Consider the following 115,343-nt stretch of genomic DNA (forward strand, 5'->3'; position numbering starts at 1 on the left):
GTATTAATTGCCATTCGGGACGGCGAAAACCGCCTTCGGTTTTTAGGATTTGATCCGGCTGTTTTTAAAGTGTTTATTTACAGTTTATCGGCTTCGTTTGCCGGAATAGCTGGCGCGTTGTTTGTTTTGCAGGTCGGTCTCATTTCTCCTTCGATGATGGATATTATCCCTTCAATTGAAATGGTTTTATGGGTAGCCATCGGCGGTCGTCATTCGTTATTCGGCGCCATAATCGGAGCAATTTTAACAAACGGAGCCAAAAGCTTTTTCAGTGAAACATATCCGGATGTTTGGCTTTTCTGCTTAGGCATTCTATTCATTTTGATCGTTGTTTTTTTCCCGAAAGGAATTGCCGGGTTGTTCGAAGCTTTTCCAAAGCGTATTGCGAAATTTTTTGAAAAAGGTGTGAAAAAAGGTGAATCCGATTCTGTCATGTCATGATATTATTGTTGATTTTGACGGCTTTAAAGCGCTTCAAGGTGTCAATTTAGATGTTCATCACGGAGAAATTCGTTTTTTAATTGGTCCGAATGGTGCGGGCAAAACGACTCTTCTTGATGTCATCTGCGGCAAAACAAAAGCAGCAGATGGAAAAGTGATGTTTCAAGGAGTAGATTTGACAAAGCGGAGAGAGCACGAAATCGTTCGGCATGGAATCGCTAGAAAATTTCAAAATCCGTCCGTTTTTACTGAATTAACCGTATTTGAAAACATGGAGTTATCGATCAAACAAAATAGAAATCTTTTTTCCGTTATGAAGGCGAAATTAACCGCGGATGAAAAAGACGAAATTACGGCAATGCTTGAGAGAACCGATCTTTTAGATCGAGCTTATGACCCAGCAGGCTTGCTGTCCCACGGCCAGAAACAATGGCTTGAAATCGGCATGCAGCTGCTGCAAAAACCGGAAGTTTTACTTCTTGATGAACCGATTGCCGGCATGACTGGGGCGGAAAGGGAAAAAACCGGCTTGTTTATTCAAGAAATAGCTGAGAAATGCGCAGTGCTGATTGTTGAACATGATATGGATTTTGTTCGGAATTTTGCTGAACAGGTAACAGTTATGCATGAAGGGAAAATTTTGTGTGAAGGTTCCATGGAGGAAGTGCAGCAAAATGAGCTTGTTGCAGAGGTTTATTTAGGAAGGGAGGCAAAGGTGTGCTAAAAATATCTAGTTTGAAAGCAGGATATGATGAAACGATGGTGTTGAATAATGTTCATCTTGAAGTTGAAAAAGGAAAGGTCGTTTCCATTCTGGGAAGAAACGGGGCGGGAAAAACAACATTGATCAAAACGATTGTTGGATTGTTAAAGCCGATGGACGGGACTATTTATTGGAATGATCAGGAAATTACACATGAGCTTCCGGAAAGGAGGGCAAAAAAAGGAATCGGATATGTTCCCCAAGGCAGGGAGATTTTCTCTTCGCTGACTGTGGAAGAAAATCTCATTTTAGGCTTTGAAGCTGTTTCGAAAAAGATAGAAAAAACGCTTGTTTTAGAGGAAATTTTCGAGCTTTTTCCTGTTTTAAAGGAAATGTTGAAGAGAAAAGGAGGAGATTTAAGCGGCGGGCAGCAGCAGCAATTGGCCATAGCGAGGGCTCTTGCCGGGCAGCCCGAGCTATTATTGCTGGACGAACCGATGGAAGGGATTCAACCATCTATAGTAGAGCAAATACAGGAGGTCATTGTAAAAATTGCGTCCAAAAAAGGAATTGGCGTCGTTTTAGTTGAGCACAGCATAGATTCAGCATTTGCCTGTTCTGATGAATACTATATTTTGGACAAAAGAACTGTTGTATCAAAGGGTGTAGTAAAAAACACAAATATTGAAGACATTCAACAATATTTAGTAGTTTAATTTAAAACTTCCTCCTCCCCCTAGAAAAATTTTTTTAAATTTTCCATGTTAAAAAATATAACATAACACTTGGTGTTTCACATAGTGTGAATTATATTTGTAATAAAAAATAACATAAAAACACCTTTTATCTTCAACCCATTGAGGGAAATGGAATGTAAGAAAATCGTGTTATTTTTGATTGTCTGTTAGAAAGGAAGGGTGTTATGAAGCTGACAGCCCGAGAGCAGGAAAAATTGATGGTCGTTGTTGCTGCAGATTTAGCGCGCAGAAGGCAGAGAAAAGGCTTGAAGCTGAACTATGCGGAAGCAGTGGCCATCATCACATATGAGATTATGGAGGGCGCAAGGGAAGGACGGACGGTTTCGGAGTTGATGCAATATGGCACAAAAATTTTAACTAGAGATGATGTGATGGAAGGCGTTCCGGAAATGATCGAAAATATCCAGGTGGAGGCAACATTTCCAGACGGAACGAAGCTTGTAACCGTCCATGATCCGATCCGGTAAAAGAGGTGAAAAAATGATTCCAGGGGAATATCGATTAAAATCAGCTCCGATTGTTTGCAATAAAGGGAAAGAGGCGATCAAGCTCAATGTTGTCAATAGAGGGGACCGTCCAGTACAAGTCGGTTCGCATTTTCATTTTTTTGAAGTAAACAGGGCGCTCGAATTTGACCGGCAGCTGGCGTTCGGCAGGCATTTAAACATTCCGTCCGGAACGGCGGTAAGGTTTGAGCCGGGCGATGCGAAAATCGTAGAGCTCGTTGAATTTTCGGGAAAAAAAGAAGTGTACGGTTTAAATAATTTGACGAACGGACCGTTGACAAAGGAGGCGGACAAATGAGTTTTCAAATGCCGCGCAAACAATATGCCGATATGTTCGGCCCGACAACTGGAGACAGCATTAGATTGGCTGATACGGAACTCTTCATTCAAATCGAAAAAGATTTTACCGTATACGGAGATGAAGTAAAATTCGGCGGTGGGAAAGTGATTCGCGACGGAATGGGACAGCATCCATTTGCCGAAAGGAAAGACGTGATGGATCTTGTTCTCACAAACGCCATTATTATTGATTATACAGGTATTTATAAAGCGGATATCGGCATAAAGGATGGGAAAATTGCCGCGATCGGAAAGGCGGGAAATCCATTATTAATGGATGGCGTCACAATGGTAATCGGAGCTTCAACCGAAATCGTTGCGGCAGAAGGAATGATTGTTACGGCAGGCGGAATCGATACCCATATTCATTTTATATGCCCTCAGCAAATTGAAACAGCTTTGACATCTGGAATTACAACAATGATAGGAGGAGGAACGGGGCCTGCAACAGGGACAAATGCAACGACTTGTACACCGGGTGAATGGAATATTTATAGAATGCTGGAGTCAGTTGAACATTTTCCTATGAATTTCGGCTTTTTAGGGAAAGGAAATTCATCCGGAAAAAAAGCGTTAGAGGAGCAAATCAAAGCAGGTGCAGTTGGTTTAAAACTGCATGAGGACTGGGGTTCAACACCGGCGGCGATCGATCAGTGTTTATCCGTAGCTGACGAGTATGATGTGCAAGTTGCCATCCATACAGATACGTTAAATGAAGCCGGTTTTGTAGAAGACACCATTGCAGCGATTAAAGACCGGGTCATTCATACATACCATACAGAAGGCGCAGGCGGGGGACACGCCCCGGACATTATGAAAATGGCCAGCCTGCCAAACGTTTTGCCTTCTTCGACAAATCCGACAAGACCGTTTACAGTCAACACGCTCGAGGAACATTTAGATATGCTGATGGTTTGCCATCATTTGGATCCGGCTATTCCTGAAGATATCGCCTTCGCCGATTCCCGCATTCGCAAAGAAACGATTGCGGCGGAAGATATTCTTCATGACCTTGGCGTATTCAGCATGATCAGTTCCGACTCGCAAGCGATGGGAAGGGTCGGCGAAGTGATTACGCGGACATGGCAAACCGCAGATAAAATGAAAAAGCAGCGGGGCTCCTTAAAGGGAGACGGCCAAGATCATGACAATTTCAGAGTGAAAAGATATGTGGCAAAATATACGATCAATCCTGCGATTGCCCACGGAATATCTGAATATGTCGGCTCTGTAGAAGTCGGCAAATTGGCGGATTTAGTTGTTTGGAATCCGGCCTTTTTTGGGGTGAAGCCGGAAATGATCATCAAGGGCGGAATGATTGCCTATAGTTTGATGGGAGACCCAAATGCATCCATTCCAACTCCGCAGCCTGTTTATTACCGTCCGATGTTCGGATCATTTGGCAAAGCTGTCTCACAAACATCGATCACATTTTTGTCAAAAGCAGCAATAAAAGCCGGCATTCCCGAAAAGTTAAAGTTGCAAAAAATCGTGAAACCCGTCAAAGGAGTTCGTACATTGACGAAAAAGGACATGGTTTTTAATGGTGAAACTCCTTCTATCGAAGTCGATCCACAAACGTATGAGGTAAAGGTGGACGGTGAATTGATCAATTGTGAGCCGGTTGAAGTTGTTCCGATGGCGCAAAGATATTTTCTGTTTTGAGGTGAAGACGGATGATTATTAAAGAAACACTTGGAAATATTTATGCAAAAGCAGTAAAGGAAAAACATGTGGAGCGCGTCTATTTAAGAAGCGATGATCTGCTCAAAAGAATTCAACGAGTGAAAACAGACCACGGGAACGAAATAGGGATTCGTTTAAAGGAGGAAAAGAAGCTGGCAGATGGTGACATTTTATATGAAGATGAAAACAATATGATCATTATTTCTGTCCTGCCTGAAGATGTCCTTGTCATTTGTCCGGCTACGCTGAAAGAGATGGGAGAAATTGCACATCAAATCGGCAACAGACATTTGCCGGCTCAGTTTGAAGGAAATGAAATGATCGTGCAATACGATCATCTTGTAGAACAACTTGCAAACGAGCTGAACATTCCTTGCAAACGGGAGAAACGAAAAATAAAACAACCCTTTCGATATGTCGGACATCATCACCATGATTGATTGGCTGCCTTTATTGCAGATAAGCGATTCAAACTTTCCTTCCGGAGCCTTCTCCCACTCGTTCGGATTCGAAACATATATTGTTGAGCAGAAAATAAAAGATGCAAGTACATTTAAAAGTTTTTTAAAAACGTACATTGACAAGCAGCTCGTCTATACGGACGGACTGGCTTGCCGGCTTGCATATCAATTTGAAAAAGAAGGGAAACAAGAGGAGCTTTGGAAGCTGGATGAGATTCTTTACGCCAGCTCAATGGCTAAAGAAACGAAAGAAGGGAACCGAAGAATTGGCGAGCAAATGCTGAAGCTTTGTTTAAATATTTACCCTCATCCAACACTGCAACAATATGCTCAAAAAATAAAAGCGAAGGAGCTTTACGGACATGCGGCTCTCGTTTTTGCCATTGTCGGGATAAAAATAGGAGCGGATGAAAAAACAACGCTTGTAACGTATTTGTATTCCACTATTCAAACGCTTGTACAAAACGGAGTCCGCGGCATTCCGATCGGTCAAAAAGAAGGGCAGCTGCTATTAAAAGATTTGCAGGAGGATGTGAGGAGAGCTGTTTTAAAAATTGGCAAACTATCGATCGACGATTTAGGTGCGCAATCACCTGGCCTTGAAATTGCACAAATGAGGCATGAGCAATTGCATGTAAGACTTTTTATGTCTTAACAGACTGTTTTCAGAGTTTCATTATTTTTACAAACTCTCTGCTTGCTTGGCTGAAGCGAAAAGGCTGGAAAGCGAAAGAAGCGATCTGCTTCTTTTCAAAAAAAACTGCAAAGCTTGATCAAAAGATAAGGGGGGAAAGATTTGGGGCTAATCCCGAATCAGTCATAATGGAACCTATACGAATCGGAATTGGAGGGCCGGTAGGAGCCGGCAAAACGCTGCTAGTGGAAAAATTGACTCGCTATTTGTCAAAGGAATTCAGTGTTGCCGTTGTCACTAATGATATTTATACAAAAGAGGATGCCTTATTTTTAATAAAAAACAGCGTTCTTCCGGAGGATCGGATTATCGGCGTCGAAACAGGCGGCTGTCCCCATACGGCCATTCGTGAGGATGCATCGATGAATTTTGCGGCAATTGATGAGTTAAAAGAAAGACACGAGGATTTAGATATGATTTTTGTTGAAAGCGGCGGAGATAACTTAGCGGCAACCTTCAGCCCGGAATTAGTCGATTTCTCCATTTATATCATTGATGTTGCCCAAGGGGAAAAAATCCCAAGAAAAGGGGGACAAGGGATGATTAAGTCTGATTTGTTTATCATCAATAAAATCGACCTCGCTCCTTATGTCGGTGCAAGTCTTGAAATCATGGAACAAGATACGAAAATGATGCGGGGGGAGCGACCGTTCTTTTTTACTAATTTAAAGGAAGAAATTGGTTTAGATAATGTGATCAATTGGATTAAACGAAATGCGCTGCTGGCAGGGTTGTAGAAATGGAAGGAATTTTGCAGATTCGCGCGGAGCAAAAAGGGGAGCGGACCGTAATTACGGATCACTTTTTTCAGGGAGCTTTGAAAATGACAAAGCCGGTCTATACGGAATCGTCGATACCGATCGTTTATGTGATTCATGTCGGCGGCGGATGTGTAGACGGGGATGAATACGCACAAGAAATTTCCTTAGGTGAAAAGGCAAGGCTTGCGGTGACGTCACAATCTTCAACGAAAATTTATAAAACACCGAAAAAACCTGTCAAGCAGAAATTCTTGTTTACATTGCAAAAAGACAGCGTGCTGGAATGTTTGTCAGATCCGTTGATCGTTTATGAACAGGCTCGCTTTGAGCAGGAAACCATCGTCCATATGGAAAAGGGTGCAGCCTTTTTGTACAAAGAAATTATTACGCCGGGCTGGTCTGAAACCGGGCAGCCGTTCTGTTTCGATGCAATTCGGCTAAAATTAAAAGTTTATAAGGAAAATCGATTGATTTTGTTCGATCATTTTTATCAACAAGGGGATCGGGGAATTGATCAATTATTGAATATGGAAGGCTATACACATTACGGTTCGTTCCTCGTTATTTCTGACGAAGTGGATGATAAATTAATGGAAAAGATTTCATGCCATTTGCAGGGAGGACCGTTTGATGGACGGATCGGCATTTCAAGATTTTTGCCATCTGCCTTTATGATTAGAATTTTAGGAAACCATACCGATCACATTGAGGGGCTGTTTTTGGAAGTTCACCGATTGGCGAGAGCTTATCTATTAAAAGAACCTCCAATCCTATTACGAAAATATTAAAGAGATAAATAGAAGAGGTGAAAAATGTGTCAGTCAATTTTTTATCCGTGCTTTTTTTCGGATTGATTCTCGGGATGAAACATGCAACTGAACCGGATCATGTGATTGCTGTGTCCACAATTGCCAGCAGGACAAAAACTTTAAAGAAATCCAGTTTAACAGGAGTATATTGGGGAATTGGACACACCGCTACCCTTTTGTTGATCGGGATGATCGTGATCGGATTAAAAACAGCTATTCCGGAGAAGGTTTCATTGACATTGGAATTATTCGTCGGGATTATGTTAGTGATTTTAGGAATTTTAAGTCTTCGCGATGGCAGGCACAAACTGGCGCGAAACGATGAAACGGAATTTACAAATATTAAATCATTGATCATCGGTTTTATTCACGGTTTGGCAGGAAGCGCGGCAATGGTGCTGTTAACGATGACAACTGTTGAAAGCTATTTTCAAGCGTTTTTATACATCTGCATTTTCGGAGTCGGGACGATCATCGGCATGTTTTGTTTTACAACCATTCTCGGCCTGCCGTTTATTCTCGGAAGCAAAGTGAAAAAATATGTTCCGTTCATTTGCTCGCTTGCCGGAGCAATTAGTATATTATACGGCATCTTTTATATTTATGAAATCGGCTTTAAAGACGGATTGTTTATATAAATCGATTAATTGCTTAAAACCTCGTTTGGATCACTCCATCCAAATGGGGTTTTTTCATGTGTATTGGGATTATTTACAAAATTATTAAAGTATTATTAAAACACCTATTATTTTTACGCCGCACAGCGGTGGAGTGATGGCGCTTCAAGTATTTAATGAGACTGAAAAGTTTTTGATTGGTGCCTATACGAGTGAACCGGATGTAACTGATGCCGGGAACTCCCTTACGATCGGCATACCGCCGCGTTATGACGGCTACGTGGAACCTTTTACAGATTATGCTATGAAACGGTTTGGCAAAAAATTAGCCGCTCTTCCGCCGTCTACACAATATGGGAAAGACTGGGCAAAAACTTTGCTTCCACAATGGGAAAAGAAGGGCGGAAAGGTTGTATATCATTCATCCATTGATTTTTCAAAGGAAACCGACTTTTTCACCATTGTCACAAATGCTCTTAAAGAAAAAACGGATGTTCTATTTATAGGCGGAGCTTCAGAACCTACCGCAAAAGTGGCAAAGCAAGCTAGAGAGCTAGGATTTAAAGGCGGATTCATTATCATGGATCAGGCAAAACTGGATTTTATGGAAAAAATAACAGGTTCCTATGACGTATTAGAAGGTTCTGTTGGAGTGCTGCCGCTCGTAAAATCTAATGATCCGGGAGCGCCGGCATTTGCCGAAAACTATCGAGCAAAGTTTAAAGATGAACCTAGCTCTGAATCAGGGCTCAACTATATCGCTACGTATATTTTCGTTGAAGCGATGAAAGCGGCAAAAACTGTTGACGATGCGGAAGCTATTCGCAAACATATGCAAGATGGACTGGATAATCTGCCAAAAGACAAACGCGTATACGAGATTCCATCAATCGGTGATGACGGAAGATTGGAAGTGAAACGAAAAATCGCGGTAGTAGAGGATGGTCAAATTGTTTTAAAAGTAGTAGATTAATAGGTTTTCCGATAGGATTGAGCAATGATTGAAAATTTAAGAGGCTTCCTGAATGGGGAGCCTCTAAATACATGTTCCAATGCACTGTTAATGAATATTCGGATATCGGGCATGAAAAAGAGAATTGCTGTAAAGTTTCCAGTTATATATTTATAGATCAGGGTTCCATGTGCACTATTATCATTCGCTTATCTTTTCCAGTAATTGGTCATACAGCTTTTGCGTTTCGTCCCTGTCTTTTTGATTCAAAATGATATAATCATCATCTTTTTCGATATATACATACGGTGCACGCCCTTTGTAAACAAACAATTTTCCTCCTCCACCGTATGGCTCTTTTAGCCGAAAAGATCCTTTCAAACGATCAAAAGCCGCAAAGCCATTACTTTTGGCAACGACCTCGGGAAGTTCATCCAACAGCTTCACACGGTCAATCTCATCAATCGGCCATTCCACCCCATATAAACCCGTTACCTTCAACTGTCGGTCATTTATGATCACATCATGCTCCTTAAGTCCCAAATAGCCTAAAACGATAACGAATGTGATCACAATAGCCGCAACAATTCCGGTAATCCAATAATATTTTTTCCGTTTATGCTTTAGTTCATATTTTTGTACATAGATCGAACCGCCGAGCAGTACGATGAGAAACAGCAGCATGCCTATTTCAAATCCATATGGGATTTGAAAAAGTGCTAAAATGACCGAAATGAACAAAATGATGAACGTATAAAACAGCAATCTACCAATTGCCTGCGGATAACCATTTTCAATTAATTGCTGCTGTTCTTCTTCTGGTCTGTTGTAGAAGCCCGATATTAAGCTGTAATCTTGCTTCTTTACGACTAAATACGTCAGGCCCCCGTGTATGATAAGTGTGAACCCCATAGTGATTAAAAAAACGATCGTATCTGTTGACACAATGGTTCCCCCTTACGCTTTACAAAACATTTTGATTATTTCTACGGTTTTATCTTACAAATGTTTCACTCGCATAAATACCTAATGGAACTAAACCAATCTGAAGAAAGAAGAAAACACTTTTGATGGAAAAATCAGATTTTTCAATGATCCTCTCTTCCCTTCAACAGAAATTTTTGGAATAATAATTATAATGTAACGTATGGAGAGGAGCAAGCGTATGGTGATTGCACTTGAAAATGTTTCGCTCATTCGCAACAAAAAATATATTTTGGAGAATATAAATTGGAATGTTGATGAAGGCGAGCATTGGTGTATTTTAGGAAGAAATGGAGCGGGGAAAACAGCATTGCTCAATTTGTTAAACGGCTATTTGTTTCCTTCAAAAGGAACGGTTTCCGTCATTGGATTTACTTTTGGAAAGGCAGATTTTCGCGAGGTTCGAAAAAAAATCGGCCTTGTCAGCTCATCGCTCCAAGAAAAAATTTACGGACATGATCTTGTTGAAGAAGTTATTTTGAGCGGAAAATTCGCGTCAATCGGCTTATATGAAACACCGGATGAACACGATTTAGAAGAGATGGGGTCATTGATGACGCTATTCGGGGTGGAAAAACTAAGCGGGCGTACATATGACAGCCTTTCCCAAGGTGAAAAGCAAAAAGTGCTGATTTTGCGGGCGCTTATGCCTCAGCCGAAGCTCCTTATTTTAGATGAGCCGTGCAATGGTCTTGATATATTGGCGAGAGAAGAACTTTTAGGGCTGATTGAAACAATTGCCAAAAGGCCAAATGCGCCAACGATCCTGTACGTGACGCATCATGTTGAAGAAATTTTGCCTTGCTTCACCAATTCCCTGTTATTAAAGGAAGGAAAGGTTTTTGCTGAGGGAAGAACAGAAGAGCTGCTTTCAAGTGAACGATTGTCAGACTTTTTTGAAGCAGGCATCGTGGTGGAAAATTTTCATGGCCGATATTATGCGAAGCTTTTGCAAAACAATCATAATAGATTGTTATAGGGAGAGTGGGGCTGTCTAATAAGTCGATTTTCCGGCTTATAGACGCCCCTTTAATGGTTTAGAAATGTTGATATATCAATGTTTATGATGTTTCGTTTACAATGGATTTTGACTTTCTAAGACACCCTTTTTCGGATTTCAGTGGAAAACTGCTTTTTCTTTTTTGAGCATTCTTTTGATCGAGCGGTCTGCTTCTCTTAAAACAATTTCCTTGTCGAGTGTTTTTATTTTTTTGTTTTCCATTACAATCTCCCCATTTATAATGGTTGTTTCTACATTATCCCTTGAAGCAGAATAAACGATCCGCGAAATCGGATCAGCTTCAAAGGAAGGGAAAGTATGAAAATGATGTAAATTTAGAATCACTAAATCTGCCTTTTTGCCGATTTCAATACTGCCAATCTCTTTTTCCAATCCGACCGCTTTTGCCCCGCCGATGGTCGCCATTTTAAATACCTCTTTTGCTTTCATTGCGGAAGGGCCGTGCTTCGGCTTTTGGATGAGGGCTGCAAGCTTCATTTCCTGAAACATATTTAAATTATTGTTGCAAGGCGCTCCGTCTGCGCCTAAGCTTAACGAAACTCCCATTTCCATCAGCCCGGGAATATCCGCAATTCCTGAAGCTAATTTTAGATTAGACCCGGGGCAATGGCTAACATTTACTCCTCTGTCTTTAATGATTTTCTTTTCTTTTTCATCCAGCCAGATGCAGTGCGCCAAAATCAATCGTTTATTGGCAAGTCCAAGATAGTCAAGATATTCGATATTTCGCATCCCTGTCTGCTGTTCAACCAGCCTGATTTCTTCCTGATTTTCCGCTGCATGAGTATGAACTTTTACTTGATATATTTCAGAAAGCCGTTGAACTTCTTTTAACAGTTCTTCTGTACATGAAAGGACAAATCGGGGAGAAAAGGCATATTGAATTCTTCCGTTTGCAAACATATGCCATTTTTCAAGCAAATCAACGCTTTCTTGGAGAGAATCAGTTGTTTTTTCGCGAAGCTCCATTGGCACATCGTCGCCACGATCCATCATCACCTTGCCTGATAAAGCTCTGATTCCGCTTCCTGCAATCGCTTGAAACGCTGCTTCTGTATGGTGAACGGTTTCCATATCGACAATCGTTGTGGTCCCGCTTTCAATCAATTCTCCAATGCCGAGCAATGCGGAATAATAGATCGATTCCTCATCATGTGCTGCTTCCAATGGCCAAATTCGTTTTTTCAGCCAATCTAACAATTCTAAGTCATCCGCCCGTGAGCGGAAAAGTGTCTGGCATAAGTGAACATGGGTTTGAATGAAGCCCGGAATGACGGTCCGATTTTCTGCATTGATGATTTGATCGGCGTCGCATGCAAGATTTTTCCCTATGTTGCTTATGATGCCATTTTCTATGAAAATATCTCCCGTGAAAATTTCATCCGCATGATTCATCGTAATAATTTGTGCGTTTTTGATCAACAGGCTCTTCATATTCCTTTCTCCTTGCTATAAGTATTGAAATTCATTCTAAGAATGTATGCAGGTAAATTCAATAAAAATGTAAGAATTTATGACAAAAATAAAAAAATGTGGAAAAAAAGTTAACAAAGAAATAATCAAACATTTTGAAAAATTGTAAAATCATTTTTAAGAAAAGAGGTGGTTTTTTGAAAGACAAAAGCCTTTTGACAGAACAGAGGCAATCATTAAAAAAAGATATTGCGAGAATTTACAACGAAGTAAATAAAGAAATTTTTCAAACAGGTGTGATTCAACTGCGAGTTGAAGTAACGGATGAAAAAATTTTAATTTTCGGGTTGCATAAACGGGATCCTGCTTTGCAAATTCTTGAAAAAGTAGATGGGGCTTTGACGATGTGGGCAGATTCGTTATTAATTGATGAATTTAAAAAGCGATTTAAATATAAAATGGAAACAATTGTCGGACTTAACGTTTTTTCGGTTTTAAAAGATTATGATCCTTCCACTGGCTCAGCATGCATGACAATTATTCTTAAAAAAAATGAGTTAGCTTGAAGGACGTTTTCCGTCCTTTAGGCTATCCATAGATCATTCGGTATTGTTTTGATCCTGTTTACGGGATGGAAACAAGCCGTAGGAAAGAAAAAACTTATTGTTTTTCTTTTCCTGCGGCTTTTCTTTTTTCACAAAAGTAATCATTTGTTCGGAGGGGAAACGGCATGGAATTTCGCTACCGGGGAGAAGCATTTGAACAGAAATTTTTTGCAAGACTAACGAGTAAGGAAATTGCTGAATTGCCAAAGCAAAATGCTTTAATCATTTTGCCGGTTGGCGCAGTTGAACAACATGGGCCTCATTTACCGGTATTTACTGATTCTTTAATAGCGGAGGGGATTTTGCATTCAGCTTGCAAACATTTAAAAGAAGAAGATAATATTTGGATTTTGCCTCCAATTGCGTACAGCAAAAGCATCGAACATCTCGGATATGCAGGAACCATCTCATTATCTGGGAGCACTTTAGAGGCAATGATCAAGGATATTGCCGCAAGTCTGAAAAAAAGTGGATTTAGAAAATTCGTCTTATTTAATTCACATGGAGGAAACCATGATTTACTCAATTCCGTTGCCCGCGATATCCGCATTGAAACAGGTTTGATGACTTTCCGGTTGAACAGCTATGACTTCAATGTCTCAGAGGATCTCATTGAGGAAAAAGAGGCTGCATACGGAATCCACGGGGGAGAAATCGAAACATCCTTCATTCTTTCCTTCAAAACCGATTGGGTGAAAAAAGAGCTTTGTCCCGATGAGTTCATCCAGTTTCCGGAAAGCGCAAAGCATCTTCAATTAAAAGGCAGCCATTATGTTGCTTGGAGGATGGAAGATATTTCGAAATCCGGGGTTTTAGGAAATGCAAAAAAAGCTTCAAAAGAAACGGGAGAAATCATCGCCAACCGTTTGGGTGAAAAGCTGGCGGTTGTTTTGCGGGAAATGGCGGAATTCGAAATGGATGATCTCATCAACATTTCTACCGAAAAGCAGTACAGTCCTTTGACATAGAAAGGATGATCAATTGTTTCAAACAAAAAGAAAACTTTGGAGGTGTGGAAGTATGGCTTGGAAAAAAGAAATACAGCAGCTTTTAGGGAAGGAAAAAGTTCTGTTCGATGCAGCTTCAAGAGGAAAATTTTCTAAAGATTATTATTGGTATTCACCCATTCTCACACAAAAGCTAAAGGATAAACTGGCCGATTGCATCGCCTTTCCGGAGTCAGAAGAGGAATTAGTTTCGTTAATATCATTCGCCGTAAAAAGAAAAATTCCGATTACGGTCAGAGGTGCTGGAACAGGAAATTATGGTCAGGCCGTACCTCTTCAAGGCGGTATTGTGATCGACATGACGAGGTTTCATCAAGTACTTGAAATCGGCGAAAACGCTGTAACGGTACAAGCGGGAATAAGAATCGGCAAGCTTGAACGGATATTAGAGCGAAACGGAAAAGAGCTGCGAATTATGCCGAGCACATATATTCAAGCAACGATTGGCGGTTTTGTGGCGGGAGGATCGGGAGGAATCGGCTCCATTACATGGGGCAATTTGTGGGATGGCAATGTGCACAGCGCTTCGGTTTACACAATTGAGGAAAAGCCGAGAAAAATTGTTGTTTCAGGCGATAAACTCGAGCAATATATTCACAATTACGGAACTTTAGGTGTCATGACAGAGCTGCAATTGCCGATCGAGGAGAAAACAGATTGGATGCAAGCAATGGTTTTTCATGACCATTTAGATGAAGCGATAAATTTCGCCCATCAATTTTCGGGCATAGAAACTATGAAAAAAAGGCTCTTATCAGTATGTGAAGGAGCTTTGACAAAGCATTTCGCTCCTTTAAAACAATATATTTTGCCTGAAAAAACGTTAACGATGATTGAGGTCGATGAAAAAGCAAAAAGTGAATTTGTCGAACTCGTTGCCGAACATAAAGGAATATTGGCACATACCATTCCTGCCAAGCAGTATCGAAAAGGGGTCCGCCTTTCGGATTTTACTTGGAACCACTCCACGCTGTGGGCCTGCAAAAATGAAGACAATATTACTTACTTGCAAGTTGAGTTTGATATTCAACACCTTTATCATCAAGTCCATTTGTTAAAAAAGGAATTTGGTGAAGAAGTTCTTCTTCATTTTGAATTTATAAAAAGAAACGGAGCAATTATTCCAACGGCCTTGCCGGTCGTTCGCTTTACAAGCGAGAAACGGCTGTATGAAATCATACAATTTTTCCTGAATATAGGAGCTAAAGTGCATGATCCGCATACTTATTTGTTGGGATTCGGCGGTTGGAGTTTACGAATGGATGAAATCATAAAAATCAAGCAAAAAAATGATCCGTTTCATTTGCTGAATCCAGGAAAAATAGCGGACGTCACCTCTTATGCACAAGTGTAACGATGGGAAAATGAATTGAAACGGCTGAAATATACCGAAAAAAGTTCTTATTATCGGCACTAGGTTCTTGGCATGAAGCAGAAATGTAACTAGAAAAATATCAAAAATAGTAGGAGGATTCGTATGCAGGCAAAAGGGAAGGGATATACAAAAATCTTCATTTTATTTCTACTCGTTCTTTTAGCTGGATGCGGCAGCCAATCAGCTTCAACTAATAACGAAGAAGTCAAAGAGGACTCAGAAAAATTGGAAAAAGTGAAGCAAGTCACGAACTGGTTTGCCGAACCGGAACATGGAGGCAACTATGCAGCTTTGATGAAAGGCTTTTATAAAGAAGCAGGCATTGATATGACAATAGAGCCAGGCGGGCCGCAAGTTTCCCCCATTCAAATAGTGGCATCTGGCGAAGCCGATTTTGGAATCACTCAAGCTGACGATATTTTATTAGCTCGCGATAAAGGAATACCCATTGTGGCGATCGGAGCCATTTTTCAAGTGAATCCGCAGGCGTTGTTGTACCATGCTGATCAAAATATTAAAGATTTTTCCGATTTGAATGGGCGAACGGTGTACACGGCACCTGGAACAGGGTACTGGGCATATATAAAAAAGGCTTATCAGCTCGACAATGCGAAAGAAATGGCATATAGCGGACAGTTGACCCCATTTATAGAGAATAAAGAGTCAGTTACCCAATGCTACATTACGGCGGAGCCTTTCGCCTTAAAGCAGCAAGGAATCGAAACGAAATATTTACTCATTCACGATTCCGGCTACCAGCCTTATGGCAATGTAATATTTACAACCGAAAAAATGGTCAAAGAAAAACCTGAACTCGTCAAACGGTTTATGGAAGCGACAACGAAAGGGTGGGAGTATTATAAAGATCATTCGGATGAAGTAAATCCATTTATACATGAATATAATCCTGATTTATCAATGGAGGCGCTCGAATATGGGGCTGAACAGCAGCTGAACTTAATTTTCGGGCACGATGCGAAAGACCACGGCTTCGGCTATATGTCTCAAGAACGGTGGAACACCTTGCAAAATCAACTCTATGAACTAGGTTTAATTAAAAAGAAAGAAGATATCGCCAATGCCTACACAAACGAGTTTTTGGCGAAAAATTAAAAATGCGCCTTGGAGCAAGTTGGACAAAAAGGGGAGAAAGCTATGAGTCAACTGCATTTGCTGAATGTTTGTCTGCCGCTTGAAGATCCTGGTTCTCTCTTTGAAATCATCATTAACGATGATCGATATGAAAAAATCACAAAGCAGCCTTCTTATCTTCAGCGCGAAGACTTTAAAACTTTAGATGCCCTTAACTCATCCTCCGATTCATTCATTGATTGTCAAGGATATGTGTTGCTGCCCGGCTTTGTTGATGCTCATATGCATTTAGATAAAGCCTATTCTCTCAGGAAAGTTCCGAACGCAAGCGGGACGCTTCAAGAAGCAGTAATAAATTACCGGAAGCAATCTCCCCATTTTACGGTGGAAGAAATTGAGTATCGGGCGATGAAAACTGCACTGAATGCACTAAGCCATGGCACAACAGCCATTCGCACACATGTCAATTTTGAATTGCCTTTAGGGGAAGACGTCGTGTTCCGGGCGTTGACAGCTGTTTTAAACGTAAAAGAAAAATTAAAACAATACATTACGATTCAAGTCATTCCAATGTTTTTACTGCCTGACGACGATTCGAAACGAGAGCTGGAATGGATTGAACAAGCGATCAAAATGGGGGCTGATGGAATTGGCGGAGCTCCTCATTTAGCTGAAAACCCTGAGAAGCAAATTGACGGTTTATTTTCATTGGCGGAAAAGTACGACAAACCGATTGATATGCATGTAGATGAAAGTGATGATCCGAACGTATGCACACTGGATTATATTATCCAAAAAACAATGGAGCGGCAATATCACAATCGCGTTGTAGCCGGCCACCTTTGCTCTTTGGCGCCAATGGAACAAGAAAAAGCTCTTTCTTTAATTAAACGGATGGCGGCGGCACAAATTGGAGCGGTGACGCTGCCGGGTGCCAATATGTACTTGCAAGGTCGATTTGATCAAGGGATTGTCCGCCGCGGCGTCACAAGAATTCATGAAATTTTGCAAAGCGGGGCGACGCTTGCAACTGCTTCCGATAATGTTCATGATCCATTTCATCCATTCGGGAAGGCGGATTTGCTGCAAATCGGTTTGCTAACTGCATATGTTGCCCATTTAGGAAGCGGTGAAGGCCTAAAACAAATTATTCGGATGATTACCGAATATCCGGCCAAATTATTAAATTTAAAAAATTACGGTGTAAGATGCGGAACGAAGGCAAGCTTCGTTCTATTAAAAGCTAGATCAGTAGAAGACATCTTTACGAATCTGCCTGTTGAAAGATATGTGTTTCGAAACGGAAAACTGCTCTATCAATCTAAAAAAGCTGAACATTGGAACGATCGCCAGTTGTTGATGTATCAGCACGAGACGGAAAGCCAATATGCAAAATTTGAAAGGAATTTACAATATGTATGACCTTGTATTAGAAAATATCAGACTACCCAATCAAGAAAGGCATCATTTTATCGGGATTCAAAACGGGATCATTGCTGAAATTTCCCCTTATCCCCTACAAGGAAAAGCAGTGATAGACGGCTGTGGAGATTTAGCCATGCCGCCATTTGTCGAACCACATATTCATCTTGATACGGCATTTACTGCCGGAGAGCCGAGCTGGAATCAAAGCGGCTCGATATTAGAAGGAATTTTATTATGGAACGAACGGAAGCAAACTTTGACGATGGAAGATGTCTACGAGCGAGCCAGGAAGGCGCTGAATCAGTTAATGAAATTCGGTGTTTTATATGTAAGAGCGATCGCGGATATTTCCGATGAACGCCTCGTTGCTTTCAAAACATTGCTGAAGCTGAAATCAGACTTGCAGGACATCATCCATTTGCAAATCATTGCTTTTCCTCAAAATGGTTTACTCTCTTGTCCGGAAAATCAGGAACGGATGCTTGAAGCAATCAAGCTGGGCGCTGACGGGGTAAGTGCTGTTCCTCACTTGGAAAGAACGAGGGAGGAAGGGATCGAATCCATTCAATTCTGCTTTTCTTTGGCTGAAAAATACGGCCTATTTCTTCATTTCTTTTGTGACGAAATCGATGATCCGCAATCGAGGTTTATTGAAACAGTTGCATCATTGGCGATTTCATCAGGACTGGAAGACAAAGTGACTGCAAGTCATGCGTGTGCAATGGCCTATTATCCGGATAATTATGCTGCCAAATTATTAGATTTGATTGCGAGTTCCAAAATTCATATTGTAGCTTGTCCTCTGATCAACACGGCAATGCAAGGAAGATATGATTCCTATCCTAAAGGGCGAGGGATTACGAGAATAAAAGAGATGCTGCAAAAAAATATCAATGTTTGCATCGCCCATGACGATATCATGACCCCGTTTTATCCGTTAGGTAACGGGAATATATTGCAGGCTGCACATATGGCTGCTCATGCAGGTCATTTAACGGGAATGAAGGAATTGGAGGAATTGATTAACATGATATCGATAAACGGAGCCAAAGCTCTGCAAATTAACGATTACGGAATAAAGGTAGGAAATGAAGCAAATATCATTACGTTCCCGGTTGATCATGCTATAGATTTGATTCGCCTTCAGCCCCATTGCCGCTATGTGATAAAGAAGGGCAGAGTTTTGCTTCACACCAATCCGATGGAAACCGTTTTTTATATGTAATTTAAAAGGCTTTGATTCTGTCCCAATACTGATATAGAAATATTCAAATCGGTTTTTATTTGTAATTTTAAAAGGTTAGGAGCAGAAAGCTTTATGGCAAATATTTTAGTTGTTTTTTATAGTGCTTTCGGACATATAAGACAAATGGCGCAATCAGTTTGCGAAGGAGCAAAGGCGATTGAGAAAACAGATGTACGATGTGTAAAAATTCCCGAATTTACTGATCGTTTAATTCCGGCTATTAGAGAAAATCCGTTGATGATTGATAAAAAAGGAATTTCCGCAACATTTCAAATTGGAAAGAGAAAAGAAAATTATGAGCGTGAAAGCGAAAAGCAGAAAATATTTAAAACAGCGGAAATAGAAGATTTCCACTGGGCAGATGGAGTGATATGGGGATTTCCGACGTATTTTGGATCGATGCCGTCCCAAGTTAAATATTTTTTAGAAACTATCGGCGACCTTTGTGTGGAAGGCGTACTGGAGGGAAAGCCCGCGGGCATCTTTACAAGCGCTGGTTCCATTCATTCCGGGCATGAAGCGGCCATCTTAACATCCATCGTACCGCTTCTCCATTTCGGAATGATCATTATCGGATTACCTTATACTCAAAATCCGGAATATTTAACGGACGCCCCCATTGGCGGAACTCCGTATGGACCAACAGTTTTAGCCGGCCCTGATGGTTCGCGAAAGCCGTCTGATGAAGAATTAAAAATGGCCGGTCGCCTGGGGAGAAACGTGGCGTATATTGCCAACGCATTGTGTATGCAAAGAGAAAGAAACAGTTGATGATTGCGTTTGAACAAAACAATCATTCTCATTACTTTTCTTTCATAAGAGGGGAATTGTTATGGACTATATCCATGAAATTTTAAAGATTGCAACAACTGAGCCAAAAAAAGCTGTGCTTGCTACTATTATTGATGTGGAAGGCTCCTCTTACCGAAAAGAAGGAGCAGCAATGCTGATTCAGGAGGATGGGGAAACAATCGGCGTAATAAGCGGCGGTTGCCTTGAAAATGACCTGCAAGAAAGGGCGAAGCTTTTGCTTGAGGGCGAGTCGCAATGTATCGTATATGACTTGAAAAGCGAAGATGACTTGTCGTGGGGAAAAGGCGCCGGCTGCAACGGCGTCATACGCATCCTGTTGGAGTGCATCGATGACCGTTTGCGAAAGCATTTATCCCGGCTGCATGATTTGCTTCAAAACGGCAAGGACGTTTTCATCGTAAAACAACTCGGCAAAAATTTTTCCGTAAGCAATTATTTATTTTTTACAGAAGACACGGAAACGTTCGGGGAATGGGCTGGTGCGGTACCGAAACAAATCGATGCCATAGCTGCGCAAGAGAAAAGCGGATTAGTTTGGGTCAATGAACTGTCCTCATATGTATATGTTCAGCGATTTGAGCCTAAACCGAGATTGATTATTTTCGGTGCCGGTTCGGATGCTGTACCACTGTCGCATTTCGCTTCGCGGACCGGTTTTTCGGTTATCGTTAGTGATTGGAGAGAAGCGTTGTGCAATAGATGGCGTTTTCCTGATGCCGATCAGCTTATCATCGCTTTCCCGCGGGAAGCGGCAACGAAAATATATTTTTCCCCCCGCGATTTTGTTGTGTTGCTGACACACCAATTTCAACAGGATCAAGAGCTTTTAAAGCTGTTGTTGCAGCAAAACCTGCGATATATCGGGGTCATCGGTTCAAAAGAACGGACAAAACGCTTGCTGGGAGACCAGGAAATTCCCCCGCACGTTCATTCACCTGTCGGCTTGTCTATTGGGGCAGAAGGCCCTGAAGAAATCGCGATCAGCATTTTAGCAGAATTAATTCAATTGACAAAGCTTCGATCTCCTCAGAAGGTGCGTGCATAATGAAGCCGCAATCACATTTCACAAAAAGCCAGGCGCTAATCGGAATGCCAAAGTCACTTGACCAATAGACGAACCGATGGTTATGTACCGACGCGGTATCTAAACTTGTCAAGCCCCTTTTTAGAGTTCTTTTAAAGTCGGCTTGGAAAAGTCGATAGCAGAGCAAGCGGTGCAATTGCACAAAACAGCCGTTTATTCAACTGGAAATCATCAACGATCTCATTTTTCAATACGAAACTTGATACGCAGCAATAAGTTGTTTGATGAGGATGCTGCCAAGCTGGATCGCTTGCCGAGTACGCCGATTTTGTTATCCCTATTTAAGGAAGCGGACAGGCGATAATGGTGCACAATCGGTCAAATGCGGACGTCCACAAGGCATTTCCGTTTCTAATCGCAATATGGTTGCAAAAGCACGTTATTTTACTATCAAAGGAAGGGGGATGAAGTTGAAAACATTGTCCTCAAAAATATGGATGCCAACAGATTTAAGAGAAGCATGGCGATTGCGGCAGCTATTGCAATTAGAATCACACTTTATAGCCGGCGGAACATTATGGCAAACAAAATGGGAAAAAGGAGCACCGCAGCCATCTCATTTAATCAGCCTTGAGAACATAAAAATTTTAGAAGCGATATATGAAAAAGAAGATGGCGGCCAAAACTTTCTTCACTTGGGGGCGCTTATCCGATTGGCTGACTGCCTCCGCCATCCCATTATAAAAGCGAAATGGCCTTTATTGACCAAAGCTGTCAAGACCATTGCTGCACCAGCCGTGCGCAATCTTGGAACGATCGGCGGAAACGTCGCCTCAACAATTGGTGATGCCATCCCCGCCCTGTTAGTGATGGAAGCGAAAATCGGTTGTTTTGATGGGGACGACATAAAAAAAATCGATTTAGATCATTGGTTGAATGAAGAATTCAAGGATGATCTTATAACGGAAATAGTGGTGCCGGAAATTTCAGCTCCGCCATCATATGTCCATTTTTATCAAAAAATTGGGAGGAGAGAGGCGTTTTCAGGCTCTGTCGTCACCATTGCAGGGATAATCGGCCAAAATGACAACGGAACAATTGACTTTGCGCGGTTGGCAGCAGGCGGAGGCGAGAATCGTCCAAGGCGATTAAGAATAACGGAGCAATTGCTGGCCGGACGCAAGGTTGAGTCCGCTTTACTAAAAAAGGTGCATGAGGCGGTCTTTTCTGAATTTCAACCTGTCGGCGATGCTTTTTTTTCAGCGGATTACCGCAGGCGGGTCGCCGCCAACATAGTCATAGCAGAGCTAAAAAAATTAGAGGAGAAAGATTAATATATTCAAATACGAGCTTTTTCAATTTGGATTATGAAGAAGGGAAGGGATTGAGATTGAAACAAGTGTGCATCAGACCGGACGGAGTAGAAAAAGTAACTGGACATTTAAAGTTTTTAACAGATCTTTCGTTTCCGAATATGCTGTTTGCAAAAATTTTGCGAAGCGAATATCCGCATGCCAATATCGTTTCGATCTCAACGGAAAAAGCGGAGGAATTGCCGGGAGTTCGGGCTGTCATTACAAGCAAGGATGTTTTAGGTTTAAACGGGTTTGGCTTAATCTTTCCTGATCAGCCTGTTTTATGCAAAGATAAAGTTCGTTTTGTCGGCGATGCTGTCGCGGCTGTTGCTGCGGAAACAGAGGAAATCGCCGAAGCGGCGCTTCAGCTGATCGAAGTGGAATATGAGCCGCTGCCGGTTGTTGATGATCCGGAACAGGCTATGCTCCCTTCTTCTCCGCAGCTCCATCCGAACGGGAATATCCTACACCAAGCATCTTATCAAAGCGGCAATGTGGAAGAAGCATTTCAATCATGCGACTGTATTGTAGAGGAAACGTATCAACTTCCAAGGCAAATGCATGCGTACATGGAAACAGAGGGCGGGGTGTTTGTTCCGGAAAAAGACGGCACTTTGACGGTGTATGCCGGCACTCAGCATGGATATAAAGACCGATATCAATTAGCCCGCATTTTAAATATGCCGGAAGAAGACATCCGCGTCGTCTCAAGCCCGCTTGGCGGCTCTTTTGGCGGAAAAGACGAATTAAACATCCAGCCGTACGGAGCCTTATTGGCGCTGAAAACGGGATTTCCTGTAAAAATTCATCAAACGAGAAGGGAATCGGTGCGGTCAGGTATCAAAAGGCATCCGATGAAAATTAAAATGAAAACAGGTGCGAAAAAAAACGGCAAAATCATCGCCCATCAAGTGCGAATTATAGCGGATACCGGCGCATATGCAACGTTAGGCCCCGCAGTATTGGATTTTGCGGTTGAACATGCGATAGGCCCATACATGATCCCGAATATTCAAGTTGAAGGCTATTCGGTTTTTACGAATAACGGTGTTGCCGGTGAATTTAGAGGCTTTGGTGGAAACCAAGTAACCTTCGCATTGGAAGGGCAAATCGATCGCTTGGCGGTCACGCTTGGAATGAGTCCGCTTGAACTCAGACAAAAAAATCTGCGCAAGGCACATGATCCCGGGCCTGTCGGGCAAAAAATCGCCCCAACTGACGGCGCTCAACAAGTTTTAAAACAGATCAGCCAATCGAAACTATTAAACAGCCGCCGAAAACAAGATCATAACGGCTTGATTAAGACAGGCGTCGGGGTGGCAATCACCATGCACGGCGGAGGGCTGGGCTATGGACGTTTAGATCCGGCTGGCGGGAGAATTTCATTGAACGAGGAAGGAAAAATCGAAATTGCTTTTGGGTTTGAAGAATTTGGCCAAGGCTTGCTCGCAGTGATTGAACAAATTGCCATTCAAGCAATAGGCTGCTCCCGAGAGGATTTACACATTGTCATCGGCGATACGGACAAAGTCCCGCGTTCAGGATCATCAACTGCTTCAAGGGGTACGAGCATGGTTTGGCAAGCCATTCAACGGATGAAAGCTCCGTTTCAAAACAGCCTGTTGGAAAGAGCCACACAATGTACGGATGTGCCCGTCAGTCAATTAAAAATAGGCGAAAAAGGTGTTTGGCACCAAGATGAGCTGCTGATTTCATACAAAGAACTGGCAAAACAAACGATAGACAAGCCGCTGATCATTGAAACTCGATTTGACTTTCCTGCAACCCCTTGCTCCATACCAGGCGGACATTTTTTATATTCGTTTGCAGCTTGTGCCGTTAAGGTGGAAGTGGATCTGGCAACTGGATTTGTTCGTGTAAAACATTTAGAGCAAGCCATTGCCGCTGGTCCTGTTATTTTTCCGCAAGGATATTTGGGACAAATTGAAGGCGGATCCGTGATGGCGTTAGGCTATACATTATCGGAAGAAGCGCTGATAGAAAACGGAACATATGTAACGGAAAATTTTGATACGTATTTAATTCCGACGATAAAAGATGTCCCCCTTTCGATTGACATCACCGCAATCGAGGAGTTGTGCGAAGAGGATGAATATGGGCCAAGAGGCGTCGGGGAAATTGGCACGGTTGCTGTTGCCCCTGCCATCGCAATGGCCATTTATGATGCGACTGGCATCTGGGTGAATAGGCTGCCGGTATCAAGGGAAGAAATCGTCAATAAGATGATGGAAACGGAGATGAGCAAATGGCTGACAAGCAAATGAGCGCAAGCATAAAATTACCGTCTGAAGAACGAATGCGCATGTCGATTTTTGTGAATGGCAAAAAGAAAGAGCTTGAGATTCATCCGGCCGCTCGGCTAGTTGACATTTTAAGAGAGCAGCTGCATCTGACTGGCACAAAGATTTCCTGCGGAATTGGCCGCTGCGGCGCCTGCTCTGTCATCATGAACGGCAGGCTAGTGAATGCCTGTTTAGTTAGAGCTTATCAAGCAAATGAAAAAGAAATTGTTACAATTGAAGGACTTGCGGAAAAAGGGCTTCATCCGATTCAGCAGGCGTTTTTGGAAGAGGGAGGTTTCCAATGCGGATATTGCACCCCAGGAATGATTATGGCTGTCAAAGCGATTTTGGATCAATATCCGAATCCAACTAGTCAGCAAATAGTTGACGGTTTATCAGGAAATCTTTGCCGATGCACAGGCTACTCCGGTATTATTAGAGCAGTTCAAAAGCTTGCTGAAAAAGAAACTTCTCGCTTAGACAGCAAATGTTAAGAAGGCGGAGCAGTTCGGCGATTTTTTTTAACATGATCAGTTGAAAGAAATTATAGATTTTAGCGTTTTTCGGCTTGTTTCCTTGTCTGCAGCGTTAAAAATTTATGGCTATCGCCGAATGAAATTCGTCATACATCGAAAATAAGTGACCCATAAACGAATATATGCCTGATGAAAACAGACGGTATTCAATCTGTGATTCGTTGTAAAAAGAACCGTTACGTTTCATCATCAGCGGTGCATGTGGCTGAGAATGTATTAAATCGCAAATTTACAGCAAGTAAGCCAAATGAAAAATGGCTGACGGATGTCACGGAATTCAAGAAAGGAAACGGTAAAAAAGCGTATTTGAGTGCAATTCTAGATCTGTATAGTTATGTATTAGGGCATTCGAACAATCATCAACTTGTGTTTCAAACAGTTGATCACGCTATCGCAAGGGTCAAGTCCAACCCTGCCCTAGATTCCTGGCAAATCAAACCGCTGCTTTTTTTACACAACATTCAGGACTTAATCTATCACAAGTTTAAAAGAACATAAACAACTTTTGATTTATAGTACATCTCATGGGCTTAAGAAGCGAATAATCGAAGCAAAGCGAACACATAGTATGTCAAGAGTGGGACGCTGCATGGAAAACGACCCAATGGAATCTTTTTGGGCAACCTGAACGTGTGAAAGGTATGATCTGAAACGATATGAAACGTTTAAAGCGTTACAACAAGCGATTAAGAGTTTTATAATAACAAACGCTATCAAGAAAAATTAAACGGCTTAAGCCCATTAGAATTTAGAGCTCAAGCCGTTTAAAGCAATTTTATGATTTCCATTGTCTGCTTGACAGGGGACAGTTCAACTTTTGGACAATCCCTTTAAGAAAGTTATTTTCTTTTTAATAAAATAGCTAATATCAATGATGTTTGTAGAGAAATGATAATTAAAAGAGATAGTATTAATTCACTATCTAAAGAAGTATCATAATTAAGTATATAAAATAAAATGACCGATACAACTAGAATAAGAATAAAGTTGGCAATCGTTTGTATCATAGATTTACCACTCCAACTAGATTAATAAGATAAAGTTAATGCGTATGATTTTGTATCTGTTTTTGGAGTTGACGTGATTGATAAACCTGCTGGATAAATTGATATACTAGGTGTTCCAGCAATTCTTTGATGACCATATTCCGTTTTTAGCATTTTTTGATTTAGGAACATATACATATTGACCAATGTACCCTTTGTGTTTTGTATGACTAGTAGAAGGTTTTAAATCATATGAGCCAGCCACACCAGCACTTGGCTCCCAATTACTCGGAGAATACTTAATTGAATAATCAATCGAACGTCCATTTCCTTGAGGATCTTGAGAATATCTATGTTGGTGCTGTTTTACTGTTCCTCCGCTAGTTGGTAGATATAATCCTGAATTTGAAGGGAAACCAATAGTCATTTTATCAACTAAATGAAAAGAAGGTGTTTTTAACCATTGAAAGTTACCATATATATAAAATTTATCTTCTTTTGAACGATCACTAGTTACTTTATATACTGTTCCACCTAATTTTAAAGTTGAAGAAGCAATAGTTCCCATAGTACTAATTTGTCCTGGTTTAACATCTTTTGGTTCATATATAGTAATAATTTCTGATCCAGAATCTATAACTTTAGCTTCCTCTTCAATTAATTGTCTAGCAACTTCAATGGGCAGAGCATCAGCTTCTTCTTGAGTGTTGCCAACTTCATTTACAGATAGTTTAATTCTTCTTGTGTAAGACTTTCTTCATTAACATTTGCATCGTTTTCTGCAGCAAATTCTACTAAATTTAGGGAAAATAAAAATGCAATTACATAAACCTATTTTCTTAAGCATTTTAAAATCCTACTTATTTCTGATTTTTTAAAATATTAACACATTTACTAGTCTTTTTACAATATTAAAAAATTTATCCTCATATCCAAAGTGTTTGTTGAATGTAAAATAAAAGTAGCGAACCGCATTATTATGGGCGTAAGCCTGTTTGCTGATAGCCTGATGTATTTTATAGAGGAGATGAACGTAAATAGTAAATTTGAATATATATTGATGAGTTCCGTTTTTTCACGTTTTTCATATGGTCTTCTTTCATGCGCATGAAGGTTGCGTCTTTATCCGTTTTAGAATAGCTGTTACGGTTGCCAAAGATTTCTTTTTGTTCCTTGTATTTAACCTGCCGTAGGATAAAATCTTCTCGAATTTGCTTCACAAATTTCTTTCATTGACTGCGCTTATGTTGCTTGTCCTTATGTATGTTTGTATCTGTTTCCTTTTCGATTTCTTCTGATAACTTTTCCACTTTTTCTTCTAATTTCTTAGCGGCTTCCTCTAGGTTTGGTTCTCATCTTTATCTGTTTTGATTGTTTTTCTTTTGTTTCGCTCCAGCTTCCAATTGTTGCTCATAAAATCGTCCTTTCTGAAATATTGTGAGGCAACTTTCTTTTACTAGAAGGGACGATTTTTTTTGTTTTTTAAATAAAGGGAGCCTCCCAAAAGTCAGTAACGCTGACTTTTGGAAGGCCCCGTTTTTTCATGACGTTGTTGAAGAAAGTATTTGTATCCGATTAACTTCCCCGATACACTTGATACCCCCACGGTGAAATAAGCAATGGAACATGATAATGGGCATTTGCATCAGAAATGCCGAAGCGGACGACGACGTGATTAAGAAACAGCGGCTCCTTCAAGGATAAACCTTTGTTTTTAAAATAATCTCCAATGTAAAACAGAAGTTCATAAGTTCCCGGTGTTAATTGCTGCTCAGTGATGAGCGGTTCGTCAACCCGACCGTTTTCGTTTGTGAATGCGGTTTTGAGCAGCTGTTTTTCCGTTTCGTTTTGATCTGTAACAGAAAACAGCTCGATTTTGACGTTTTGTGCAGGCGTACCGTGAGTTAAATCTAAAATATGTGTTGTTAATCCTTTCATATTCCATCTCCTTATTGACCTTTTTATTTGCCTCGTTTTTCATTTTGGAAGCCCGTTTTGTTACTTTGGAAGCGCTTGTCTGACGGGGCATGGCATTTGAATCACGGCTTTCTTTCACTATATAACCAGCGTGTAGTTTCTTTGGTTATTATTTCTCAGCAGATTCAGTTGTACCGCCATTTATGGCGCTTAAAAAGATATGGCTTCGTACTGTGCAAAAGATCAAAAATAACGAAAGTCAATTTGTTCTATCAAAATGGAATGTACGTGTCAGCATAGGTTTCTCTCTTCTTTCACTATATCCTTCAGTCGAAAATAGGCAATTTTTTTAATTTCTGCTATTGCTTGCTCTATCTCTGCTTCCGCATTGTTTTTGATTCGCTGTTCAATCGATGCAAATATTTCCTGCTTTGTTTTGCCGCGCACAGCCAAAATAAACGGGAATTGAAATTTTTCCATATACGTTTCGTTTAATTTTAACAATCGATCGTATTCTTCATCTGTCAGTTTTTGCAGTCCCGCTTTTTGTTGTTCTATTTGCGAAAATCGGGTCATTTTTGTTCTTGCGCCTAAAGCAGGGTGATTGCGAATAAGCGCCAATTTTTCGGGTTCGTCAGCTTGATCCACGATCTCAGCCATTTTGGAAAAAAGCGATTGCACGGAAGAAAACGGGCGGAATTTTTCTGCTTTTTCTGCCACCCATGTTGAATCTTCAAATATCCCGCCTAGCTTCTCAATAAATTCAGCCGCACTGAGTTGGTTAACTTGTTCTATGTCCATTCGGCTTTCTCCTTTCGTTTTTAAAATTTGATCGTTGTCGGTTTTAACTGTTCGGCAGCAGAAGATTTTTTCAGTGAGAAATGGTGAAAAAATAAGTTTAAAAAGATGGCTGTAAGACTGCCTGTTATAATCCCATCACTAAAAAGAATTCGCAGCATAGGCGGCAGCTGTGCAAACAAATCAGGAACAACTGTGGAACCCAATCCGAGGGAAATGGAGCAGGCAATTACTAACAAATTGCTTTGCTGTTGAAAATCAACAGTGCTTAACATTTTAATGCCTGAAGCAACGACCATGCCAAACATGATCACCATTGCTCCCCCTAATACAGATGTTGGGATCATCGTGGCAAAAGCAGCAATTTTCGGAATAAATCCAAGGGTGACAAGTATAAAGCCGGCAACGATCGCAACGCTTCTTGTTTTTATATTTGTCAGCTGCACAAGTCCGACGTTTTGAGCAAACGTGTTGTACGGGAAAGCGTTCAAACAACCGCCGATGATGAAAGCCAATCCTTCGGCACGATATCCGCGCGCAAGATCTTGGTCGCTAAGATCTTTTCCGCAAATTTTGCTTAGGGCTAAAAAGGCGCCAGTCGATTCAATCATGATGACAATGCCCACTAATGTCATTGTTAAGATCGGCACAAGCTCAAAAGTAGGTGGACCGAAATACAAAAATTTCGGAGAATGAATCCATGAAGCTTGCATTACTTCTTTCACATCAACCCCTCCCATAAAAGCCGCGGCGACCGTACCCGCGATAATCCCGATAAGCACAGAGATTGCCCGAAAAAAGCCTGTGAAAAATCGATTCATAAACAAAATCAAAAGAAAAACCCCAAATGAAAGGAGCAAATTTTCCGGATCGCCAAATTTCGGACTTCCTGCACCGCCCGCCATGTTTTTAATCCCGACCGGTATTAAGGACAGTCCTATAAGGGTGACAACTGTACCTGTCACGACCGGCGGGAACAATAATCTTGTTATTTTGCCAAAGAGCGGAGCAAAAAGAATAATGAATATTCCTGCGGCAATGATCGATCCATAGATTGCATTGATGCCGTACTCTTTTCCGATCCCGATCATCGGTGTAACAGCAACAAATGAAGCACCTAATATGACAGGTAAACCAATGCCGAAATATTTTGTTTTGAACGCCTGCAGCAGGGTGGCGATTCCGCATGTCAATAAATCAATCGCAACTAGATATGACAGCTCCTGCGTCGAAAGGTTTAACGCTCCTCCGACAACAAGAGGAACAACAATGGCGCCTGCATACATCGCCAGTACATGCTGCAAACCAAGTGAAAAAAGATGAATTCCTCCATTTTTATTTGTCAAGTGACCTCTCCTCCTCTTATGTAAAAAAATCTAACATTAGATGTTATTTGTTTTTCATAATAAAAGAACGATGTAGTGAAGTCATTGGTTGAATTACATAATCGTTTTTGCAAAATTTAGTTAATGTATCTAAAACTTTATAGACAAATTACATTTTCATTTACTAAAGCTCTTGCCTCAATTTTTTTATAATTGAAGCAAATTTTTTATGCGGAATGCCAAGCGGAGGCTAATAGTGGCTTCTGGATCCTTTAAGCTTTTTCCGATGAGCTCCTCGCATTTTTCTAATCGATAGATCACCGTATTGCGATGAACGAAAAGCTTTTTGGCTGTTTCAGAAATTTGACAATGATTTTCCAAAAATAAAAACAACGTTTGCAGCAGAGCCTGTTTTTCAGTGTCTGCCGGGTCTGAAAGGTTTGTCAAAATCTGTTCGTAAAAATCAATCAGCTCTTCTTTTGGAATCATTTTCAATAACGTATAAATATCTTTTTTCTTATGAATTTGAATGAATTCTTGATTTCCGGAATACTGTTCTTCTTCCAGCACTTCCAACGCTTCTTTATAGCCTTTTTTTACATCTAAAAATTGCTGGCAAAGACTGCCGATGCCGAATGAGACAGTCCGTTGGAACCTGCTTCTAATTTTCGCTTGCAATTCCTTTAAAAACGGCATGATGGAAGAATGAAGCTCCAGCCATGATTTTTGAATCGGGAAGAGCAAAATGCCTACGTTCCCCTTCACAAAAAAATGAACAGGATTTGGGAACGCATCAGCTTCTTTTTCCATAAATTCAAAAATCCGTTCATTTTCTTTATGGAATTGTGTAAACGTTAATGATTTTTTTCTTTCATCCAATTTTCCTGCTGCACAAAAATACGATTGATCATTGCGAATTTTAAATTCTTTTGCTTTAATGACAATCTCTTCTTTTGATTGAAAGGCGCCATCTGTAAAATTGATAAAAAATTCATTTTGAACTTTTCGTTTATGTTGTTTAAGAGCATTTTTTTTCATCAATTCAAATGAAATGACATTTGTCGCTTGTTCAATCGTCAACACAAGCGAAGGACTGTGAAAAGGAATGGCATCAAAAACAATTAAACATCCGCTGTTGCTTTCATGAGTGTAAATGGGAAAAACGGAAACAGTTCGTTTACTAGAAATAATGGAAAAACAAGTGTAAGAGCTTGGCTGTAAGAAAAAGCGAAATCCGTCTGTGTACATTTCCTCGATTTCCGGCAGACTCGATGTAACGGAAGATGAAGAAGCAATCATTTGAAAGTGCTGATCCAACAGTAAAATTGGACAGCCGATCAAGTTTGCCAAATTTTCCAGTAATGAGACGAGCCCTTTTCCTCTTAAAATATGGTTTGTAAATTGCTGATGGATTTCAATCGCATTGAGCAATTCGTTTGTCCGTTTGTCCAATATATAGCTTAATGTCTGGTTCACAACTTCCCCTAACGTAACCTCAATCGGCAATTCAATAATTGGGAAATTTTTTTCATTTGCATACTTCAGGCAAGCCTCCGGAATTTCTTCCAAAAATCGCTTCATTTTAATTGCCAACCCTGCACATTGCTGATCCGCCATATTTTTGATGAGTGCGAGCAGATCATTCGGATTGTCTTTTAAATGAAAGGCAGTTGTTACAAGCAGTTCATTCGCTTTAAGGAAATCGATGATATCCGGTGCATCCATCATATTGACGCTGAAAACTTCTCGATCTTTTCCGTTATGGCCGGCGATGAGCTTGGCATTTTTCATAACGGGAATTTTTAATATTTCGGAAATTTTCATTTTTTCAGCCCCTTTGTCTTCAAATTTTAGTGAACATGCACAAAAGATGGTGAAATTTATATCAAAATTGCCAATGTATATGAAAAAGAATAACGATAAAATAAAGTAAATTCACATTTTATGGAACAAAATGTAACAAGGATATTTGCTCATTTTGAATAGAAAAGAGGGAAGAGATATGACAGTTCATTTACTTGGGCCCATTCAGCTTGAAGAGGAAGTTGAAAGGCTGATCGAATGGCTTGCAACATTCGGTAAAACGGAAAAAGGCGGAGTTACCCGGCTGTTATATAGCGAACAATGGCTGTCAGCGCAGGAAGCGTTGAAGGAGAAAATGGAGGAATGCGGATTAGCTCCATATTTTGATGACGTCGGCAACTTGTTCGGCCGAGCAGAAGGATCATCTCCATCCTCCAAAACAATCTTAACTGGTTCGCATATCGATACGGTTATTGAAGGAGGAAAATATGACGGCGCATACGGCATTATTGCCGGCTTGTTGGCGACTCATTATTTATTAAAGCGTTTTGGAACACCAAAAAAAACGATTGAGGTCGTATCCTTATGTGAAGAGGAAGGCAGCCGGTTTCCGCTTACATTTTGGGGGTCAGGCTCTGTAACGGGGAGGCGCTCTTTTAAACATATACAAAAAATTGTTGATTCTAAAGGGATTTCGTTTGTGCAAGCAATGAATGAATGCGGTTTTGGACAGGAAAGATTTCGCCAGCCATTTCGAAACGATATTCAATGCTTTATTGAGCTGCACATCGAACAGGGCTCTGTGTTAGAAAAAAAGAAAAAATCGTTGGGCATTGTCAGCGACATTGTTGGTCAACGCCGCTATCAAGTAAAGGTTGTCGGTGAAAGCAACCATGCAGGAACAACCCCGATGTCCTGCCGGAAAGATGCGGTGGCCATTGCCTCTGAACTGATTACCTATTTAATGAAACAAGCCAAACAGGTGTGCGACCAACTAAGAGTGACCGTCGGCAAAATAAAGGTTGAACCTAACGTTCCGAATGTGATTGCAGGTGAAGTCGTTTTTACGATCGATATCCGTCATCACGAAGAAGAACTATTGGAGCAATTTTGTTCAACATTTTCACGTCATTTTAAAAATGTGAGCGCACAATACAATGTCGATATTTTGTTAAATGAATGGCTGAACGTCAAGCCGGTCAAAATGGATCAACAATTGCTGAGACTGTCAAAAGAAATTGCAGAAGAGCAAAATCTGTCTCATGAAATCTTGGTTAGCGGAGCGGGACATGATTCGCAAATGTTCGGAACCTATTGTCCGACTGCGCTTTTTTTTGTCCCGAGTCATAACGGAATCAGCCACTCGCCGAAGGAATATACCGCAGCGGCTCATTTAGAAAGCGGCGTTAAGTTTTTAATCCATTATTTATATAGATTGGCATATTAAAAGAAAGGATTGTGGACGAAATGAAATTTCTGCCTCTACAGACACCTAATAGAACGATCATGACACCGGGGCCTGTTGAAGTCGATCCGAGAGTTTTGCAGGCGATGAGTACGCCGATTTTAGGCCAATTTGATCCTGCATTTACTTCGATCATGAATGAAGTAATGGAAATGCTTCGCTATTTATTTCGTACGGACAACCAATGGGCGTTCCCTATCGATGGAACCTCCAGATCGGGCATTGAAGCGATGCTGGCGAGCATTATCGAACAGGGCGATAAAGTGCTGATCCCGATATACGGCCGGTTCGGCTATTTATTAACCGAAATATGCGAACGTTACGGGGCTGATGTCACTACAATTGAGCGTGAATGGGGAACGGTGTTTGACCCGGAGGATGTAATTAGAGAAATAAAGAAGGTTCAGCCGAAAATAGTCGCGATCGTCCATGGGGAAACCTCAACGGGGTGCATGCAGCCGCTTGAGGAGATCGGGAAAGCTTGCCGGGAGATGGATGTAATTCTTGTAGTCGATGCGGTTGCGACAATTGGAGGAACGGACGTGAATGTCGACGAATGGCAGCTTGACGGCGTGATCGGCGGGACGCAAAAATGCTTATCGGTTCCATCAGGGATGGCTCCCATCACATATAATGACAGAATTGAAAAAATCGTTTTGTCGCGTAAAAAGGTAGAAAGAGGAATTCGGACGGAATTGGATCAGCAAATGGCCACAGGTCAAACAATTATTAGCAACTATTTTGATTTAAGCCAGCTTCAAGATTATTGGAGCCCGCGGCGATTAAATCATCATACGGAAGCTACATCAATGCTTTACGCATTGCGTGAAGGCTTGAGGCTTATTATGGAGGAAGGATTGGATAATCGATTTGCACGCCACCGCCTCCATGAACGGGCATTAATGGCCGGGCTGGAAGCAATGGGACTCACATTGTTCGGCGATAAACGCTTTAAACTGCCGACCGTCACATGCGTCAACATACCGCAGGGCGTCGATGGAGAATCCGTGCGCCGCATGCTGCTGGATGAATTCGGGATTGAAATTGCCAGCTCGTTTGGCCCGCTCCACGGAAAAATCTGGAGGATCGGTACAATGGGCTACAGCTGCCGCAAAGAAAATATTCTCAAGCTGCTGACAGCATTGGAGGCAGTTCTCATCTATCACGGTGTTCGCATAAACAGAGGTGAAGGAGCACAAGCAGCGCTGAATATGTATGGGAAACAAAAAAGTAAAGTATCATCTTAGATATTTATGATACTTTTTAACATGTTGATCGAACAATTGTTACCAAAAACAGTTGTTCGATTTTTTTAATTTTTGATATTTTACACAAAATCTTTTTTAATTTTTATTTATTTTGACAGTGGATAAATCAAAGAATTACGTATAATATACCAATATAGTTTCATTTTGCGTTAATAAAAGTTACATAAAGGGATGAGAAATATGACATTGATAGTTGAAAATGTAAAAAAGTTTTATAATGATCATCTTGTTTTAAAAGGGATAAACCTTACTGTTCAACCGCATGAATTTATTTGTGTATTGGGAAGCAGTGGCGGCGGAAAATCAACTCTATTAAATTTGATTGCGGGATTTATTAAACCAGATGAAGGAGTGATTAAGGTAAACGGATCTTTTGTAACAAAACCTTCCAAGGAAAGAGGAGTCGTTTTTCAAGATCATGCACTATACCCTTGGTTCACTGTTTTAGAAAATATCGCTTTTGGACCAATCGTGCAAGGGATGCCAAAAAAGAAAGCATTGGAAAAAGCATTACGTTATATAGAATTAATTGGTTTATCAGACTATGCAAACCATTATCCTGAACAACTTTCAGGAGGTATGAAACAACGCGTCGGCATTGCAAGAGCTTTAGCCGGAGAACCTGAAATTTTGTTAATGGACGAGCCTTTTGGAGCGTTAGATATGTTTACCCGTGAAAATATGAGAACTGAACTAATTCGTATATGGAAAGAAGTAAAGCCTACTATTATATTTATTACCCATGATTTAGCTGAAGCTGTCTATCTTGCAGATAGAGTGATTGTCATGAAAAATGGAATGATTGCTACAGAATTAGAGATTCATTTACCCCGTCCTCGAAATTATCGTGATCCTGAATTTAGTATTTTGATGGAGAATTTAGAAGAGCATTTTGTCAGCTAGTTAGGAGGAAGCTTATGAAAAATATGGCGGCCAGACAAGAAGCAGTTTCTGTCTATACGAAAAAAGTGGGCAAGGTTAGAAATAAAAAATATTTACATGCTATTCCAATAATTGCTTTTTTTGTTTTATGGGAAGTCATTACAAGATTAAATATAAATTTTTCCATAGTAAATCCCGTTTTTTTTCCACCGCCTTCACTTATATTTCTAAATGGTGTAGAACTATTTCATTCAGGATTAATTATAGACAGTATTGTGTCGAGTACGATCCGAATAGTAATTGGCTTTGCAATCGGAGTTCTTCTCGGGGTGATTGCCGCATTATTGATAGGAAGGGTAGAGAAGATTGAATTTTGGTTTATGCCTGTCTTTAACATGATCGGTCCTATTCCAGCTTTAGCGTTGCTGCCTTTATTTATTATTTGGTTCGGAATTGGCGAAATTCCAAAAATTATATTAATTGCTTGGACAACATTTTTTCCAGTTATGACGAATACAATTGATGGAATTAAAAGTGTTCATTCTTCTTATATTCGTTCTGCATTAAGCTTAGGCGCAAATGATAGACAAATATTTAAGAAAATTATTATTCCGTCAACATTACCAAATATTTTTACTGGATGTCAAATAAGTTTAGGATTGGCTTTTTCAGCATTAGTGGTTTCAGAAATGATGGGTGCAAAAAGTGGTTTAGGGTATATTATTGTGGACGCTCGAAACTATATGAAAATTTTAAATATGTATGTAGCTATTATTTTAATAGGTATTGAATATAGTCTTTTTTCCTTGTTATTAAAAGTGATTGAGAAAAAACTATTGAAATGGAGAACAGGCGGATTTGAAAATGCTGTAGAAAAATAATAAGGGAGGAATTATAAATGAGAAAAATTTTTCTTTTTTGCCTAGTTTTTTTGACAATGTTTGCAATCGTTGCGTGCGGTTCAAACAGTTCGACAACAACTAGTGAAAATAGTAATAAAGCGAGTGATGAACTAGAAGTGAAGGATATAACATTAGTAGGGGTAAGAGATGCGCAAATTTCTTCACAACAAATCATTGCAGATAAGTTAGGATTTTTTAAGGAAGAAGGGCTAAACGTAACAAACCAATTAATTGAAAGCGGACCAGATATTGGACCTATGATTGCTGGTGGAAGTGCTCCGGTTAGTTTACAAACAAATTTTATGGATATTATTTTAGCTTCCTCAGGCGTTAAGGTGAAAATCGTAGCTCCGCTTGCACAAATTGCAGGAACACAAGCGGTTGTAGCGGGCAAGCATGCTGAAATTAATTCTCCAAAAGATTTGGAAGGAAAATCAATAGGTATTCCTAGTGGTGCTGATGTAATGATTGCAATTCAAAATATGGCCAACGATTATAATGTTGACATAAAAAAGATAAATTTTGTGAACCTAGCTCCTAGCGATGCTTTAACTGCTCTTGAAAAAGGTGATATTGATGCAATGGCTGCTTGGGAACCGTTTATAACGAAGGCTATCAACAGCGGAGGAAAACTACTATTTAGCGGTACGGTTGACAATTTTGATGAAAAAGAAAAATCTGTTGATTGGATGAGTGTTCATACAACACTGCAAGTAACGGATGATTTCCTAAAAGAAAATCCGAATACGGTAAAAGCAATCATTAGGGCTTTAATAAAAGCTACAGATTACATTAATAAGAATAGAGAAGAAGCAATTAAAATTTTAGCGCCTGAACTTCATTTAGAAGAAAGCGAGTTAAAGGAAATTATGAATAGAAATGTTTATACAATGCAAGTCGACGATTCCTTTATGAACAAAAGCAATGGTTCTGAAGTAGGAGAATATTTATTGAGTGTAGGAAATATCAAAAATATCCCAAATAAGAAAGATTATATTGATTTTTCATTATTAGAAGAAGTTGAACCGGAACTTATGAATAACAAATAACATGAAAAAAGCATGATGGAAAAATTTTTATTTTAAATGGAGTTTGATAAAAATGATCTACGATCTTATAGTCAAAAACGGCAGCGTTGTGTTTCATGACGAAGTGAAAAAAACAAATTTAGCTGTTAAAGACGGCATTGTTGTTGAAATTGGCGATGACATTGACGGGGAAGCCGATGTCGTTTGGGATGCGGAAGGCCAATACGTTTTTCCCGGATTGATTGATGTCCATGTTCATTTCAATGAACCGGGCAGAGAGGATTGGGAAGGCTTTTCAACAGGTTCATCTATGCTTGCAGCGGGCGGCTGTACAACGTTTTTTGATATGCCGCTGAACGGTGTCCCTTCTACAACTGATCTTGAAGCTCTTCGACAAAAAGGAAAAATAGGCGAGGAAAAGTCATTCGTTGACTTTGGATTGTGGGGCGGGCTTGTTCCGGGCAATGAAAATGATTTAGCGCCTCTTGCCGAAAAAGGAGTTGTCGGATTTAAAGCTTTCATGTCTCCGAGCGGCAATAAAGAGTTCGCAGCGGTTGATGATAATACGCTCTTGAATGGAATGAAAACGATCGCCGGCTTGCGTAAAATTTTGGCTCTTCATGCAGAAGACGGTGCAATGGTGCAATTTTTGCAGAGAGAAAAAGAGCGGCAAGAAAAATTCGGTCCGGACGATTATTTACAATCAAGACCGATTGCTGCGGAATGGCTAGCTGTCAGAAAAGCCATTACATTTGCGGAACAGACCGGCTGTTCTTTGCATTTCGTTCATATCAGCAGTGCAGAAGCCGTTGAAGAAATCCAGCAAGCGAAGAAAAGAGGACTTGATGTCACATTGGAAACGTGCCCGCATTATCTTTTGTTTGACCATGAACATACGAAAAAGCTTGGAGCGGTTGCAAAATGCGCTCCCCCATTGCGCGAATTAAGCGACCAAAAAAAATTGGTTGATTTGTTTTTAAAAGATCAGATTGACTTTGTCGCATCCGACCATTCCCCGTCGCCATGGAGCTTGAAAGAAGATGAAACGAATTTTTTCAATGTTTGGGGAGGAATCAGCGGGGGACAATTTACATTGATGGCGATGATCGAACTAGCGGTTCGCTATCGCATTCCTTTTCCGAAGCTGATTCATTGGACATCTGCTAGACCCGCCAAACGATTTGGATTGGACGGGAAAAAAGGGGAAATTGCAAAAGGAAAAGACGCAGATTTTGTGATTATAAGTTTAAAAGACTCCTTCACAGTCGAGAAAAACAGTTTGCTTCAAAAACACAAGCATAGTTTATATGTCAATCATACATTTCCTTGCAAAATCCTTGCGACATTTCAACGGGGGAAATTGGTATTTGACAACGGGCGCATACGGGCTTCCAAGCCTCTTGGCCAATGGCTGAAGTTATGATGGAAAGGGTAAGGGGGCTGTCTAATAAGTCGATTTTCCGGCTTATAAACGCCCCTTTAATGTTTTAGAAACGTTGATATATCAATGTTTATAATGTTTCGTTTTCAATGGATTTTGACTTTCTGGACAGCTTTTTTTTGAACGTTTTCCGTATCCTCCATTTTGCAATCATGTTCCGTGAAAAGTTTTCAAAAAAATTTTTAGCACGTTATCTGCAGCCTTAAAGGACTTGTCGGAAAACCGAAACAGGAAGTTTGGTTAGGCAAATAAAAATGTGAACAGGGGATCTGCGAATATTGAGGTTGGCCCAATAAATAAATGAATAGGTCAGTCTTACGAATTTGTTCAGCTTTTTTGCCGAGTGACAACAGGTTCGAGGTCTCCAAAAAATCGCATAGGTGCCTTCTCCTAAATCGTTACCTTTTCTTTAGAAAATTCAGGAAGAAAGAAGGTGAGGATTGCTGAAATGACTAATATGATTATTGAAAAATAAAAAGCAACATTATAATTCCCGTGGTAACTGTATAGTAAACCCGGCACATAGGCTCCTAGTGCTGATCCAATTTGGTGGCTGAAAGATAGCCAACCAATGATAAAACCAACAGAGTGTTGTTTAAAGTATTGCGTGACCAACAATTGTGTAGGAGCAACAGTGGAAAAATCAACCAATCCAAAAACGATAGCGAAAATAATTAATAGCAGAGGGTTATAGCTATAGAATAGAATAAACAACGATAATGCCCGTATAACATATAGACAGATGAGCATTTTTCGACTACTCCAGCGATCTGCTAACACACCAGAAAATAGTATTCCTACAATATTAAAAGCAGCCAATATAGTTACTGCTGCACTAGTCGCACTTGTTGGAACTCCACACAACTGGGCATAAGGGATAAGATGTGTATCCATTAAACCTGTAGTGGTAAAACCGCAAACGCTAAATGGTAAAATCAAGAACCAAAATTGTTTTTTACGAAAAGCATCCCAAATTGAAAAATCATTGAATTTACTTGGCTGTTCAGTTGTGCTTTCTTCTTGATCCATTCCGCCAATTGGCAACATACCTTTTTCATTAGGATGGTTTCGTAAAATTAACAGGACAATTGGAAACACAACAATCATTAAAAAACATCCCAAGATGATGACCGTTGCTTTCCAATTCAACCATTGAATTAATAATAGAGATCCTGGTACCAACAGCATTTGTCCGGCTCCAAACCCTGCTTCGACAATCCCTAAAGCAAATCCTCGTCTTTCATTAAACCAGTTTGTAACGACTACTGTTGCAGCCACGTTTGACGCTCCGCCAACCCCAAGTGATACAAATATGGCATATAGAATAAACAATTGCCATGGATGATGGACAAAAGCTGTTAATAGAATACTAACTGCCACCAAAAAAGTACTGACAGAAAGGATTATACGAGGCCCAAATTTATCAACTAACCTTCCTATAAATGGTTGGGAAAGTCCATAAACGATAAAGCTTAATGTCGAAATTAGCGATACCGTCCCTCTGTCCATTGAAAATTCCCTTTCCCAAGGTTCAACAAAAGCCCCGAAAGAAAGACGAACACCTTGAACAGCTAAAAGAGATAAAAACGTGACAAATAAAATAACCCAAGCATAGTGAAATCGTAACATCATTTTAGTTTAGTCTCCTAACTTCAAAATTTTAAAGATTCAATATTTTTTCTATTTTACCGAATTGGATGTTTAAGTCAAGCCATTTTTTCCAATATTTTTCTCCGTCAATCGCGACAAAAATCAGTTCATATTCCGAGATGGTGGTTATTTTACAGAAGAAGGTCTCAGTGATTTGAATAAGCCAATTGTCGTCGCCCCCAATCGTGCAAAAATCTCTGTTCAACCGATGCAAATCAAAGGATTGGCAAAGTTTTCCTAAAAATAATCAATCAAGCATTAAAAATGAAATGCGTATATAACACTTTTTTGGGGTTTTTATCTTCACTATGAGGAATTGCAAGCAAATCGAAAGAGAGAAGTTTGTTTGACGTCTGGAGGCCATTATTTATCATACAGCCAAATTGCCAATTATTTATGTTTCAAAAGGAGCCGTGCCAACAATGATTGAACGTGCGGAAAAGAAAATAGCGGAGAGAAAAACAGAAAGCCTCTTCTGCCTTTAAATGGGTAAAGAGGCTTTGTCTTTGTTTGTGCATTTACAATTGCTTCACGGTTTCGTTCGCTAATCATATGATCAGTTGTTAAAAGTGTGCCGTCTAAGTCGATTGCGATTCATTTCATTAGCATTTTTCCACTGGCGTTAGGAATTTCACTACATCGTCAACAGCTTCACAACTTGTTTTGTCCGTTCATGACTATTTATATCGGATTCAATTTTGCCGTTTTTCACGCAGTTTATAAATTCTTCTACTTCATAATACATCGTTTCAAATTTATGTTCCACGGTTAAATCTTTTATTTCACCGTTTCGATATTTGATGACAACTTTCTTCGGATCACTGATTTTGTCAATTTCAATAACACCTTTTTCTCCTTGGATTTCACTAGGGAAAAAGGAGTCTGTTATTTTGGAATACATTACGACTGCTTCAAAATTATCATAATTTAAAATCATACTTCCTTGACCGTCTGCACCGGTGGATAAGTAATAGTGATTTTTTACTATGGATTTTGGTTCGCCGACTAGATGAACAATTGGTGCTAAGCAGTATACACCCAAATCCATTTTCGAACCGTTTCCTAATTCCGGTTTAAAGGCGTTTTCAATAATTCCTTCTTTATATTTATCATATCGTGAAGAATATTGATTGTAATGGAAAACAAATCGTCTGATCGGAGCGATTTCGTCAAGATGTTTTTTTAAATTTAAAAAGGTCGGTGTAACGGTTGATTTCATCGCTTCCATAAACATGGCATTGTAAGTTTTGGCTGTTTGAATGACCTCATCCATTTCTTGCACGGACGTTACTGCCGGCTTTTCGCAAAGAACGTGAATTCTATTTTTCATGGCCAAAATACTTTGTTCGGCATGGAATTTGTTGGGGGATGCAATATAAACGGCGTCAATATTGCCGCTTTGAAACATTTCTTCAAGGTTGGTGTACACGTGTTTTATTTGATATTTTTCGGCAAACATTTTTGCTTTTTCCATTGTTCTCGAATAAACAGCGCCGAGGGAAAATTCCGGGTGTGCGCTTGCAGCTTTTATAAAATGGTCGGTAATCCAGTTTGTTCCTATAATACCAAATCTCATAACGAATCCCACCTTTATTGTTCATATTTGTACATGAATATCATATTATAACATGTTCTGCAGCAGCTTTTTATTCGATTATCTTTTTTTTTTGAACTAACTTAAAACTCCATGTCAATAAAAGCCAAAACATACTAACATAGTAAGAGCTGTCTGAAAAGTCCCGAAAAAAAGAGTAAACGACAGTTTCTTTTCATCTGCTTATCTGTTTTGATCGAATTTCTGAAAAGGATAAACCGGCATTCAGAGTGGGAGCAACCCAACTCGCTTGGTCAATCGGACCGACCATTACATTTATACTGGCCGTATTATTGGTACCCTTAAGATTATTCGGTTCGGGATTGCCTTGGCACCGAATACGCAAGGAAAAACATTGCGGGAATTGAAAAAGAACGGTATGGAATTTTGGAAACGGAAGAAAAAGTTACGAATATTTAGAGAAGTTGCTTCACGACTTGCTTAAGCAGCTTGGTAATCCTTTGTCTCGCATCGTGTGAGTAAAATGTTTGTGGGAGAAATTCTTAGAATTCCCCGATGAGGGGGTTGGGAACGTAGGTTCGCAATCCCCCTCATCGGGGCCACCAAGCAAAGCGCGGTAGGATCCCAAGCAGGAAACATGAAAAAAGGACTCTCTCCCTGGTAAGATGTTCATTGACCACACCACAAACAGGAGGAGAGAGTCCCATGAATATTCAACAACATCTTACCACAAATTCGTTGACATGGAAAGAGATCGAACTTGATTTGTTTCGAGCCTTGCAAAACGCCTTCACCGAGCTGTTTACGGCTTTGTTGGAGGACATCGACCGACAATTGGCGGAAACCCGGGACAAGCGCCGGTACCACTTGAAAGACAAACGACGCACCACGATTCAAACCCTGTTTGGCGAAGTTACCTTTGAGCGAAACTACTATTTAGACCGAGAACAAAACCGTTACACGTTTTTGCTTGACTCCTTTTTAGCGTTTGATGGATCACAGTCAATCAGCCCTTGTCTAGAAGAAACAGCGGTGGGATTGGCTATGGAGTGCTCTTCCTATCGCAAAGCGGCTCATACGCTTGCCCAGATGGTCGGGTATCCGGTGATGAGCCATGAGGCGATCCGCCAGTTGGTGCTCGAGGCTGAAGTTCCGCTGCACTGCCCGGTTGACCAGCGATATGGACGGGTGCTGTTTGTGGAGGCCGATGGACTGTTTGTCTCTCGCCAAGGGAAGGGAAAACGGGCCAAGGAAGACAAAATCCTGACCGTTCACGAAGGGTGGAAGCGCAACGGCTCACGGATCGAATTCGTGAATCAGCGCCATTACGTCCATGAGGGCAAGAGGGAGGTGTGGGAAGGCTTCGAGGAATTTTTGATGAACGAATATGCCTATGATCCGTGTCGGGATCTTCTTGTCATCAACGGGGACGGCGCTCCATGGATTACCGCATGCCGGGAGTATTTCAAAGGACGGGTCTGCTTCCAATTGGATCGATTCCACGTGGCGCGTGAGTTGCGCCAATGCCTCTCGGGCCATCCACGGTGGCAGGCGATTCGGCAAAAGCTGGCGAAGCAGGATGAAGAGGGGTTGCTTGTGGAACTGAACAGCGCCCTCGGCACGCTGGGGGACGAAGCGAAAGAACAACAGCTGGCTGCCTTGATCCACCGGATTGAATCGATGCCGGGATGCATCCGTGATTACCGGGAATGGCTGAAGGAGCAAGGAGTGGACACAACGGGCATGTATCCGATGGGGAGGGCTGAAAGCGTGATGAGCCAGCTGGCGTATCGGGTGAAATACCGCCGCAGTTGGACAGACAAGGGACTCAGGACGTTTTTCAAGGCAATGATTGCCCGGATGGATGGGATTCGTCTTTTCGGACGTCGTTTCGGAGAAGAATCGTCGCATCCGGCGGAGGAAACGGCATCTACCAAACAGACGATCGTGAACAAGGCGAAACAACGCGTCCGCCGTCTTCTTCCGGAGGTAACGCGGAAACAAGCCATATTTACAGCAATCGTCCGGGACTCCGATCTATCATGCCCTGTCTGAACTCAAGGGATGGTAAAAAAAGGTATACATATCGGTCTGTCATGGCAAGGGATGAGAGTCCGAAAGCGCTTACGGATGAAATTCAAAAAAATGGTTCGCCAATCTATGACTTACACCTGTTTTCAGCGAACCAAAAAAGTTCCCACAAAATCTTGACTGACTCAAGCGGACACATAAACATTGGTACCGTCAAGAATTTTGTGTAATGTAAGATAGATAAGGTATCTCTGAAATGGATTTAGAATAGAGGGGGGATATTTCCTCCACACAAGAGACTGAATATTCAGTCTCTTGTGTGGAAAGGGAGAATCCCCTTATTTTGTTTATTTACAATATTTGGTTAATGATAACGTTCTTCAAACATTCGCTCGAGGGCTTCATGCGCTTCGGCAAATCCTCGCAACTTTCGCCCTGCCCATTTCTCATTAAAATCTTGAATGGTCAAATACACGATTTTTTCAGCGGCTTCTAAACTATTCAAACTGTTCATCGGTTTTAGGCGTTTCCGAATCTCCTTGATCGTTCGTTCGATGGCATTGGTCGTGTAAATCACACTTCGAATACTGCTTGGATAATCCATAAATGTAAGGAGGACATCCAACTCATTGGCCCAAGATTGGACTTCCCTTGGGTACTCGCGAGACCATTTGGATTGAAACTGTTGAAACATCTCCAATGCGATTTCTTTATTCGGAGAACGATAAATGAGTTTCAGATCCTCCGCCATTTCGAATTGGTCTTTTTTCCGAACACGACTGAGCGTGTTACGGACTTTGTGAACGACACAACGCTGTACATCGGCTTTCGGATACACCGCCTTAAAGGCTTCCTCTAGACCCGGTAGTCCATCGAATACGCCCAGAAGCACTTCCTTGACGCCTCTTTTGTAGAGGTTTTGAAGAATTTCCTGCCATACATAGGCACTTTCTTGTCCTCCCACAAAGAAATCAAGAATTTCGCGATACCCTTCTTCATTCACCCCTAACACCACATAAATGACTTCTTTCTCCACGGTTTCGCAACGAAGTTTTGCGTATAAGCCATCCAAATATAAGACCGAATAACGCTTGTGTAGAGGGCGAGTGTGCCATTTCTCGATGTCTTCCTTCACGACATCGGTAATACGACTGATTGTTGCGGGAGAATAGGCATTGCCTAAAATTCGTTCAATAAACTTGCCAATTTCACGCGTACTCATGCCACTTTGATACATCCTGATGATGGCTTCCTCCAGCCAGCCGGTGTGGCGTTGGTAAGGAGCGAACAATTGGGTTTGAAATTCTCCGTTTCGGTCTCTAGGGACCAAAAGACCTTCAATCCGGCCATATTGCGTATCTAGATTTCGTTGATAGTAGCCGTTTCTCATATTTGATGTTCCGGCCTGTTCTATTTCGAGGAAATTCTTGATTTCTTCCCGCATGATCAGTTCTAATTTTTCCTTTACAAACTGACGAATGACACTTTCCAGTTGATTTGCCCAGTCGACATTCGGTATACTTCTTTTAGACATAGGTAGGGTTCTCCTTTCTCTGGAATGTGTTGTGGTCCAAATCAGAGAATACCCTACCTTTTTTCTTTTGGTCTAGCAAAATGCTTTACACAAAATTTTATACATCATCTGCTGGTTAGCCAGCAGTTTTTTGTAAACATACTGTGCTCGTTTCCAATCCGCCGCTTATGTTTAGTTTTTTTTTCATTGGTTTATACTAACAAAAGCAGTTTAATCACACTAAAGGGAAGTTGAGGTTCGTGAAAAAGATATGGAATCTTTATGTTCACGATATGAAGCAAATAGCAACAAACTGGGTAGCGGCGGTATTGGTAGGCGGATTGCTTCTTCTGCCATCGCTTTATGCGTGGGTGAATATCGAAGCTTCTATTGATCCGTATGCCAACACGAGAAACATTAAAGTAGGAATTGTCAATGAAGACAAAGGGGCAAAAATTCAAGGACATGCGTTTAACGCCGGAAAAGAAATTGTTAGGGCGCTACGAAACAATCATGACTTAGGCTGGAAATTTGTTGGCAAACAAGAAGGAATGAAAAACGTCCGCTATGGCGATTATTTTGCGACGATCGTCATTCCAAGCGATTTTTCAGAAAAATTGGCTACCATTGTGCAAGATAGGCCGGAGCAGGCCGTCATTCATTACTATGAAAATGACAAAAAGAACGCGATTGCGCCGAGAATCACATCCAAAGGAGCAAGCACCATCACCGAGCAAGTAAGCGATCAATTTGTCGCTGTTGTCAACAGCGTTTTGTTTTCTATCTTTCATGAAGCGGGGGTGGCATTAGAACAACAGCTGCCAGATATTCGCCATTTTGAGACCCTGATTTTTCAGCTGCAGACGAAGCTGCCGGAAATCAAGCGGCTGTTAAACCAATCGATGTCCGACGCGAAAGAGGCGGAACGGCTCGTCAATAAAGCGGAAAAAACGCTTCCCGAAGCGAAACGGATCGTCAACAGCGGCATTGCGTTTCTTGATGAAATGAATCAGTTTTTCACGAAAGCGGAAGCAAAAGCAAAGACATTGACGCCGCAAATCACGGAAAATTTGCGTACGCTGCAGCAAATCGCCATGTCCATCTATGCCGTAACTAACAAGCTGCAAGAAAACCTTTCCCTTGCCCAGCAGCGGCAATGGCTTTCCGACGTCCAGAGCATGGCCGCAGCTGGGGAACAAATGGCAGATGAAGCGCAAACACAGCTTCGCATATTCAATAACATGATCGAAAAGCGAGCTTTCTCTCGCACGGCTTCCGCCAATATGGAACAATTGTCCGGCCGTCTGACAGGCATAAAATCCAATTTAAGAGAAGCACAACGCCTTGCCAAGTTAGCGTACGAGCAAAGTGAAAACGGGGCGCAGCTAGGCAACCATCTTCTCACCGACCTAAATGAGCGGGCGGCAGCTGCGGTAAAGCAAGTCGATCGGGTGATGAATGAATACGAGCAACATATCGCACCACTCATGAAAGAAAAAAAGAACGAAACGAAGCAGACGCTTCAAGACGCCCGCCGCATACTCGCGGACATCGCCAACACCATTCTGGAATTAGAGCGGTTTCTTCAGCACGCCGGCAGCGGTCTCAAGCAGGGGGAAGAAATGTTGCAGACGGCAAGCGATCAGTATCCGTTTCTTGCGCGGAAAGTCAACGATATCGCTTCCTTTCTTGTAAAATTGAAAAAAGAGACAAACATCTACGACATCATTCGTTTATTAAAAAATGATCCAAGAGCAAAAGGTGAATTTTTGGCCCATCCCGTCGACTTAAAGACGCATAGATTGTTTCCGTTTCCGAACTATGGATCGGGGATGAACCCGTTTTATACCGTCTTGTCCATATGGGTGGGCTGTCTGCTGTTAGTGTCGTTACTTTCTACCGAACCTTATGAGGCAGAAGGGTATACCAGCAGAGAAATTTATTTTGGCCGGCTGCTGACGTTTTGGACATGCAGCAGTATTCAGGCGCTTATTGTCACGTTAGGAGATGTATTTCTTTTAAAGAATATTTATATTCATGACTCCGGCTGGTTCATCCTCTTTGGGCTGTTATGCAGCTTTGTGTTTATTGTCATTGTCTTTACGCTCGTATCAGTATTCAGCGACGTCGGCAAGGCGCTGGCCATCGTCCTGCTCGTTTTCCAAATCGCCGGAGCAGGGGGGACGTATCCGGTTCAGCTTATTCCGGAATTTTTCCAAAACATCAACCCGTTTTTGCCGTTTACGTATGCGATTGATTTGATGCGCGAAGCAGTCGGCGGCATTGTGTGGGGAAAAGTGAAAAACGATGCGGTTCGTCTCATGATGTTTGCCGTCCTGGCTCTCTTATTAGGTACGCTTCTGAAAGAACCGTTGAACAAATACATGCATTCGCTGCATGCGAAAGCGAAAAAAAGCGGATTGTTTCATTAAACCATGCGGCATAGGCAAAATGACCGCCTGGCTTTTTTGTTTATATCCGATGACGCCATCGATGGGAAACAGAAACAGCCAGCGCGGATATGGACGCTGTTTTAAAAAAAATAGATTCGTTACGGCGGAAGGCACGGATTTGATTCGTGCCTTTTTTCATGACGAAGTTGCAAATGATTTGACAAATGAATGCATGTATAATATCCATCTTGGAATGAGGCTTTGAAAACGAACCGGACCAAACGGTATAGAGGCTAACTTTAGTGGGCTACACCATTAAAGACATCGCGTTGAGGGCTGGTGTTTCGAAGTCGACGGTTTCGCGCATCATTTCGGGAAAAGGGGTTGCAAGTCCAGAGACGCGTGAAAAAAGTATTAAAGATGAAGGAGCTGCAGTATAAACCAAATGCCTTGGCAAGGGCGATGGTTTCGCAGCGAACGAACAATATAAGCGTAGTGGTTTATCATTCACGTTCTCCAATGGCTTCGATCCTATAATTTTTCTTGAAACATGCTCATTTTCCTGCTTTTCCAAAAGTTTGTTATTCTACAGTAACAGATAGTTAAAGATGGAAACTTCTTGTATACTAAATACGTATAACCATTACGTCGATGGATTGTCTTTGTTTAAGGGGGATAGAGAAATCATGAATGGAGAGCCCGGAAAAAGAATCTCCGAACGAGCGCTATCGGTATGGCGGATATACGGCATGATCGGATTGGCCGTTTCTTTTATCGTCTTTGCGGCTATCATTGTCCTTATTATCGTTTTTGACGGACCGAAATGGATTATTCCGATGCTGATTATTATATTGATTGGAGAAGGCTATTTTTTTATCTTCTTTATTCCCGCATTGCGTTGGCGGAGATGGCGTTATGAAGTGCGTGAACAGGAAATCGAGATTCAAAAAGTCCTGCGGTAATATGTCAAGGTGAAAAATCATAGAAATTGGAAATTCCCTTGTCCGATGATCCGAAAAAAGGCAATACTGAAGAAACCCAGTATTGGTACATGTAATAAACTGGGTCTAAAGGTTGATATTGGTATACCAGATCGATCCTCTTATCGATCTTCCCCCTTTCTTGGCGTGTAGATTTGACCGTTGCGTAGCAGCGCATCGATCACACGCACGAGTTTTCTAGCGGTGAGGACGAGGGCTCGTTTATGTTGGTGTTTGGGCACTTCCTCATACTTCTTCCGGTAGTACGCACGAAACGTCGCATCATGCCGTTGCACCGAGTTGGCAGCCTCCACTAGGTAGTAACGGAGATAGCGATTGCCGGAACGAATGAGGGAGGTGTCCTCGGCTTGAAAACGGCCCGATTGGTGCTTGGACCATGTCAAGCCGGCATATTTTGCCAAGGCGGCCTGGTTGTGAAACCGCTCGATTTGCCCGATTTCGGCCAGGATGCCTGCGGTATAAACCGGTCCGATGCCTGGGATGGTTTGCAGTGTGTTCGGAATGCCTTCAAGATGGCGGGTAATGGCTTTATCGAGCTCTTTGAGCTGCGATTGCAGGCTGCGGATTGATTGAATCGACAGCCCTAACAGCAAGTCGATGGAATCCTCGACACACTTGGACAACCGATACGACGAACGGGCCGCCTTTTGAATCGACTTGGCGATGCATTCCGGATCGGCAAAGCGATTGCGCCCTTTTTGGCGCAGGAAGTCGGCCAACTGCTTGACATCCATTTGGCAGATGTCATCGAGGCTCCACGACTCAAGCAGCAGTTCGAGAATGGCATGTCCGAAGATCGAACTGTCCACCTCTTGGGTAAAGGAACTGCATTTGTAAAACAAGTGCTGGAGAAAATACTGTTTCTCACGGGTTAACTGGTGGACGAGATGATATCGCATGCGTGTCAGTCGCTGAAGCGCGAGAAACTGCTCCTTGAGGACAGCCGTCATCTTCAGACGGCCGAAGCGAAGCCGATCCGCAATGATCCAAGCATCGATGTCATCCGTTTTCTCCAAGTCGACATAGGCTTCTTTAAACTTGCGAATGAGCTTTGGATTGATCGTAAACACCTTGACGTTCCAAGCCTGCAAGGCCTCCTGCTGGTGGAAAAACATAGCTGGATGCCAACTGTAGACCGAGGTGGCTTCCATCCCGATCAGAATTTCGGTTGGCTTTCGCTTGTTAGCCCACAGGAGGATTTGATCCCGAAGGAAGGTGGCGCCCAGAAGATGATTATCCACTTTGAAGCGTGCGCACGTATTTCCTTCATGATCCATAATGCAGGTGGCTAAGTCGCGTGAGCTCACGTCGATCCCGACGTAGAGTTTCATGAGATCACCTCCTATTGTTGTAGGATCGAGGGGTTGGACTCTTCGGGATGCCCCCGGATCGCGCCTGTTGACCAGTCACCCTCGCATATGAGAACTCACGTTGGACCATGGGCTGCCCTGGAAGCTGCTCCTTCCAGCATGGGGAAAACCAACGGGAACAGCCTGCGGGTTAGACGTCCAAACAGGAGCCGGGAAGACAGACTTTACAAGTAGTCAAAGCTACAGGAGTGAGAAGAGTATCCCCGATGATCCTAAGACCATTATCCAGGAACATTGCGAAAAGTCCAACCCCGGTACGCTGAACCCTTTGTGGGAGGGGCGCGCCCCTCCCACAAAGGTAACCACCCAAGATATGCGATTGTCAAGGAGCGTATCGGACTGGAAATTCGATAAAAAAACTTTCTGAAACTTAGTATACGAGGACTGTTTGTCGTGAAACGTACATTGATTCCAATGATTCGGGTCCAGCATGTTGATTCAAGTCAAGGGCCATTATTAAAAAAATACAGACTGGCATCCGTCACCATTTCCACTGCCGCAACGGTGCATGAAATTCCGGCACTTGATGAGGAGGAAGCGGAGGAGCTGCGTTATTCTATTTCCAGATTGGCGAGGGTGGCGGATGAAGATGTCTAAGAAAAAACGACTGCACCCCATTTCCGTTGTAGCCAATATCGTAAAACAACTGAAAGACGCGATTTTACCGATCATTCTCGTCATTATTGTCGGGAATAAAACGATTTCCTCTATGTGGGATATCGCCGTGCCGTTTGCCATTATCATTTATACGATTGTCATTGGAATTGTTTCTTGGATTCGCTTTACCTATCGTTTGGAAGAAGGGGAATTGCGAATCGAATATGGCGTTTTTGTAAGAAAAAAACGGTACATTCCTTTTGAACGCATTCAAGGCATTTCCATATCACAAGGCTTTCTGCAAAGAATGTTTGGAGTTGTAAAAGTAAATGTAGAAACAGCTGGCAATCAGCTGGGAGAAGCGGAGGGCTTGTCTAAAAAGTCCATAAAAACAGAGCGAATGGAGAAAACAATGAGTTTTTCCATTCGCTCTGTTTCCTTATTTTTGAAATTGGTTTGGGAATTTGCGGCCCATTTCAGTATGTTGTGGGCCATTGCCACAATCCCGAATTCTGTTCGGACTTTATGAAGCCCCCGTAACAGAAATCGAGTGAAACGCAAATTGCCCTTGATGTTACCGAACACACTTTCGACATCCACTTTACGCTTCGCATAAAGAGCTGCCTTTTGTTCGTCACCAAGAGCTGCTTTGGCTTTCGCTTTCATTTCTTCATAAATCGTGTTCCAATATACTCGACGATTTCCTTTGGCTTTCGTACACCCATTCTTCAACGGGCAATCCGTACAATCTTCACACTCGTACACTTTCAAATCTTGTATGTATCCAGATGCATTTTTTCTTTTTTGATAATACTTGAATACGACTTTCCGATTGTTCGGACAGATAAAGCAATCGTCTTCTTCGATGTATTTCCAGTTTTGTACTTTTGATAAATCCTTTTTAAACTTTTTACTTTGTTCCTTCAAATAGGTTTGGTATGGGGCTAATAATTCAAAACGAGGTTCTTTTTCTTCGCCAATCGCATATAAATAGTTTTCTTCACTCGCATATCCTGCATCGGCAATGACATACTTGAGTTTCTTTTCCTTCGGCATCGATTCCAATAACTTTTCCATAAATGGTTGGAAACAGCGAGTATCTCCTGGATTTTGATAAATTTCAAATCCCACGATAAATTGATGTTGTGTGGCGAGTTGAACATTATAACCCGCCTTGAGTTGGCCGTTTTTCATATGGTCCTCTTTCATTCGCATAAAAGTGGCCTCATGGTCGGTTTTCGAGTAGCTATTTCGTTCACCTAGAATCTGTTTTTGTACTTTGTATTTTCGTAATCGTGGAAGATAATCCGTTTGAATCGTTTTCAGTTGTTTGGTGAGTTGGGATTTTTTAGAGCGAAGTTCTTTTTTTCTTTCTTTGTCTTCTTCCTGTTTATAATCTTTTTCCAAAGCTTCTATTCTCTCAGAAAGTTGTGCCGATGATTTTTCTAATTCTTCTTCTAATTGTTCTTCTTTTAATTCCTCCAAGGCGATTTGGTGCGCTTCTTGTAGAAACGATTGAATTTTGGCTCGTAGTTTCTGATCATATTTTTCTACGGATTTTCGCCATACAAACGTATATTTGTTGGCATTCGCTTCTATTTTCGTACCATCCACAAAAATATGGTCGAGGTCGATAAGTCCTTGTTCTACTAGTTGAAGGACAAATTGTTCAAATACAGAATCCATCATGTTTGACATACGAACACTACGAAAATCATTTATTGTGCGATGGTCAGGGGTTTGCAATCCCGCCAACCACATCATCGGAAGATTTTCTTTCACCATTTGCGCTATTTTCCGACTTGAATAAACATTTTGAGTGTACGCATATAAAATCACTTTCAATAACATTTTAGGGTGATAGGGTGCACGACCCCCACCAACATAATGAGTATACAACACTTCATCCGGAATCGATTCCACCATTTCATCCACTAAACGGGCGACATGATTTTCAGGAATATACATTTCGATATCTAAAATGCTCATGACTTGACGATTGCAATAAGGTTGGAAAACTAGTTTTTTGCGTTTCTTATTCTTTTGAACCTCTATTTTTTGAATACCCTCTAGAGTCATTTCTAATTGCGTGTTATAATTTTCTTGAATAGTCATTTGATTATTCATAAGAAATCGTCCTTTCTGTAGAATGTTTTTTGGTCAATTTCATTCTATAAAAAAGGACGATTTTTTTGTACCCTAAAAACAGAAAAAAGGGCTGAGCCCAAGGTCGATTCAATCGACTTTTCGGACAGCCCCATCGTTGCCTTTGATCATTTCTCCGTTTTCGTTTACAAAAATGAGGCGAGCTTATATCATTTATCCACCTTTTTCGATTTAAAGATGAAGCTCGTTTCGCCGACTGATTACATTGAAAAGTATAAGCAATATGTACAAAAAACATTCGGCATTGATATTGAACAGCAGGAAAGTGTTAGGATTTTCTTGAAAATGAAAGACTGGTCGCCGCTTCCGCATAGTAAAATGAATTACATGCCTTTAAATAATTATAAAAAAACCCTCGTATTACCGACTGTTCAATCGCTGCTCAATAACGAAAAAGAGCAACGTCAAAGCAAGCAAAAAAATAATCACCAGTCGTACAAAACAAAAAAGAAAAATCCATCAAACTGTTCCAATAAACACAAAGTAAACGATCGGACTCAAAGTATAAACACTGCCCTTGCGGATCAGTTGAAAAAAATATATCGACAAGAAAAATAATAATCTCTGTTAAGCGTTAAAGCGTTTCCTTCATTTTTTCAAAAGAAGCTTTTGTTTGAGAGAATTTACCCGTGCCCCCATCAAGTGTAGGGAGATGGTGGGGGCATGTCATGAAAGAATAGAGAGGAGATCAAATAATGGCAAAAGTACTCATCTCGCCCCTCGGTAAAGGGATACGGGAAAAAGAAAAAACAACCGCTGGAGGAAAATACATAAAAACTACTTATAAATTTGCAAACAGTGATAAGGGGTATGACACTTCGTTTATCACATCGGCATTAAGTGAACATCTGCAATTGGATAAAATTTTTATGATTGGAACGGATCAGTCGATGTGGGAGGAAGTTTATTATTATTTTGGTGAAGTAAAAGAAAATTCGTATGGAGAAGACGTGTACTTAGAACTTGATGAAAAAAAATCAAAGGGAACGCTAACGGAAGCAGATCTGACCTGTGTCAATGAAGCGATTGACCGTTATTTGAAAAAAATGAACCCTTCAGCAACTGGGGGATCTTGTTGCAAGCTGATTCAAAATGGAAAAAATACAGAAGAGATTATAAAAAATTTTCTGATCTTTATGGAATTTAGCCAGCTTATCAAGCCCGGTGATGAAGTGTATTTAGACATCACTCATTCCTTTCGTTCGATTCCCCTGTTTTTGTTTGTGTTGATTGACTTTGTGCAAACCTTGCGAAAGGACGAAAACATTCAGCTGTCGGGTGTATACTATGGCATGTTGGAAGCAAAAAACGATAATGTGACTCCTGTTGTTGATTTGAAGGCGTTGTTTGAAGTGACCCAATGGACTCGGGGGGTTTATGAATTTATTCATTATGGTCATGCGGATCTTTTCGCTGAGTTAATCGATCATGAGAGTTATAAAGAAAGCTTAAAACATATATCCAATTTGGCGGATTTAAACCACATTAAAAGTTTAAAAAGTAAAGTGGATCAATTTCGCTCCAATTTTGAAAAAGGATACGAGCATAAAAACGGTCTACCAATTTTCCCGTACCTTAAACCACATTTGAATCGTTTTTTTGATTATTTTAAAGGAGCTGACACTGATGCCAAATTCCAATTCCAATTGGCAAAGTGGTTTTTTGATCATAAACGGTATGCCAACGGTTATATTTGTCTAGCAGAATCGATGATTACCCATGTGGCCTATGTTTATAGCAAAGTGGAAAGAAACTTAGATGTTGGGAAACGTATAGTTCGGGATAACATTAAAAAGTTGATTAATCATTATTTACAAACAAATTCAAACGAGCATTATCAGAAAATGCATAAACTTTACAAATGTGTTTCTAAATTTCGCAATGACATCGCCCATGCCGGGTTTTTATCTGAAAATAATAGCGAAGATGTCATCACTAAAGCCCATCAGTTCATTAAAGAAACAGAGAAACTTTTTTTCTCAAGTAATGGAAAGAGATTAATTGAGCAGCTCCCCCGTGAGTATCCTTATTCCACACTACAAACCCAGAGGAGTCGTAGCAAATGAAAGTATTGGTTATCATGTCACACAAGTTAACAGAAGGACAAAAGCAGGAACTTTGCCAGCGGTTCAACGCTGAATCCTTCATCGATTTTCCTGAACCCTTAAAAAAGCAATGGATGAATATTCCGCCTGTTGGTCCGTGGCAAAACGAATTCCTAAAAGAAATCAAAGAATGGTTAACCAACCAGCTGGCAAAGGGGGATAAAGTGATCGTTCAAGGGGAATTTGGCGCCACTTTTTCCCTTGTTTATTGGCTCAAAAAGAACGGTTATGCGGTGTATTATGCCACAACGGAAAGAAAAGTCGTTGAAGAAGTAAAGCCCGACGGCACAGTAGAAACGATACGCCGCTTTCAACACGTCTGTTTTCGCGAATATCCCGACATCGATTAGATGCAAAAAATGTCATACCGGTGTCGTCGACCTCCAGTCGTAGGGGGTCGACGACAAAATGAAAAAAAGAGAAAACAGCTGAAATTTATTAAGTTTAAAAGAAAATACGGTTTTACAAAAGTCAAGAGAAAGTCAAGAGAATTAGAAGAAGGAATTTTCAAATCATGTCGAATGTTGATTTATCAAGCAATTTTAGGGTTTAGATCTTAACTATAAGGAATTGAAACTGCTATTTGCCGCCATTCGTTTTTGTACCGTCATCAGTTTTTATCTTAACTATGAGGAATTGAAACCCGTCCGACATCGCTTATGGTGAAGGAGTTACAGAGTTTAATCCTAACTAAGATCCGTCTGAAGAAATAGTCGTGTACGAAACACCCCATTTTTAACTAAGCTGCCTTGTATGCGAATGCTCTGCAGTCGCAGGGATAATCACAGATCATCAACAACATCACTATTACTTGACTGTTATACGAATACAGCTCTTGTTGGAACTTCAATTACACCTTTATAGTTTTTTGTATTTTCCACTCTGGAAGTAAAGCTAAGTCAATTTTAGTCTGTATCCTATTGACTGCCTGAGAGGTTATAGCAAATGTTCCACCTGGATCTGCATGGCCACCAAAAAAAACTATTTTAAGAAAAAGATAGACTAAGAGTAACTATATCCAAAACTCGGGGGTTAATCCGATCTTTTTAAAAACTTGCAACTCCAAATACTTTCCAATTAAACCTAGATAATCAGCAAAATACTCATCTTCATCTAGGATCGTTATTCCTGCGTCTATTGAGTCCTTATTTAAAATACCTCGAATATAGTAACCCGAGCCAATACGCTCCAATTCTTCTTCTCATCGTATATTACTCTAATCTCTAACTCATCTAAAATTGTAAAACCGATTGAGACAGGATAACTTTTTCCTACTTCAATTTCATAGGGACATACAGAAGAGAAGCCTGTAAATTCAATTCCTTCCACCTCTAAGGTGACTTCCTTCTTCTATATGCGGGTCTAATCTTTTAACTAATGCAAAATACTCCATCTCTAACCCCCTCTTCTTACTCAACAGAATTGATTATCGGAATGTTTTTGCCGTTTATAGTTTTCCAAAACTTCTTGCCACTTTGAGTATGATAAGTGGTAATTCACTATTATTGTTCGTACCTACAAACTCAAATTTAGTTTTACCATCTCTGTTGTTACCCATAAATTTCACGTATCCTGTTCTAGTCTCTCCTTTATATTCAAATTGTACCTTAATTCAGTATACCCAAATTTGGTGTTTAGTCTACTTGACCTTAATTTTATTGTCCAGTTAAGAGTCGACGAGGATAAAGCCAAAGCCGTACAACGAGTGTTTGAGTTAAGAGAGCAACATAGAGAAATGTACAGTAAATCTATCAATCATAGGGAGTGTCTATAATGGCTAGACGTTTTGATAAGTGGTCGAGGAAGGAAAGGCGGTCGCTCAAATCGCAAGACAACTCGATATTTCACCAAAAACTCTTCATAAATGGGTCGCAGATTATAAAAAAGATGCCGAACATAGTTTTGTCGGAAGCGGAAACCTTAAACCAGAAGATCAAGAAAAGCGTGAACTTCAAAAGCGCATTCGGGATCTGGAGGAGGAAAACACCATCTTAAAAAAGGCCATGAGCATCTTCGCCAAAAACCAGAAGTAATTTATGAATTCATTCATACCCATAGAAAGGAGTTTCGTGTGGCGAAGATGTGCGAAGTCCTAGGTGTTTCAAGAAGTGGATATTATGCATGGGTCAAACGCCCAGAAAGTCAACAAAAGAAAAGACAGGAAGCGTTGAAAAAGCAAATCAAAAAGATTCACATCGAGTCAAGAGAAACGTATGGCAGCCCAAAAATCACAAAAATCCTTCAGAAGCAAGGGGTTGAGGACGGTCGCCAGAATCATGAAAGATGGTGATATTCGTTCAAAAACAAAGAAAAAATATAAGGCAACCACGAACTCGAAGCATCATTGGCCGGTGTATCCGAACTTATTAAATCAGCAGTTTGAAGCAGATGAGCCGAATCAAGTATGGGTGGCGGATATTACGTATATTTGGACGAAAGAAGGCTGGTTGTACTTAGCCTCCATCATGGATTTGTTTTCTCGTAAAATCGTAGGCTGGTATCTTTCCGAGCGTATGACAAAGGAGTTACCGGGCCATCCATCAGCGAAGTCCTCAACCTGGTCTGATTCACCATTCGGACCAAGGGGGCCAGCATGCATCGAATGAATACCAAGCCATGTTGAGGCAATACGGCATACAGACGAGCATGAGTCGAAAGGGAAACTGTTATGACAACGCATGTGCCGAATCGTTTCACAGCATCATGAAAAAAGAACTCATTTTCCACGAAACCTTTACGACAAGGGAAGAAGCGAAACAACGGATTTTTGAATACATTGAGTGTTTTTATAATGCCGAGCGAATTCATTCCGCTAATGAGTACATGTCCCCAATGGAGTATGAGAAGATGCATCGGCAAGACAAAAAGCAGCAACGTTTCTCACCATAAGTTACGATATAAGGGACATCTTTCCTCTTGAGAAGGGGAATGGTTTACCAAACCGTTCTCCTTCTCAAGAGGCCACCAAACGAAGTGCGGTAGTAGGATTTTAAATTTTTCTCGATTTTACGTGTCTATTTTCTTGACATAATACCATTAGACCCTTATGAGTCAGAGCCTTATTCCCGTATAAAATACCTATATTTAGATTACTTTAACTTCTAAAAAGTCACATCCTGTTATATTTTTTTTCTCTATTAATTCTCTAAGTTCTTCTGATATGAATATTGGAATTTCATCACCCTTGAGCTTAATAATATGCTTTGATTGTATCGCCTCCTTACATAAAGCATATTTTTTTATACTATATATACTTTCACCATCAAGTTCAAACACACTATAATCTGAATTTTCTAAGTTTAATGCATCAACAACATTCAAAATGTTAGCTACCGAAAAACCTTTTAAAATTTTGTTTTCACCTTTAATCACTACATTTATAGGCAGATATTGTATACCATCATCTACTTTCTCTAAAATCGCTTTAAATCTTTCAGAAACTATAAACCACCCTAAATTGTTTGCTAAGTAATCTGTTAACCTTTCGCCTTCTTTAGGATCAAAGTAAAAGGTGATTTCGCTATTCCAATTATGAATATACTTACCTTCCGATAATTCATATTGTTCAAATCCCTTTGTATCTATACAGTATGCTACTACATCTCTATCATCACTATCATCCATTAGCAACTTATAAAATCTCATTATTTCTTCCTCCAATAATCTTTATAAAGCATCTCCGGGTTCTTTCTAATTTCCTGTTTTACTTGTTCGAATAATCTTGAAAATTTCCTTTTATCCCCCTTAGCTATTTTATCAAAAGTTCTAATATTGCTTAACACATACTCGTGATAAGCATTTGGATGTCTTCCCTGATGAGGTAGTAATTCTATATTCCAAACGTCATCCAAATCTAGTCCATATTTTTTCGTTATAGCCTCTATTTGTGGAGTATATTTTTTACTTTTATTAGTAGCATAATGATGTTTTTGTAAAGGTTTACCCGTACCCTTAGTGCTAAGTTCAACGCCATCGTTGCCTGCTTTACCTCCGCCTAGATTTAACCCCGTCTTCTCACTTAGATAAGCTCGAACTTTATTCTCCAATCCATTGGTGTTTTCGACCGGAACTTTAACGTTCCCAATCCCTTCCATGGCAAATCCCATTTGCCGGTCAGGGATTGAATTTTTCAGATTGGTCAGGGCGTTGTCTACGAACCGGGCGGTTTTCAGTGCACTGTTTGCGCTTTTGTTTTTCAAATGGTGCGGGATTTCTTTTGCCAAGCTTTTAGCATTTCTAATGCGGGGGAATATGCCTTTTTCCGCACGAACCACCATATCCCGGACAGATGATTTGGACTGCAAACCCGTTTTCGTCGCTAATAATTTTAGATCACTGGCTTCTCTTAGATGGAAAAAACGGGCGGCGCTGCTGAATGTGAAAAGCCCCTTTACGCCAGGGACGATATCCAATGGAGAAAGGACACCACGGAATACTCGTTCGTCTGTTTTCAACTCTCTCCCTGAAATCCAGTCTTTTCCGGAAACGGCTGAACTTAATTCCAGTGTACCATAAGCTGTCCCCAATGCCATTCCTGCTGGCGGACAAATGAAGGAAGTGCCTACTATGACAGTTAGTGCCGTTATTTGTCCCCAAAACTCTTTGTTCATCTGCCCGTCTTTGATCGATTCATACTGGAAAGCTTGGGAATTCAATGCTTTCTGTATATATTCTTGTTTCGAAAAATTTGCTTTAGGGTTCAGTTCTTTCCATGAAGCGTATTCCCGTTCTATCAACTTAGCATAGTAGTTGCTGCCACTGAACAGATCTTCCAGTCCAACTTCCGCTTTCGGCACGTCGATTGTTTGTTGTGTGCTGTATGCTCCGGAAGCGACAACTGTTTTTTTGGCACCAATGTGATTTTTCGTTTTGATCTTTGATATGGATAAGTTGTGCATCGCTTCCACAAAAGCATCGATCTCTTGATAAAACTTATCATCGATGGTGCGGTCAACAATTTCTCCGACACGGCTGCTAAAGCGGTGCAAGACGAGATAATCTTCATATAATTGTTGATATTGTTTTTTTCGGTCTGTGTAGGTGAAAGAGATGACACCATCTGTGTCATATTTGGCGATGTCTGCTTGAACGTCTTCGAGAAGATCGTTTAGATCTTTTAATTTATCAATCATACCTTTGCCCCATACACCGAGACCGACCAGGTCGCCAATACCTTTCTTCGTCTTTTCCCATTCAGAAGGGATATACTTGACATTCACTGCCTTCATGCCTCCGATTGAAACGAAATGGATTCCAACATGTGGAACAGCTTTCTGTTTCATTATAAGAGAAAATATGTAACTTTTGGTAAACAGGAAGAAAAAAAGGGAATTTTAAGTAAAAACTACCAATCATTTTTCAGATCATGTTCTTATTTTAGATCGTAGGAACCGATCGAATAGACCTAAACCAATTTTTCCAGAATGAAACGTTAAATATGGTCTCACTCTTGCTTCAAATGAATGAGAAGGATAAACCTAGAATATAAAATGAGCCGGATGTTTACTTTATTAAAACAGATGGGTCAGGTAAAATAGTTGATAAAACATGGATTTCATTGTCGGCAGGCAAACTTTGAAATCTGTTTTAAACGGAAATAAAAAAGAGTCGTCGACCCCCAATCGTGCAAAAATCCCAGGGGATCGACGACTCTTTTAAATCTCCATTGAGCCCACGCAAATCAAAGATTTGATAAAAATTCCCCTTTTCGTTAAAATAAAAATAACCAGTCAAGCATTAAAAATGAAATGCTTATTTAACAACGTTTTTTGGGGTTTCTTAACTATAAGGAATTGAAACATGCTGTTAATGCTTCCAGCGATACGGAAAACTCGAGCGGTTTCTTAACTATAAGGAATTGAAACATGTTCATAACCTCGCCCCCTAATAAAAATGGGCTTCCTCGTTTCTTAACTATAAGGAATTGAAACATGATATGACTTTCTAGATCCCCGAACCAAGTCATATCCGTTCTTATCTTAACTATGAGGAATTGAAACCTGCCCCTTGCGGAAAGGTTTTGCATGACTGTATGGGGTCTTATCTTAACTATAAGGAATTGAAACTTGTAGAACAGCCTTTCATTGATCAGTGTTAAAAGGTTTTTATCTTAACTATGAGGAATTAAGCCCCTGTATCTAAGAAAATATGCTAGTCTAACCCATGGTGCTAGTTGAGCGTCAACGCTCAACTAGCCCAAGAACAACGAGCGAATAGGCCAATAAAATGGCATCAAGCGCCGTTTCAAATCCAGAGATCGAATTGGCGCGAATTTTCGTGATCCGAAATGAATCCACTAAAACCGAGAACGCGGTTTCGACGATTTTGCGTTTTCACTTCATCCATTGTTTCCATTCTTTTGATTGCACCACACGTTGATTTTTTCGGGCAGGCGTCCAAAAAGCGATCTTGTATTCATCGTACAGCTTCTTTTGCAGGGCTTGGCTCACATATCCTTTGTCGCCAAGTGTATACGGATGAGGAAGTTGAGTCATCACTGTTTCCGCAGCTGTCCGATCGTGGCAGGATGCCTCGGTCAGGACATATCCCATCGGAAGCGCTTGGTCGGTAATCTGAAGATGAAGCTTAAACCCATAGTAAACCATCTTTTTGGATGCACAATACCCAATATCTGCGATTCCTTGAAATCGTTTGACGCGATACATTCGTGCGTGGTGGCAGAGTTCAATGGGTAAGCTGTCCACTACCGCATAAGCGTGATGTTGTCCACGTTTGGCGAGTTGGTGACGAATCCATTTGATCGCCCAACGCAAAGAACGGCATCGACGGTTGTATCGAGAGCGCTCTAGGAACTTTTCCTTGGTGAACAGGTTTCCAATGACAAATCGATGCCAAGCCCGTTCCGAAGTAAAACCCAGCAATTTTCCAAGAACGTGAATGGCGATGATAACCTCATCCTCTTGCTTCAACAAATGACGATTTCGACGTTGCAAATACATCTGAATACAAGACAGTTGTGCTGATACAACGAATAAGATCGCGGTATATTGCTTTTGAATTTTTGCTTGGTTTATTGTAAAATGAAAGTGCTCTTGCATGGAACTTCTCCTTTTGAATGTTTGTTCGCACTTTCATTTTAAAGGAGATCCTCATGCAAGGGCTGTTTTTATGTCTCGAGATTTTATCTAGCACCACGGGTGCTAGTCTACTAATAAGTGAAGCTATAAAAGAGCGCTAGACGAATACCAAAGGAGCGCATGAAATGACGTGTAAAGAACCTAAATTTACAAAAAGTCCTTTCTTCGTTGATGAACCGGGTAACTGGCACCTAAAGCCTGGAGCGCCGGAAGACATAGTAAAAGAGTTTAATGAATATATGGAAGCCCAAAAAATGTGTGTAGAAGCTCCGAAGTTAGACGAAGCAGAGTTAGAAAAAATCCTTTCAGATCAGAGCTAAAAAAACTTTGAACGACTCTTTTTTCTACTGGCTGCTTCCCGTACAAGTATCAATAGGGTCTTGGGGCAGTTGTGATGGAAACGCACAGAATTTCACATTCAGCGCTGTAAAGCAGCTGGTTTAATCTTAACGAAGCTTTGGCATTGTCAGGGAAACACATCATTTAAATTGGTGTGTATTCTTTCATAATACATTAACAAATCCTTCGGGTAAGAAATGTTAAAGTGGAGCGAATGATTACGAAAATATGAGTGATGAAAACCGTAATGATTGCAAGGACCAATCAGTAACAAATTGGCAAAAGAACCTAATCTGTGAATCAACGCCACAACGCGTTGATTCTTTTTGTGCGCCCGGCATGGGTGTAATCTATAGGGTGAAAGTCCCGAGCTGCGAAGGCAGAAGTAGCAGTTAGCTTAACGCAAGGGTGTCCGTGGTGACGCGGAATCTGAAGGAAGCGAGCGGCAAACTTCCGGTCTGAGGAACACGAACTTCATATGAGGCTAGGTATCACTGGGTGAGTTTGCAAGACAAAACAAAGCCCTTTCTGCCGAAGGTGATACAGAGTAAATGAAGCAGATGGATGGAAGGAAAGATTACACTCTTACCCGGGGAGGTCTGGCGGATATGTGAAGTACGCTTCATAACCTACTTAGTGATAAGTAGCTGAACCGTCAGAAGTCAGCAGAGGTCATAGTATTAGTTGGTCTAGAACAACTAAGAAGGACCGAACAATTAAGAGAGAATAGCCCTTGGCATTCAGTGAGTCATGATGAACACAGAAAACGTAGTACCTCACTTGAGGGAGGAAGCGGTGAATCCCGTGGGAGATCTCTTGGAGGGTGGAGTGACCACTGGCATAAAGAGAACAGCTATTCACGGAAGTTATAAAGACTTGCGTCAATTATCTTAATTGAACCGCCGTATACGGAACCGTACGTACGGTGGTGTGAGAGGACGGGAGTTAATCGCTCCCTCCTACTCGATTTCGCGCTTTTCGATATGAAACAAATTTGTTTTTAGCGTTTCCTAAATCGAATTCTTGAGTCCAAAGTGATAAACATTAAGACTAAAGAACTGTCTCGTCATTTAACTTTTAAAAAAGAGAAGAATTTGGTATGATTATAAACAATAATGATAATCATTATCATTTATAATCTTTGTGTTAAAATATTTTCCTTGCTGTTCTTCCAATATTTGAAAAGAAATGAACATGCTAGTTGACATAAAGATACAACTAATTAGGAAGGTGGAAGCTGATGAGTGGACATAGTTTTGTTGTGAAAGAGGTTTCGAATAATTTATCTTTAGATGACTTGTCTTTTAGACTTCGAGATATTGAGTTATTAAAACGGAATGGAAATTTGCAAATTGAGCAGCAGCTAACCTTCTCATATGTTCTTATCATAGTGGTGAACGGACATGGACAATTGACGCTGGGCACAACCGAGTATCGGATTCAACAAAATCATGTGTATGCGTGTAAACCTGGAGAGACTTATGGAGGTGAAATACAGGCTCTCGATGAAACAGAAATCTACCTGTTGAAGTTTGAGGTGTTCCGATCAACCGATCAAAGGTATGAATGCATGGTAAATGAGAAAGATGGACGTTTATTTTCTCTGCAAGGTGAAATTCAAGTGTTCCCTTTTGATCAACTCACCTCATTGTGCAAATCGATCTTTCAATATTGGGATAGTGATGACGAGCTGGAACGCTTCCGCAGTCAGTTTACTTTCCAAAAATTGCTCTATATTATTTTGAAAAGCCGATCTTTTTTACATAACGGATCGTGTGCAGCGCTTGAACTGGCAAAGGACTATATGGACCATTATTATTATGAAAATTTGTCCATCGAGCAATTGGCAGCAATCGCAAAAATCAGCCCGAAATATTTTGTCGATTTATTTAAAAAAACGTACGGAATTAGTGCTATCGACTATTTGACAGAGCTGCGGATCAATAAAGCAAAACAGCTTATGGCACAGTCTCATGCCAAGCTAAAAGATATTGCCCATCAAATCGGCTACAACGATGAATTTTATTTTAGCCGCAAATTCAAGAAGCAGGTTGGAGTTACACCAACACATTATATGAAAAGACGACGCCGTAAAATAGCTGCTTATCGCTCTCCCATTACCGGTCAATTGCTGGCTCTTAAAATCATCCCGTATGCTGCGCCGCTTCATCCGAAATGGACCGCTTATTATTATAAGGAGTATCGTACAGATATCTCTGTCCATCTCAATGCTTATCGGAATGGGCAAAAATGGGAGTCCAACATCGAAAAGCTGCTTCAAGCAAAACCTGAAGTAGTCATAAGTACGGATGATCTAGATGAAATGGAGAAAGAAAAATTATCTCGGGTTGCTCCAATTTATTATATTCCGTGGCAGGAGAAAAATTGGCGGGAACAGCTGATGCTGACAGCTGAATTTTTAGGTGAAACGCAAGAAGCTGAGGACTGGCTTAAAAACTATGACAGAAAAGTAAAGCATGCACGAGAATGGGTGAAAAATAAAGTGAAGGACGATACTTTCCTCATTTTACGAATTTCCAAACAGAATTTGTATGTTCATTGCAATCGGAGTATTTCAGATATTTTATTTCATGAATTGCAGCTGGCATCTGCGTATAATTGCAATCAATTAACCCGCGATGAACGAATGACAATAGATCAGTTAATTGAATTAGATCCTGATCGGCTTCTCTTGCTAATTCGCCAAGAAGAAGAAACGTTAGCTTATTGGAAAACTTTGCAATATTCGTTGCCATGGCAAGAATTGAGCGCAGTTCGAAATAATCAAGTTTATTTCATTTCCTCAGATCCATGGCTGGAGTATTCTGCCAGCGCGCACGAACGAATAATTGACGAAATGGTAAGTCTTTTTTCTGGAAATCGTCCAAAAAGAATTCTGGATACTGTCCATGGTCATATATAAGAAAGACTTTTTATAATTAAAAATGATAATTATTATCAATTGGATGATAGGAGGACATTCTATATTATGAAAAGAAAACTGCTTTACTATGGACTTATCACGCTAATTATTCTTTTATTGGCGGCTTGCGGCGGTAATAAGGAGCAAACCAGCAGCACAGGGGGAGATTCAAGCAGTAAAACGGAGCAGAAGAAGGAAGCTGAATCAAGTGAAACGAGAACGATCAATTATCTCGGCAAAGAATATACGGTTCCTAAAAACGTAGAAAAAATTGTAATCACCGGCAGTATGGAAACGATGGAGGATGCGCTCGTATTGGGCGTTGAGCCTGCTGGAGGCATCACGGTTGGGGGAAAGTTCCTAGAAATGTTCAAGGATATTACAGCTTCAACCGTTTCGATTGGAGAGAAGGCACAGCCAAACATTGAATCGATCCTGAAGCTGAAACCGGATGTCATTTTCGCTACCACAAAGTTTAAACCAGACGTTATTGAAAAATTAGAGAAAATTGCTGTCACGATCCCGGTTTCCCATATATCAACAAATTGGGAAGATAACCTGCGATTATTGGCTGAACTTACGGGGAAACAGGATCTAGCAGAAAAAGTTTTAAAGGAATATCAAGATGACCTCGAAAAGGTGAAAGCACAAATAGGCGAGAAGTTCAAAGATAAAAAAGTAGCTATCGTTCGTATTAGAAGCGGTAATATTATGATCTATTCGAAAGATATATTTTTCAACCCTTCATTATACGAAGATTTAGGATTTACCGTACCGGAAGAAATCCAAAATGCCAAAGCGCAGGAAGTGATTTCGTTAGAAAAATTTAGCGAAATGAATCCAGATTATCTCTTTGTCCAATTTTCAGAGGATGAGAACCAAGAGAATCCAAAAGCACTAGAGGAATTGCAAAAGAATCCGATCTGGAAAAGCATTAATGCGGTTAAAAACGACAAAGTATTCGTAAACGTTGTGGATCCGTTGGCACAAGGCGGTACAGCATGGAGTAAAATTCAATTCTTAAAAGCAGCGACTGAAAAATTGGCAAATGAATGATGCAGGGCGGGAATCATATTATGCGCTTAAAGATTCCTATATCCATTCTCATTTTATGTTCTTCACCTATTGCGTTTGTGCTCATAGTTCTATTATCTATACTTTATGGAGCGAAAGATATAAATTTCGAAACGGTTTGGGAGGCGTTCTTTCATTTTGATCCGGAAAATGTAAATCACCAAATTGTAATACATTCCCGTTTGCCAAGAGCGATTGGAGCACTTTTAATCGGAATTTTCTTGGCCATATCTGGATCGATCATGCAGGGAATGACGAGGAACTATCTTGCCTCCCCTTCGATTTTGGGAGTTTCTGACGGATCGGTTTTCGCTATTACACTCTGCATGATTTTCATGCCGGATGCATCATCTTTGAGCATGATAATATTTTCACTACTCGGTTCAGCCATTGCTGTTGGCTTCGTCTTCGGCGTGGCGTCGCTTATGCCAAACGGAATGTCACCCGTTCGAATGGCGATCATCGGAACTATTATTGGAACGTTTCTCAGCAGTATTTCCGCTGCCTCGTCAACGTATTTTCAAGTATCGCAAAACATCAGTTTTTGGTATAATGCCCGGCTGCATCAGATGGATCCCTTTCTAATAAAACTTGCGATTCCTTTTGCAATTGTCGGGATCATAATGGCTCTTTATATTTCCAAATCGCTCACAATTCTTTCTTTAGGTGAAGAAGTTTCTGTGAGTTTAGGACAGAAAACGGTGTTGGTCAAAGCGTTAGCAATGACCAGCACCGTCATTTTGACTGGTATTTCTGTTGCCTTGGCAGGAAATATTGGATTTGTTGGTTTAATCATTCCGCACATAACCCGATTTTTAATTGGAATCGATTATAGGTGGGTTATTCCTTGCGCCGGAGTACTTGGAGGTATTTTTTTAGCACTGTCCGATATTTTAAGCAGATTTTTGAATTACCCGTTTGAGACTCCTATTGGAGTTGTCACTTCCCTAATCGGAGTTCCTTTCTTCCTCTATTTAATTTACAAGAGAGGAGGAGGAACATATGCATAAACAAATGGCGAGACGATTTTGGACAGTGATGCTGATCAGTATAGTCTTTATTTTTGCTGCAATATATGTCAGCTTAACAAACGGTGAATTTGATATTAAAGTTATCGATATAGTAAAGACTTTGCTGCGGGTTGATCCTAATTCTGAGCATGATTTGGTCATATTTGAATTTCGCTTGCCCCGTATTTTAATAGCTTCATTGATTGGATTTGGTTTTGCAGTGGCGGGTGCAACCTTACAGGGGATTAGCAGAAATGGACTTGCAGACCCTGGCGTTTTAGGAATCAATTCAGGGGCAGGAGCCGCTATCGTTATTTTTATGCTCTTTTTTGAAGGGCAAATAACGGGAAGCGGATGGCTGTCAACTTTGGCAATGCCGCTGTTTGGTTGGATAGGCGGACTGGCTTCAGCACTATTGATTTATTTATTCTCATGGCGAAATGGAAAACTAGATTCCGAACGTGCGATTTTGGTTGGAATTGCAATAGGATTTGGGTTTGGGGCCTTGTCTATGTTTTTATCCTTGAAAATGAACCCTCAGGATTTTGAAATGGCGACAGTTTGGTTGAATGGAAGTATATGGAATGCTAATTGGAAATACATTGTCTCTATTTTGCCTTGGCTCGTCATATTAGTTCCTATTATTATAAAAAAATCGTATATACTCGACTTGCTTCAATTAGGAGAAGATAGAGCAATAGGACTGGGAATTCGTACGGAAAAAGAAAAAAATGTGTTCCTTTTATGCAGTATCGGAATTGTGAGCGCTTGTGTCTCTGTGGCTGGAAACATTGTATTTGTCGGTTTGATAGCACCGCACATCGCCAAGCGTTTGGTCGGAATCCATCATTTTTGGCTAATTCCCGTCAGCGGAACGGTCGGCATGCTTATGGTCATTGTCTCCGATTATATTGCCAGAACTGTTTTTTCTCCAGCTGAATTGCCAGTCGGGATTGTCATTTCCATCATCGGTGTTCCTTATTTCATTTATTTATTATTTAAAGATAGTAAAAAATGAAACGTGGAATTGTGTAAATGATTCATAAGTTCAAAGGTCATCCCGCATCATCTGACCTAATTATTTTCATATAGATGAGAATCATCGTTCGGCACCATTTTGGCATTACTAAGCGATGTCTTAAATACTAGGTAAAGTCTTATGAACCATAGAAGGTGATCCATTCAAAATATCGGCTACCCATCAGGTTGTTTTAATGAAGGAAGAGCCCGTTTTGCCCGTCAGAAAATAGAGTACCAGTTGTGAATACATATGTTTGTCGGCTTTGGAAAGGAGATTGAAATGTTCATTTGGAGGGTTGTAATTTTTGCCCCGATGATATCAATCAATGATATGGAGGCGTTTAACCATGCATAGGAAAAAAGATAAACAAGCTGATGTGATGGACAAAGATACTGCTGGCCGAGAAGTTAGCATTCCGAGTACTGAACAATTTTTAATACGTTCAAAAGAAAATCGGCAATACAAAATTTTGCTTGGTATACCTGATGTGCCTCCTCCTCCTTCAGGCTTTCCAGTTATTTATTTCTTGGATGCTAATGCTATATTCGGAACAATGTTTGAGGCAGTCCGTATCCAATCAAGGCGGCCCGAAAGGACAGGAATCGTTCCAGCACTAGTAGTCGGCATCGGTTACCATATCGAAAAACCGTTTTCTCCTGAACGCTATTATGATTTTACACTGACTCCGCCAGCTTCGGAATTGTATTCGAGACGAGAGGGGACAGACAGACCAGAATATGGCGGAGCGGAACAGTTTTTGCAATTTATTGATGGGGAGCTTAAACCGCTGATCGAAAGCAGGTTCAAAATTGATAAAGACAGACAAGCGATTTTTGGTCATTCACTCGGCGGCCTCTTCGTATTACAAACATTGTTTACAAAGCCGTACGCCTTCAATACGTATATCGCAGGCAGCCCGTCCATTCATTGGAATAAATCGCTTCTACTTGATGCAGAGCAAAAATTTATCTCTAGTCTAGAAAATGATAAGCATCATATACGATTATTAATCACTGTAGGAGAATTGGAAAAATTCCATAAAAGCGGCATGAATGCGAACGCTAAAGAGCTTGCAGAACGACTATTACGACTTGATCAAAACAATTTTCACGTGGAATTTAAAGAATTTGAGGATGAAGGCCATGTGTCCGTGCTGCCGGCGTTGATTAACCGTGCTGTGAGGTTTGCACTAAGCGAAAAGCAGGGCACATAATCTGTCAAGGCTCTTATCATGCTTAATAAAGAGAGCGAACTTTTTTCAAAAATTTGAACTGAACCCAAAAAGTTAGACACGGAAATTTAGGCAACTGTTTGGGCATGAATTCGGTATTACACCGGACTCATGCCTTTTAATTTTGCCTTATATGTGATTCAGCATGGAATTTTTGGAAGAAACTCATCAATTTTTTGAAGTGGGAATGTCGAGAAATAAATGGACATTTCAAAAATATCCTGAATCCGTGACAAAACATCTTTACAATGGTCGCAAACCGTTGATACGATAAGGGAAAACGACGTTGACGATTCTTCATCAAGTAGGTGATGTGATGAAAGATTTCCCGATTCGGTTTGTATTGACAGATGAAGCGATTACCCCAAGTGCTGGGCTTGCTCTCGTTGGCTACTTACTCCATCGAACGAAACTGGATAAACGGGTAAACGCACTTCGGCTTCCAACGGTTCGTCGAGAAGTGCACATTTCCCATAGCGATGTCATTCGCTCGATGATTGGCTTGCTTGCCACAGGAAAAACGGATTTCGATCATATCGAAGCGTATCGTCAGGACGATATCTTTTCGGCATCGATGGGGATTCAGCACGTGCCTTCCTCTCCAACCTTGCGACAACGACTCGATCAGCTCGCTTGTCTTCCGATGACCGAAACGATTCTTTGGGAGGAGTCCATACGTCTGTTGATTCAACGACATGCCACTTTGTCCCCTTGTTGGACCAAAGGAAAGACGACATGGCTTCCCCTTGATATAGATGGTTCCCCATTTGACAACTCCGATACGAAAAAAGAAGGAGTCAGTCGAACGTATAAAGGATTTGACGGTTTTACACCGTTGTTTGCGTATGCAGGGAAGGAAGGGTATCTCGTTCATGCCGAGTTGCGTCCAGGGAAACAACATGTGCAAGACAACATGCCCTCGTTTTTAGTCACCGCTATCCGTCGAGCTCGTCAACTGACTTCATCTCGTCTGCTTGTTCGCATGGATGCAGGAAACGATGCAGAAGCGAATGTGCACGTATGCCTAAAGGAAGACGTGGACTTTGTCATCAAGCGAAACTTACGCCGAGAATCGAAAGCGCTTTGGTTCCAGATCGCTTCGCAAAAGGGCAAACGTGTCGATGATGGACAAAGCGAAGGAGTACAAACCTATGAGCTATGCCTTCCACAGAAGGCAGCGATCGATGGAAACACGTATACGTACGTTCAAGTCACCCAAGTGACGGAACGGACGATGGAACGCAATGGACAGCTGATGCTCGTTCCTGATTATGAAGTGGAAAGCTATTGGGTGCGGCTCAAAGGATACGAGCATGTTCGAATGAGCGATGTGCTCGCGTTGTATCATGACCATGCGACATGCGAACAGTTTCATAGCGAACTGAAGAGCGACTTAGATTTAGAGCGGCTTCCATCTGGGAAGATGAAAACGAATGCGCTCGTGTTGGTCATGGGAGCCTTCGTTTACAATCTTCTTCGTCTGATTGGACAAGATCTATTAAGCGATCCGAGACATCCGTTGCACCACAAAGTGAAACGCCGCCGCATCAAGACGATTATTCAGACGGTGATCACGATGGCAGGGCGACTCGTCCGTCGATCACGACAGATCTGGATGAAACTGACGCGAAGGAGTGGCTATAGCGAGCCCCTACTGAACGTCTATCAGAAATGGAGAGAGGCAAGATAACGAACGAATGTTCGGGCACTGATGTCCAACGTCACTCCCTGTGCTTTTTTGTCTATTTTTTTGGTTCGTATACCTAAAAAAGAGATTTGTTCCATTTTCGGAAATAGAGATGACATAGGTCATAAGCATAAAAGGGGTTTTATGGATTATCAATCCATCAAAATTACAACAAAATCAAAGTCGATTTCAATTCATCACGGATTCAGGCTATGACTTACATCTATTTTCAGCGAACCAAAAAAATTCCCACAAAGTCTTGACTGACTCATTTTAAATTTGTGTCTTGACGATGGGGTCCACCTTATTTTATAATCGGAGTAATTTAAGCATAAAGGAGTGAGAGAAATGCGAAGTAGTATATCTTACATCGGTTGGAGGGATGATAGGATACGGAATTGTATCGTTTATTATAGAAAGGATGGTATTTCGTGAATTTTGCTTCTGTACGCATCATCACCGACGACGTGGGCAATTTGGGGTTCTTCAATATTTAGAAGAACATCCAAAAGTCTCACAAAAACAAGCGGAAGCCTTCAAAATTGATCGGACAACAATGGTATCTCAAATTGATTATTTGGAGGAAATCCAGTGTGTGCAACGAGTGAGGAATCCAAAAGATAGGGGATTTTTTGCGTTGAGGGTCACGAAACAAGCCAAGGAGAAATTAAGGTAGGGGGAGCATTATCTCGAAACTATTGAATTGGATGTTCTTTTAGGGCTTTCAGTCAAGGAGCAAAAGGAACTCAAATCGATTTTATTAAGGGTATGGACAACCATATCGAAGAAGTAAAAATAATGAATCGTATTGGAAGAAAATTCGATTGTGACTGTTAATGGGTTTGGAACCCATGGAAAAAGGTGATTTTTAATGTTGTACAAGAAAATTGGTGAGTTATTCCCTAAACCCCCTTTTGATTTTGAAAAAACCATAAGGTTTTTAGGTGGATTTCCCCCAACTAAAAAAGAACAAACACTGAATGAAAATCATCTAACCAAAGCCATTTTAATGAATGATCAAATATTTGTCTTTGATTTACAATCAGAAGGTGATATTGAAAACCCAAAATTGATATACACCATATTTTCAGACAAGGATATCTCGGATAAGAGCTTAAAAATGCTTGAGAAGAAAATCGATCATTTTTTAAGTTTATCTGATGATCTCAAGGAATTTTATACTTTGGCATCGGAAGATCCGTGGTTCCAACACATTAATAAAAAACTATATGGTTATCATCAGGTTAAATTTCTTACCCCTTTTGAAAGTGCCTGCTGGGCGATTTTTACCCAAAAGACACCCACGAATATCGCCAAGGAAATCAAGATGAGATTCTGTGAAAATTTTGGTCAATCACTAGAAATAAACAATCAATGTTATTCTGCATTTCCCGAGCCGGTAAATATCCTTAGGGCTTCCGAGGAAGAAGTAGCAGAAATGGTCAAAAATAAGCGAAAGACCCAATATTTGATGTCAGTCTGCGAAGCATTTTCCGATGTTGATGAACAGTTCCTCACCGACGGAGATTATGATGAAGTTGAATATTGGTTAAAAGCCATTAAAGGAATAGGTGAATGGTCAGCCTCGTTTATTCTTATCAGAGGGATTGGGAGAATGGAACGATTACCTGTTAGCGAAAAAATGCTATTAAAGGTGTTTTCGGAAACTTATAAAGGTGATCAGGATGTTAAGGTGATTGCTAATCATTATGGAAATTGGAAAGGATATTGGGCCCATTATCTTCGTGCTTTGGGTGCATTTACAAAATAGAGTAGTATAAAATCGTTCAAAATACAAAATGCTAATATATACCACAATATTAAAGGAGATGAAGTACATGGCTACACCGCAACTCGACTTTTCATCTATTCAGGTAAGGGATCTTGAAAAATCACGTGAATTTTATCAGAATACCTTAGGTTTTGAAATTGAAAATGAAAATCCAGGAGCCTATGTCTTTAAAAATGAAAAGGGCGCTTCTTTTGCTATTAGAAAACCTTTGGTTGATTTGGACAGAGCAGGCAAGCTTGGATGGGGAGTCGCACTTTGGTTTTCCGTTCCTGACGTGGAAAAACGATATGATGATGTGCGTGGCAAAGAAGTGAAGATTGTTAAGGATTTAACAGACAGTCCCTTTGGTAAGGTGTTTACAGTAGAAGATCCTGATGGATATTATATTACTTTCCACGGATAAAATCCCCCTTCGTTTGTACAAAGATATAGAATGTTTTGCCGTTAAAGGGCACTTTTCTGGAGTAAGATAATTATTTATGGACTGAATGGTAAAAACCGATCAGTCTATTTTTTGTCAATAGGGTACACTCTATTGATAAGGGTTTGGCTCCTTGATATTATTAGCTTGATAGACTTTCAATAACACCTATCGTTTTGAAATCGGTTGCACCGTTTTGCTACTTTGGATATGCTTTATATAAACCCAGATTACGAAAGTAAAATAGTAACCTGAATCCGTGACGAAATTTCCGCTTAAAGGCAAACAAATCGCATAAAATTTAGTATAATTGGTATATCAGACAAATTAAATTCATTCCACATTCAGGTGATCTCATGAAAAAGTTTGTGATAGAACCCACAAAAGAACGAATTGTTGCCCAAGCTGGCTTAGCGATAGTAGGAAATTTACTAAATCAAACGAATTTAGTTTCCAGGTTGAATGCCTATAAACTCCCTGATATCTCCCGGTATCCGGCTTGTTCCAATGGTGATGTGGCTAAATCTTATATCGGCTTGCTTTGCCAGGGAGAAAGTGATTATGACAATATTGAAACCTTCCGTGATGATGCTTTTTTTGCACTGGCTTTGGATATCCAGAGGGTTCCTTCCAGCCCGACTCTCAGGCAACGATTGGACCAGGCCGCCTTGGTGGAAAAATGGAAAACGATCTTGCACGAAGAATCGCTGGATCTGATTCGCCATACAAATGCGGAAATCAACCCGGTTTACGCCAAAGACAAGCCGTATATCCCGGTTGATCTGGATGTCTCCCCTTTCGATAACTCCAAGACAAAAAAGGAAGGGGTAGAAAGAACCTATAAAGGCTGTGACGGTTATGCCCCTATGTTCGCTTACATGGGACAGGAAGGTTACTGCCTGCATGTTGAGATGCGAAAGGGAAGTGTCCACTGCCAAAAAGGTACACCAAATTTCATCCAGGAAACCATTCAATCTGCCCGGAAACTAACAGATCAGCCATTGCTTTTCAGGCTTGATTCCGGAAATGACAGCCGGGATAATCTCATTATTCTCCTAGAAAACCATGCAAGCTTTATTATCAAACGCAATCCCCGTAAGGAAAAAGCTGAGGACTGGCTGTACATTGCCCGAAAATATGGGATCTGTTGTGAAGAACGGGAAGGAAAGAAGGTTTACCTTGGATCCATCCCCGAAACCATTCAAATTAAGGACCAGGAGCGAAGCATCCGAAAAGTTTTTAAAGTGACCGAAAGAACCATCTCAAGAGACGGACAAATTTTTTTAATTCCCGAGTATGAATTTGAAACCTACTGGACGGACCTTGAAGTGCCGCCTCATGTGGTGATCTCTCTTTATCATAACCATGGCACTTGCGAACAGTTCCATAGTGAAATTAAATCAGAACTGGATCTCGAACGGCTGCCGTCAGGCAAATATGAAACGAATGGCCTTGTGCTCCATTTCGGTGTATTTGCGTATAACCTGCTTCGCTTGATTGGACAAGAAAGCTTGAAAAAACAAGATACGCCATTGAAAAAGAAAACAACAAGAAGAAGAATCCGAACCGTCATCCAGAATATGATCACACTGGCCTCAAAGCTGGTTTTCCGTGGCCGGCAATGGAAATTAAAAGTCGCGGAGACCAACAAATGGTTACCGGTCTTTACTCGTTTGTATCAAGCCTTTTACTAAACATCCCGATCAATAGACTACTAGGAAAAAAGAAATAAAAAAACGAAAACTTGCAAAAAATGGAAATTTGCAGATTTATTTGGGTGCACAAAAACGAATGAAACAGGGAAATTTTTACATACTGAATCACTAAAAGTGCATTTATCGAATAGTCGGACACCACTATATCCTTACTCTTGGGAAATCTACCTATTAACGGCGTTTGTTATATTTTCGTCACGGATTCAGGAAATATGTGATTTTGAATTATTTTTGTTCGAAATAATATTTACAAAAATAGCGAATATATGTATGATAGGAAAATAAAAATAGTAATCATTACGATTTAGGAAGGTGAGAAAATGTTTCGATATTTTAAAAGCATATTAATACTTTTAACAACAATTTTTTTGCTTGTCGGATGCTCACAGTCTTCCTCAAAAGAAAAGGAGAAGAGCAGCAAAGAATTAACATTGCTTTTTAACTTTCCAACCAACACACTCGATCCGCATTTAGACACGAACTATACGATAGTTCGTGCGGGAGTAGGAGAGACGCTTGTCAAAATTAGTGAACAGCAAAAAATTGAACCTTGGCTTGCAGAAGAATGGAAAAGTAAAGATGGGAAAAACTGGACGTTTAAAATTAGAGAAGGTGTTACATTCCATAATGGGAAAAAAGTTGATGCTCAAGCGGTGAAGGCCTCGTTAGAAAGAGCAATCAACGATAGTCCATCTGTTCAAGCGGCATTAAAAATCAGCAAAATGAAAGCCGATGGTCAATTGTTAACGATTCAAACGGAAGAAGTATTCCCGCAATTTCCTTCAGAACTCGTACATCCAAATACAGCGATCGTCGATGTTGATGAAAAAGATATTGATAAAAGGCCAATCGGTACGGGGCCATTTAAAATTTCTTCTTTTGAGCCTGGGGTAGAGCTGAAGGTCGAACGATTTGAAAAGTATTGGGATGGCAAAGCAAAGCTTGAAAAAGCAACATTTGCTTTCAATGAGGATGCCAATGCACGGAAAATGGCGCTTCAATCAGGAGATGCGGACATTATTTTTAGACCGCCGGTAGAAAATCTTGAAAAATTAAAAGAAGAAAATGTAAAAATAGAATCAGTTCCAAGTTTGCGTACACATCAGCTGTTTTATAATATGAAGAGCTCCTATATGAAAGATGAAAATGTGCGCAAGGCGATGGATGCTTTAATAGATCGGAAGGAAATTGTTGAACATATTTTAAATGGACATGCCGTTGAAGCGAAAGGTCCTTTTTTGGCTGGTTCTCCGTTTGCGCCATCCTATGAAGAAAAGGAAAGCGGAATAGAGGCGGCGAAACAGTATTTTAGTAACGCAGGCTTTCAAGTAGAAGACGGAAAAGTTACGAAAGACGGAAAGGCCGTTCGGCTTAAAGTGCTAACATACGCATCGCGTCCTGAACTTCCTTTAATTGTACAAATTCTCCAATCAAAGGCGAAGGAACTTGGCATAGAGATGTCGATTCAGCAAGTGGAAAATATTGATGAGTATTTAGCGGCCAATGATGATTGGGATTTTGCTACATACAGCAGTGTGACGGCTCCGCGAGGAGATGCGGCATACTTTTTGAATGCGACATACATGCCGAACGGAGCGCTGAACTACGCGAGTATTAACCATCCAGAATTAACAGCTAGCATTCAACAATTGAACCAAACGGTAGACGTGAACGAACGGAACAATTTGGCGAAGAAAGCATTAAAAATCATTGATCAGAAGACTCTCCATTCCTTTATCGTACATCCAAATATTATTGTTGCCTATCGTGACGGAGTAAAAAATTGGGTAACTAGTAAAAGCGAGTATTATATGTTAACAAAAGATTTGGATGTGGAAGGGTAAATGATTCAAGTAGCGAAACGATTCATAGAGTTCATCATATTTTTACTTCTGCTGTCTTTCATTAGTTTTATATTTATAAAACTAGCACCTGGCGATCCTGTCAAACAGATGCTTCAAGTAGATGAAGTGTCCGTTACGAAAGAACAAATTGAAGCGCTAAGAGAAGAACTGAAGTTACATGAACCTATATACGTTCAATATTGGTATTGGTTGAAACGATTTTTCGAGTTTGATTTAGGCCATTCCTATATAACAAAGCAGCCGGTAGTTTCTGAGTTGTTATCAAGGTTTCCTGCGACCATTACGCTCACATGCACTTCTTTAATCGTAATGATTCTGATTTCTATTCCTTTAGGCACTCTATCTGCACTCTATAAAAATAAATGGGTGGACCATATATGCCGTTTGTTTGCACTAGTCGGTTCATCCATCCCCAGCTTTTGGCTGGGGCTCCTTTTCATTGAATTATTTGCCGTTCAATTAGGGATATTGCCAAGCATGGGAAAGGGAACGATTCAACACGTCATCCTGCCATCCCTTACGTTAGGAATCGCGATGTCAGCTGTTTATGTCAGATTGCTGCGTTCCAGTTTACTAGAAAGCTTGAATGAGGACTATGTGAAAGCGGCAAGGGCAAGAGGGATTAGCGAAAAACGGATATTTTTATTCCACGTTTTCCGCCGTTCTTTAATTCCTGTCATAACGATTTTTGGTATGAGTCTTGGGAGTTTAATAAGCGGCACAGTTGTCATTGAAGTACTGTTTGCATACCCGGGAATTGGAAAAATGGTGGTAGATGCGATTATTCGCCGGGATTACCCGGTCATTCAAGGGTATGTATTGTTTATTACGATTTTGATTGTCTTGATTAATATATTCGTTGATATTTGCTGCCGTTATTTAAACCCTGAGATACGTTTAAAAGGAGTAGAGAGACGTTGAAAATGTTTAGACAAATGTATTGGACGCACTCGCGAACGCTTCTTTTTATACTATTTGCCTTTTTTCTTGTCATCTTGACAGCTCCGCTGCTTGCTCCATATGATCCGTTGCAAATCAATATGAATGAACGTCTGCTGAAACCAAGTGCGGAGCATTTTTTCGGAACGGATTATTTGGGGCGAGACTTATTTTCTCGCATCCTAGCGGGAGGGCAAGTAACGGTCGGAACGAGTATTCTCGTATTGGGCATTGTTTTGTTGATCGGCGTTCCGTTAGGCATGTTTTCAGGATTTGTCGGAGGCCGTTTCGATCGTTATTTGATGAGAATCATAGACGCTTTTCTAGCTTTCCCTGATTTTATTGTCGCAATTGTACTGAGCGGTATTTTAGGCCCCGGTATGTTAAATTTAATTTTTGCAATCGTTGTAGCGAAATGGGGAAGCTATGTGCGGCTTGTCCGCAGCACGGTGTTATCTGAGAAAGAAAAAGATTACATTTTAATGGCGGTTGTCAATGGCTTAAGCACATTTCAAATTATTCGTAAACATTTGCTGCCCCATGTCGTGGGAAATGTGTTCGTTTTAGCGACGTTGGATCTCGGAAAAATTATTTTGTTGATCGCTTCCTTATCTTACATCGGCTTAGGAGCGCAGCCGCCAACTCCTGAATGGGGGGCGATGCTGAACGAAAGTACACCATATTTTCACACCTCGCCATATTTAATGTTTATTCCTGGAATTGCCATTATGTTTACTGTTCTAGTTTCTAATTTAGCTGGTGATGTATTGCGAGACCGTTTTGATGTAAAAGGATAAAGGGGAGATGGTATGTCATTATTAACTATTGATCAAATGCAAATTAATTTTCGAAATAAGCCGATTGTTGAAAATGTGAATATAACTGCCAGAAAAGGAGAATGGTTTACATTAATTGGCGAAAGCGGCAGCGGCAAAAGCATCACAGCTTCTGCGATTGGAGGGCTTCTGCCGAAAGAAATGTGGATAGCCTCCGGGCATATTCAGTTTGACAACAAGGATATGACTCATTTATCGAATAAAGAATTTCAGAATTTACGGGGAAAAGAAATATCTTATGTTTTCCAAGACTATCAAAGCTCGTTTACTCCTTTTATAAAAATCGGTAAGCAAATGGATGAAATGATCCAAGCTCATTGTTCTTTAACTAAAAACGAAAGAAAAGAAATCGCTTTTCAAGCATTGGAAGACGTACAACTCCCTGCAAAACGCGTCTACAATAGTTACCCTTTTCAATTAAGTGGCGGACAGCTGCAGCGTGCATCCATTGCTATGGCCATTATGCTGAATCCGAAATTGCTTATTGCTGATGAGCCTACCACTGCGCTTGACAGTATGACAGCAGCACATGTGTTAGAGGTCATCGCGAATATCAAAGAGAAAATCAATTGTGCAATATTATTTATTACACATGATTTGAGGCTTGCTAGGAAATATTCCGATACTGTTGCAGTAATGAAGAAAGGGGAGATTGTCGAAACAGGGACGAAAACAAATGTTATTCACCATCCTCGTCATCCTTATACCAAGCAATTATTGAGTGCCGCTCCAACCTTGCCGAATAAAATGCATGAAGTGATCACGTGAAGGCCGAGCGGTCATTCAGCGTTGTATCAGCGATTAGGCGTATTGTCTCGCCTGTTAAACTGGATTTTGCAATGGAAAGGAATATGTCATAATGGCAGATCTATTATTGGCCAAAAATATCAAAAAAATTTATGCTTCAGGTCATCAAGCAGTCAACGGGGTGTCGATATCGATACAAAAAGGCGAATGCGTCGGGCTTGTCGGTGAAAGCGGCAGCGGGAAAAGTACATTGGCGCGCTGCTTGCTTATGTTAGAAAAAATAAGCGAAGGCGAAATTTTTTTACATGACCAACCATTGCATAAAATGACTAAAAGAGAAATTCGAAAAATTCGCCATTGTATGCAAGCGGTGTTTCAAAATCCGGCAGCGGCTTTAAATCCAAAACGAAAGATCATCGATTCTGTCATGGAGGCATTAGATACACATCGTAATATCTACCCCATTTATTTGCAAGATGTAAGAGAGCACCGTGAATTATGCGCAAAGCGGCTGCTAGAGATGGTTGGGATGGCGGACCGCTATCTTTATCGCTATCCCCACGAGTTAAGCGGAGGGCAAAAACAACGTGTTGCCATTGCTCGTGCGATTAGCATCCAGCCGTCTTTGATCATTTTAGATGAACCGACAGCAAGCTTAGATGTCTATACACAAGGGCAAATATTAACTCTTTTAAAGGAGCTGCAAAAACAATTGGAATTATCCTATCTATTTATTTCCCATGATCTCCCGTCGGTTCATTTTTTAAGCGAGCGCATTTTGGTAATGAAAGATGGGGCTTTTATTGACTGCTTTCAAAAGAATGATATATTCTCTCAAGCCCGCCACCCATATACAAAAATGCTCATTCACTTGTTTGAAGGTTAAGGGGGATAATAATGACTCACCGAACTTATCTATCTTTGGCGATTCCGCTTATCATTTCAACGATCACCACCCCGTTATTAGGAGCTGTCGATACGGCAGTAGTGGGACAGCTTCCTGATCCAGCGTATATTGGCGGCGTAGCTGTAGGGACGATGATTTTTAATACGATGTATTGGTTGTTTGGCTTTTTGCGGGTCAGTACGTCCGGCTTTGCCGCACAAGCTTATGGTGCGCAAGATGCCAAGCAATGTTTTTTATATTTCGTAAGACCGTTCCTCATTGCGTTAGCCGTCGGCATTCTATTTATCCTCGTTCAATGGCCGATGAAGCATATCGCATTAACGCTTATTCATCCGGATGAGAAAGTCATGACTTTCACGGACGAATATTTTTCGATCCGCATTTGGGGAGCCCCGTTTACGCTGGCGAATTACGTCATTCTAGGATGGCTCATGGGAATGTCTCGTGTTAAAATTTCGCTATTTTTACAAGTATTTATGAATCTATTAAATGTTGTACTTGATTTGTTGTTTGTGAACGTTTTTCATCAAGATGTGAATGGTGTAGCCGCCGCTACATTGATTTCAGAAGTGGCTGCATTTCTCATTGGAATGTATATCGTGTTAAAGTCTTCCGATCTTCGCCTTTTCTCCATTCCTAGCAGCGAGCTGTGGAATGCAGGAGAATTTAAGAAGATGATGGCGGTCAATCGGGATTTGCTTATTCGCACGATTTGTTTGTTAACCGTGTTTAATCTTTTTACAGCGAGAGGTGCCTCTTTTGGTACCGAAATACTGGCAGCCAATGCCGTTCTCATTCAAATTCATTACATCATGGCGTACTTTTTAGACGGATTTGCCAATGCCAGCAGTATTCTCGTCGGAAAAGCTGTCGGTGCAAAGGATGAAGCTTTGTATAAACGCACTTTATCGTTGACAGGGCAATGGGCGATAATTTCCCCCTTGTTTATGATGCTTATTTATATACTGTTTAAAGATTCGATCATTCCTGTTTTTACGAAAAATCAGAATGTGATCGAACTGGCCAGCTCCTACAGTATTTGGGTCACGATATTTCCACTTGCGGCAAGCTTCGGTTTAATTCTCTACGGTGTTTTTACAGGAGCGACCATGACCAATCCGATTCGCAATTCCATGCTGATTTCTCTTGCAGTATATATTGTTTGTCTTTTCATTTTGATTCCGATGTATTATAACCACGGTTTGTGGCTTGCTTTTATTGTTTTCAGCCTCGGTCGGTCTGTGTTTTTAGCTATGTATGTTCCAGCATTAAACAGAACTTTATTCAAAAAATGAGGTGCCGGTGATCTTAAGTGCTGAGTCTATCAAACGATTGGACACATAAAGATATGCCTTAACTTACAGATCACGATCACTGTATATGCGGAATTTTTCATTTAGCAAAGAAACATAGCAATTATTTTTGATCATCTCGTGCATCATGATACTAGCGGAAAATGAAGGATGTTATAATACTTCAGTCATTATCAATTTTTGAAAAGGGAGCATGAATGAGTTGGAAATAAATCATCGTTGTTGAAACAGTAGAATCCAACCAAAAAGTTACCGTGTAAAAATGTTGGAAAAGAATCATCATTGTTGGAACGGCAAGCAATGTCGGGAAATTGGCATCATGTGGGCGAGTTAAAAATGTGCGACAAAAAAGCAAGCAAGAGACCGACTTTCCTGTGGAATGTACGTGATGATTCGTCAAAGATCTGCTGCCAAAAATTTGCCTGAATTGATCGGCGTGATCAATGAAAAAAATAGCCACCGTGTTTTTTTTCGAAGATAAAGGATTTACATGCAGTCCTGATTTATTAGCCCGCCTTTTCATACGGCGGTGCTTCATACTCGGAATTTGCGAAACAATTGTGAATGGTTGTGAGAGGAGAAAAACAGATGAATAAAGCATTGCCCATCATGATTCAAGGTACGCATTCCGATGCGGGAAAAAGCGTGATTGCGACAGGTTTTTGCCGAATTTTTGCGCAGGACGGGTATCGGACGGCGCCGTTTAAATCACAAAATATGTCACTCAATTCGTATATTACCGTTGACGGCAAGGAAATCGGCCGCGCCCAAGGAGTGCAGGCGGAGGCGGCAAGAACGGTCGCAACGGCGGATATGAACCCGATTTTGATCAAGCCTGTGAGCGATCACACTTCACAAATTGTTGTGAACGGTAAGCCGTATCAAAATTATAAGGCAACAGCGTATCGGCAGGAATTTTTTGAACTTGGTTTGCAGGTGATTAAAGAAGCGTATCATCATTTGGCAAGTACATATGAGCGAATCGTTATAGAAGGAGCAGGGAGCCCTGCGGAAATTAACTTAAATGATCGCGAGCTTGCCAATATGCGCATTGCCCGGTTAACAAACGCTCCTGTCATTCTTGTCGGCGACATTGACAGAGGCGGTGTATTTGCGAGTTTAGTAGGAACATTGCAGCTGCTTGAGCCTGAAGATCGCGATCGCGTAATTGGGGTAGTGATTAACAAGTTTCGCGGGGATATTTCCTTGCTGGAGCCGGGACTTCGCTGGTTTGAAGAGTATACAGGCAAACCGGTTTTAGGGGTCGTACCATATATTTCTAATTTAAACATTGAGGCGGAAGACGCCGTCATATTAGATGCGTTTCCACGTACAAATGAGAAAACTAGCGAGATTGATATTGCTGTTATTCATGTTCCTCACATTTCGAACTTTACCGATGTTGACCCGTTTCTATATGAAAAGGATTGCCATGTTCGCTATGTAAAGGAGGCAAATGAACTCAGAGAACCGGATGTTGTCATTTTGCCGGGAACGAAAAATACAATTGAGGACTTATTGCTTTTGCGAAAATCCGGCTTTGCGGATGCGATAGAAAAGCTTTATCGTGCGAAAAAATCAGTCATTGTCGGCATATGCGGCGGTTATCAAATGCTCGGAAGGGAGATTTCAGACCCACATCACGTAGAAACAACGATAGGGAGCGCAAACGGATTCGGATTTTTCCCGATTCGCACCGCTATGATGAAAGAGAAAAGGACGACTCTTACAACAGGGATGGCCCACTTGGCTGATTGTAATGTGCCGGTGGAAGGCTATGAAATTCATATGGGAACAACTTCTTATGAAGGGGACGTATCGCCATTTATTACGACCGAAGAAGGAGTTGACGGCTGCATAAGCCAAGACAGCCTCCTAATTGGAACGTATTTTCATGGCATATTTCATAACGATGAGTTTCGAACGGCATTTTTGAATTTGATAAGGAAAAGAAAAGGTCTTCCGGCGATTTATGAGCGGCCATCAATGAAAAACATTCGTGAAGAAGCCTTTGACCGGCTTGCCGATTGTCTCCGGAAGCATGTAGACATCGAGTTTATTTATCGGGAAATGGAACGGTTTCAAAGCAAATCTTTTTTCTAAGAAATAAACGGAAATCTGATATGTTTGTTCGCCTCTTTACATTTATATGGAAATCTTTTTTGCACTGTGATTTTAGCTGTCTGTTTTTTTATAAAAATCCGGGAGGAAACGGTCATGCGGTTAACAGATGAAGAAGTGCAATCTCTTTTACAAGAGATGGAAGATTGGAAGCTTCTTGAAGAGCGATGGATTGCAAGAAAGTACCTCTTTCAAGATGATTTGCAAGAAATCGAATTCGTGCGGAAAATTTCGGACATTTCTGAAGAAGTAAACCATCATCCCTTCATTTCTATTGACTATAAGTTCATCACGGTAAAAATTTCGTCTCAGAGAGCGAAAGGACTCACAAAGCTTGATTTCGAACTGGCGAAAAAATATGATGAAGCTTATGAAAAAATAAAAGCAGGGTAAGAACGGAAAAAAGTGGATTATATGTGAAGCAGATGACGTGAAGAAAGCCGCATTTTCCGCCGCACCATAAGTTACGATATAAGGGACTTCTTTCTTCTTGAGAAGGAGAGCGGTTTTCAAAAAAATGATGCGATTTAAAAGGCATCCTGTTTTTCTCGAATAGATGGGCAGCTGAAATGATGCGGAGCTGCAAGAAGCGTGTATATGGTCTTTTTGGGGAAAATCTGCATTTATGGATAAAAAAACATGACGAAATTTTGCACACACAAAGCAGGCAACAAGGATGTTAGTTGATGTTGGTGAAGGAAAACTTTTAAGTGATCGGATCATGTCATAGCACCATTCAAAATATCAATTGACAATGTTGAAGGAAAACAACCTGCCGAATTTAATCGTATTACCATGACCGAAGCGCTGCAAAAATCCTTTTGATTTACCGCGAAGCTTCGAAAGAATTATTTATACACCGCAGCACACTTGAATATCGTATTGAACGTGTTGAAGAAATACTCAATGTTGATTTAAATCATGCAGATATGCGCTTTGAGCTCATGATGGCATACAAGCTGTATAATTTGTTTGATTTTGACCGAAGCGAGCTGTCAAAAAGGTGAATTCTATTGATCGAGCAAAGGATTTTGGAACGGGATAAAGTCCGGCGGAAAAAACGGTTAAGTTATCGGGCAAGCGTGTAAAAAACATCTCCTGCGAATTTATGAATAAATCATTTCTGACACGTGAAAGCTTTAGCAGGCTTAAAGAATTTAAACTCTAAGCGAAAAAAGGCAAATGAAACTCCGGCAGATGAGCCAATCTCCCTTGCCGGAGTTTTCTTTTTTTATGTGTTTTGCTGCCCATACAATCATTTTTTACACGATATTTAAACGCCGTGCTCGGCTGCAACTTCTATGTGCTGAAACGTTGTGACGTCAAATAATCCTAAATCTGTAATTTTGAGCTCTGGAATGACAGGCAAACTTAAAAAAGAGAGCGTGAGGAAGAGATTGAAATGCCGATGTTTGCTCACTTTGTGCAAGCTGCTGTTCAATTCATCGAGTTGATGGGCGACGATTGGATATGCTTGATCTGACATCAATCCGCCGATCACAAGCGGCAAAGAGGCGAGCGTTTTTCCATCATTCACAACTACTAGCCCACCGCCGATTCTCTTTATCTCTTGAATGGAGCAGATCATATCCTCATCGTTTGTGCCGGCAACGATCACATTATGGGAATCGTGGGCGACGGTTGTGGCGACTGCACCGCCGATTAAGCCTAATCCTTTTACAATGGCAAGGCCAATGTTTCCAGTATTTTTATGGCGTTCGAGTACAGCCAGTTTTGCCAAATCTTTTTCAATGGAAGGGATGAAGCAAACACCGTCGCTCGGAACTTCCATCATTCTTTTAACCGTTTCAATTTGATTCGGAATAATTTCTATTACATGCGCTTTTTGGTTATTTTTCACGTGTATGGCCAACCGTTCTTTTGTAACCTCGTTTATGTTTAGATTGACAGAATTTCTTGATAAAACGGAAGGTTTTGGTTGATCTATAGATCCTATATATTGACCGTTTTCCGCTATCACTTTTCCGGCTTTCAAAACTTTTTCAATCGTAAAAGCTTTGAAGTTATCTACTATGACAAGATCTGCTCTATATCCAGGTGCGATCGCTCCTTTTTGCGATAGTCCGAAACATTGGGCGGCATTAATCGTCGCCATTTGAATCGCTATGAGAGGATCAAGTCCATGCTCGACGGCAAGACGAATATTGTAGTCAATGCTTCCCTCGGCAATTAAGTCGTCTAAATGCTTGTCATCCGTACAAAATAGACAGCGGTGGCTATTTTTTTCATTGACCACGCCGATTAGTTCTGGCAAATTTTTTGCAGCAGATCCTTGACGGATCATGACGTACATTCCGCGAGCAAGGCGGTCTTTTGCTTGCTCTTTTGTCACACATTCATGATCTGTTTGAATGCCGGCCGCTCTGTAAACATTAACTCCTTCAATGCCAAGACCTGCGCCGTGTCCGTCGATCTTATATGCTGATGCCGTTAAAAGCTTGTCAATGATGCGGTCATCTAAATTTTGAACACCTGGGAAATCCATCACTTCCGCAAGCCCGAGCACCCGAGGATGCTTGTAAAAAGGTGCAAGTTCATCATCATTTAACACAGCGCCGGCATTTTCAAACGAAGTCGCCGGAACGCAGGAAGGCAGCATGCAATACACATCTAAATCTAAGCCTTCTGAATCCTCCAGCATAAAAGATATACCTTTCGTCCCGGCGACATTCGCAATTTCATGCGGATCTATAATAACGGTTGTCACACCGTGGGGCAGAACTGCTTTGGAGAACTCCTTCGGTGTCACCATCGAAGATTCAATATGGACATGAGAGTCGATGAAACCTGGAACGATGAATTTATTCTCGGCATCAATGATGTTTACCCCATCATATTCTCCGATTCCAGCAATCACTCCGTCCGCAATGGCGATGTCTCCATGCAAAATTTCTAAATTGAAAACATCGGCAATTTTTCCATTTTTAATCACAATGTCTGCCGGAATTTGTTTGCTAGCCACTTGGATTCTTTTCTTTAAAATGTTTTTGTCCATTCTCACTTTTCCCTTCTGTAGTAAACTCGCGCGTTGAGTTTGACAGGGAGAGTTGTGTATCGTCTCTCGTAGTCAAACTATTTACGGTAGTTTGGTAGAAACGTTTGGACCGTATTTCCAAACTTATACGAGAAAATCATTCGTATTTTTAAAAAGAGATTATACGACTCTAATTGAAACAAAGCAAGATAGTTGGTGCATTTCTTGACAGAAAAATTTTCTCAGGTATTGCGAAAAGCTGAGAATCACAGTTTCTCTGGTGCTCCAAACAGACCGGTTTTAAAAATTGGGCAGAACAACTCCTCCATAAACAAAGGAAATCATAATGAGAATGGCAGGGTGAACCTTCCATTTTTCTAAGGCAAAGTACGATACAGCAGCAATGATGAGCGATTGGATCATTCCGAGCGAATGGACAGAGTCTTCTATCATTTCCCAAGTTAAAAGCAGCATCATGACAGCAATAACAGGCTGTACAAGCAAGGTCATTCCTTTCACAACTAAAGATTCCCGGTGGCGTTGAATCAGTTTTAACAACAGAATCAAAGCGAAAGCTGACGGAAATACAGTCGCAAACAAGGCGATGAAAGCCCCCCACCATCCGTACACATCATAACCGACATAGGCGGCGATCTTCGTCGCAATAGGGCCCGGCAAAGAATTTCCCAGTGCGAGCATATTGGAAAATTCTGCATTTGTCAGCCATTTGTAATGATTGACAATCTCCTCATACATAAGCGGAATGGAAGCGGGTCCTCCTCCATAACCGAGTATGTTGGCCAAAAAGAAACCGATGAATAAGCTGATCCAGATTTTCATGCAGACATCTCCTTACTTCTGCTCTTCCGTTTTAAATGGAAAGCTCCATATGTTAAAAACATTAGAATTACAATAGCTGGATGAATCGAAATCACTTGCAGCAGGCAAAACGAAACAATCATCAGCAGGACGCCAAGCCATTTTCCCAATCCTTTCACGGCCTTTGCGGAAAATTCGTAAGCCAACTGCCCAAGCATGGCGGCGATCACCGGCATAACAGCAGAAATCATACCGTGGATAACAGGTGAATCGCTTAAAGCTGTGACCATTTTGAATAATAGAATCATGGCCAAACATGTAGGCAAAATATGAGCTGCTACGCAAATAAAAGCGCCTAATACCCCTTTTTGTTTATATCCTAAGTAAGCGGCCATTTTTGTCGCGATCGGACCGGGCAGGGTATTGGCAATCGCCAATATTTCTGCAAATTCTTCATCTTTTACCCAACGGTATCTGGAAACTGCTTCATAACGGAACAGCGGTATGACGGAAGGACCGCCTCCGAATCCAAAAATTCCGGTTCTCAGCATAGCCATGATAAGACTTTTATAAGAAGTTTGCATATTTCTCCCCCTCATCCTTTATAATTTCATTCCCATGCGGCTCTTGTATCGTTTAATGAGAATTTGACAGTCAACGCTGACGACACCGCGCATCGGATACAATTTTTTTGTTAAAAAATTTTCCATTTCTTGATTATTTTTAAAGATTCCATGCATATGGAGCTTGCTTGGTCCAGTCATATGGTACAAGCTTGTAACGGCATGCTCCTCCGCCAATTGTTCTGCCACTTCCTCTAAATATTGCGGTTCCACTTCAACGTTGAAAAAGGCGGAAACATGAATGCCGATTTTCGTCGGATTGATAACCGTCGTAAATTTCTCGATAATTCCTTTTTCAATTAAGTTGTTTATTCTCGCCTGAACGGCAACTCGAGACAAACCGATTTCTTTTCCGAGATCGGTATACGATATCCGGCTGTTTTCATGCAGCTTCTCTAAAATTTGTTTATCAATATGGTCTATGTCTAAATTCGGAATGTTGTATTCGAATGCCATTCATACCACCCTTTATTTCGTTATGTAGTTAATTTTCTAATTATAATTTCCTTTAGTATACAAAATATGTTTTATGATTTCTATAAAAAAATAAAAATATTTATTTGTTTACGAAACGAAAAAACTTTGTTAAAAAAATTTACAAATTCAAGGAACTTTCCTCAGCAGCTTTCTATAATGAAATCAAATTTTTAAAAAAAGTTGAGAGGGGTGAAGAAAATGAAACGCACACATCCAGCCATCGTTATTTTCTTGTTTTTTCTAGGATGGGTATTTATGTATGCGGATCGAAATATTTTGTCGCCAGTGATGGGAGAAATAGGAGAGCAGTGGAATTTAAACAATAGTCAATTAGGTTTGATGTCCACTGTATTTTTTATTGCCTATTCGATCATGCAAATTCCAACAGGATTTTTGGCTGATCGGTTTGGAAGAGTGAAAGTTTTAGTAATTGGTTATATATTATTTGGCATTACCACTTTTTTGAGCGGATTGGCATCTTCATTTGCATTGTTTTTGCTGATGCGCGCTTTAACAGGTATTGGAGAAGGTACTTATTACGGTTCGCAATACGGAATTTCTTCCAACATTACCCCTAAAAAATACAGAGGGATCGTTTCTGCAGTGATCAATAGCGGAATGGCTTTCGGCATTTCTCTTGGTTTTATTGCTGCTAGCTATTTCACATATACCTTAAACAAAGGATGGCAATTTTCATTTTATCTATTTGCCATTCCAACTATTATTGTTGCCATTTTGATAGGAATATGTGTACGAGATCAATCCAGCCATGAAAAAAAACAAGAAGTTCCTCATATGAAAAATAGCCAAAACTTAAAACGGTTGTTTACAAAAAATCATCTTTTCGTTTACATTCTCATCTTCTGCTCTTTATATGGATTCTTCGGAATGCTTACTTGGTTGCCTTATTATTTGCAGACGGTAAAAGGGGTAGAAGGCTCGCAAACAGGGATCATATCTTCTTTAGTGCCTTGGGCTTCGATTCCGGGGGCTATTTTCTTTGGATATGTTTCAGATAAAGTAAAAAATAAAAAGCCGCTGATCATCTTTTTAGCTTTTGCTGGAGCTGTTTGCCAATTTGTCATCCCTTATGCGGAAAATTATTCTTTGCTGCTAGCAGGATTAGTTTTTTACGGACTGCTAGGAAAACTGGCGCTCGATCCCGTATTAATATCTTATATGGCTGAAATTACGCCGTCATCCATGTATTCCAAAGTGTATGGTTTTTTCAATTTCAGCGGAATGCTTTCTTCCATTTTTGCCCCTTATATTACGGGCTATTTTGCCGATATCACCGGCAAGCTTGAAATCGGTTTTTATTTGTCAGGTGTTTTGCTAATCATCGGTGCAGTCTTATTTCTGTTTACTGAAAGTTCAAATCGCATGTCCGATTTCGTTCAAAACAATAAACCGAGGGAGGAACAAGCAATATGAGCCAATCAATGATCGGAACCAAAAATATGGTTGTCAGTCCGCATTATTTGGCATCGGCAGCTGGCTGCCGCATACTGCAAAAAGGGGGAAATGCTTTCGATGCAGCGGTAGCGGTCAGCGCCTGCTTAGCGGTCGTTTATCCGCACATGACAGGGATCGGGGGAGATTCTTTTTGGCTGTTTTACAGCAGGAAGGATCAAAAAGTTCGTGCGTATAACGGCAGCGGCCGTTCCGGCTATAACGCCACGCTTGAAAAATACGAAGGTTTGTCCGCCATTCCTTTTCGCGGCATTCAAAGTGTCATAACCGTTCCGGGGATGGTTGATAGCTGGGATGCCATCTTGAAGGAATACGGAAGGCTTTCATTGGCGGAAGTTTTAGAGCCAGCTATCGAATATGCGGAAAACGGATTTCCTTTTTCCAAAGACCAATATGTCAACACAAGAAAAAATGTTCATATTCTGCGCGAGTTTCCGGAAACATCATCAATTTTCCTGCCTCATCATCGGGTTCCGAACCTGAATGAAAAATTTATCCAGAAACAACTGGCAAATACTTTGAAAGAATTGGCAGAAAAGGGAAGAGATTATTTTTACAAAGGCGGGTTAACAAAACGCATTGTATCGAGCCTTCAAGAAAAAGGGGGGCTTTTAATAGAAGATGATTTTGCGGATCATCACGGAGATTGGGTCGAACCGCTGAGCGGAACATACCGCGGTTATACAATATATCAAGTTCCGCCCAATTCACAAGGCTTTGTCGGGATAATGGCGTTAAATATTTTAGAAAACTTTGATTTTAAAGCCATTCCGCACGGTTCTTTTGAATATTATCATCTATTAACAGAATCGTTGAAAAAAAGTTTTCAAGATCGCAACCAAGTATTGACAGACCCTGACTTCTACGCAATTCCGCTTCATAAACTGTTAAGCAAAACATATGCGAAAGAGCTGGCCGATTCGATCAGTCTGACAAAAGCAAGCGAAGTAAAGACGCAGCCTGTTGGGAACGACACTGCTCATGCGGCTGTCGTGGATGAAGAGGGAAATGCGGTTTCCTTTATACAAAGTCTTTATTTTGAATTTGGTTCATGTGTAGTGGCCGGTGACACGGGGATTTTGATGCAAAACAGAGGATCGTTCTTTTCTCTTGATCGGTCGCATGTCAATTGTTTGGCGCCGAGAAAAAGAACGTTCCACACATTGATGCCAGCAATGGCTTTTAAAGATGAAAAACCGTATATTTTATACGGAACACAAGGAGGAGAAGGGCAGCCGCAAACACAAACTGCGATCATTACAAGAATGATTGATTATCAAATGAGCCCTGCAAAGGCAATACATGAGCCAAGGTTCGTGTGGGGAAGAACATGGGGAGAAGAGACAGAAGAATTGAAGATGGAAGGCCGCATCCCGCAAGACGTGATCGAATCGATGATCAAAGCGGGCCATCTTGTAAAAGTTGTTGATGAGATTGATAAAATAATGGGACATGCCAATGCCATATTAGTGGATGAACAAGGCTTTTTACATGGCGGGGTTGATCCAAGAGGAGACGGTGCGGCAATCGGTTGGTAACGGCGAATTCATAAAAAGCAGGGATTTATGCTATCCGTTGTTTCATATTTAAATATATTAGAGAAGGGTTTAAGCCACAGGGGGGGGCGGAAAGTTTCCGGCTAGGGCAAAGCCTGCAGAATTCATTATTGGAATTCTACAGGCTTTTATCATTTTGAAGAGGTTCTCACATCGGTATATTCAACCCTGGAAATAAATTAGGAGAAGTTACAGCCAAAAGAAAGGTTTTAGTAGAAATATATAGGTAAGCTAAAACACCAACGATTGCAACAAGCTGTTTCGCGGACTAAATCTTTCATCAAACCTCCCTAACAAAACTTACGTTGATTTCCAGTTGTTGCTTTTCGTCAAAAACAAACAGCAAAATGAAATTTTATATTCCGCAATACTGGTCCATATAATTGCTACCAAATAGCCAAAAATGCCATGATGACCATTTTAAGCTCCTTCACCATCTACACAGGCAATCATATTAGAACATTTTTTATGTATTTTTACTTATCAAATTTGTATTTGATTATTTACAAGTAATAATAAGGGGTATAACTAATATGATAAAAAGAAAATTTTTAACAGAGCTCATTACGTTTGTTATTTCTACTTTTATCATAGCGATTTTATTTCCGCCAGAAGCATTTTTTTCTGACCAACAAACAGGATCTTCTTTTCACAATCTTCTCATGATATCTCATCTGTAAGCGTAGGGCTGTTCTTTTATGGACTACCCATATCGATAGCAATTGATTTCATGACCAAAAGGTTTTTCGCATTTGCTCTACATATAATCTTCGGAATATTGCCTGCTATCATATTATGGTTTTTTGCAGTTTTTTCTTTAGCTATTTCCGTTATTTTTTTCTTCGTTGACGAAGTCATTAAATATGGAATAAATAGGGGCTTAATGGTTGAATCCTCATGAAACAGAATGAAACACCGGGAAAGTTATTCTTCGGTTTAGGACTGTAGCCAATTGAGCAACATACATCTGCAAGTGAGTGCTGAAAATGTTTCAAAATAACAAAAAAACCGGAGAGCTTTGGAGTGCATGATAAATACCTTGGCTGTAGTATGGAAAACTTTGATTGGACGAGCAAACTGGACAGAGATCAAGAAGGAAATAACGTCCTCAGAGGATTATGCGGAGAAGGTCATAAGCATAATCAGATAATCTGCACGCGATAATGCCCAAATACGAAAATTAAAATAAATAGGTAAGACAACAATCCACTGAAAGTCGCTGCGCCAAATGCTAGATACGAGCTAAATCGGTTGAGAATGTACGTTCTTCTATAGTATGATAAAATAGTTATATCGTTTATTTTTAAAAGGGTGTTTGGATATGGACACAGAAACTGCATCTGTGAGAACGTTTAAATATGGAAACAATCTCGAAGTAAAAATTGAACTAAATGATTGCATATCCTTTTTAAAGTCTTTAAAAGATGAAAGCATCGACTTGATTGTAACAGACCCTGCTTATTCTGGAATGAATAACAAGCTGAAGCTCGGGAAGGGCAGAATCGTCGGTGAATATAAGCAAAAGGGAACGGAAAACGGGAAATGGTTTGCGGAATTTGAAGAAAGTGAAGAGAACTATCATCTCTTTTTACAAGAGTGCAAGAGGGTGCTGAAAAAAGATACAGGGCACATTTACATCATGTTTGATTCTTTTTCTTTATTAAGCTTAGGGCATTTAATGAGAGAGTACTTTGACGTAAAAAACATCATCACTTGGGATAAAATCAATATGGGAATGGGGCATTATTTTAGAAGAAGGCACGAATATATTATTTTTGCTACGAACGGAAACAACCGCAAAATTAGAAACCGGTCTTTTCCAGATGTATGGCGGTTTAAACGAATTCACCATTCGAAATATCCGACTCAAAAACCGGTTGAGCTGTTCCAAGCGATGATTTATGCAAGTGCCGAAGAGGGATTTACGGTTTGCGACCCGTTTTTAGGGAGCGGATCGTCAGCTATTGCAGCCATAAAAAACAACTGCCGCTTTTTAGGATGCGATATCGCAAGCAATGCTTATACAGCCAATGTAGAAAGAATTCATCACTATCTTAAAACAAAAGAAGACATCTATCAGCCCAAGCCTTGCCATATCGAAGGCGAACCGGTATTTTGGGAATAAAGATCGATCATAACTACGCAGCTTGCAAATGTTATTCATCTTCACCAAACCATAAAAAAATCGGCGTTTAGCCGATTTTTTTATTTTGATCATTGTCTGATCCAAGTCCATATTTCTTTTGGCGTGGCATTTTTTCCGTACATTAAGATGCCGACTTTAAATATTTTTCCAGCTAGTTTCATAAAGATCCAAACACTTATTATTAAGATTGCAAGTGATATGACGATTTCCGCCCATGGCCATTCCTCTAATATCGACAAACGAAGAATCAAAACAGCGGGTGATGTGAATGGAAGATAGGTGCCGATTTGCGCCCATAGCCCGCTTGGATCTGTCAGCACAGGTCCGACAAAAACAAATGACAAAAATGGCAGCAGGATAACTAATCCTTGAAAGTTGCCGGCGGTATATATATCTGCCATTGTGGCGCCGATGCCGACAAAAATTGACGAAAACAGCAAGTAGCCTAAAAGGGCAATCCCGATGAAAAGAAAAAGATGAGGAACGAACAAATAGTGAAATATCGGAACATCAATTTTCCATAAAACGATTGGAATGATAAAAATGAAAAATACAACAACTTGTAACATTCCTAATAGGAAATAACCAATAATTTTACCTTGCATGAGGTCTTTTGGCGTGACCGATGAAAGAATGATTTCCGCAATTTTATCTTTCTTTTCCTGCGAGGCGCTTTGAAAAATCATCATGCCGCTAAAAACAATGGATAGTAAAATGATGCTGGCAAAGGCCCCTGGTACAATGCGTTCTAAAATTTTTTCCGTTTCTCTTCCTCCGCCTTCAGTTTTTGAGATTTCACTAACGGTCGATTGTTCAAAGACGATTCCTTTCGAAATGGCTGCTAATTGATTTTTCGATAAACCAAGCTGCTCCAACTGCAAAGCTTTTAACGGCTCTGCCAGCAGCTGAATTTGATTGGCAAACATCGGGCTAATCACATCGCTTGTGTAAACAGGGACAACGCCATCCGTTAATGACTGTTCACCGATAAACAAATAGGCTGTATTCTCTCTATTTTTTAGCAAATCTTCTATCTTATCTTCCGCGATGCCAGTTTTCTGAAGCTTGAATGGAAGGTTGTGAAGCTGTACTGCTTCCTGCAAGGCTGGCAAAATATTCAGCTTATCATTGACATAAACAGTTGTTACACTTTGATCCTCATCTGAATTGGCAAGATTTCCGAGCAGGAAAAAAGCTAAAAAGAGAATAGGCGTTATAAACAAGCTGATGATAAATGATTTGTTTTTTAAATTCCGCTTTATTTCCCATTTTGCTATTTTTATAGTATTACTCATAATTTTCACCAGCTTCCTGTAATAAATTTTGATCTGTGGCAACATCAATAAAGATTTCATGCAGGGAAATGCGGTCAAGCGATAATTCTTGAATTATCATATATTCCGGAAGGTTTTTTAACCATTTGGCAGGTTGAATGTCTTTTGTTAAATAAAGAGTTGATACACCTTCATTTTGTTCTATTCGTTGAACACCAGAAATTTGTTCTAGTACGGCGCGGTCATTTTTTCCGCGGATGACACATTTGAAATTCGCATATGTTTTCTTTACTTCCTCTATCGATCCATAAACCACCTTGCGGCCGCGATGGATCATAAATAATCTGTCACACATCTCTTCTACTATATTCATTTGATGGGAAGATAGAAGAATCGCTGTGCCGTTATTAGCTAAGCTTCTTATTTCTTTTTTAAATAACTCCTGGCTCACAGGGTCTAATCCGGAAAACGGTTCGTCTAAGATGAGCAGTTCAGGCTCATGCAGGATCGAAGCGATAAACTGTACTTTTTGTCCCATTCCTTTTGATAGTTCATCAATTGATGACTGTTCTTTTCCTTCTAAGCCAAATTTTTTTAAATAGACTTTAGCCCGCTCTTTTGCTTTTTTTAATGGGTAGCTTTTTAAATCTGCTAAATAAAGGAGAATATCCATTACTTTGACATTTTTATATAAACCGCGTTCTTCCGGCAAATAGCCAATTTTATGGCGCGGGATCATATTTTTTTGGCTATTGTGGAATGTAATGCTTCCTTCATCTGGATACATAATCCCCATAATGTTGCGAATGATCGTTGATTTTCCAGCCCCGTTCGGTCCTAATACCGCCATAATTTCCCCTTTTTTCACTTCAAACGATATATTTTGGATAATCGGCTGATGTTTGAATGATTTTCCTAATTTTTCAACTGTTAAAACCGTTTCGTTCATATTTATGTTCCTTTCTGTTAAATTGGTTGATTGAGCATAATCGTGATAATTTCTTCCAACTCTAACGATTCTGCTTTGATCCAATCGTATTGATGCTCTATTAAATACTGTTCTGTATTTTCTTGTTGTTGAGTGATGACAATTTGCTTTCCTTTTCTTCCAACTTCACCCGGTATCGGTTTATTTGGCAGAGGCCGCTGCAAAAAGTAACGTTTATATCTGCTGGCTAATTCTTCTTTTTCAAATTTTCCAAGCAATTGTCCGTTTTTCAGTACAATTAGATAATCAGCAAGCTTTCGAATATCATCTGTTTGATGGCTGGCAATGATCATCAGCTTTTCGCTTCTTTCCATCCATTCTACGAGAATATCCATCAGCATTTGTTTTGAAGGGATATCCATATGAGCGGTTGGTTCATCAAGAATCAAAATGTCGGTATCGCAGGCTAAAGTTAAGGCGATGCTTAATTTCTTTTGAACACCTTGTGATAAATTTCGATATAGCTTTCTTAAAGGGATATCGAACATTTGTACAAGCTGGTCGAAATATTTCTGATCCCATGTTGAATACCAATGGGAAGTGAGCTTCATCAATTCCAATCCGTTAAAGGAATTGCATCCAATCAATGTCTGCGGCAGGTACGAGATGTGCTGCTTCCAGCTTTCATCACGATTTTGTATTGATTGACCAAATAAGCGGATCTGCCCCTCATCTTTTTTCGCAAGATTCATCAGCATTTTCATTAATGTACTTTTACCAGCTCCGTTTTTCCCAATGAGTGCATGAATCGTTCCAGGCTCAAACGAAAGATCAATTGGCCCTAATTGAAAATCATCGATCGTTTTTCTTAACTGCATGATTTCTAACCAAGGCTGCATTAAGAACCCTCCTTTTCCCGCAATTCAACCATTACTTGTTGAAAGATTTGCTCAATCTCTGCAAACGTATAGTCATGGCGGAGCGCCGTTTGTACAGCGGTTTGAATAGCTTTGTACACCGTTTCTGTCTTTACTTTTTCTTTCTTAGCATCGTCTATGTCAGCTACAAACGTTCCTTTCCCTTGTGTTGTCTGGATAAACCCTTCATATTCAAGATTTTGGTAGGCGCGTCTAGTCGTAATCACACTAATTTCAAGGTCTTTTGAAAGGGTGCGGATCGAAGGCAGCGGTGAACCAGCAGGAAGCTGACCGCTTGCAATCAGCGCTTTAATTTGTTCTTCCAATTGATAATAAATAGGCTCCGGAGAATCTTTTGCAATCTGAATAGGAAGCTCCATTCAACTTCCTCCTTCTTAAAATAAATAATCCATTTTTTCGATTTTTTTGGACATATATTTTTGCGAGTAGAGCACGCCTATAGCAGCGAAAAGAACTGACGCAATAATACTTACTAGAGGCCATTTTTCCGCCATGAGCATCGTCAAAGGCACAAAGCCGTTTCCATATAAAACGTTAAATATCGTAAAGATAAACATGAATCCAAAAAATAAAGCGAATATATAAAGGGCAAACCTCACCGTTGAAAGCCGGTAGCCGACATCACTAGCTGGAAACGAAGCTCCTAAATGAATGCCAATACCAATCCAAATCATGATAAATGCGAAATATTCCTTTAAGTCCAACGCTGCTCTAAGATCAGGGGAAAACACATAAGTAAGAATCGATACCCCTAAATAGTAAGGAACGGCAAAGGCGAAAAAAATGATAAATCTGCTTTTAATGAGCACATCCTTTTGGATCGGCAGCTGCCTAAGTGTAATAAAAAAAGGAGATGCCCAAAAGTCGCCGCCTATTTTTTGATGATTAAATTCTTTCGGTTTGATCCATGCAGTTCCAAAACCAAATACAATAAAGAACAAAAAATCTAGCATAACGGTGCTTCTTTCCATATTTTTCGGAATGACAGTGGCGAAAAACATCGAAAACGTGATGGCCATCAAGGCAAGCAATACAAATCCCAATTTCAATTTTTTTAATTCAAACTTTGCTAGCCAAAACGCTTCCTTCCAATCGTTCATATTGATCTCCTCCAAGTGAACTGTTTTACTGTGTATATCTATATACACACTATATAACGTTTTGTTAAATTTGACCAGTCTTTTTTGAAAAAATGTATGGATAGGCATCAACAACATTCGTTCTAAAAATTTTTAAGTAACTCCAAACGGTATGTAGAAGGACTGCAAAAAAATTTCAACTTCTGGAGCACAGGATGTAAATAAAAAAATTCGAAGCAGCTGATGAAAAAAATGTACGGAGAAACACGCAGCAAAATGGAACTGTAAAAAGGTCAACAGCAGATGAAAAATTTCTATGTAATTTTGCGACAGTCTTTTTTTAAATACTTTTTCCAGCGCATATTTGCTGAATCTATGGACAGAAGTGAAAAACTCGGGAATATTCATCCTCTTGTTTAGGAAGTATAAGAAAAAACAAGAGGAGATGTTGTGATGAGAAAATTTGTCATTTTGCTCTGCCTTTCGCTCGCTCTTTCTGGATGCGGAAATGGAAATGATAAAAAGCAGGGCGCTTCTTATGATCAACAGCAAGGAACGACAACTCAGAATGAAGGAGATAGCTCGCTCATTAGGATACAGCATAGCCAATCTCCAGCAAAACGAATACAAAAGGTAAACCCTGATCAGACGACCAGCGACAAAAGACCTATTAACTCAATTGGATTTCTTGAGCCGATCACTCCGCAGCAATCCGTTTCTGACTTAAAAGGTGTCAGCCAGCATTTATCATATGTAGCTTTTTTCAGTTACCGAGTGAACGCCGATGGAAGTCTTGTTCCAATTGAAGACAGTGAAGCACTCGCAGCTGTTAAAAAATCCGGTGCGATTCCGATGATGGTCATCACCAATTTTACAGAAGGAAATTTTTCACCGGATATTGCTCATCGTATCTTTACAGATAAAACAGCCTCTAAAAGTTTGATCAATGGCGTTATTCAGACGATGAAAGCAAAAGGATATAAAGCTTTAAATATCGATTTTGAACATATTCGGGAAAAGGATCGTGAGCTGTATAACGGCTTTCTCGAAACGATTTTGCCACAGGTTCGCAAAGCTGGCTTTACGGTTTCAACTGCATTGGCCCCAAAAACGAGTGATGAACAAAGAGGACCATGGCACGGAGCCCATGATTATAAGAGACATGGAGAGTTAGCAGATTTTGTTATTTTGATGACGTATGAATGGGGATGGTCCGGCGGTCCGCCAATGGCGGTGTCACCGATTCCGCAAGTTCGCAAAGTACTGGATTATGCCGTTTCCGTCATTCCGCGAAACAAAATTGTGATGGGCGCCCCTTTGTATGGGTACGATTGGACTTTACCATACAAAAAAGGCGGTAAATTTGCCAAACGAATCGCTCCGGCGGAAGCAGCAGACCTAGCGGCGAAAGAAGGAGTTGAAATTCAGTATGACAACGAGGCGCAGGCACCTTGGTTTCGCTACACCGATGATCAAAACAAAACACATGAGGTCTGGTTTGAAAATGAACAAAGCATGCAGGCAAAGTTTAATCTCGTAAAAGAATACGGACTGAATGGAGTGGCATATTGGGTGCTTGGCGAGCCTTTCCCTCAAAATTGGACTTTGCTTGAAGAGGAGTTTATTATTCAAAGACACTAAGCGGAGAAAAATGGCATTAGCCCGCAACATTCTGAAAGAAGAAGGCGTCAACTGCTTGCATATCAAAATCGAAGGTATACAAAATCAGTAGAGAAAAACAGCTCGTTTTTCTCTACTTGATTTATTTTAGGGACTTGTTCGAAAACCGTTTATGAAAATTGAGCCGTTTCTTTGCTTATTTATGATAATGATCATTTCACCAAACCTACTAAACAAACATATTGCTTTCATTATTTACCTGATCTATTTCACTTGATCCATCATAAAACCGTTTTTATTCATAAACTGAGCAGGTTGCGCAAAAATGCACATGATCATATCACCACCCTGCATAATTGTGCACAAAATATCGGGTAGATCCATTCAGCTCCTGCTATTCTTGTAATCAAGGGAGGTCATATAATGGATTTGCTTAAGAACATGAACAGAGCCATACAGTATATTGAAGAAAACCTTACACATGATATTGACTTTAAAGAGGTGGCAAAAATCGCTTGCTGTTCCGAATATCATTTTAAAAGGATGTTTTCTTTTCTTGCAGGTATTACACTATCAGAATACATCCGCCGCAGACGCCTGACTCTTGCAGCATTTGAACTTAAAGATAGCAGCGTAAAGGTCATCGACATTGCGATAAAATATGGGTACAACTCACCAGATTCTTTTGCAAGAGCTTTTCAAAACTTGCATGGTATAACACCGTCAGAAGCCAGAAATCGTGGTCATTTATTGAAAGCTTATCCACGAATGACCTTCCAGTTAACAATTAAGGGAGGAAATGAAATGAACTATCGAATTGTAGAAAAAGAGGCATTTCGTATTGTTGGTATTAAAAAAAGAGTTCCGATCATTTTCAAAGGAATTAATCCGGAAATTGCCTCGATGTGGAAAAGCTTAGATGATGAAAAGATCAATAAACTTAAAAAACTTTCGAATGTCGAGCCTTTAGGCCTGATTCAAGCATCCACGAACTTTTCTGAAGGCAGAATGGAGGAAAAAGGGGAGCTTGATCACTATATTGGCGTAGCAACAACTAAGGAATGTCCAGCTGAATTTACACAACTTGTAGTTCCTGCCTCAACATGGGCAGTATTCGAAGCAATCGGACCATTTCCTGATACACTGCAGGATGTATGGGGACGCATTTATTCTGAATGGTTTCCAACCTCAAACTATGAACAAATAGAAGGTCCAGAAATCTTATCAATCGGAAGCAAAGATTTAACTTCCCCGACTGTAAAATGTGAAATTTGGATTCCGGTACTGAAAAAGTAAAAAAAGCATTAGATATCTCTTTTTGTAATTAATTCCTAATAATGGTATATTAATTTTCAAGTGTTTATAGTTTAAAAAATATGAAATATAAATGGAGTGGCAATGGAAACGGACATGGGAACGCCTCAAGGCGGCCCGCTTAGTCTACGTGTCCAGTTAAGTGTAGCCGATTCAGTAATTAGATTAGTGAAAGAGAAGTTTAAACGTGAAAATGGTGGACGCCTATTCTGTGAAATATGTGGTTTTGACTTTTATGAAGTGTATGGCGAAATAGGAGAAGACTTTATAGAAGTGTTTTTTGCAAAATAAAAGTGCAGAGAATTGCAAAATCCTTATGCAGTGATATGCAATGGGGCTTTACATGGAGGAGGAGCCATGATAACCTTTTTTGGTTTTGCCAAAACTGTTGAAGCTGGCGCTTGACTAAAGAATCATGGCTACAGAGGATCGACGTCAAGCCCTTGATGGATAGATCACATATATGTATATTTATTCAAAATTTTGATAAAGATATACTGCAACCCTCTGTATTTTTTTCTTGCAGAAAACACTTTATAGAAGGTCACCACACTATACCTGTATCAGAATTAGAAGAAGGACAATTAACAAGGATAGAAGATATAGTCTTAGTATGTTCAAACTGTCACCGCATGTTACATAGAAGAAGACCGTGGTTAACTAAGGAACAGTTAAAAGATTTAATAAAGAAGGAATAGCTAATATGGATCGAGAAACAACAAAAGATATTATATAATGCTCCCATAAGGTGAGACACATGAGCGTGATAAATAAGTTATAATGATACCATGAAAAAAAGAAACCGATATACCGCAGAATTTAAAGCTAAGGTGGTTCTTGAGGTGTTGCGTGAAGAGCAAACCGTCAATGAAATAGCCGCCAAATATGAATTAAGCCCAGTCATGGTCAGTCGTTGGAAAGCAGAATTTCTAGAACGATCCTCGATGGTCTTTGAAAAAGGCTCAAGCGAAGTGGATAAAATCCGTAAAGAATATGAGGCCAAACAAGAAAATTTAGAGAAATTGGTAGGTCAGTTAACGGTTGAAGTTGACTGGCTGAAAAAAAAATCTGGGCTCAAATAAGTCTGTTGACGAACGAAAGGCTATGGTCGAATTCAATCACCCATCGATCAGCATCAAGCGTCAGGCACAGTTATTAGGTATTCATCGTACTAGCGTGTATCGCCAATCAAAGGGGCAAACAGAAAGCTCAGAAAACATCATGCTCATGCACGAAATGGATATGCTTTATACAGTTCATCCCTACTTTGGCTACAGGCGCATGACTGCGAAACTTCGTGAGAAAGGATTTGATGTGAATCGTAAACGCGTACGCCGTCTCATGCGCCTTATGGGTATACAAGCTATTTACCCTAAACCCAACATTAGTAAGAGGCTACATGCCAAGTACTGCCGACCTTACCTGCTCCGTGGATTGGAGATCACCCATCCGAACCATGTGTGGGGAGTGGATATCACCTACCTTCGTATGGGACGGGGCTTTATGTATCTGTTTACCATCATCGACTGGTTCAGCCGCAAAGTGATCGATTACGAGTTATCTAGTACGCTGGAGAAAGGATTTGTCATCAACTGTCTTAAGCGGGCATTGCGTCATGGTAAGCCGACCATCATCAATAGTGACCAGGGCAGCCATTTTACAAACGCTGACTATCTCGGGCTGTTGAAAGAGTATGGCATCCAGGTATCAATGGATGGCAAAGGACGAGCAACAGACAATAGTCGTACGGAACGATTCTTTAGAGCTTTAAAGTATGAATGTATCTATCTCAATGAATTCGAGAATCCTAAAGAGTTGCGAAAAGGCATTCGACGCTATGTTACGTTCTATAATACAGACCGACCTCACCAATCCTTGGACTATTTGACGCCAGCAACAGTGTACAAGCAACCTAAGATGGCTCAAGCATCCTAACCATCGAACGTGATGAGAGGCTTTATATGGAGAGACGGGCATGATAGGCTGTTTTAGCCATGCGATGTTATCTGTCCATCGCTCCAGCGCAAAAAATCGTGCCCGTAGAGGCTCCATGTCAAGCCTTTATCGCACACGCACCACATTCATAGCGAAAGGAGAGAATGGATAACTTAAATATTATCAATTTGTGTCTTGACAAAGGGGTGCATTACATTATTTCCACAAAAAAGGAGATAATACCTTTTTATATTACTATAAATGTACCTTATTTTTGTTAATTATTTTTTTTAATTCTTCAATGGTATAGGCTTGTTTTTGTCTATGTAATATTGCATGACAATTGGGACAAACAGGGCGTAAGTCTTTTAAAGGATCAATCTCATACTCTTCGCCAATTTGGCTAATTTCTTTGAGATGATGAACGTGAATAAAGTTTTTATCGATATCACCGCATGTTTCACTAAAAATTAAAATCACAAACTGAACAGTTATAACCGTAATAATCTAAACACTTTTGTCTTGCAATGGGATTACGTTCATAAGCGTTAACAGAAATTTGCTTTTTGGCACCTTCAACAAGTGTTTCTACTTCCAATATTTTTTCTACTAGTCTTATTTGTACATCTTCAAGCACGTTAGGTAATTCCATATTGAAATATTTCAACTTCACAACTTGGCGTGGGAAAGATACGTTCAATTGAACTGTGGTGATAAAATTTTCTTCGCTAAATAATATAACATCAGTTAAAATTATGACAATATCTCACGATTTTCGTCATTATCAGAAAAAGCGGTTGTAAAACGTCTTCCTAGAGTATGTATTGAAACGATTTTTTAATTCTGATAAACTTTCAACACCGTTGCCTGTTCCGAACCTCTCCCACGCTTTTTTATTTGAGAGATTCTCGTAATATTTAAAACTACCAAACCTACATATTTTTCGATAGGGGCTTTTAACAAAAACAAAAATTTGTTACCTTTGGAAAGTCTTCTGACGTTACACGGTGTCGGTGTCCAAAAATTTACTTCTTCGGGAATTGGGGTGTTTCTAAGATATCTATACCAACCAATATCAGTAGGTGCTATCGCAAACATACTATTCACTTCTTTTTTATTTTCTCAACTAATTGTTCAGCCGTATAAACTTTATCGTACTTTTCCTTGATGATTTCTTTACTATTCATATCATTTTTTATCCGAACAATAAATTTTCTAAAATCAGGATTTTCCTTTGAAAGTTTGTTTACAGTTTCCCAATCAATTTCTGTTTTGTGTTTGGCAGGGAATAATATTTCAGAAGCATCTGGGTCTTCAATATCTAGTTTTATAATTCCAATCCCAAAAGCAGAGGTAAGACGTTTCAACTCAGTCATAAATTCTTCATCGTGTAATATGTTTGCAGTTACTAAATAGCCTTCGTTAGCCCATGAAGAATTTGAAACCGCTTGGAAATAAGCCTCACGAATATTAGCAAATGTTAATTCTTTCTTCACTTCAAAGGAATAAAGCTTCACTAGTTGACTTCCGAGAGTTAATCCAAAATCTAAAACTTCCGATTCCCATTCACCAATAGGGAAGTTAATTCCGACTAAATCTGGATGTAACCATTGTGAATATGTTCGTTTAGAAGATTTTTCATGATAAATGGTTTTGGTATATACATTTAAGTATGTATTAACATAGTACGTTAAAAAAGGGTGTAAATCTCTTTCACTATATGAAGTTTCTTTTGGTTGTATAATTTCTTTTTCTTCTTTTATTGTATCTACATTTTGAAGTTCCTTAAGAAAGAATTTCTTTGGTTTAGAATCAATTTTAACAAAAGGCGAATTTGGATTATCCCGCATATCAACGTATATTCTTGCACTCATAGTTTGCCATGGTGTCTTACCTTTTGAACCTACCAACACATCGTATTCTCTTTCTTGGGCATAACGCCATATTTCTTCAATTGTCATTGGTTTATTAGCTTCTTTCAATACCTTAATTGCTAGTTCAAAAAATGTTAACTTTTCCAAATTGAACACCCCAAGTTAATAATTACCTTTAACAAAATAATATAACAAATGCATAATTTATCAAATTTGAGAATATTTTTTGTTGTATCTTCACGGGAAATATTTGGTAAAATAAAGTTGAACGTATCTTCCAAGCAAATACTTTTATACGGTCATATGGACAACCGTTTAAGCGAATTTGGAAGGATTGTTCTAAATTCTATTAAGAGGAGGAAGTGTTGAAGATGAAGGAATACTTAAAACAAGATCGTTTTTCAAAAGAATATAATTGGCTAATAAAATCAAAATCACCGTATTTGCTACAACATGCAACGAACCCTGTAAACTGGTTGGAATGGTCACCTGAAGCTTTCCAAAAAGCAAAAAGAGAAGGAAAGCCTGTACTTGTGTCTATCGGCTATTCCTAGCCCTGTAATGGGGCTAATATATTAATTAAAAGGTGGATATAAAGTTTACATGTCACTGGTGCCATGTCATGGCTCATGAAAGCTTTGAAGATGAAGAAGTTGCAAAGATATTAAATGAACGGTTTGTCGCTATAAAAGTAGATCGTGAGGAGCGACCAGATATTGATTCCATATATATGAGGGTATGCCAGATTCTCACGGGGCAAGGCGGATGGCCGCTCAATGTATTTATCACACCGGATCAAAAACCTTTTTATGCAGGCACTTATTTTCCTAAGCAAAGCCGTTTTGGACGTCCGGGATTTATCGATGTGTTGCAGCAGCTTTCGGAAATTTATCAAAAAGAGCATGAAAAAATTGAAAAGACAGCAGCACGCATAACGGAAGTTTTAAATAAAAATGCCAGTCGAAATAAGAAAGGTGAGCTGAAGCAAAGCGTTCTTCATGAAACGTTTCATCAGCTTTCAAGCAATTTTGACACAATTTATGGAGGGTTTGGTCAGGCACCGAAGTTCCCCATTCCTCACATGCTCATGTTTTTAATGAAATATCACGAATGGACTAAACATGAAAATGCTCTTTATTTTGTGAATAAAACGCTTGTGCAAATGGCAAAGGGAGGGATTTGGGATCATATCGGCTTCGGATTTGCCAGATATTCGACAGATGCCATGTGGCTCGTTCCGCATTTTGAAAAAATGCTGTACGATAATGCCCTTTTGCTTTATACATTCTCCGAGGCCTATCAAGTGACCCAAAACCCTCAATTTAAAACAATTGCAGAACAAATTATTGAATTTGTCCGACGGGACATGAGGAATGAATCAGGGTCTTTTTATTCTGCCATTGATGCAGATTCTGAGGGGGAGGAAGGGAAATTTTACGTATGGACAAAACAGGAAGTGGTAGAGATTCTCGGGCAGGAACTAGGCGAACAGTTTTGTCATATTTACGATATAACTGAAGAAGGGAACTTTGAAGGAAAAAATATCCCGAATCTCATTCATACGAATGAAGAAAAAGCGGCAATTACCTATCAAATGGGGCTGGAAGAGCTGAAAGAGCAATTGGAGCAGGCGAGACAAAAGCTTTTTGAAAAACGAATTGAAAGACCGTTTCCACATGTTGATGATAAAGTGCTGACCGCGTGGAATGCTCTCATGATTGCTGCACTAGCAAAAGCAGGAGCTGTTTTTGATCAGGAAGCATATATCAAAATGGCAAAAAAGGCGCTGGATTTTATTGAAAATCATTTAATTGTAGACGGAAGAGTTATGGTGCGCTATCGCGATGGCGAAGTAAAACAACAGGCGTTCATTGATGATTATGCATACCTTCTTTGGGCCTATATCGAAATGTATGAAGCGACATTTAATTTAACTTATTTGCATAAAGGTAAACAGCTTGCTGATAAAATGATTGATCTTTTTTGGGATCAAGAAAATGGCGGATTTTTCTTCACAGGTCATGACAGTGAAGCAATGCTTGTCAAGGAGAAGGAAATTTATGATGGTGCGCTCCCTTCAGGAAACAGCGTTGCGGCCTTCGCGCTTTTGAAATTGAGCAGGCTGACCGGCAATTTGGATTTACACGAAAGCGTTCAGCAAATGTATTCTATTTTTAAAGAGGAAGTGGAGAAATACCCAAGCGGTCATACGTTTTTCTTGCAAAGCCTTTTGATGGAACAGCTGCCGCAAAAAGAGGTTGTCATTATTGGTCCGAAAGATTGCAGCAAAAGGAAAAGATTATTGAATCGTATTCAACAGGCGTATACAATGGAACTTTCAGTGTTAGTTGCTGAAGATCCAAATCAATTTGCACAAATTGCGGAATTTGCGAAAAATTATCGCATGATCAATAATGAAACAACTATTTATATATGTGAAAACTTTGCCTGCCAACAGCCGACAACAGATGTAGAGGAAGTTATAAATACATTGAACTTATAATGAAAATGTACGATACTATTATCCCCGACAGGCAGACAGTAAAAAACGATGCATTTAATACGATGTTCTGAAAGTCTGCCTCGGACTGGGGTTTTTATGTGAAAGGACAATCCTGAAAACGGGGAGTCGTTCGTTTGCAGTTTAAAGAGCACTTTCTGATCGGTGACTTGATCCGATTGCTGACGATTCGGCTTCTGACAGCGCAGAAGAAACGCTGATCTTATCGGCGGTGCCGCAAACATATTGGAATAAAGAGCAATGCCCAGATAGCACAAGGGATTAAGAAAGTTCACATTGCTAGGTCATTGAAAGATCAGCGGGAAATGTGATTACAACATTTCAGTACATTAGACAGGGATATGTATGAGCATTATATGATAAAAAACGCCTGGAGACTATTCACTGGAAGCAATCGAAGCCAAGATATGTATGAATATTATTTGAGAAGACTGTCTCACGCTCAAATCGCCAGCTTGTTGCCATTTTGACGCAATGCTGGTGTTTGGCAATGAGGTAGTCTTTTTTGTGTATTTTCAACAACAATTGTTTAGTTTTCAATGATTTTTAAACAAACGCTATCATTGTCTGAAAATTCAAATCAATTATATGATAGAACCGTAGAGGAAATACCAGTTCATTATATTTTCATTTAGGAAGGTGATAAAAGATGATGAATGGTAAGGAATATTTAGAAAGTTTAAGAGATAACAGGGTTGTTTATTTAAATGGAGAAAAGATTGATGATGTTACAACACATTCTGCCTACGAAAACTCTGCTCGCTCCATAGCAAGAATGTATGATGCTCTTCATGATGAACAGATGGGAAAAATTTTAACGACGACTACTGAAGAAGGCTATCAAACTCACAAATTTTTTAAAGAACCAAAAAATGCTCAAGATCTTTTAGAAGCAAGAGATGCGATTGCACAATGGGCCAAGCTGAGCTATGGCTTTATGGGGCGCACCCCTGATTATAAAGCTTCTTTCACAGCACATTTGAAAGCGTTTGCGGATTATTACGAAGGTTTTGAGGACAATGCGCGAAATTGGTACAAAAAAACAACAAAAGAAGTTCCGTTTATTAACCATACGATTATTAATCCGCAGGTCGACCGTTCAAAACCTCTTCATGAAAATAAAGATGTTTATGTTCGCGCTGTAAAAGAGCGGGATGACGGTATTATTGTAAACGGTGCCAAAATGGTGGGAACGGCAGCTGCACTAACTCATTATAACTTCGTCTCTAACTATGGAGCTCAAGATTTAGGAGATGGTGATCAAAGCCATGCACTCGTCTTCTTTGTACCGATGAATGCGCCTGGCGTAAAAATGATCAGCCGTCAATCGTATGAACAAATCGCAAAAACATTAGGTTCTCCGTTTGATTATCCGCTTTCCAGCCGTTTTGATGAAAACGATGCAGTCATTGTATTAGATAATGTATTTATTCCTTGGGAGAACGTACTTGCCTACAAAAATGTAAACGTAGTAAACGGGTTTTTTGTTGAAACGGGATTTGTAAACCGCTTTACATTCCAAGGTTGTACGCGTTTTGCCGTCAAGCTTGACTTTATGGTCGGCTTATTAATGAAAGCGACAGAGGCGGCAGGTACGAAGCAGTTTCGTGGGGTTCAGGCAAATATCGGTGAGGTTATTGCCCTTCGCAATATGTTTTGGGCTCTTTCTACCGCAATGGCAGCCAATTGTGAAACGAAAAATGGCGTTGCACTTCCGAACCTTCAGTACGGCGCTGCTTACCGTGTGCTCGCTCCAATGGTATGGCCGCGCGTCAAACAAATTTTTGAACAAATCGTTGCGGGGGGCCTCATTCAATTGCCTTCCAGTGCCAGCGACTTTTTAAATCCGGAGCTGCGACCGTATCTCGATCGTTATTATCGCGGTTCAGGCATTGATGCAAAAGAGCGGGTGAAATTGATGAAAATGATTTGGGATGCGATCGGAACGGAATTTGGCGGACGTCATGAGCTTTATGAAATCAACTATGCGGGCAACCATGAGAACATTCGTCTAGAGACGTTAAAAATTGCTGATGCAACTGGAGATTCCGACCGATTTAAAGAGTTTGTCGATTCCGCTTTGGATGATTACGATCTAAACGGTTGGCTCAATGATACTTGGGTATCTCCACAAAAAGAACTTGTTCAGAAATAAAAAGAAAGGAGGTGGTGGATATGGACGATCGCTTGTTTCGCAATGCGATGGGGAAATTTGCTACAGGGGTGACGGTCATTTCAACGGAGCATAACGGAGATATTCATGGAATGACAGCAAATGCCTTTATGTCCATTTCCTTAAATCCGAAGCTTGTATTAATTTCCATTGGAGAAAAAGCGAAAATGCTGGAAAAAATTCAACAATCAAAAAAATATGCCGTTAACATCTTGTCGCACGATCAACAAGTGCTTTCGATGAATTTTGCCGGGCAGCTGGAAAAACCAGTCGATGTACAATTTGAACAGCTGGGGGGACTGCCGGTCATTAAAGATGCTCTTGCGCAAATTTCCTGCCAAGTTGTTAATGAGGTTCAAGCAGGTGATCATGTCCTTTTCATCGGGAAAGTGACGGATATAAACATGACAGAGCAAGATCCGCTTCTGTTTTTCAGCGGAAAATACCATCAGCTTGCTCAAAGCGAACAAGCGACGGCGTCGAGCTAAAAAAAGGGGGCATTTCATTGAAAACAATCATCATTGATCATCAAAATGATCTAGATCTTATTGCCTCTTGTCCTGTCGTTGCTGCACTAGGGTTTTTTGACGGCGTTCATCTCGGACATCAAAAAGTCATTCAGACCGCTAAAAACTTGGCGGAAAAAATGGGGGTAAAAACAGCGGTTATCAGCTTTTTTCCGCACCCTAAAGACATAATCGGCAAAACGGGAAAACGTGTCCAATATTTGCTCCCGCCTGCCGAAAAAGCAAAAAAGTTTTCCCATTTAGAGATTGATTACTTTTATTTAATACGATTTACATCGGAATTTGCAAGACTTGAGCCGAAGGAATTTGTCCAGAAATATTTAGTTCCGCTGCAAATCAAGCATGTAGTAGCTGGATATGACTTCACGTACGGCCGAAAAGGAAAAGGAAGTTTAGATACGATGGAGGAAGACAGCGGATACTCAATCACTGTCACGAAAGTAGAAAATGTCAAACGAAACGATGAAAAAATTAGTTCTACGTTGATTCGAAATAAGATTCAATCAGGATTGATGGAAGAACTTCCTGATTACTTGGGAGAATTTTACGAAACAAAAGGAAAAATGATCCATACTGATGCAAAAGATGAATTGATTTTGGATCGGTACTATATGCTTCCTCCAAAAGGATGCTACGACGTGGCAATTGATATAGGAAAAGGGTGGTTTGAGGGACGCGTGCTTGTTACTAAGCAGAAAAAAATCTATTGGCTTGGTCCATCCATATCTTCTGTGTGGAGTATTTCTCGAGTCAAAGTAAAATGGATTGCCAGAAGTTTCGATTTCACATTAGAGATCGAAGAAAAGGAAGAGAAAAATCTAGTATTTACAAAAGGATAGCGGTGTTGACTTTAGGAAAGGGGGAAGAAATGTTGGCGTTTTTACAGCAAAAAAGCATCAGCAGTGACTTGGCGAAAAAAATGATTGACAAAGCGGTACAAAAGGCTGAAGAACTTGGAGTGAAAGTGAACATTGCTATTGTGGATCAAGGCGGAAATTTGAAATCGTTTTTCCGGATGGACGAGGCGCCTCTTTTAAGCATACAAATTGCTCAAAATAAAGCCTATACGGCAGCGGCTTTCGGGATTCCGACCCATCAATGGTATGACATGATCAAAGATGAGCCGAGCTTGCGCCTTGGGATTGTCCATACAGAAAAGCTTGTCGTTTTTGGAGGAGGGTACCCGATTTATGACGGAAACGATTTAGCTGGAGGAATCGGGGTCAGCGGCGGCTCAGAAGAAGAAGACAGATTGTGCTGCGAGGCTGCGTTATCTTTATTGGAAACGGTTTAATGGAAAGAGCTGATGATCAAATTCATTAAAATAAGATTTTTCAATGAAAGGGAGGATTCAAATGAGCGAAATTTTAAGATTAGGGCGATTGGAGCTTCGGGTGTTGGATTTAGAAGAATCTGTAAAATATTACACAAATGTCATTGGGCTTGAAGTGACAGGACGCGAGGAAAATCGAGTATATTTAAAAGCTTGGGACGAATATGACCATCACAGCATCATTTTGCAAAAATCCGATACAGCTGGAATGGATCATATGGCATTTAAGGTAAAAGATATTTACGAGCTGGAAAAATTAGAATATAAAATTGAGCAATTTGGCTGCAAACTTTCCCGAATTTCCAAAGGTACTAGATTAGCAGAAGGAGAAGCGGTTCGTTTTCAGCTTCCAACAGGCCATCATATGGAGCTGTATACGGAAATAGAACAAGTAGGGACAAAAACTGGGAATCTAAACCCAGATCCATGGCCGGATGGACTAAAAGGAATTGCTCCGCATCGATTGGATCACGCTCTTTTAACAGGCGATGATTTAAAAACAGCAACCCGCTTCTTTACAGAAGTGCTCGGTTTTAGACAAACCGAGAAAATCGTTACGGTAGATGGAGAAGATTTAGTCGGAAGCTTTATGTCAGTGACGAACAAAGGTCACGATCTTGCATTCGTGAAAGGACCGGATGCGAAATTTCATCATGCAGGATTTTATGTCGATAACTGGTATGAAGTATTAAAGGCAGCAGATATTTTAACCAAAAATAATGTTCAAGCAGAAGTGACGCCAACAAGACACGGCATTACACGAGGCCTTACCGTTTACTTTTTTGATCCATCCGGCAATAGAAATGAAGCATACACAAGCGGTTATATGAGCTATGCAGACTTTCCGACCATTACTTGGACGGAAGATAAAATTGGAACAGGTATTTTCTATCATCGAAGAGAACTCATTGAATCATTCTCTAAAGCACTAACATAAAAATACAAAGATCAAGAATATTCTTGTTAAAGGGGTTCGATCATCTCTTCTGATTCGGGAAACACGTAAGGAGATGTTTGCAGCCCCTTCGCTATTTATTTTGCATTCTTAAAAAAGAAATGTTTCAGATGGCTGACCGAAAATCGCTTGAAGTCGATGTTTGGGGTCAGCTTCTTTTTATACGGACATGCGAATTCATAATTTACGGATTGTTCTTTTGATGCGGTTTCCATGCCCAATTTTTTTCAGAGATTTCTTTAATAGTACGTTTCATTTTGATACATCTAAAGGAACATGTTTTTAGAAATACAAACGTATGAAAAAATTTGTTATTTTTTCCTTTTGTTTCTTATTATGAAACAATGGAGTTGTATAAACAATAAATACCGTTTACGATTGGGATAATTAGTATTTTCTAAAAATTGTGTCAATTAATTTCGTGTCAGGAGTACGTGTTGGAAAATGATTCGAAAGCAGTGCCAGAGGGGAGGAATTGGTTTGCAAGAAGCGACAAGTACCAGTGTCAAAACCGGAGACTATGAAACTTATTTTTACCGCACCGGCATCGGAAATAATGAAGCGATTCTTTTTATCCATGGGTCCGGTCCTGGAGCAACTGCTTGGTCTAATTGGCAATATGCGCTCCCTTTTTTCAAGGAAAAGGGATTTGATTGTATCGCGCCAGACTTAATCGGTTTTGGAATGTCGGAACATCCGCCTTCGCCTCCGAAAGGCATCCGTACTTGGATGAGGTTATGGGTGGATCAGCTTAAAGACCTTTTGGATGAATTGGAGGTGAAAAACGTTCATTTAGTGGGAAATTCTTTAGGCGGGGCTGTTGCTCTTCATTTATTGGCCGAGGCGCCTGAACGAATTGATCGCGTTGTGTTAATGGGCTCGGCGGGTGCTCCGTTTCGATTGACTCCAGAACTTGACCGCGTTTGGGGGTTTTATGAGGATCCATCCGCAGAGGCAATGGCGCAAATCATTCGCTGGTTTGCTTATGATGAAAGCTTTATTAAAGACAATCTTGACAGCATTAGTAAAATGCGCTTTGAGGCCGCAATGAATCCTGCCGTGCGCCGTTCCTATGAAGCAATGTTTCCTCCGCTTCGCCAGCAGATAGTAGATGATCTTGTTTTGCCAAGCGCCACTTTGCGCCGCATACAACAACAAGTTTTACTCGTTCACGGGCTGAATGATCCGATCGTTCCTGTCGAGACAAATTATTATTTTGCCAAACATCTTCCGCGGGTAAAAATGATGATTTACGGACAATGCAGCCATTGGACGCAAGTGGAATATCGAGACAGCTTTCATTCTTTGCTTTTGCATTTTTTTCACAATGAAATATAAGAATATTTTTATGTTTTTATCAAAAAACAAGGTTATGATTCGCTTTTTTGAAAGCCAGACAGCATTGCGAATATGCCTAGTACAACACAACAGTTACGGTTGTTGTACATTTCAATCATTGACGCTTTACCTAGAAAGACAGCCTGCACTAAAAGCGATTTGAAATTTTTTGCAGCCGGCATCGCATTTTCTTACTTTAGCGGCTGTCTTCCCGCATCATGTTAAAAGAACGATTTACGAAAAATGTTGGATCAGATGTATGCTTCATCTTTATAGTTTTTTAAAGGAATGGTGCCATTATTTCGACGGTTGCGGTGCTAGAGTGTCAGGGTCCATTATTTGAACAATAACAAACTTTCTCGTGACCAGGAATCAGTGCAATGGTAGAAATCGTCTAAGCGAGAGTTAGCCGATGCAATAGCAAAACGTTTTCTCCATAAGCCTGAACTTCTTTCGTTCGGTTGAAGCCTTTTTATCTTTGGAAAGGAGAGTCAAAACGTATGCCTTTCATTCAAGTTCACTTGTTAGAAGGTCGTTCTCCGGAAAAAAAGGAGACACTTATCTATGAATTAACGGAGACGGTGTGCAAAGTATTGGATGCGCCGAAAGAAAATGTCCGCATCATGATTCAAGAAATGCCTCTAGAACATTGGGGAATTGCTGGAGAATCTGTGAAAAAACGAAGAGAGCATGAAAAAGAGGGATGAAATCGGCAGATACAAAAGTAGAAAGTTAATTGTTTATGAATGGGGAACATGTTGCGTGATTAAGAACTCCGTTCGACGCTTTCAAGAACTGCGGCATTGGTCGTGAAGAAGAAAACATACCTTAAGCAAAAATATTTATTATGCTTATAGGTGTCGGATAGCCATGATGTTATGTTCATCAACGATGCGATCAATGCTATGCATTTTTGTTTCTTTTCGCCAGCGCTAGTAAAAGCAGGTGCAAAATGGCGCATAACGTTATGCTGTAGAGCATGCTTGAATAATAGAAAAAATTATCATGTTGGGAGGGAGATAATAATGGTATATCAAATTCATATAGGCGGAGAAATTTTTTCTTGCGGAGAGAGCGTTGATTTATTAAAAGCTGCGAGATCTCATCAAGTAAAAATTCCTTATGGATGTGCAAATGGAGGATGCGGAATGTGCAAAGTCAAAATCCAAAAGGGAGAATACAAAATTGGATTGTGTTCGAAAGGAGCTCTTTCGGATGAGGAGCGGCAGCAAGGTTATGTATTGGCTTGCAAAACGTATCCGCTCAGCCACTTGATTGGTGATCT

Annotated in this window: 100 protein-coding genes, 7 pseudogenes, 1 CRISPR repeat array and 1 riboswitch (2 of these 109 running past the window's edge); of the genes and pseudogenes, 78 read left to right on the plus strand and 29 right to left on the minus strand. The window is 40.4% G+C overall.

Annotated elements, in window-relative coordinates; genetic code table 11:
* The 12 genes and pseudogenes from urtC to NSQ41_RS07290 form a co-directional block, all read left to right on the plus strand.
* Positions 1-441, plus strand: the 3' end of a protein-coding gene (gene urtC / locus NSQ41_RS07235; protein WP_339211315.1) for an urea ABC transporter permease subunit UrtC. 624 nt of this gene lie to the left of the window's left edge; 441 of the gene's 1,065 nt are visible here — the last part of the coding sequence; its start codon lies beyond the left edge, outside the window; it ends in the stop codon at positions 439-441.
* The gene (gene urtD / locus NSQ41_RS07240) at positions 416-1,165 is read left to right on the plus strand and encodes an urea ABC transporter ATP-binding protein UrtD (protein ID WP_063386859.1); all 750 of its coding nucleotides are present in this window, start codon (positions 416-418) and stop codon (positions 1,163-1,165) included. The genes urtC and urtD overlap by 26 nt, the downstream gene beginning before the upstream one ends.
* Positions 1,159-1,860, plus strand: coding sequence for an urea ABC transporter ATP-binding subunit UrtE (gene urtE, locus NSQ41_RS07245; RefSeq protein WP_094245567.1), 702 nt, complete (start codon positions 1,159-1,161; stop codon positions 1,858-1,860). Before urtD ends, urtE begins: the two co-directional genes overlap by 7 nt.
* 206 nt (positions 1,861-2,066) lie before the next feature.
* Positions 2,067-2,369, plus strand: a complete 303-nt coding sequence (locus NSQ41_RS07250) for an urease subunit gamma (protein WP_063386861.1) — start codon at positions 2,067-2,069, stop codon at positions 2,367-2,369.
* 13 nt (positions 2,370-2,382) lie between these two features.
* Entirely contained in the window at positions 2,383-2,706 is a 324-nt protein-coding gene (locus NSQ41_RS07255; protein WP_063386862.1) for an urease subunit beta, read from the plus strand.
* Positions 2,703-4,412 (plus strand): urease subunit alpha, encoded by a 1,710-nt coding sequence (ureC, locus tag NSQ41_RS07260; protein WP_066248737.1) that lies wholly within the window; start codon positions 2,703-2,705, stop codon positions 4,410-4,412. Before NSQ41_RS07255 ends, ureC begins: the two co-directional genes overlap by 4 nt.
* An 11-nt stretch (positions 4,413-4,423) precedes the next feature.
* On the plus strand, positions 4,424-4,873 hold the full coding sequence (gene ureE, locus NSQ41_RS07265; RefSeq protein WP_063386864.1) for an urease accessory protein UreE: 450 nt from the start codon (positions 4,424-4,426) through the stop codon (positions 4,871-4,873).
* Positions 4,866-5,549, plus strand: coding sequence for an urease accessory protein UreF (locus tag NSQ41_RS07270; protein WP_339195099.1), 684 nt, complete (start codon positions 4,866-4,868; stop codon positions 5,547-5,549). The genes ureE and NSQ41_RS07270 overlap by 8 nt, the downstream gene beginning before the upstream one ends.
* Positions 5,550-5,716: 167 nt before the next feature.
* The gene (ureG, locus tag NSQ41_RS07275; protein ID WP_063386865.1) at positions 5,717-6,325 is read left to right on the plus strand and encodes an urease accessory protein UreG; all 609 of its coding nucleotides are present in this window, start codon (positions 5,717-5,719) and stop codon (positions 6,323-6,325) included.
* A gap of 2 nt (positions 6,326-6,327) precedes the next feature.
* Positions 6,328-7,137: an urease accessory protein UreD gene (locus NSQ41_RS07280; protein WP_339211317.1), complete on the plus strand. Its 810-nt coding sequence runs from the start codon at positions 6,328-6,330 to the stop codon at positions 7,135-7,137.
* A gap of 26 nt (positions 7,138-7,163) precedes the next feature.
* On the plus strand, positions 7,164-7,796 hold the full coding sequence (locus NSQ41_RS07285; RefSeq protein WP_327859255.1) for an urease accessory protein UreH: 633 nt from the start codon (positions 7,164-7,166) through the stop codon (positions 7,794-7,796).
* A gap of 91 nt (positions 7,797-7,887) precedes the next feature.
* A pseudogene (locus NSQ41_RS07290) lies at positions 7,888-8,748 on the plus strand (ABC transporter substrate-binding protein); the annotation flags it as partial.
* Between the two features lie 180 nt (positions 8,749-8,928).
* On the opposite strand, the gene NSQ41_RS07295 reads toward NSQ41_RS07290, so the two are convergent.
* Positions 8,929-9,672, minus strand: a complete 744-nt coding sequence (locus NSQ41_RS07295; RefSeq protein ID WP_242009367.1) for a DUF3784 domain-containing protein — start codon at positions 9,670-9,672, stop codon at positions 8,929-8,931.
* Positions 9,673-9,892: 220 nt separating this feature from the next.
* Here NSQ41_RS07295 and NSQ41_RS07300 point away from each other — a divergent pair, with 220 nt between their 5' ends.
* Positions 9,893-10,690, plus strand: a complete 798-nt coding sequence (locus NSQ41_RS07300) for an ABC transporter ATP-binding protein (protein ID WP_339195106.1) — start codon at positions 9,893-9,895, stop codon at positions 10,688-10,690.
* 138 nt (positions 10,691-10,828) lie between these two features.
* On the opposite strand, the gene NSQ41_RS07305 is transcribed toward NSQ41_RS07300, so the two are convergent.
* Positions 10,829-12,166, minus strand: coding sequence for a 5'-deoxyadenosine deaminase (locus tag NSQ41_RS07305; protein ID WP_339199658.1), 1,338 nt, complete (start codon positions 12,164-12,166; stop codon positions 10,829-10,831).
* 176 nt (positions 12,167-12,342) lie between these two features.
* Between NSQ41_RS07305 and NSQ41_RS07310 the strand changes: the two genes are divergently transcribed.
* The 13 genes from NSQ41_RS07310 to NSQ41_RS07370 all read left to right on the plus strand — a co-directional run bounded on the left by NSQ41_RS07310 (position 12,343) and on the right by NSQ41_RS07370 (position 25,424).
* A complete protein-coding gene (locus tag NSQ41_RS07310) occupies positions 12,343-12,711 on the plus strand; it encodes a Na-translocating system protein MpsC family protein (RefSeq protein ID WP_063386888.1) in 369 nt (122 codons plus the stop codon).
* A 164-nt stretch (positions 12,712-12,875) separates the two neighbouring features.
* Complete coding sequence (locus tag NSQ41_RS07315; protein ID WP_144597859.1) at positions 12,876-13,718, plus strand: creatininase family protein; 843 nt, start codon at positions 12,876-12,878, stop codon at positions 13,716-13,718.
* Positions 13,719-13,770: 52 nt separating this feature from the next.
* Positions 13,771-15,111: an FAD-binding oxidoreductase gene (locus NSQ41_RS07320; protein ID WP_339211318.1), complete on the plus strand. Its 1,341-nt coding sequence runs from the start codon at positions 13,771-13,773 to the stop codon at positions 15,109-15,111.
* A 123-nt stretch (positions 15,112-15,234) separates the two neighbouring features.
* Positions 15,235-16,245 carry an ABC transporter substrate-binding protein gene (locus tag NSQ41_RS07325; protein WP_063386891.1) on the plus strand — a complete coding sequence of 337 codons (1,011 nt, stop codon included), beginning with the start codon at positions 15,235-15,237 and terminating at the stop codon, positions 16,243-16,245.
* A gap of 42 nt (positions 16,246-16,287) precedes the next feature.
* On the plus strand, positions 16,288-17,646 hold the full coding sequence (locus NSQ41_RS07330) for an amidohydrolase family protein (RefSeq protein ID WP_339211320.1): 1,359 nt from the start codon (positions 16,288-16,290) through the stop codon (positions 17,644-17,646).
* Positions 17,639-18,874 (plus strand): cytosine deaminase, encoded by a 1,236-nt coding sequence (gene codA, locus NSQ41_RS07335; protein WP_339211322.1) that lies wholly within the window; start codon positions 17,639-17,641, stop codon positions 18,872-18,874. The genes NSQ41_RS07330 and codA overlap by 8 nt, the downstream gene beginning before the upstream one ends.
* Before the next feature lie 93 nt (positions 18,875-18,967).
* The gene (gene wrbA / locus NSQ41_RS07340; RefSeq protein ID WP_063386893.1) at positions 18,968-19,666 is read left to right on the plus strand and encodes an NAD(P)H:quinone oxidoreductase; all 699 of its coding nucleotides are present in this window, start codon (positions 18,968-18,970) and stop codon (positions 19,664-19,666) included.
* A 61-nt stretch (positions 19,667-19,727) separates the two neighbouring features.
* Positions 19,728-20,753: an XdhC family protein gene (locus NSQ41_RS07345; protein ID WP_339211324.1), complete on the plus strand. Its 1,026-nt coding sequence runs from the start codon at positions 19,728-19,730 to the stop codon at positions 20,751-20,753.
* A gap of 169 nt (positions 20,754-20,922) precedes the next feature.
* Complete coding sequence (locus NSQ41_RS07350) at positions 20,923-21,096, plus strand: hypothetical protein (protein WP_339200068.1); 174 nt, start codon at positions 20,923-20,925, stop codon at positions 21,094-21,096.
* Positions 21,097-21,196: 100 nt separating this feature from the next.
* On the plus strand, positions 21,197-22,066 hold the full coding sequence (locus tag NSQ41_RS07355) for an FAD binding domain-containing protein (RefSeq protein ID WP_094245582.1): 870 nt from the start codon (positions 21,197-21,199) through the stop codon (positions 22,064-22,066).
* A gap of 50 nt (positions 22,067-22,116) precedes the next feature.
* Complete coding sequence (pucD, locus tag NSQ41_RS07360; protein WP_339211326.1) at positions 22,117-24,372, plus strand: xanthine dehydrogenase subunit D; 2,256 nt, start codon at positions 22,117-22,119, stop codon at positions 24,370-24,372.
* The gene (locus tag NSQ41_RS07365) at positions 24,354-24,884 is read left to right on the plus strand and encodes a (2Fe-2S)-binding protein (RefSeq protein ID WP_082829479.1); all 531 of its coding nucleotides are present in this window, start codon (positions 24,354-24,356) and stop codon (positions 24,882-24,884) included. Before pucD ends, NSQ41_RS07365 begins: the two co-directional genes overlap by 19 nt.
* Before the next feature lie 171 nt (positions 24,885-25,055).
* Positions 25,056-25,424, plus strand: coding sequence for a hypothetical protein (locus NSQ41_RS07370; RefSeq protein ID WP_339211675.1), 369 nt, complete (start codon positions 25,056-25,058; stop codon positions 25,422-25,424).
* Between the two features lie 615 nt (positions 25,425-26,039).
* Here NSQ41_RS07370 and NSQ41_RS07375 read toward each other — a convergent pair.
* The 5 genes from NSQ41_RS07375 to NSQ41_RS07395 all read right to left on the minus strand — a co-directional run bounded on the left by NSQ41_RS07375 (position 26,040) and on the right by NSQ41_RS07395 (position 31,776).
* Positions 26,040-26,480, minus strand: a complete 441-nt coding sequence (locus NSQ41_RS07375) for a hypothetical protein (RefSeq protein WP_117016829.1) — start codon at positions 26,478-26,480, stop codon at positions 26,040-26,042.
* A 1,007-nt stretch (positions 26,481-27,487) separates the two neighbouring features.
* Positions 27,488-27,850, minus strand: coding sequence for a hydroxyisourate hydrolase (uraH, locus tag NSQ41_RS07380; RefSeq protein WP_094245585.1), 363 nt, complete (start codon positions 27,848-27,850; stop codon positions 27,488-27,490).
* A gap of 270 nt (positions 27,851-28,120) precedes the next feature.
* Positions 28,121-28,630, minus strand: coding sequence for a 2-oxo-4-hydroxy-4-carboxy-5-ureidoimidazoline decarboxylase (uraD, locus tag NSQ41_RS07385; protein WP_339195131.1), 510 nt, complete (start codon positions 28,628-28,630; stop codon positions 28,121-28,123).
* Between the two features lie 20 nt (positions 28,631-28,650).
* Positions 28,651-29,913, minus strand: coding sequence for a nucleobase:cation symporter-2 family protein (locus NSQ41_RS07390; RefSeq protein ID WP_339199988.1), 1,263 nt, complete (start codon positions 29,911-29,913; stop codon positions 28,651-28,653).
* A gap of 246 nt (positions 29,914-30,159) precedes the next feature.
* Entirely contained in the window at positions 30,160-31,776 is a 1,617-nt protein-coding gene (locus tag NSQ41_RS07395) for a PucR family transcriptional regulator (RefSeq protein ID WP_094245587.1), read from the minus strand.
* 178 nt (positions 31,777-31,954) lie between these two features.
* Here NSQ41_RS07395 and allC point away from each other — a divergent pair, with 178 nt between their 5' ends.
* The 6 genes from allC (at position 31,955) to NSQ41_RS07425 (ending at position 38,723) form a co-directional block, all read left to right on the plus strand.
* Positions 31,955-33,202: an allantoate deiminase gene (gene allC, locus NSQ41_RS07400; protein WP_066249038.1), complete on the plus strand. Its 1,248-nt coding sequence runs from the start codon at positions 31,955-31,957 to the stop codon at positions 33,200-33,202.
* A gap of 20 nt (positions 33,203-33,222) precedes the next feature.
* Positions 33,223-34,467, plus strand: a complete 1,245-nt coding sequence (locus NSQ41_RS07405; protein ID WP_339195136.1) for an alanine--glyoxylate aminotransferase family protein — start codon at positions 33,223-33,225, stop codon at positions 34,465-34,467.
* Positions 34,468-34,668: 201 nt separating this feature from the next.
* A complete protein-coding gene (locus NSQ41_RS07410) occupies positions 34,669-35,391 on the plus strand; it encodes an ABC transporter ATP-binding protein (protein WP_066249032.1) in 723 nt (240 codons plus the stop codon).
* Positions 35,392-35,405: 14 nt separating this feature from the next.
* Positions 35,406-36,251 (plus strand): ABC transporter permease, encoded by an 846-nt coding sequence (locus tag NSQ41_RS07415; protein WP_339195139.1) that lies wholly within the window; start codon positions 35,406-35,408, stop codon positions 36,249-36,251.
* A 17-nt stretch (positions 36,252-36,268) separates the two neighbouring features.
* Positions 36,269-37,321, plus strand: coding sequence for an ABC transporter substrate-binding protein (locus NSQ41_RS07420; RefSeq protein WP_066249026.1), 1,053 nt, complete (start codon positions 36,269-36,271; stop codon positions 37,319-37,321).
* A gap of 52 nt (positions 37,322-37,373) precedes the next feature.
* A complete protein-coding gene (locus NSQ41_RS07425) occupies positions 37,374-38,723 on the plus strand; it encodes an allantoinase (protein WP_339199674.1) in 1,350 nt (449 codons plus the stop codon).
* A 408-nt stretch (positions 38,724-39,131) separates the two neighbouring features.
* Here the strand turns inward: NSQ41_RS07425 and NSQ41_RS07430 are convergent, their stop codons facing one another.
* Positions 39,132-40,373, minus strand: a complete 1,242-nt coding sequence (locus NSQ41_RS07430) for an MFS transporter (RefSeq protein WP_066249019.1) — start codon at positions 40,371-40,373, stop codon at positions 39,132-39,134.
* 652 nt (positions 40,374-41,025) lie between these two features.
* Entirely contained in the window at positions 41,026-41,967 is a 942-nt protein-coding gene (locus tag NSQ41_RS07435) for a Gfo/Idh/MocA family oxidoreductase (RefSeq protein WP_063386903.1), read from the minus strand.
* 684 nt (positions 41,968-42,651) lie between these two features.
* On the opposite strand from NSQ41_RS07435, the pseudogene NSQ41_RS07440 reads away from it, so the two are divergent.
* Positions 42,652-44,017 (plus strand): annotated as a pseudogene (locus tag NSQ41_RS07440) (ISLre2 family transposase).
* A gap of 324 nt (positions 44,018-44,341) precedes the next feature.
* On the opposite strand, the gene NSQ41_RS07445 reads toward NSQ41_RS07440, so the two are convergent.
* Entirely contained in the window at positions 44,342-45,511 is a 1,170-nt protein-coding gene (locus tag NSQ41_RS07445) for an IS256 family transposase (protein WP_339199677.1), read from the minus strand.
* A 239-nt stretch (positions 45,512-45,750) separates the two neighbouring features.
* On the opposite strand from NSQ41_RS07445, the gene NSQ41_RS07450 reads away from it, so the two are divergent.
* The 3 genes from NSQ41_RS07450 (at position 45,751) to NSQ41_RS07460 (ending at position 48,845) form a co-directional block, all read left to right on the plus strand.
* Positions 45,751-47,922, plus strand: coding sequence for a YhgE/Pip domain-containing protein (locus tag NSQ41_RS07450; protein ID WP_339199680.1), 2,172 nt, complete (start codon positions 45,751-45,753; stop codon positions 47,920-47,922).
* Positions 47,923-48,185: 263 nt separating this feature from the next.
* Complete coding sequence (locus NSQ41_RS07455) at positions 48,186-48,323, plus strand: LacI family DNA-binding transcriptional regulator (protein ID WP_233504918.1); 138 nt, start codon at positions 48,186-48,188, stop codon at positions 48,321-48,323.
* Positions 48,324-48,569: 246 nt separating this feature from the next.
* Positions 48,570-48,845, plus strand: a complete 276-nt coding sequence (locus tag NSQ41_RS07460) for a hypothetical protein (RefSeq protein ID WP_245566479.1) — start codon at positions 48,570-48,572, stop codon at positions 48,843-48,845.
* Between the two features lie 140 nt (positions 48,846-48,985).
* Here NSQ41_RS07460 and NSQ41_RS07465 read toward each other — a convergent pair whose 3' ends face one another.
* Positions 48,986-50,215, minus strand: coding sequence for an IS110 family transposase (locus tag NSQ41_RS07465; RefSeq protein WP_027725928.1), 1,230 nt, complete (start codon positions 50,213-50,215; stop codon positions 48,986-48,988).
* Between the two features lie 420 nt (positions 50,216-50,635).
* Between NSQ41_RS07465 and NSQ41_RS07470 the strand changes: the two are divergent.
* Positions 50,636-50,851: pseudogene (locus NSQ41_RS07470) on the plus strand (PH domain-containing protein); the annotation flags it as partial.
* 112 nt (positions 50,852-50,963) lie between these two features.
* Positions 50,964-51,170 (plus strand): annotated as a pseudogene (locus NSQ41_RS07475) (PH domain-containing protein); the annotation flags it as partial.
* A 29-nt stretch (positions 51,171-51,199) separates the two neighbouring features.
* Here the strand turns inward: NSQ41_RS07475 and NSQ41_RS07480 are convergent.
* Positions 51,200-52,978, minus strand: a complete 1,779-nt coding sequence (locus NSQ41_RS07480) for an IS1182 family transposase (RefSeq protein WP_339195154.1) — start codon at positions 52,976-52,978, stop codon at positions 51,200-51,202.
* Positions 52,979-53,194: 216 nt separating this feature from the next.
* Here NSQ41_RS07480 and NSQ41_RS07485 point away from each other — a divergent pair, with 216 nt between their 5' ends.
* The 3 genes from NSQ41_RS07485 to csx20 all read left to right on the plus strand — a co-directional run bounded on the left by NSQ41_RS07485 (position 53,195) and on the right by csx20 (position 55,472).
* Complete coding sequence (locus NSQ41_RS07485; protein WP_339195156.1) at positions 53,195-53,575, plus strand: hypothetical protein; 381 nt, start codon at positions 53,195-53,197, stop codon at positions 53,573-53,575.
* A gap of 137 nt (positions 53,576-53,712) precedes the next feature.
* Entirely contained in the window at positions 53,713-55,083 is a 1,371-nt protein-coding gene (gene csx2, locus NSQ41_RS07490) for a TIGR02221 family CRISPR-associated protein (protein WP_339199690.1), read from the plus strand.
* Positions 55,080-55,472, plus strand: a complete 393-nt coding sequence (gene csx20 / locus NSQ41_RS07495) for a CRISPR-associated protein Csx20 (RefSeq protein ID WP_339195163.1) — start codon at positions 55,080-55,082, stop codon at positions 55,470-55,472. Before csx2 ends, csx20 begins: the two co-directional genes overlap by 4 nt.
* 799 nt (positions 55,473-56,271) lie before the next feature.
* On the opposite strand, the gene NSQ41_RS07500 is transcribed toward csx20, so the two are convergent.
* Positions 56,272-56,451, minus strand: coding sequence for a hypothetical protein (locus NSQ41_RS07500; RefSeq protein WP_339199692.1), 180 nt, complete (start codon positions 56,449-56,451; stop codon positions 56,272-56,274).
* Between the two features lie 464 nt (positions 56,452-56,915).
* Between NSQ41_RS07500 and NSQ41_RS07505 the strand changes: the two are divergent.
* Positions 56,916-58,011, plus strand: a pseudogene (locus NSQ41_RS07505) (IS3 family transposase).
* Positions 58,012-58,206: 195 nt separating this feature from the next.
* Here the strand turns inward: NSQ41_RS07505 and NSQ41_RS07510 are convergent.
* From NSQ41_RS07510 to NSQ41_RS07520, 3 genes and pseudogenes are all read right to left on the minus strand, one after another.
* The gene (locus tag NSQ41_RS07510; RefSeq protein WP_339199694.1) at positions 58,207-58,767 is read right to left on the minus strand and encodes a DUF1629 domain-containing protein; all 561 of its coding nucleotides are present in this window, start codon (positions 58,765-58,767) and stop codon (positions 58,207-58,209) included.
* Positions 58,767-60,350, minus strand: a complete 1,584-nt coding sequence (locus tag NSQ41_RS07515) for an AHH domain-containing protein (protein WP_339211328.1) — start codon at positions 60,348-60,350, stop codon at positions 58,767-58,769. The genes NSQ41_RS07510 and NSQ41_RS07515 overlap by 1 nt, the downstream gene beginning before the upstream one ends.
* A gap of 546 nt (positions 60,351-60,896) precedes the next feature.
* Positions 60,897-61,255: direct repeats of the CRISPR family, unit length 23 nt; unit sequence TCTTAACTATAAGGAATTGAAAC.
* A 46-nt stretch (positions 61,256-61,301) separates the two neighbouring features.
* Positions 61,302-62,180, minus strand: a pseudogene (locus NSQ41_RS07520) (IS982 family transposase).
* 164 nt (positions 62,181-62,344) lie between these two features.
* Here NSQ41_RS07520 and NSQ41_RS07525 point away from each other — a divergent pair.
* From NSQ41_RS07525 to NSQ41_RS07610, 18 genes are all read left to right on the plus strand, one after another.
* Positions 62,345-62,539: a hypothetical protein gene (locus NSQ41_RS07525; protein ID WP_063388265.1), complete on the plus strand. Its 195-nt coding sequence runs from the start codon at positions 62,345-62,347 to the stop codon at positions 62,537-62,539.
* Positions 62,540-63,798: 1,259 nt separating this feature from the next.
* Positions 63,799-65,481 (plus strand): AraC family transcriptional regulator, encoded by a 1,683-nt coding sequence (locus NSQ41_RS07530; protein WP_339199700.1) that lies wholly within the window; start codon positions 63,799-63,801, stop codon positions 65,479-65,481.
* Between the two features lie 66 nt (positions 65,482-65,547).
* Positions 65,548-66,537 (plus strand): ABC transporter substrate-binding protein, encoded by a 990-nt coding sequence (locus NSQ41_RS07535; protein WP_339211329.1) that lies wholly within the window; start codon positions 65,548-65,550, stop codon positions 66,535-66,537.
* Between the two features lie 20 nt (positions 66,538-66,557).
* The gene (locus tag NSQ41_RS07540) at positions 66,558-67,565 is read left to right on the plus strand and encodes an iron ABC transporter permease (RefSeq protein WP_339199705.1); all 1,008 of its coding nucleotides are present in this window, start codon (positions 66,558-66,560) and stop codon (positions 67,563-67,565) included.
* A complete protein-coding gene (locus tag NSQ41_RS07545; RefSeq protein ID WP_063388261.1) occupies positions 67,558-68,583 on the plus strand; it encodes an iron ABC transporter permease in 1,026 nt (341 codons plus the stop codon). The genes NSQ41_RS07540 and NSQ41_RS07545 overlap by 8 nt, the downstream gene beginning before the upstream one ends.
* 349 nt (positions 68,584-68,932) lie before the next feature.
* Positions 68,933-69,799, plus strand: coding sequence for an alpha/beta hydrolase-fold protein (locus NSQ41_RS07550; protein ID WP_066248444.1), 867 nt, complete (start codon positions 68,933-68,935; stop codon positions 69,797-69,799).
* Between the two features lie 334 nt (positions 69,800-70,133).
* Positions 70,134-71,507 carry an IS1380-like element ISGsp2 family transposase gene (locus NSQ41_RS07555; RefSeq protein WP_044899598.1) on the plus strand — a complete coding sequence of 458 codons (1,374 nt, stop codon included), beginning with the start codon at positions 70,134-70,136 and terminating at the stop codon, positions 71,505-71,507.
* A gap of 871 nt (positions 71,508-72,378) precedes the next feature.
* Positions 72,379-73,275: a hypothetical protein gene (locus NSQ41_RS07560; protein ID WP_339211331.1), complete on the plus strand. Its 897-nt coding sequence runs from the start codon at positions 72,379-72,381 to the stop codon at positions 73,273-73,275.
* A 67-nt stretch (positions 73,276-73,342) separates the two neighbouring features.
* On the plus strand, positions 73,343-73,699 hold the full coding sequence (locus NSQ41_RS07565) for a VOC family protein (protein ID WP_179234345.1): 357 nt from the start codon (positions 73,343-73,345) through the stop codon (positions 73,697-73,699).
* Positions 73,700-74,073: 374 nt separating this feature from the next.
* Positions 74,074-75,411, plus strand: a complete 1,338-nt coding sequence (locus tag NSQ41_RS07570) for an IS1380 family transposase (protein ID WP_339211336.1) — start codon at positions 74,074-74,076, stop codon at positions 75,409-75,411.
* A 341-nt stretch (positions 75,412-75,752) separates the two neighbouring features.
* The gene (gene nikA / locus NSQ41_RS07575; RefSeq protein ID WP_063388259.1) at positions 75,753-77,276 is read left to right on the plus strand and encodes a nickel ABC transporter substrate-binding protein; all 1,524 of its coding nucleotides are present in this window, start codon (positions 75,753-75,755) and stop codon (positions 77,274-77,276) included.
* Positions 77,277-78,218, plus strand: coding sequence for a nickel ABC transporter permease (gene nikB, locus NSQ41_RS07580; protein ID WP_066248451.1), 942 nt, complete (start codon positions 77,277-77,279; stop codon positions 78,216-78,218).
* A gap of 2 nt (positions 78,219-78,220) precedes the next feature.
* Positions 78,221-79,033 (plus strand): nickel transporter permease, encoded by an 813-nt coding sequence (gene nikC, locus NSQ41_RS07585; RefSeq protein WP_133309130.1) that lies wholly within the window; start codon positions 78,221-78,223, stop codon positions 79,031-79,033.
* Between the two features lie 12 nt (positions 79,034-79,045).
* Positions 79,046-79,840: an ABC transporter ATP-binding protein gene (locus tag NSQ41_RS07590; RefSeq protein ID WP_339199708.1), complete on the plus strand. Its 795-nt coding sequence runs from the start codon at positions 79,046-79,048 to the stop codon at positions 79,838-79,840.
* Between the two features lie 91 nt (positions 79,841-79,931).
* On the plus strand, positions 79,932-80,705 hold the full coding sequence (locus tag NSQ41_RS07595) for a dipeptide/oligopeptide/nickel ABC transporter ATP-binding protein (RefSeq protein WP_339199711.1): 774 nt from the start codon (positions 79,932-79,934) through the stop codon (positions 80,703-80,705).
* Positions 80,706-80,716: 11 nt separating this feature from the next.
* A complete protein-coding gene (locus tag NSQ41_RS07600; protein WP_327856200.1) occupies positions 80,717-82,021 on the plus strand; it encodes an MATE family efflux transporter in 1,305 nt (434 codons plus the stop codon).
* Between the two features lie 606 nt (positions 82,022-82,627).
* Positions 82,628-84,142 carry a cobyric acid synthase gene (locus tag NSQ41_RS07605; RefSeq protein ID WP_339211338.1) on the plus strand — a complete coding sequence of 505 codons (1,515 nt, stop codon included), beginning with the start codon at positions 82,628-82,630 and terminating at the stop codon, positions 84,140-84,142.
* 114 nt (positions 84,143-84,256) lie between these two features.
* Positions 84,257-84,553 (plus strand): 4a-hydroxytetrahydrobiopterin dehydratase, encoded by a 297-nt coding sequence (locus tag NSQ41_RS07610; protein ID WP_311067203.1) that lies wholly within the window; start codon positions 84,257-84,259, stop codon positions 84,551-84,553.
* 880 nt (positions 84,554-85,433) lie between these two features.
* On the opposite strand, the gene ade is transcribed toward NSQ41_RS07610, so the two are convergent.
* The 4 genes from ade to NSQ41_RS07630 all read right to left on the minus strand — a co-directional run bounded on the left by ade (position 85,434) and on the right by NSQ41_RS07630 (position 89,053).
* Positions 85,434-87,176: an adenine deaminase gene (ade, locus tag NSQ41_RS07615; protein ID WP_003352561.1), complete on the minus strand. Its 1,743-nt coding sequence runs from the start codon at positions 87,174-87,176 to the stop codon at positions 85,434-85,436.
* Positions 87,177-87,225: 49 nt separating this feature from the next.
* Positions 87,226-87,327: riboswitch (purine riboswitch) on the minus strand.
* Between the two features lie 128 nt (positions 87,328-87,455).
* Positions 87,456-87,995, minus strand: a complete 540-nt coding sequence (locus NSQ41_RS07620) for a chromate transporter (protein ID WP_327873959.1) — start codon at positions 87,993-87,995, stop codon at positions 87,456-87,458.
* Entirely contained in the window at positions 87,992-88,558 is a 567-nt protein-coding gene (locus tag NSQ41_RS07625; RefSeq protein WP_339211340.1) for a chromate transporter, read from the minus strand. Before NSQ41_RS07625 ends, NSQ41_RS07620 begins: the two co-directional genes overlap by 4 nt.
* Positions 88,559-88,576: 18 nt before the next feature.
* Entirely contained in the window at positions 88,577-89,053 is a 477-nt protein-coding gene (locus tag NSQ41_RS07630; protein ID WP_063388247.1) for an Lrp/AsnC family transcriptional regulator, read from the minus strand.
* Between the two features lie 219 nt (positions 89,054-89,272).
* On the opposite strand from NSQ41_RS07630, the gene NSQ41_RS07635 reads away from it, so the two are divergent.
* The 3 genes from NSQ41_RS07635 to NSQ41_RS07645 all read left to right on the plus strand — a co-directional run bounded on the left by NSQ41_RS07635 (position 89,273) and on the right by NSQ41_RS07645 (position 94,228).
* Positions 89,273-90,508, plus strand: a complete 1,236-nt coding sequence (locus tag NSQ41_RS07635; protein WP_339211342.1) for an MFS transporter — start codon at positions 89,273-89,275, stop codon at positions 90,506-90,508.
* Positions 90,505-92,085, plus strand: coding sequence for a gamma-glutamyltransferase (ggt, locus tag NSQ41_RS07640; RefSeq protein ID WP_339211343.1), 1,581 nt, complete (start codon positions 90,505-90,507; stop codon positions 92,083-92,085). The genes NSQ41_RS07635 and ggt overlap by 4 nt, the downstream gene beginning before the upstream one ends.
* Before the next feature lie 1,339 nt (positions 92,086-93,424).
* Entirely contained in the window at positions 93,425-94,228 is an 804-nt protein-coding gene (locus tag NSQ41_RS07645) for a site-specific DNA-methyltransferase (RefSeq protein WP_339211344.1), read from the plus strand.
* 89 nt (positions 94,229-94,317) lie between these two features.
* Here the strand turns inward: NSQ41_RS07645 and NSQ41_RS07650 are convergent, their stop codons facing one another.
* Genes NSQ41_RS07650 through NSQ41_RS07670 form a run of 5 tightly spaced genes read right to left on the minus strand, consistent with a single transcriptional unit; the run spans position 94,318 to position 98,489 of the window.
* Positions 94,318-95,544 (minus strand): ABC transporter permease, encoded by a 1,227-nt coding sequence (locus NSQ41_RS07650; RefSeq protein ID WP_339195327.1) that lies wholly within the window; start codon positions 95,542-95,544, stop codon positions 94,318-94,320.
* Positions 95,537-96,472 carry an ATP-binding cassette domain-containing protein gene (locus NSQ41_RS07655; RefSeq protein ID WP_339211347.1) on the minus strand — a complete coding sequence of 312 codons (936 nt, stop codon included), beginning with the start codon at positions 96,470-96,472 and terminating at the stop codon, positions 95,537-95,539. The genes NSQ41_RS07650 and NSQ41_RS07655 overlap by 8 nt, the downstream gene beginning before the upstream one ends.
* Before the next feature lie 17 nt (positions 96,473-96,489).
* Positions 96,490-97,350 carry an ABC transporter ATP-binding protein gene (locus NSQ41_RS07660; protein WP_066248495.1) on the minus strand — a complete coding sequence of 287 codons (861 nt, stop codon included), beginning with the start codon at positions 97,348-97,350 and terminating at the stop codon, positions 96,490-96,492.
* The gene (locus NSQ41_RS07665) at positions 97,350-97,748 is read right to left on the minus strand and encodes a GntR family transcriptional regulator (RefSeq protein WP_066248497.1); all 399 of its coding nucleotides are present in this window, start codon (positions 97,746-97,748) and stop codon (positions 97,350-97,352) included. Before NSQ41_RS07665 ends, NSQ41_RS07660 begins: the two co-directional genes overlap by 1 nt.
* Before the next feature lie 15 nt (positions 97,749-97,763).
* On the minus strand, positions 97,764-98,489 hold the full coding sequence (locus tag NSQ41_RS07670) for a hypothetical protein (RefSeq protein WP_327848210.1): 726 nt from the start codon (positions 98,487-98,489) through the stop codon (positions 97,764-97,766).
* Between the two features lie 432 nt (positions 98,490-98,921).
* Here NSQ41_RS07670 and NSQ41_RS07675 point away from each other — a divergent pair, with 432 nt between their 5' ends.
* The 5 genes and pseudogenes from NSQ41_RS07675 (at position 98,922) to NSQ41_RS07695 (ending at position 103,337) form a co-directional block, all read left to right on the plus strand.
* Positions 98,922-100,109, plus strand: coding sequence for a glycosyl hydrolase family 18 protein (locus tag NSQ41_RS07675; protein WP_339211349.1), 1,188 nt, complete (start codon positions 98,922-98,924; stop codon positions 100,107-100,109).
* Positions 100,110-100,511: 402 nt separating this feature from the next.
* Positions 100,512-101,384: an AraC family transcriptional regulator gene (locus NSQ41_RS07680; protein ID WP_066248502.1), complete on the plus strand. Its 873-nt coding sequence runs from the start codon at positions 100,512-100,514 to the stop codon at positions 101,382-101,384.
* A 102-nt stretch (positions 101,385-101,486) separates the two neighbouring features.
* A complete protein-coding gene (locus tag NSQ41_RS07685; RefSeq protein WP_311067381.1) occupies positions 101,487-101,693 on the plus strand; it encodes a hypothetical protein in 207 nt (68 codons plus the stop codon).
* A gap of 236 nt (positions 101,694-101,929) precedes the next feature.
* A pseudogene (locus NSQ41_RS07690) lies at positions 101,930-102,100 on the plus strand (HNH endonuclease); the annotation flags it as partial.
* Positions 102,101-102,190: 90 nt separating this feature from the next.
* Positions 102,191-103,337 (plus strand): IS3 family transposase gene (locus NSQ41_RS07695; protein ID WP_339211350.1). Its coding sequence is split into 2 segments (ribosomal slippage): positions 102,191-102,460 and positions 102,462-103,337, totalling 1,146 coding nucleotides; the frame shifts between segments, so codons are not numbered across the junction.
* Positions 103,338-103,592: 255 nt separating this feature from the next.
* On the opposite strand, the gene NSQ41_RS07700 is transcribed toward NSQ41_RS07695, so the two are convergent.
* The 4 genes from NSQ41_RS07700 to NSQ41_RS07715 form a co-directional block, all read right to left on the minus strand.
* On the minus strand, positions 103,593-103,817 hold the full coding sequence (locus NSQ41_RS07700; protein WP_311067213.1) for an HNH endonuclease: 225 nt from the start codon (positions 103,815-103,817) through the stop codon (positions 103,593-103,595).
* Positions 103,801-103,974: a hypothetical protein gene (locus NSQ41_RS07705; protein ID WP_311067214.1), complete on the minus strand. Its 174-nt coding sequence runs from the start codon at positions 103,972-103,974 to the stop codon at positions 103,801-103,803. The genes NSQ41_RS07700 and NSQ41_RS07705 overlap by 17 nt, the downstream gene beginning before the upstream one ends.
* 200 nt (positions 103,975-104,174) lie before the next feature.
* Positions 104,175-104,435, minus strand: a complete 261-nt coding sequence (locus tag NSQ41_RS07710) for a hypothetical protein (RefSeq protein WP_311067215.1) — start codon at positions 104,433-104,435, stop codon at positions 104,175-104,177.
* Between the two features lie 5 nt (positions 104,436-104,440).
* Positions 104,441-105,358, minus strand: coding sequence for an HTH domain-containing protein (locus NSQ41_RS07715; RefSeq protein WP_339211352.1), 918 nt, complete (start codon positions 105,356-105,358; stop codon positions 104,441-104,443).
* Between the two features lie 224 nt (positions 105,359-105,582).
* Between NSQ41_RS07715 and NSQ41_RS07720 the strand changes: the two genes are divergently transcribed.
* The 10 genes from NSQ41_RS07720 to NSQ41_RS07765 form a co-directional block, all read left to right on the plus strand.
* Complete coding sequence (locus NSQ41_RS07720; RefSeq protein WP_311067218.1) at positions 105,583-105,765, plus strand: DUF255 domain-containing protein; 183 nt, start codon at positions 105,583-105,585, stop codon at positions 105,763-105,765.
* A 68-nt stretch (positions 105,766-105,833) separates the two neighbouring features.
* Positions 105,834-107,714, plus strand: coding sequence for a thioredoxin domain-containing protein (locus NSQ41_RS07725; RefSeq protein ID WP_339211355.1), 1,881 nt, complete (start codon positions 105,834-105,836; stop codon positions 107,712-107,714).
* A 667-nt stretch (positions 107,715-108,381) separates the two neighbouring features.
* Complete coding sequence (locus NSQ41_RS07730) at positions 108,382-109,887, plus strand: 4-hydroxyphenylacetate 3-hydroxylase N-terminal domain-containing protein (protein WP_339211357.1); 1,506 nt, start codon at positions 108,382-108,384, stop codon at positions 109,885-109,887.
* A 20-nt stretch (positions 109,888-109,907) separates the two neighbouring features.
* Entirely contained in the window at positions 109,908-110,393 is a 486-nt protein-coding gene (locus NSQ41_RS07735) for a flavin reductase family protein (RefSeq protein ID WP_339211359.1), read from the plus strand.
* Positions 110,394-110,410: 17 nt separating this feature from the next.
* Complete coding sequence (locus NSQ41_RS07740) at positions 110,411-111,271, plus strand: FAD synthetase family protein (RefSeq protein WP_339211360.1); 861 nt, start codon at positions 110,411-110,413, stop codon at positions 111,269-111,271.
* 29 nt (positions 111,272-111,300) lie between these two features.
* On the plus strand, positions 111,301-111,726 hold the full coding sequence (locus NSQ41_RS07745; protein ID WP_199757352.1) for a heme-binding protein: 426 nt from the start codon (positions 111,301-111,303) through the stop codon (positions 111,724-111,726).
* A gap of 61 nt (positions 111,727-111,787) precedes the next feature.
* Positions 111,788-112,702 carry a catechol 2,3-dioxygenase gene (locus tag NSQ41_RS07750; protein WP_063389734.1) on the plus strand — a complete coding sequence of 305 codons (915 nt, stop codon included), beginning with the start codon at positions 111,788-111,790 and terminating at the stop codon, positions 112,700-112,702.
* A 462-nt stretch (positions 112,703-113,164) separates the two neighbouring features.
* A complete protein-coding gene (locus NSQ41_RS07755) occupies positions 113,165-114,058 on the plus strand; it encodes an alpha/beta hydrolase (protein WP_339211362.1) in 894 nt (297 codons plus the stop codon).
* Positions 114,059-114,558: 500 nt separating this feature from the next.
* Positions 114,559-114,765 carry a 4-oxalocrotonate tautomerase gene (locus NSQ41_RS07760; protein ID WP_130158872.1) on the plus strand — a complete coding sequence of 69 codons (207 nt, stop codon included), beginning with the start codon at positions 114,559-114,561 and terminating at the stop codon, positions 114,763-114,765.
* Positions 114,766-115,083: 318 nt separating this feature from the next.
* Positions 115,084-115,343, plus strand: partial view of a 2Fe-2S iron-sulfur cluster-binding protein gene (locus tag NSQ41_RS07765; RefSeq protein ID WP_063389622.1) — the 5' portion only. It continues 10 nt past the right edge of the window; only the first 260 of its 270 coding nucleotides appear in the window; its start codon is at positions 115,084-115,086; the stop codon falls past the right edge of the window.

This window comes from Aeribacillus sp. FSL K6-8210, assembly GCF_037963925.1.
Classification (GTDB): Bacteria; Bacillota; Bacilli; order Bacillales; family Aeribacillaceae; genus Aeribacillus; species Aeribacillus composti.

Excerpts from the sequence above, each read along its gene's own strand:
- NSQ41_RS07250 (WP_063386861.1), top strand. The coding sequence starts at position 2,067 with ATGAAGCTGACAGCCCGAGAGCAGGAAAAATTGATGGTCGTTGTTGCT.
- NSQ41_RS07255 (WP_063386862.1), top strand. The coding sequence starts at position 2,383 with ATGATTCCAGGGGAATATCGATTAAAATCAGCTCCGATTGTTTGCAAT.
- ureC (WP_066248737.1), top strand. The coding sequence starts at position 2,703 with ATGAGTTTTCAAATGCCGCGCAAACAATATGCCGATATGTTCGGCCCG.
- ureE (WP_063386864.1), top strand. The coding sequence starts at position 4,424 with ATGATTATTAAAGAAACACTTGGAAATATTTATGCAAAAGCAGTAAAG.
- NSQ41_RS07270 (WP_339195099.1), top strand. The coding sequence starts at position 4,866 with ATGATTGATTGGCTGCCTTTATTGCAGATAAGCGATTCAAACTTTCCT.
- ureG (WP_063386865.1), top strand. The coding sequence starts at position 5,717 with ATGGAACCTATACGAATCGGAATTGGAGGGCCGGTAGGAGCCGGCAAA.
- NSQ41_RS07280 (WP_339211317.1), top strand. The coding sequence starts at position 6,328 with ATGGAAGGAATTTTGCAGATTCGCGCGGAGCAAAAAGGGGAGCGGACC.
- NSQ41_RS07300 (WP_339195106.1), top strand. The coding sequence starts at position 9,893 with ATGGTGATTGCACTTGAAAATGTTTCGCTCATTCGCAACAAAAAATAT.
- NSQ41_RS07305 (WP_339199658.1), bottom strand. The coding sequence starts at position 12,166 with ATGAAGAGCCTGTTGATCAAAAACGCACAAATTATTACGATGAATCAT.
- NSQ41_RS07315 (WP_144597859.1), top strand. The coding sequence starts at position 12,876 with ATGGAATTTCGCTACCGGGGAGAAGCATTTGAACAGAAATTTTTTGCA.
- NSQ41_RS07320 (WP_339211318.1), top strand. The coding sequence starts at position 13,771 with ATGGCTTGGAAAAAAGAAATACAGCAGCTTTTAGGGAAGGAAAAAGTT.
- NSQ41_RS07325 (WP_063386891.1), top strand. The coding sequence starts at position 15,235 with ATGCAGGCAAAAGGGAAGGGATATACAAAAATCTTCATTTTATTTCTA.
- NSQ41_RS07330 (WP_339211320.1), top strand. The coding sequence starts at position 16,288 with ATGAGTCAACTGCATTTGCTGAATGTTTGTCTGCCGCTTGAAGATCCT.
- codA (WP_339211322.1), top strand. The coding sequence starts at position 17,639 with ATGTATGACCTTGTATTAGAAAATATCAGACTACCCAATCAAGAAAGG.
- wrbA (WP_063386893.1), top strand. The coding sequence starts at position 18,968 with ATGGCAAATATTTTAGTTGTTTTTTATAGTGCTTTCGGACATATAAGA.
- NSQ41_RS07345 (WP_339211324.1), top strand. The coding sequence starts at position 19,728 with ATGGACTATATCCATGAAATTTTAAAGATTGCAACAACTGAGCCAAAA.
- NSQ41_RS07355 (WP_094245582.1), top strand. The coding sequence starts at position 21,197 with ATGAAGTTGAAAACATTGTCCTCAAAAATATGGATGCCAACAGATTTA.
- NSQ41_RS07365 (WP_082829479.1), top strand. The coding sequence starts at position 24,354 with ATGGCTGACAAGCAAATGAGCGCAAGCATAAAATTACCGTCTGAAGAA.
- NSQ41_RS07370 (WP_339211675.1), top strand. The coding sequence starts at position 25,056 with ATGAAAACAGACGGTATTCAATCTGTGATTCGTTGTAAAAAGAACCGT.
- NSQ41_RS07375 (WP_117016829.1), bottom strand. The coding sequence starts at position 26,480 with ATGGGAACTATTGCTTCTTCAACTTTAAAATTAGGTGGAACAGTATAT.
- uraH (WP_094245585.1), bottom strand. The coding sequence starts at position 27,850 with ATGAAAGGATTAACAACACATATTTTAGATTTAACTCACGGTACGCCT.
- uraD (WP_339195131.1), bottom strand. The coding sequence starts at position 28,630 with ATGGACATAGAACAAGTTAACCAACTCAGTGCGGCTGAATTTATTGAG.
- NSQ41_RS07390 (WP_339199988.1), bottom strand. The coding sequence starts at position 29,913 with ATGTATGCAGGCGCCATTGTTGTTCCTCTTGTTGTCGGAGGAGCGTTA.
- NSQ41_RS07395 (WP_094245587.1), bottom strand. The coding sequence starts at position 31,776 with ATGAAAATTTCCGAAATATTAAAAATTCCCGTTATGAAAAATGCCAAG.
- allC (WP_066249038.1), top strand. The coding sequence starts at position 31,955 with ATGACAGTTCATTTACTTGGGCCCATTCAGCTTGAAGAGGAAGTTGAA.
- NSQ41_RS07405 (WP_339195136.1), top strand. The coding sequence starts at position 33,223 with ATGAAATTTCTGCCTCTACAGACACCTAATAGAACGATCATGACACCG.
- NSQ41_RS07410 (WP_066249032.1), top strand. The coding sequence starts at position 34,669 with ATGACATTGATAGTTGAAAATGTAAAAAAGTTTTATAATGATCATCTT.
- NSQ41_RS07415 (WP_339195139.1), top strand. The coding sequence starts at position 35,406 with ATGAAAAATATGGCGGCCAGACAAGAAGCAGTTTCTGTCTATACGAAA.
- NSQ41_RS07420 (WP_066249026.1), top strand. The coding sequence starts at position 36,269 with ATGAGAAAAATTTTTCTTTTTTGCCTAGTTTTTTTGACAATGTTTGCA.
- NSQ41_RS07425 (WP_339199674.1), top strand. The coding sequence starts at position 37,374 with ATGATCTACGATCTTATAGTCAAAAACGGCAGCGTTGTGTTTCATGAC.
- NSQ41_RS07430 (WP_066249019.1), bottom strand. The coding sequence starts at position 40,373 with ATGATGTTACGATTTCACTATGCTTGGGTTATTTTATTTGTCACGTTT.
- NSQ41_RS07435 (WP_063386903.1), bottom strand. The coding sequence starts at position 41,967 with ATGAGATTTGGTATTATAGGAACAAACTGGATTACCGACCATTTTATA.
- NSQ41_RS07445 (WP_339199677.1), bottom strand. The coding sequence starts at position 45,511 with ATGTCTAAAAGAAGTATACCGAATGTCGACTGGGCAAATCAACTGGAA.
- NSQ41_RS07460 (WP_245566479.1), top strand. The coding sequence starts at position 48,570 with ATGAATGGAGAGCCCGGAAAAAGAATCTCCGAACGAGCGCTATCGGTA.
- NSQ41_RS07465 (WP_027725928.1), bottom strand. The coding sequence starts at position 50,215 with ATGAAACTCTACGTCGGGATCGACGTGAGCTCACGCGACTTAGCCACC.
- NSQ41_RS07480 (WP_339195154.1), bottom strand. The coding sequence starts at position 52,978 with ATGAATAATCAAATGACTATTCAAGAAAATTATAACACGCAATTAGAA.
- NSQ41_RS07485 (WP_339195156.1), top strand. The coding sequence starts at position 53,195 with ATGAAGCTCGTTTCGCCGACTGATTACATTGAAAAGTATAAGCAATAT.
- csx2 (WP_339199690.1), top strand. The coding sequence starts at position 53,713 with ATGGCAAAAGTACTCATCTCGCCCCTCGGTAAAGGGATACGGGAAAAA.
- csx20 (WP_339195163.1), top strand. The coding sequence starts at position 55,080 with ATGAAAGTATTGGTTATCATGTCACACAAGTTAACAGAAGGACAAAAG.
- NSQ41_RS07510 (WP_339199694.1), bottom strand. The coding sequence starts at position 58,767 with ATGAGATTTTATAAGTTGCTAATGGATGATAGTGATGATAGAGATGTA.
- NSQ41_RS07515 (WP_339211328.1), bottom strand. The coding sequence starts at position 60,350 with ATGAAGGCAGTGAATGTCAAGTATATCCCTTCTGAATGGGAAAAGACG.
- NSQ41_RS07525 (WP_063388265.1), top strand. The coding sequence starts at position 62,345 with ATGACGTGTAAAGAACCTAAATTTACAAAAAGTCCTTTCTTCGTTGAT.
- NSQ41_RS07530 (WP_339199700.1), top strand. The coding sequence starts at position 63,799 with ATGAGTGGACATAGTTTTGTTGTGAAAGAGGTTTCGAATAATTTATCT.
- NSQ41_RS07535 (WP_339211329.1), top strand. The coding sequence starts at position 65,548 with ATGAAAAGAAAACTGCTTTACTATGGACTTATCACGCTAATTATTCTT.
- NSQ41_RS07540 (WP_339199705.1), top strand. The coding sequence starts at position 66,558 with ATGCGCTTAAAGATTCCTATATCCATTCTCATTTTATGTTCTTCACCT.
- NSQ41_RS07545 (WP_063388261.1), top strand. The coding sequence starts at position 67,558 with ATGCATAAACAAATGGCGAGACGATTTTGGACAGTGATGCTGATCAGT.
- NSQ41_RS07550 (WP_066248444.1), top strand. The coding sequence starts at position 68,933 with ATGCATAGGAAAAAAGATAAACAAGCTGATGTGATGGACAAAGATACT.
- NSQ41_RS07555 (WP_044899598.1), top strand. The coding sequence starts at position 70,134 with ATGAAAGATTTCCCGATTCGGTTTGTATTGACAGATGAAGCGATTACC.
- NSQ41_RS07565 (WP_179234345.1), top strand. The coding sequence starts at position 73,343 with ATGGCTACACCGCAACTCGACTTTTCATCTATTCAGGTAAGGGATCTT.
- NSQ41_RS07570 (WP_339211336.1), top strand. The coding sequence starts at position 74,074 with ATGAAAAAGTTTGTGATAGAACCCACAAAAGAACGAATTGTTGCCCAA.
- nikA (WP_063388259.1), top strand. The coding sequence starts at position 75,753 with ATGTTTCGATATTTTAAAAGCATATTAATACTTTTAACAACAATTTTT.
- nikB (WP_066248451.1), top strand. The coding sequence starts at position 77,277 with ATGATTCAAGTAGCGAAACGATTCATAGAGTTCATCATATTTTTACTT.
- nikC (WP_133309130.1), top strand. The coding sequence starts at position 78,221 with ATGTTTAGACAAATGTATTGGACGCACTCGCGAACGCTTCTTTTTATA.
- NSQ41_RS07590 (WP_339199708.1), top strand. The coding sequence starts at position 79,046 with ATGTCATTATTAACTATTGATCAAATGCAAATTAATTTTCGAAATAAG.
- NSQ41_RS07595 (WP_339199711.1), top strand. The coding sequence starts at position 79,932 with ATGGCAGATCTATTATTGGCCAAAAATATCAAAAAAATTTATGCTTCA.
- NSQ41_RS07600 (WP_327856200.1), top strand. The coding sequence starts at position 80,717 with ATGACTCACCGAACTTATCTATCTTTGGCGATTCCGCTTATCATTTCA.
- NSQ41_RS07605 (WP_339211338.1), top strand. The coding sequence starts at position 82,628 with ATGAATAAAGCATTGCCCATCATGATTCAAGGTACGCATTCCGATGCG.
- NSQ41_RS07610 (WP_311067203.1), top strand. The coding sequence starts at position 84,257 with ATGCGGTTAACAGATGAAGAAGTGCAATCTCTTTTACAAGAGATGGAA.
- ade (WP_003352561.1), bottom strand. The coding sequence starts at position 87,176 with ATGGACAAAAACATTTTAAAGAAAAGAATCCAAGTGGCTAGCAAACAA.
- NSQ41_RS07620 (WP_327873959.1), bottom strand. The coding sequence starts at position 87,995 with ATGAAAATCTGGATCAGCTTATTCATCGGTTTCTTTTTGGCCAACATA.
- NSQ41_RS07625 (WP_339211340.1), bottom strand. The coding sequence starts at position 88,558 with ATGCAAACTTCTTATAAAAGTCTTATCATGGCTATGCTGAGAACCGGA.
- NSQ41_RS07630 (WP_063388247.1), bottom strand. The coding sequence starts at position 89,053 with ATGGCATTCGAATACAACATTCCGAATTTAGACATAGACCATATTGAT.
- NSQ41_RS07635 (WP_339211342.1), top strand. The coding sequence starts at position 89,273 with ATGAAACGCACACATCCAGCCATCGTTATTTTCTTGTTTTTTCTAGGA.
- ggt (WP_339211343.1), top strand. The coding sequence starts at position 90,505 with ATGAGCCAATCAATGATCGGAACCAAAAATATGGTTGTCAGTCCGCAT.
- NSQ41_RS07645 (WP_339211344.1), top strand. The coding sequence starts at position 93,425 with ATGGACACAGAAACTGCATCTGTGAGAACGTTTAAATATGGAAACAAT.
- NSQ41_RS07650 (WP_339195327.1), bottom strand. The coding sequence starts at position 95,544 with ATGAGTAATACTATAAAAATAGCAAAATGGGAAATAAAGCGGAATTTA.
- NSQ41_RS07655 (WP_339211347.1), bottom strand. The coding sequence starts at position 96,472 with ATGAACGAAACGGTTTTAACAGTTGAAAAATTAGGAAAATCATTCAAA.
- NSQ41_RS07660 (WP_066248495.1), bottom strand. The coding sequence starts at position 97,350 with ATGCAGCCTTGGTTAGAAATCATGCAGTTAAGAAAAACGATCGATGAT.
- NSQ41_RS07665 (WP_066248497.1), bottom strand. The coding sequence starts at position 97,748 with ATGGAGCTTCCTATTCAGATTGCAAAAGATTCTCCGGAGCCTATTTAT.
- NSQ41_RS07670 (WP_327848210.1), bottom strand. The coding sequence starts at position 98,489 with ATGAACGATTGGAAGGAAGCGTTTTGGCTAGCAAAGTTTGAATTAAAA.
- NSQ41_RS07675 (WP_339211349.1), top strand. The coding sequence starts at position 98,922 with ATGAGAAAATTTGTCATTTTGCTCTGCCTTTCGCTCGCTCTTTCTGGA.
- NSQ41_RS07680 (WP_066248502.1), top strand. The coding sequence starts at position 100,512 with ATGGATTTGCTTAAGAACATGAACAGAGCCATACAGTATATTGAAGAA.
- NSQ41_RS07685 (WP_311067381.1), top strand. The coding sequence starts at position 101,487 with ATGGAAACGGACATGGGAACGCCTCAAGGCGGCCCGCTTAGTCTACGT.
- NSQ41_RS07710 (WP_311067215.1), bottom strand. The coding sequence starts at position 104,435 with ATGTTTGCGATAGCACCTACTGATATTGGTTGGTATAGATATCTTAGA.
- NSQ41_RS07720 (WP_311067218.1), top strand. The coding sequence starts at position 105,583 with ATGAAGGAATACTTAAAACAAGATCGTTTTTCAAAAGAATATAATTGG.
- NSQ41_RS07725 (WP_339211355.1), top strand. The coding sequence starts at position 105,834 with ATGGCTCATGAAAGCTTTGAAGATGAAGAAGTTGCAAAGATATTAAAT.
- NSQ41_RS07730 (WP_339211357.1), top strand. The coding sequence starts at position 108,382 with ATGATGAATGGTAAGGAATATTTAGAAAGTTTAAGAGATAACAGGGTT.
- NSQ41_RS07735 (WP_339211359.1), top strand. The coding sequence starts at position 109,908 with ATGGACGATCGCTTGTTTCGCAATGCGATGGGGAAATTTGCTACAGGG.
- NSQ41_RS07745 (WP_199757352.1), top strand. The coding sequence starts at position 111,301 with ATGTTGGCGTTTTTACAGCAAAAAAGCATCAGCAGTGACTTGGCGAAA.
- NSQ41_RS07750 (WP_063389734.1), top strand. The coding sequence starts at position 111,788 with ATGAGCGAAATTTTAAGATTAGGGCGATTGGAGCTTCGGGTGTTGGAT.
- NSQ41_RS07755 (WP_339211362.1), top strand. The coding sequence starts at position 113,165 with ATGATTCGAAAGCAGTGCCAGAGGGGAGGAATTGGTTTGCAAGAAGCG.
- NSQ41_RS07760 (WP_130158872.1), top strand. The coding sequence starts at position 114,559 with ATGCCTTTCATTCAAGTTCACTTGTTAGAAGGTCGTTCTCCGGAAAAA.